Genomic DNA, 115,343 nt, shown 5'->3' on the forward strand with positions numbered 1-115,343 from the left:
CGGACGCGGAGCGTCCTGGGAGGCATTCCCACGCAGAGCGTAGGAACGATCATCAATCAGGGACGCGGAGCGTCCCATTGGGTCTGATCACCTGGACGTTTCGGTTGATACCTTGGTCGTCCTCACTCAGCGCAACTGATCCCGGTAGGGCAGGTCCGGCCCGACCCGTGTGCAGGTCAGCGCCGCTGCACTCGCTGCAAAATCCAGCATCTGGTCCAGCGTGTCCTTCGTAAGCTCAGACAGCGCCTTTGGCGTATCCAGCTGGCGTTCAGTCAGAAAGGTCAGGAGTGCTGCCTGGAATGTATCGCCTGCGCCCACCGTGTCCACCGTCACGACGTTCTTTGCCGGGATCGACCAGGTGCCGTGCTCGCGGGTGAAGATGCTTGCGCCCTGCGTGCCACGGGTCACGATCACCAGGTGCGTGTGCCGGTTCAGCCAGCCTTTTGCAATGGTTTCGGGGTCGCGGTCGGGATACAACAGGTGCAGGTCTTCATCGCTGACCTTGATCATGTGCGCATGCTCGGCGAATGCCGCGATCTGGGAGCGCCAGCGTTCAATGTCCGGTGCCGGATTGAGGCGTACGTTCGGGTCCAGCGAAATCAGGCGTTTGCCGCTTTCCCTGGCGACGAGGGCCAGCAGCGTATCGGCAATCGGCTGCACCACCAGCGAGAACGAGCCGACATGAATACCCCGTACCTTATCGTCGAGTCTGGGCAAATGTTCCAGGCGTAACTGGCGATCGGCGCACCCGTCGCCTCTGAAACTGTAGGTGGGCGAACCGTCGGCGCCGACCGCTACCATGGCCAGCGTGGTGGGCGCATCGAATTCAATCAGATGCTCGGCACCGACCTGTTCGTCATCGAGCACAGCGCGCAGGCGGCGACCCAGGTAATCCGTCGACAGGCCGGCAAACAGGGCAGATTCCACACCCAGTCTGCGCAGGCCTATGGCAACGTTGAAGGGCGAGCCGCCGGCGATGGCGTCAAACCCCAGCTTATTGAGCGCGCTGCCAGTGTCGGCGCGGGTGAAAATATCGAACAGGGCTTCGCCGCAAACCAGAAACATAGGTGCTCCATGAAAAAGGCAGGTTCAAACTGCTCGTAATTGATCTTGGTAGTGCTGGTAGACCTGTTGATAGGCGACGACGTTCTGCGCAATCGGTCGTGTCTCGCTGGCAGCGTCCAGGCTCACGCAACGCTCGCACAGGTCCTGCAGGCTGTCGGGTTGACCTTTGGCCGTCGACCAGCACCACGCCGCCTGAATCGCCGCGCCCAGCGCAGCGGCCTCTGCCAAGCGTGTGCAGACCACTGGCGTATCCATGATGTCGGCCACGATCTGCCGCCATACCGGACTTTTCGAGCCACCGCCGATCAGGCGGATGCTCTCGCTTTTGATGCCGCTGGCGCGCAGCAGATCAAGCCCGTAGCGCAGACCGAACGTCGTGCCTTCCACCACCGCCCGACACAGGTTGGCCTGGCTCAGATTGGTGCTGTCCAGACCGCGAATGCTGCCGGTGGCATCGGGCAGGGCGGGGACGCGTTCGCCGTTCAGGAACGGCAGCATCAGCACGCCTTCAGCGCCGATCGGCGCGCTGGCAACGGCGGTATTGAACGCCGCGATGTCCAGCGCAAACAGCTCGCGGATGGCCGTCGTGGCGTTGGTCAGGTTCATGGTGCAGATCAGCGGCAGCCAGCCGCCGGACGACGAGCAGAAGGTCGCAACCGAGCCGTGCTCGCTGACCGCAGGCTGATCGGCGAACGCGTACACCGTGCCGGAAGAACCCAGGCTCATGGTGATCAACCCCGGCTGGATATTGCCGGTGCCAATCGCCCCCATCATGTTGTCACCGCCGCCGCTAGACACCAGGGCCTGCGGGTTCAGATCCAGCAGTTGGGCAATCTCGGGCCGCAATGTGCCAACCGCCTGTTCAGCGTCCAGCAACTGCGGCAGTGCCTTTTCAAGGCGTCCGCTCGGGTCGATATGGGCCAGCAACGGCAAATCCCATTCGCGCGTGCGCACATTGAAATAACCGGTGCCCGAGGCATCGCCGTAGTCGGTGCAGCAGCGGCCGGTCAGCCAGTAGTTCAGGTAGTCGTGGGGCAGCAGGATCCTGTCGATCTGCTCGAACAGTTCCGGGTGTTGCTCCTTGGTCCACAACAGCTTTGACACCGTGTAGCCCGGCGCGATGACCAGTCCCAAGCGCTCCAGTGAGCCTTTTTCGCCGCCCAGATGGTCCAGCAGACGTTGATTTTCCGGAGCGCTTTCGGTGTCACACCAAAGCTTGGCCGGACGCAGCACCTGGCCCTGCGCGTCGAGCAGGACCAAGCCGTGCTGCTGTCCGGAGATGCCGATGCCGTTCACATCCTGTCCTGAAACACCGGACTGAGCGAGCGCTTCGCCGACCGCGTGCTGCAGGGCTGTGAGCCATTGCTGGACGTCCTGCTCGCGCCGTCCGTGATGATCACTGATCAGGCTGTGGGGGGCCGAGCCTTCGCCCAGCACGCGACCTGTCTGTGTATCGAGCAGCAAAGCTTTGGTGCCTTGGGTGCCGCAATCGATTCCAAGAAACATGGGTGTCCCTCAGAGGCTCTTGGCCAGTAGTTTTTCCAGGGTACCGCTGACGCCCAGCGTGCGCAGATCGGCCAGGTTCTGCTCGAACGCCGCCACGAAGGGTGCAGACTGCGCAATGGCCAGGCCGAAGATTTCCTCGACCTGCAGCAGGCGTTCGGTGATCAATGCATCGTCGGCAACCAGACCTTTGCAGAAATCGGCGCGTGGGTCAGGAATGCTGTAAACCGCGCCGTTTTCATCCTTGCCCTTGAGGTACAGGGCCCAGGCGGCGACCACGAGCGAAGCCCGTTCCAGATTGCCCTGATCGACGATCAGCCGGTTGATGGTCGGAATCGTGAATTTAGGGAATTTCGACGAGCCATCCGAGCAGACCCGCTCCAACTGGTCGGCAATCGCCTGATTGGAGAAACGCTCGATCAGCGTGTCCTTGTAGCCTTCCAGATCGATGCCGGGCACCGATGCCAGTTGCGGCGTGACGTCGAGGTCCATGTAGGCGCGGATGTAACGCACGAACAGCGGATCGTTCATGGTCTCGTGTACAAACCGATAGCCCTTGAGAAAGCCCAGATAGGTCAGGGCCAGATGGCTGCCGTTGAGCAGCTTGATCTTCATTTCCTCGTAAGGCGTCACGTCATCGGTGAACTGCACGCCGACCTTTTCCCAGGCTGGCCTGCCGTTGACGAACTTGTCTTCCAGCACCCATTGCACGAACGGTTCGCAGACCACTGGCCAGGCGTCGTCGATGTGCTTCTCGTCGGCCAGCTTCAATCGGTGAGCGGCGCTGGTCATCGGCGTGATGCGGTCAACCATCGCGTTGGGAAAACTGACGTTGTCAGCAATCCAGTCGTGCAGATCGGCGTCGCGCTGGGCGGCGAAGGCCAGCAGCGCCTTGCGTGTGACCGCGCCGTTGTGCGGCAGGTTATCGCAGGACATCAGCGTGAACGCGGGCGTGCCTTCGGCGCGGCGGCGGGCGAGTGCGGCGCACAGGAAGCCGAACACGGTTTTCGGTGTGGCGGGATTGGCAAGGTCATGCTGAATCTGCGGCAGGTGGGTCATGAACTGACCGTTGCTGTCGTCGATGCAGTAGCCGCCTTCGGTGATGGTCAGCGACACGATACGGATGTCCGGGCTGGCCAGTTTGTCGATCAGCGCCTGCGGACTGTCCTCTGCCAGCAGCATGCCGCTGATCGAGGCGATGACGCGTGTCTTGGTGTCCGGCGTGTCGCCCAGTTCATAGAGCGTGTACAGGTAATCCTGCTGCGCGAGGGCGTCGCGCACCGCGCGGTCATCGGGACGCAGCCCGACACCGCAGATGCTCCAGTTCAGACCTTCGCCGGTGTTCATCAGCGCATCGGTGTAAAACGCCTGATGGGCGCGGTGGAAACCGCCGACCCCGATGTGCGCGATGCCCTGACGGGTGTCGGTCGCGGAATAGGCCGGTACGTCGATGTCGGCACCCAGGCGCGACAGGTTCTGTTTGTTCAATTTCATGACAGGACTCTCCAGGACTCAGGCGGCAGCGGTCTGCAGGGCTTTGGGGATCACCAGACCATCAGCGTCAAACAGGTGGCAGTGGGCACTGTCCAGGTGCAGGTGCAGCGTCTCGCCATACTGGCTGGCCAGATCACCGCGAATACGCATGGTCAGCGCCTCTCCCGAGCGGGTGCGCACGTGGCAGAACGTGTCGCTGCCCAGGCGTTCGCTGACATCGGCAATTACCTGCAACTGGCAATCGCCGCTCTGGGCGATGTCCAGGTGTTCGGGGCGGATGCCCAGCGTCACCGGAGCGCCGACCGCCAGCCCCGCGCGGCTGACCGGCATGCTGACCGTGGTGCCCGCGTCCAGCTCGACCTGGTAACTGCCGCTGTCGATCCGGCTGATCTTGCCCTTGAGGAAGCCCATTTTGGGCGTGCCGAGAAAGCCTGCCACGAACAGGTTGGCCGGGTGGTGGTACAGGTCCAGCGGAGAGCCGACCTGTTCGACCTTGCCGCCGTTGAGCACCACCACCTTGTCGGCCAGAGTCATCGCCTCAACCTGATCGTGGGTCACGTAAATCATGGTTGCCTGCAGCTCCTTGTGCAGGCGCGACAGCTCCAGACGGGTCTGCACGCGAAGCGCGGCGTCGAGGTTGGAGAGCGGTTCGTCGAACAGGAATATCTTGGGGTTACGCACGATGGCGCGGCCAATCGCGACCCGCTGACGCTGACCGCCGGACAGTTGCTTGGGTTTGCGCTCAAGCAGCGGTCCCAGCTCCAGGATCCGGGCGGCCTCATCGACTTTCTTTTTGATCTCGTCCTTGTTGCCGCCAGCCAGATCCAGCGCGAACGACAGGTTCTTGCCGACGGTCATGTGCGGGTACAGCGCGTAGGTCTGGAACACCATCGCCAGGTCGCGCTTGGCCGGGGTCACCTGGGTGATGTCGCGGCCATCGAGCTCGATGGTGCCGGAGGTCACTTCTTCCAGGCCTGCGATCAGGCGCAGCAGGGTGGATTTGCCGCAGCCCGACGGACCGACGAAAACTACGAATTCACGGTCTTTCACATCCAGGTCGATGCCCTTGATGATCTGGTGACCGTCGAAGCCTTTTTGCAGATTTCTGATGCTGAGGTTAGCCATGATGGACTCCTTTTATTCTGTAGGCCGGGGCTATTTGACGGCGCCGAACGAAAGACCGCGAACCAGTTGTTTCTGGCTGATCCAGCCGAAGATCAGGATCGGCGCGCATGCCAGCGTCGAGACAGCCGACAGCTTGGCCCAGAACAGCCCTTCGGGACTTGAGTAGGATGCGATCAGCGCAGTGAGTGGCGCAGCGGCAGACGAGGTGAGGTTCAGGGACCAGAACGCTTCGTTCCAGCACAGGATCAGCGAAAGCAGTGCAGTGGAGGCCAGGCCGCCCTTGCAGATCGGCATCAGCACGCGAAAGATTTCCTGACGGGTACTGGCACCGTCCAGGCGCGAAGCTTCGAGAATTTCGCCCGGAATGTCCTTGAAGTAGGTGTAGATCATCCAGACCACGATCGGCAGGTTGATCAGCGTATAGATGATGATTAGCGCCAGCCGCGAGTCCAGCAGGCCGAAGGTCTTGGCCAGCAGGTAGATCGGCATCAGCACGCCCACGGGCGGCAGCATTTTGGTGGAGAGCATCCACAGCAGCGTGCTGCGGGTACGCTTGGTTTCGAAGAACGCCATCGAGTAGGCCGCCGGAATGGCCACCAACATGCTCAGGATCGTCGCGCTGAACGAGATCAGCACCGAGTTCCAGGCGAAGTGGAAGTAGTCACTGCGCTCCTGAATGTGCAGGTAGTTTTCCAGCGTCGGCGTGAAAAACAACTGCGGCGGCGTGGCGAAGGCGTCGATCTCGGTCTTGAAGCTGGTCAGGACCATCCAGAAGATCGGGAAGAAGATCAGCGCGGCGATGAGCCAGGACAACGTCCCGAGCAACAGGCTTTGCAGGCGGCGTGATTGTTTGAGCGTCATCATGGCAAGGCCCTCATGACTTGTCGGTGAGGTTTTTGCCGATCATCCGGATCAGGATGATCGCTGCGATGTTGGCGATGACCACGGCGATCAGTCCGCCCGCTGACGCCATGCCGACGTCGAACTGCAGCAGCGCCTGGATGTAGATCAGGTAGGCCAGGTTGGTCGAGGCGAAACCCGGACCGCCGTTGGTGGTGGTGAAGATTTCAGCGAACACCGACAGCAGGAAGATGGTTTCGATCATCACCACGACCGCAATCGGGCGCGCCAGGTGCGGCAGGGTCAGGTGCCAGAAGATCGCAATCGGGCCTGCGCCGTCGAGACGTGCCGCTTCCTTCTGTTCCTGATCCAGCGACTGCATGGCGGTCATCAGAATCAGGATGGCGAACGGCAGCCACTGCCAGGACACAATGATAATGATCGACAGCATCGGGTAATGGGCGAACCAGTCGATGGGCTCGGCCCCGAAGAACTTCCACACCGCCGCCAGCACGCCGGAAACCGGGTGGAAAATCAGGTTTTTCCAGATCAGCGCGCTGACCGTCGGCATGATGAAGAAGGGTGAGATCAACAGCACCCGCACGATTCCGCGACCGAAGAACTCACTGGCTTCCAGCAGCGCCGAGATGAGCACGCCGAGGATCACACTGATCGCCAGCACGCTGCCTACCAGCAGCAGGGTGTTGCCTGCGCCGGGCAGAAAGCCGCTGTCGGTGACGAAGTATTCGAAGTTTTCCAGACCGACGAATTCGTTGTCGCCGGGGGACAGCAGGTTGTAGCGAATCAGCGAGAAATAGATGGTCATGCCCAACGGCACGATCATCCACACCAGCAGCAGCGCGACGGAAGGGCTGACCAGAAACCAGCCCGGTTTGAAACGACGGCTTTTGATCGGGGGCAGTTCGCCGGACGCGTCCGTACGATCAGAAATGGCTGAGGTTTTCATGGGGGCTCCCATCGGATGTCACAGAATCTTGATGCAAGGGCGGGAGAAATGGATCTCCCGTCCTGCAGCGTGCGGTTACTTCTTCGGGTAGCCCGCGCGCTTCATATCGCGCTCTGTGGAGGTTTGCGCGTTTTTCAAGGCGGCGTCGACCGAGGTCTGGCCAATGAGTGCGGCCGAGAACTGCTGGCCGACACTGGTGCCGATGGCCTGGAACTCGGGGATCGTGACCAGCTGGATGCCGACATAAGGCACTGGCTTGAGGGTCGGTGTCTTGGGCGTCACGGCCTTGAGCGATTCCAGCGTGATGTTGGCGAACGGCGCCGCTTTCTTGTACTCATCGCTGTAGGTCGAAGCGCGGGTGCCTGGCGGCACGTTGGAGACGCCATCTTTCTCGGCCACGAGCGCGGCGTATTCTTTAGAGGTCGCCCACTGGGTGAACTCGGCGGCGTCCTTGGCATTCTTGGCGCTGGCTGGAATGGCCAGAGACCACGAATAGATCCAGGATGAACCCTTGTCGGTCACTTCATGCGGCGCGTAGGTGAAGCCGACGGTATCGGCAACCTTGCTTTGAGTCTTGTCGGTCACGAAGGAACCGGCCACGCTGGCGTCCACCCAGATGGCGCACTTGCCGCTGTTGAACAGCGCGAGGTTTTCGTTGAAGCCGTTGCTCGACGCGCCCGGCGGGCCGGATTGCTTCATGGTGTTGACGTAGAAATTCAGCGCGTTCTTCCATTCGGGCTGATCGAACTGCGGTTTCCACTGCTCATCGAACCAGCGCGCACCAAACGAGTTGGCCACGGTGGTGATCAGCGCCATGTTCTCGCCCCAGCCGGCCTTGCCGCGCAGGCAGATACCGTACTGTTCCTTGGATTTGTCAGTCAGCTTGCCGGCGAACTCGGCGATCTGGGTCCAGGTCGGACGCTCGGGCATGGTCAGGCCTGCCTTTTCGAACAGGTCCTTGCGGTAGTAGGTGATCGAGCTTTCTGCATAGAACGGCAGGGCGAACAGCTTACCGTCGACCGACAGACCGTCACGCACCGAAGGGAACACGTCATCGAGTTCGTAGCTGGCGGGCAGGTCTTTCATTTCCTGCAGCCAACCCTTGGCACCCCACAGTGAGGCTTCGTACATGCCGATGGTCAGTACGTCGAACTGACCGCCCTTGGTGGCGATGTCAGTGGTCAGGCGCTGACGCAGGACGTTTTCTTCAAGCACCACCCAGTTGAGTTTGATGTCCGGGTGCTTTTCTTCGAAGGTCTTGGAGAGGCGCTGCATGCGGATCATGTCGCTGTTGTTGACCGTGGCGATGGTCACGGTTCCGGCAGTGGCGGTGCCACTGACCATGAAACAGGTGCTGAGGACGGTACTGGCAAGCAGAACTTTTGCTGAGGTCTTCATTGATCACTCCTCTTCCACGCCCAGAGAGCTGCAGAAGGCAGGTTATTGTTTTTGTCTCTTCCGGAGGAAGGAAGATGTGCACTGATTACAACGGCGTTCGCGATGAAAGACAAATCCTGCACCGCACTGCCACTGATACTTTTTTGCAGTGAGTCTGCAAGCGTGCCTGCGCCGCGAACGCCCAGTCACAGGCGTTGGCGATGTTTGAGCGTAGACGATGGGCGAGGAGGCGGGGCGAATCAGTACAGGTTTTGTTCGGTCAGACGCTGGACGGCCAGGCGCCGGTAATGTGACGGCGTCATGCCCTTGAGTTGCTGGAAACGCCGGTTGAAGTTGGAAATGTTGTTGAAGCCGGACTCGAAGCACACGTCGGTCACAGGCTTGTCGCCATCGGCCAGCAGCTCGCAGGATTTGCTGATACGCAGGCGATTGACGAACTCCACGAAGCAACGGCCAGTGGCCTGCTTGAAGACTCTGGAGAAATACGTAGGCTTCATGCCCAGGTACTCGGCGACTTCTTCCAGCGGCAATTCCCGGCTGTAGTTGGCGAAGATGTAATCCACCGCCCGGTTGGTGCGGTCGACGCTGTGCTCGTCCGCCGAATGAGTGACCGCCGTACCGGAGAGCAACTGATAATCATCGCTGGCCGCCAGCAGTTCCAGCAGGATGAAGAAATGACCCAGACGGGTGATGCCATTGGAGTCGGCGATTCGCTGCATCAGTCTCATGGCCTGGCGAATCGTGCGCTTGCAGCGAAACTCGATACCGTAACGGGCACGCTCCAGCAGCGGCGCCAGGGTTCTGAGTTCGGCGAAGACCTGATTGCCGCTTTCCAGCAGCTCGTCGGTGAAGTTGACCAGCATGTCGCGCTTGGGCACGACCTCGTCTTCATCGATCTGGCTGATCCAGTTGTGCGGCAGGTTGGGGCCGGTCAGGAACAGGCTGGCCGGGTTGAAGTTGCCGATGTAATCACCCACGAAGACCTTGCCGGAACTGGCGACGATCAGGTGCAACTCGTATTCCTTGTGAAAGTGCCAGCGCACCAGCGGGCAGGGAAAACCGTGCTCGCGATAAATGATCGACAGGCCGTTATGGTCGTCCATCAATTCATAGGAAGGATCCGCAATTCTTGTTGTTTTACTCATGGCGTGGCCGTTTGCAGTGGTTGCCAGGGCGTTAATGTGCCTCATTTTTCAGATCATTGCCCGACCGACGCCGAAAAAACGCTTAGGATCAGTCACTCTTCACAGCAGTCATTGCAGGAGCGGGACGCGATGAAACAGATTCTTCTGATCGGCATGGGGGCCGGCGATCCCGAGCAGATCACGGTTCAGGCTATCAATGCCCTGAACCGGACGAACGCAGTGTTCCTGCTCGACAAGGGCTACGCCGACGACGATCTGCTGCAGTCGCGCAAGGCGATGTGTGAGCGCTACATCACTCACACCGACTATCGGCTGGTGCAGGTCCAGGACCCGCGCCGCGAAGACGATCCCAGCGGCTATGAACGCGGCGTCGAGCATTGGCACGAGCAGCGCGCCATCCTGTTCGAGCGCCTGATCGCCGATGAGCTTGGCAAGGACGAGACAGGCGCGTTTCTGGTCTGGGGTGATCCTGCGCTGTACGACAGCACCCTGCGTATTCTCGACCGGGTGCTGGCGCGGGGCAGGGAAGTCTTTGAGTATCAGGTCATTCCCGGCATCACCAGCGTGCAGGCGCTGGTCGCCAGTCATCGCATACCGCTGAACCGCATAGGCGAACCGGTGCTGATCACCACAGGCCGTCGCCTCGCAGCGAGTCTGGATGATGCACCGGACAACGCGGTGGTGATGCTCGACGCCCATTGCACGTTTGATCGTTTCATCGGCAAAGGGCTGGATATCTACTGGGGCGCCTACCTGGGCACCCCGGACGAGATACGGGTGTCAGGCAGGCTCGATGATGTGTGCGAGCAAATCAAACAACTGCGCGCCGAGGCGCGGCAGCGCAAGGGTTGGGTGATGGATACGTATCTGTTGCGCAGACCGTGTTCCTCGACGGAGACCACAGACTGACCGTTCAAGGAACAACAGCCTTCAGGCCCTGAATCGCGCGGATTGCGTCATCAACCGTTTCCACCAGGGACCTTTCTCGGGCGCTGAGTGTGAAGCTGTCTGCACCTGAACCAGTTCAGGCACGTCGCGCAGTCTGATCCACAGATCGTCGTGCCACTGCAGTGTGCTCAGCGGGCGCCCTTGCCAGCGCATCTGGCAGGATTCCGGATGGTCAAAATCTTCGCGATGCCGGGCGTGCAAGGCAGGCAGCACGTCCTGAACCAGCCACTGACGCAGGGCACGGTTCTCGGGGACGTAATGGTGGACGAGCATGGCGAACACAGCTGATTCGCTGAGCAACAGGCAGCGTTCCCACTGCTGGTGGGTCTGCAGCCACGCCGTGCGGGACTGATCGGCATCGAGCTTCAGCGTAGAGCGCTCGTCCAGGCGCTTGCCCATGAGGCGGGCAAGGTCTGACAGCGGAAACCAGGCCTGAGCACCGATCATGACGGCGCGCAGCATGCGGTGATGGCGGATGAAGACCGTGGGTTCGAGATAGTCGGTGCAAGGGGAGGCGGGGTGTGGCAGGTCCATGAGTGAAAGCTCCTTTGAGTAAAAGAGCTGCCCGGCGTCGTCAAACGCGGTGGGTGGCAGCTGTGCGAAGGTTGACGAACCGGCCTTCACTCAAGCACACCGGCAGACCCGAAGGTCTCCGACGCACAGCCGCCATGAAGTCACCTTGAACACAGGAAGTGCAAAGGCAACATGCAGCGCGATTGCGAATGAAGGTTCGGATCGTCAAATCCGGTCACTGTTCTGCAGCGACGGCGCACCTTAAAGCCGCAAATCGACACGCGCAAGCGGTCAGGATTTTCTCGGAAACTTCATACGAGGGAAAGGGAATTGTCGCTATTACCAGATCGCATTCGGGCCGCTATACAGGCCTGAAGCACTGAAGGGATGAGCGCCGATATCAAGCGCATTGGCATTGGCATTGGCAGGCACCCGGCCTCTCTGGACGAAATGTGCAGACCGTGGGGAAAAATACATGGATTCTATAACTGAACAAGATATTGCGAAGGCTGAAGGGCGTATGAACGAGCGCCTGAAAACAGGCCCGTACGCTGTAGAGGCACATTACGACCGCAGAGTTTCCCGAATCATCATCGTGTTGAATTCAGGCGTGGAATTGGCTATCCCCCCAGGATCGGTCGAAGGGCTCAGTGATGTGCGTCCAGATCAACTGGACAACATTGAAGTCAGCCCGAGCGGGCTTGGGTTACATTTTCCTGAACTGGACGCTGATCTGTATGTGCCAGCGCTGCTGGAAGGTGTCTTGGGCAGTCACTCGTGGATGGCGCGCCAATTGGGTACGAAAGGCGGGGCATGAACTAGGGCACCAAGACTGCAGCGTTCTGGCGCCCTAAGCTCGGGCATAAGCAATGAGGTCCATGTCGTCAGACGTGGCAGTAGCACTCAAACCTTACGATTCTTCGCCTCGATCCACTGCGCCATGTACTTGGTGCTCTTGTGGTGATGATGCCGCAACATCGAACCGGTGAAGTTGGCCAGCCGATGGCCTGGCAGATCTCGGCGCAGGGTGTCGATGCGTTCCATCAGGCTGGCGCAGTGCTGTTCGTGGCGGTAACGCGCTTTCAAGAGTGCCCAGCCAGCGGTCTGTGCTTCTGACCACAGCGCTCGACTCTGATACAGGCGGACCGCAGCATCAGCGATCTGCACCGGGTCGGTCTCGATCATTCCGGGCCATGGCAGTCCGCCGCTCATGGCCTCGGCACCGATCGGTGTCGTGACCGATGGTGTCCCGCACAGCATGGCGTCGATGAGCTTGCCTTTGATACCCGCACCGAAGCGCAAGGGTGCCAGGCATACACGTGCGCTGGACATGACCTGAAGCGCATCCTCGGCCCAGTTCATGATGTGGAAACCTTGCGCCCCGTTGTGCAACGCCGTCGCCTTGGGCGGTGTGTAGGCACCGTAGATATGCAGTTGCGCCTGAGGAAGCTGCTGGCGAATCAGCGGCCAGATGGCGTTTTTCATCCAGAGCACCGCATCCCAGTTCGGGGCGTGGCGAAAGTTGCCGATACTCAGAAAGTGCGCACGCTGGTCGAACGGCCGGGCGGTCTGTGACGGCTCATCGAGCATCAGCGGGCACCAGTGCAGCAACGATGCAGGCATGCCGAATGATCTGGTCAGCAGATCGATTTCCACGTCCGAGGTCATCAGGTTCAGGTCGCATCGGTACAGCGACGCGATTTCACGCTGGGCCAGATCACCGCCAGCCATCAGGCTGAACAGCTCGGCATCGCACGGCTCGAATAAATCTGAAGGGGCGGTGCCGGACTCGTCGTTCAGCAGGTCTTTCAGCCGTAGATGGCGCGCGTGGCGCAGGCTCTGCAGGTCAGAGGTCTCCAGCACCCGCAATGCGTCGGGGCACTGCTGCTCGACACGCCAGCCGAACTGTTCCTCGATCATGAACTGATCGAACAGCACGACGTCGGGCTGAAGTTCGCCGACGAACGTATCGAAGCTACTGTTGTTGAGTTCGATGCGCACTTCGGCGATGCCCAGGCTGACCAGGTCGGCGCGGTGTTCGCCTTCTGTGGCAGGGCTGGCAAACGTGATCTGCCAGCCATGCTCAAGGAAACAGCGAATCAATTGCATCACATGGCCGCTGGCCGCAGAGGAGCGCGGCTCTGGCCAGACGTAACCGATAATCAGCAGGCGCTGGCTGGTGTTCTCGGCAGAAGGGGAAGGGCTGTCGGGTGCGTCGATATCAATGCTGGTCAAGAACGCTTTTTACCTTGTCGCGCAAATCATCGATGGAGAACGGCTTGCCGATCGAATGCATGCCCGCAGGCACTTCGATGTTTTCCGAGTAACCGCTGGCGAACAGCACCGGCAGTTCCGGGCGCAATGCTCTGGCTTTTTTGGCCAGCTCCGTGCCTTTCAGATCGGGCAGGCCCTGATCGGTCATCATCAGGTCGATGGTTCTTGTTTCATCCTTGATGATTTCAAGCGCCGTCATTGCATCTTCGGCTTCGAGCACGGTGTATTCCAGCTCTTCGAGAACGTCGACGATCAGCATGCGCACGATAGTGTCATCCTCGACCACAAGAATGGTGCTGGTTGCGTCCGGCATGATTGACTCCTTAAAGCCTGAAGATAAAGGTGGTGCAAAGAGCGCAGAACGTTATGCGCCTTGCCGGACATTTCAAGGTCGGTGACCCTGACGTGCCCGCTATTAATACAGTCCCTGTATCAGTAAATAAAATGCATGCAGAAGTTCAATCTGTCGCGGTTCCACGCACACCAGCATAGCAATCTATGGCGTAAGAGCCATGCTTGCTGATGCGCAGGAGCTTATCGCCGATTTATGTGTGAAATTTCAATCCTCTATGTGAGAAATGAGAGTCTTTTTCACGGGTTTACGGCAAACTCTACGGTTTTGATCCAACCGTCAGGGATTTTTCATGAATCGGACGTCTGTTATCGATGAACAACGGTTCCGCAAACTGCTGGGACGTAACGTCGGCCTGCCTTTAGGCGTCGGCGTTTTAAGCGCAGTTTTCTTTATTCTGTTGATCAGCTATCTGTTGTCGGCCATTCAATGGGTCGAGCATACGGATCGGGTCATCAACAACACCAATCGCTCGATGAAGCTGTCCATCGACATGGAAACCGGCATGCGCGGTTTTCTGTTGACCGGCGATCAGCATTTTCTCGACCCTTATGAAGTGGCCAAGCCTTTGCTGACGGCGGAACTGCAAGGGCTTCAGGCATTGGTGGAAGACAATCCGACTCAGCTGGATCGTTTTCGCCGCCTGCTCACCCTGCAGGAAGAGTGGAATGTCTTTGCTCTTGAAATGATCAAGCTGCGCCGCGAAAACGGCGATTATCAGACGCCAGTCCTGGCCGGACGGGGCAAGCGCATCACCGACCAGATCCGTACCGAATACGATCAGGCCGTGGAGATGGAGCAGCAACTGCGCCTGAACCGCAATGCCGAGGTTACCCGCAGTACAGTCATGTCTGTCGCGCTGTACCTGGTCTTCGTCGTTATCGTCAGTGGCATCCTGGCGTGGGTCGGCCGTCGTGACCTGATGACGCTGTCCGACACTTACAGCGAGAACCTCAGGCAGCAGGAAATCAATGCTGAACGCTTGCAGAAGGTGGCGTGGCTGCGCAACGGGCAAAGCGAGCTGGCAGAGCATGTGTTGGGGCAACTGACCTTGGGCATGCTGGGCCGCAATATCCTGCAGTTTCTGGCCCGCTATCTGGGGGCTTCGGTGGCGGCGGTCTATGTGCGTCAGGAACACGGCGGCCTGGTCCGCGTGGCTTCTTATGGTTTTTCCCGCGAACAGGAAGAGCGTGACCAGACCATTCACAGTGACGAAGGTATCGTCGGCCAGGCGGCGCGACAGGATCGTGTCATCACTCTGAAAGACGTGCCCGTCGATTACTTCAAGGTCAGCTCCGGTCTGGGTGACGGCTCGCCACGCAGCGTGATCGTGGTGCCGACCAGCAACGACGATCAGGTCAACGGCGTGATCGAGCTGGGTTTTCTGCACGCGCTGACCGAACAGGATGTCGAATTCCTCGAACTGATCTCCGACAATATCGGCACCTCCATCGAGGCGGCGCGTTATCGCCAGCGTCTGCAGGAAGTGCTGGCCGAGACGCAACAGCTCAACGAAGAGCTGCAGGTGCAGCAGGAAGAGCTGCGTACGGCCAACGAAGAGCTCGAGGAGCAGTCGCGGATTCTCAAGGAGTCCCAGGCGCACCTGGAAACCCAGCAGGCCGAGCTTGAACAGACCAACGAACAGCTGGCCGAGCAGGGCCAGGCGCTGGCCGATCAGCGCGACGCGCTGGATCGCAATAATGAAGAGCTGAATCAGGCACAGGTGGAATTGCAGGCCCGCGCCGATGAGTTGCAGCGCTCCAGCAAATACAAGTCCGAGTTCCTGGCCAACATGTCCCACGAGCTGCGCACGCCGCTCAACAGTTCGCTGATTCTGGCCAAGCTGCTGGCCGAGAACCCGACCGAGAATCTGACTGCCGAGCAGGTCAAATTCGCCGAGTCGATCTATTCGGCGGGCAATGACCTGTTGAACCTGATCAACGACATTCTGGACATTTCCAAGGTCGAGGCCGGCAAGCTGGAGGTGCGGCCGGAAAACAGCAGCGTGTCGCGTCTGGTGGAGGGTTTGCGTGGCCTGTTCCAGCCATTGGCGACCGAGAAGCGTCTGCAGTTCACGGTCGAAATGCAGGCCGGTGCCCCGACCATGCTGTACACCGACCGGCAGCGACTGGAGCAGATTCTCAAGAACCTGCTGTCCAACGCCATCAAGTTCACCGAAACCGGCACCGTGAGCATGATCGTGTCGCGTCAGCCGGGTTCAGGCATCGCGTTCACGGTTCGTGACTCTGGCATCGGCATCGCTGAGGAACATCAGCAGAGCATCTTCGAAGCGTTCCGTCAGGCGGACGGCACGACGAACCGTCGCTACGGCGGCACCGGGCTGGGCCTGTCGATCTCCCGTGACCTGGCCGCGCTGCTGGGCGGTTCGATCAGCGTGACCAGTGCGCCGGGGCAGGGCAGCATCTTCACGCTGGTGTTGCCAGAGCAGTACGTCGAGCAATCCACCGAGGCGCAAGGCGCGAACATCGCTGCCGTGGTGTCGACGCCGGTCATGCCGGCGCTGACCGTTGCCAGACCTGTTGTCGAGCCGGTTGTCGTGCGGGACGAGGCAATTCCGGTCTTCGACGATGACCGTGACAAGGCGCCGTTCGACAAACGCTGCATTCTGGTCATCGAAGATGAAGTGCGGTTCGCGCAGATCCTTTTCGATCTCGCTCACGAGCTGGGCTACTACTGCCTGGTCGCCCACGCGGCCGATGACGGTTTCAATCTGGCCGCGCGCTTCACGCCGGACGCGATCCTGCTGGACATGCGCCTGCCGGACCACTCGGGCCTGACGGTTCTGCAGCGCCTCAAGGAACTGGCACCTACCCGGCACATTCCGGTGCACGTGATCTCGGTCGAAGACCGGCAGGAAGCGGCCTTGCACATGGGCGCCATCGGTTATGCGGTCAAGCCCACGACCCGCGAAGAACTCAAGGATGTGTTTGCCAAGCTGGAAGCCAAACTGACCCAGAAGGTCAAGCGCATCCTGTTGGTCGAAGACGATGCTTTGCAGCGTGACAGCATTGCGCGTCTGATCGGCGATGACGACATCGAGATCACGGCGGTAGGTTTCGCTCAGGAAGCGCTGGATCTGCTGCGCGACAATATCTACGACTGCATGATCATCGACCTCAAACTGCCTGACATGCTCGGTGACGAGTTGCTGAAGCGCATGTCTACCGAAGAAATTTGCTCATTCCCGCCGGTGATCGTCTACACAGGGCGCAACATGACCCGTGATGAAGAAGCCGAGCTGATGAAGTATTCGCGCTCGATCATCATCAAGGGCGCGCGCTCGCCGGAACGTCTGCTCGATGAAGTGACGCTGTTCCTGCACAAGGTCGAGTCCCAGCTTTCCAATGAGCGTCAGAAGATGCTCAAGACCGCCCGCAGCCGCGACAAGGTGTTCGAGGCGCGCAAGATTCTGGTGGTGGATGACGATGTGCGTAACATCTTCGCGCTGACCAGTGCGCTGGAGCACAAGGGCGCGGTGGTCGAGATCGCGCGTAACGGGCTTGAGGCGATTGCAAAACTCAATGAAGTCGAAGACATCGATCTGGTGCTGATGGACGTGATGATGCCGGAGATGGATGGCTATGAGGCGACCATCGAGATCCGCAAGGATCCGCGCTGGCGCAAGCTGCCGATCATTGCGGTGACGGCCAAGGCGATGAAGGATGATCAGGAACGGTGCCTGCAAGCAGGTTCCAACGATTACCTGGCCAAGCCTATCGATCTGGATCGATTGTTCTCGTTGATTCGCGTGTGGCTGCCAAAAATGGAACGTATTTGAATGCGCACGGCCAAACCGGTCTTCGTTCACACTTTCGGGTTCGTCCATGCACCTTGATCGCAATGCCGAGATCGAGTTGAGGCTGCTCATCGAGGCGATCTACCTCAAGTACAGCTACGACTTTCGGGATTATTCCGGCGCTTCGGTCAAGCGTCGTGTGGCGCATGCGTTGCGCCAGTTCGATTGCAGCACGATCTCCGCATTGCAGGAGCGGGTGCTGCATGACCCGGCTGCGTTCATGCAGTTGCTGCAGATCCTCACCATTCCCGTGAGCGAGATGTTTCGTGATCCGTCGCACTTCCTGGCGATTCGTCAGGAAGTCGTGCCGCTTCTGCGCACCTATCCTTCCATCAAGGTATGGATCGCCGGCTGCAGCACAGGCGAAGAGGTGTACTCGATGGCCATCCTGCTGCGCGAGGAAGGGCTGCTGGAGCGCACAATCATCTACGCTACGGACATCAACCCCAGCTCGCTGGAGAAAGCCAAGCAGGGGATCTTCTCCATGGAAAACCTGCGCGCCTACACCGAGAACTATCGCAAGTCCGGTGGGCTGCGGGATTTCACCGAGTACTACACATCGGCCTACGATTACGCGATCTTCGACAAGACGTTGCGTGAAAACGTGACCTTCGCCGATCACAGTCTGGCGACAGATAGTGTATTCTCCGAGACCCAGTTTATTTCCTGTCGTAACGTGTTGATTTACTTCAATAAAAAACTGCAGGACAGGGCCTTCGGGCTGTTTCATGACTCGCTCTGCCATCGGGGGTTCCTGGCGTTGGGCAGCAAGGAAACGCTCGAGTTTTCAGCCTATGGCACTGCGTTCGAGACGCTGGTCAAGCCTGAGCGGATCTACCGTAAATCATGAAGACGACTTTTGCCGGGGCTTCAGCCGACGACGTTCTGCCGGTGGTGGATGCGATTGTGGTCGGTGCTTCGGCAGGCGGCGTCGAGGCGCTGCTGAGAATTTTCACTTGTCTGCGGCCGGGGTTCGGCTTGCCGATCCTGGTGGTGCTGCATTTGCCGGATGATCGTCGCAGTCAGTTGGCGCATGTGTTCCAGAGTCGCTTGCCGTTTCCCGTAAAGGAAGCCGACGACAAGGAAAGCATCAGGCCCGGCACGTTGTACTTTGCGCCGTCGGGTTATCACCTCTCTGTCGAGACTGACCGTACGTTGTCATTGAGTCAGGAAGACCGGGTTTTCTATTCAAGACCGAGCATCGACATTCTGTTCGACTCGGCCTCTGACGCCTACGGTGAGCGCCTGGCGGGCGTGCTACTGACCGGTGCCAACAACGACGGAGCGCAGGGATTGCTGCAGATCAAGCATTATAAAGGTTTCACGGTTATTCAGGACCCGCAGCAGGCCCAGGCGAGTACCATGCCCGAGGCCGCCCTGGCGCTGCATTCGCCGGATTACCTTCTGTCTTTGAACGAAATCGGCCCGTTGCTGGCCGAGCTGGAACGAATCGCATGCTAAATGAAGTCCAGGCAAAACTGCTGATCGTTGACGATCTGCCGGAGAACCTGCTGGCCCTCGAAGCGCTGATCAAGCGTGAGGACCGACTGGTGTTCAAGGCGCTGTCGGCCGACGAGGCGTTGTCGCTCCTGCTGCAGCATGAATTCGCGCTGGCCATCCTTGATGTGCAGATGCCGGGCATGAATGGCTTCGAGCTGGCCGAGCTGATGCGCAGCACTGAAAAGACCAAGAGCATTCCCATCGTGTTTGTCAGCGCTGCGGGTCGTGAGCTCAATTACGCGTTCAAGGGCTATGAGAGCGGCGCGGTGGACTTCCTGCACAAGCCGCTGGACATTCATGCGGTGAAGAGCAAGGTCAACGTGTTCGTCGACCTGTTCCGGCAGCGCAAGGCCATGAAGATGCAGGTCGAGGAGCTCGAACGCAGCCGCCAGGAGCAGGAAGCCCTGCTCAAGCGCCTGCAATCTACTCAGGGTGAGCTTGAGCACGCGATACGCATGCGCGATGACTTCATGTCGATCGTCTCCCACGAGGTGCGCACGCCGCTCAACGGCCTCATTCTGGAAACCCAGCTGCGCCAGCTGCACCTGGCCAAGGGCAACATGTCGGCGTTTACCCTGGACAAGCTGCGCGCCATGGTCGACCGAGACGAGCGTCAGATTCAGAGCCTGATACGACTGATCGAGGACATGCTGGACGTGTCGCGTATCCGTACGGGCAAGCTGTCGATCAGGCCAAGCCCGTTTGACTTGTGTGAACTGGTGACTCAACTGCTGGAAAGTTTCTCGGCCCAGATTGCGGCGGCGAACTCGAGTGTCACGCTGGCTGCCGAGGAGCCGGTCATCGGCGTGTGGGATGAGTTCAGGATCGAGCAGGTCATTGCCAACCTGCTGACCAATGCGCTGCGCTATGGCGCTCGCAAACCCATCGAAGTTCGCGTGTATTGCGAAGGCGGTCAGGCGAGCGTCGAGGTGCGCGATCAGGGCATCGGCATCACTCCTGAGAACCAGAAGCGTATTTTCCAGCAGTTCGAGCGCGTGTCGGCCAACCATGCCGTTGCAGGACTCGGACTGGGGCTGTTCATCTCCGAACAGATCGTCATGGCCCATGGCGGCCGGATCGAAGTGGAAAGCGAAGAGGGTAAGGGTTCGGTTTTTCGCGTCTGTCTGCCTCAGTAAAGCGGGCGGACCTTCAAAAACAGATGGCACTACGGAATTATCGTACTTCCGTCGCAACCTCCTCAGCGCGCCGTGGTCGTATTGGCAGCTATCTATAAGATCAAAGGCAGTTCAATGAGCGCTGATGCAGAAAACGTCGTACTTATCGTCGAAGATGAACCCCTGATCCTGATGCTGCTGGCTGATTACCTGTCGGGCGTGGGCTATCGCGTCCTGCAGGCCGAGAACGGTGAGCAGGCATTCGAGATTCTCGCCACCAAACCGCACCTGGACCTGATGATCACCGACTATCGCCTGCCTGGCGGTATTTCGGGCGTGCAGATTGCGGAGCCAGCGGTCAAGTTACGACCGGAACTGAAGGTCATCTTCATCAGCGGCTATCCCGCAGAGATCATTGATTCGGGCAGTCCGATTGCCGCCAAGGCCCCCATTCTGGCCAAGCCGTTCACCATGGAAACGCTGCAGTCGCAGATTCAGGATTTGCTGGCCTGATTGTTTGCTGAAATTCGTTTCTGCCTGGAGGGCTTAGGCCTTCTCGGAGGTACGACGGCAACGATGGGCTGCGCAGCGGCCCCAAGTCGCATCTGACACATCGCTTGCGTCGGTTTTGCTGCCGGTTCCCGGCAGATCGCGGGCAAGCGCGCTCCTACAGCTCGGTGTTTGCTGCGCTACAGCGCTCCGTCAAAGATGCGGTGAGCATTCCCACAGTCTGGTTTCTGCTGCGCGATGGCGAGAGAGGTCCGGGAGTCTGGATGGTGCGCAACAGACGGCTATCGGGCTTGAGCTTTATCAAGCCTCGATCATTTCCCGAACTTTGGACGTCAGGTGATCAAACGCGAAGGGTTTGGTGATCAGTTGCATGCCGGTGTCCAGGAATCCTGAGCGTGCAGCGGCATGCTCGGCGTAACCGGTGATGAACAACACCTTAAGCTCCGGCCGCAGTTGCCTTGCGATTTCCGCGAGCTGACGACCGTTCATGCCGGGAAGCCCGACATCGCTGATCAATAGGTCGATCCGCTGCCCTGACTCCAGTATCGGCACTGCGGACAGAGAGTCACCGGCCTCGATGAAGGCGTACCCCAGTTCACTGAGCACCTCGCTGACCAGCGCCCTGACGGCCGGGTCGTCTTCGACGATCAGCACGGTTTCGCCTTCTTTGGCATACACCGCATTGCTCTGGAAGCTTTGTTCGTCCTCGTCCTGATTGCCTTTGAAGCGCGGCAGGAACAGTTCCACGGTTGTGCCGCGACCGACTTCGCTCTTGATCGCCACATGGCCGTGAGACTGCTTGCTGAAGCCGTAGATCATGGACAGCCCGAGGCCTGTGCCCTGACCGATGGGTTTGGTCGTGAAAAACGGGTCAAATGCGCGGCTGATGACCGCTTCCGGCATGCCGCAGCCGTTGTCGGTGATGCTCAGGACGACGTAGTCGCCCGGCAGCAGGTTCTCATGAGCGTTGGTAAAGGACTTGTCCAGTTGACGGTTGTAAGTCTCTACCGTCAGCAGTCCGCCATCCGGCATCGCGTCGCGGGCGTTGAGTACCAGATTGAGGAGGGCGTTTTCCAACTGGTTGGGGTCTGCCTCGGCGGTCCACAGATCGCCGGCCAGCTGCATTTCCAGCTTGATGCTCTCGTTGACGCTGCGCTGAATCAGTTCGCCCATGGCGTTGATCAGATGGTTCATCTCTACCGGCTTGGAGTCCAGCGACTGACGGCGGGAGAACGCCAGCAGGCGATGGGTGAGGGCGGCTGCACGATTGGCTGAAGTGACGCCCAGGTCGATCAGGTTATCCAGGCCCTCGGTACGCCCGCGTGCCAGACGTCGCCTGATTAGCTCCAGGCTGCCAATGATGCCGGTCAGCATGTTGTTGAAGTCGTGGGCGATACCGCCGGTCAACTGTCCGACGGCTTCCATCTTCTGCGACTGGCGAAGCACTTCTTCCTTGTGGCGTAACTGCGAGGTGCGCTCTTCGACTTGCTGTTCCAGCGTTTCATTGAGGCGACGCAGTTGGGATTCGGCCTGTTTGCGCTCGGTGATGTCGGAGGTCACGCCGACCAGCGAGCTGACGCGGTCATTTTTGTCGCGGATGGCGCGGGCCCGCACGTCAACCCAGTTGAGCGACCCATCCGGCCAGACATTTCGGTATTCAATGATGAAATCAACGCCGGTATCCAGGCTGCGCTGAAGTGCGGACTGCATGCGCGGCTGGTCTTCAGGATAAACAACGCCCAGCCAGTCTTCGTAGGTGAAAGCCTGATGCTCTTCACGGCCGTAATGGCCTCGGGTGATCGCAGAGCAGGTGAGTTGCAGACGCTCGGACTCCAGCTCCCATGAGCCGAGGCGTCCGGCCTTGAGCGCATTTTGCAGACGTTTTTCGCTTTCCAGCAGGTCTTCCAGGCGTGCACGCGCTTCGTACTGACGTCGTCGCCCGCGTACCGCAGTTGCCACCAGGCTGACCAGCGTGACGGGATGGAAGGGGCGTTCCAGGAATGTGACATTGCCCAGCAGGCTGCCCATGCGCGCCGACGGATTCTGCTCAGGGCCGCCATGGTGGGTCAGCAGCACAATGGGCAGGTCCGACCAGGCAGGCTGCTGGCCCAGCAGGTCGAGCAGCGGCGTGATGTCAGCGGTACGGAGCGCCTCGTCGGCAACAATTGCAAGGCCGGCACCGGTTTCCAATTCCGCGACCAGCTCATTGAGGTCGCGTGCCACGATAGCCGGATAGCCGGCTTCCTTGAGAATCATCAGGGCAATCTGGCTGTCCCGTCCACGGGGCGCCAGTATGATCGCCCGTTCTGAAAGTTGCCCCGGAATACTCACAAGTCTTCGTCCGTCAACAGCGGTTTGCTCTCGCCCAGATAGGTAGGAACGCCGCGCAGTACACCCTGGAAGGCTTCCAGTGGCGCACCAATCTTCAAGCCTTTGCTACTGATCCGGTATTCGCGAATGGTTGATTCGTGCGTGCCGGTACGTTTCTTGATAATCGAAATGGCCCGGCGTACCTGGCCCAGCGCTTCGAAATAACGCAGCAGAATGACGCTGTCGGCCAGATAGGTGATGTCGACCGGCGAACGCATGTCGCCGACCAGTCCGTGCTGTGCGACGGTCATGAACGTCGAGGCGCCGCGGCGGTTCAGATACAGCAGCAGTTCATGCATGTGCAGAACCAGTGCGTTTTCTTCAGGCATGGACGCCTGATAGCCGTTGATACTGTCGATGACGACGGTCTTGATCTGCTTTTGATCGACTGCGCGCCTGACGCGATGGGAGAACTCGCCGGGCGACAGTTCGGCGGCGTCGATCTGCTCGATCAGCATGTTGCCGGTTTCCTGCAGTGCACGCAGATCGATGCCGATCTTCAGCATGCGCTCGAACAGCAGGCCCATCTCCTCGTCAAAGATGAACAGCCCGACTCGCTCACCCCGCGCAACTGCCTGTGCAGCAAAAACCATCGAGATAAGTGACTTGCCGGTGCCCGCAGGACCAAGAATCAATGTGCTGGAGCCGCCTTCGATGCCGCCGCCCAGCAAATCGTCCAGCTCCTGAATGCCGCTGCTGAATTGAGCGCGCGAATAGTCGGATCGATGTTCGGCAGCCACCAGCCTTGGAAAGACGTGGATACCATCTTCAGCAATAGTGAAGTCATGAAAGCCGCCACGGTACTTCTGGCCACGGTACTTGACGATCTTCAGGCGCCTGCGTTCTGCGCCGTAGGCAGGTGTCAATGATTCGAGCCGAATGACGCCGTGGGCCACGCTGTGCACGGTCTTGTCCAGCGCTTCGGTGGTCAGGTCGTCCAACAGCACGACAGTGGCGTCATAGCGAGCAAAGTAGTGCTTGATCGCCAGGATCTGACGGCGATAGCGCAACGAGCTTTGCGCCAGCAGGCGAATTTCCGAAAGGCTGTCGATGACCACGCGGGTCGGCTTTACGCGTTCGACCACTTCGAAAATCTGCCGTGTCGCTTCGCCCAGCTCCAGGTCGGAGGAGTACAGCAGGCTCTGATGGTGGTCAGCGTCCAGCAGGCTTTCTGGCGGCGTCAGCTCAAAAATCTTGATGTGCTCATCCAGCTCCCAGCCGTGGGAACGCGCGCCGTCGCGCAGCTCCCGTTCGGTCTCGGAAAGCGTGATATACAGCGAAGTTTCGCCCGCTTGGGCGCCTGCCAGCAGGAACTGCAGCGCTACGGTTGTCTTGCCGGTTCCGGGTTCTCCTTCGAGAAGGAAAACGTGACAGCGTGAAAGACCTCCCGAAAGGATGTCGTCCAGACCTTCAATGCCGGTTGCCGCTTTTGACGTATTCAAGTATCGCCCTCTGATGACTGACGGAGCAGTAGTAGTGTCACCCATTACTGGACATCATGGCACTACGACGGTTCAGACTATTTGGCGGCCAGCCTGGCCTGCACCCTTGCCACAAGGGCATATGGGTCCGGCAAATGTCACAACAGTCGCCTGACAGCAGTCGTGACTGGATTGTTATAGTCCAACGATGGAAATTCACCTGCCTGAGGATCAAGCCGTGCGCGACTACCAAACCTTTCTCGTTGAACTGAACGACAACATTGCCCATGTGCAGATCAATCGTGCTGACAAGATCAATGCCATGAGCGAGGCGTTCTGGACCGAGATCATCGAGATCTTCCAGTGGATCGAGCGTGAGGATGAGGTGCGGGTGGTGGTGCTCAGCGGCGCGGGCAAACATTTCTCGTCCGGTATCGACCTGAATATGCTCGCCTCGGTCGCCGGACAGCTTGGCAAGGATGCCGGGCGTAATGCGCGGGTACTCAGGCGCACCATCCTCGACATGCAGGCCTCGTTCACTGCCGTGGACACGTGTCGCAAGCCAGTTCTTGCGGCGATTCAGGGCTACTGTCTGGGCGGCGCAATCGATCTGGTGTCGGCGTGCGACATGCGCTACGCCGCCGCCGATGTGCAATTTGCGATCCGCGAAATCGACATGGGCATGGCGGCCGATGTCGGCACCCTGCAACGCCTGCCGCGAATCATCCCGGACGGCATCATGCGCGAGCTGGCCTACACGGGCCGTACGGTAGAAGCCGATGAGGCGCTGCGTATCGGCCTCATCAACCAGTGCTTTACCGATAAAGCTGCGTTGCTTGACGGCGTGATGGCCATCGCCCGACAGATTGCCGAGAAATCGCCGATTGCCATTGAAGGCACCAAACAGATGATCGGCTACATGCGTGACCACAGCGTGGACGATGGGCTTGAGCACGTTGCTATCTGGAACGCTGCCATGTTGCAATCAGCGGACCTGAAGCTGGCAATGGTTGCCCAGATGAGCAAGCAGAAGCCAGTTTTCGACAATTGAAGCGGTAGCACGCTTGCGTTCGAACAGAGGAGTTTTTCCATGACGCGCCCGGAGCGTTGGACGACCGCGGTACTGGATATCGAGGCCAGTGGCGGTTGGGCCGTGGTCCATGGTGACCAGGGATTTCTGCTGGACAGCAACGGGGTGATGTTCCCCAGAGCCTGGCTCAAGGGGCTGGATTTGCCGGTACAGAGCGAACACGGCATCGGTCATTTCGACGGCGAGGCTGTCTATCTGCTGGTGCTTGAACGGTCGGTAGCGGTCGAGGGCTGTTCGTGGCAGGGCCTGCGGCAGTTCATGCTGGAGGGTGACTTTGCCATCTTCGAAATGCTGGGTTACGCGGCGCAGATCAGCACCTGGGCCCGGGAACACCGTTTCTGCGGAGCCTGCGGCCGTCCGACGGTGCAGGTGCATGGCGAGCGTGCCATGTACTGCGAACATGACAACCTGCGGCTCTATCCGCGCATTTCACCTTCCATGATCGTGCTGATCACTCGCGGCGACGAGATCCTGCTGGCGCGGTCCCCACGCTTTGTGACGGGCGTTTACAGTACGCTGGCGGGGTTCGTCGAGCCCGGTGAGTCAGCCGAGGATTGTGTGCGTCGTGAGGTGATGGAAGAGGTGCAGGTGCGCATCAAAAACCTCAAATACATGGGCAGCCAGTGCTGGCCGTTTCCACATTCGATGATGCTGGGCTTTCATGCTGAATACGACAGCGGAGAGATTGTGCCTCAGGCCGATGAAATCGAAGACGCACGCTGGTTCCGGATCGATGACCTGCCACCCCTGCCTGCCAATCGTTCCATTGCGCGTTATCTGATCGAGGCCTATCTGGCCGAGCGATCAGGCGCCCCCGAACCAGTGTTGCCAGGCTAGGCGCACGGTCAGACCCAGTACCACAGTGATGAACACAGGGCGGATGAATTTCGCGCCGCCCTTGATCGCCGTTCCTGCACCGAAGTAGGCACCTAGCATCACCGCCAGGCCCATGCACAGGCCGATCACGTAATCCACCTGACCCGAGAGCATGAACACCGACAGCGCCACCGCATTGCTGACGAAGTTCATGCTGCGCGCCACGCCGCTGGCCTTGACCAGATCGACCGGATAGATCAGCAGTGTGCTGACCGTCCAGAAAGCGCCGGTTCCAGGGCCTGCGACGCCGTCGTAGAAGCCCAGACCCAGCCCCTGAGGCAGTTGCCATTTCTTCTTGATCGGGGCATCGCTGTCCAATGGCGCCTTGGGTGTGCCACCAAACAGCAGGTACAGGCCGCAGCCGAACACAATCACCGGCAGCATCTGGTTCAGCCATTCGGCGGGCAGGTAATGGGCAATCACTGCACCGATTGCAGCACCGACAGCCGTGCCGACAATGGCGTGAACCCACTGCTTGGGATCGAACAGCTTGCGCCGGTAGAACGTGAAGCTGGCAGTCGCCGAGCCGAAGGTCGAACTGAGCTTGTTGGTGCCCAGCACCAGATGAGGCGGCAGGCCCGCTGTCATCAGGGCTGGGGTGGTCAGCAGTCCGCCGCCGCCTGCGATGGCGTCGATGAATCCGGCAATGAAGGCAACGACCGCCAGAATGGCGAGGGTGGTCAGGTCGACGCTGAGTTCGAAAGGCATGGAGGGCGGCTTATTGGCAGAAGGGCAGAATGGCGGCGCATTCTAACCCTTTGCCGAATGTTGCAGGAAGCCTGTCAGATATCCGCGAGCGCGATCCAGCGTTGCTGCTCGGCGGCCAGGCGAATGGCCGCCGCCAGGCGTTCGATTTGCCAGGCTTCCTCGAAGTCCGGGCCACGGTTGCCTTGGCCGCACATCGACAGGATCAGCGCCTGAACCTCCAGCGCCTTGAGTTCGTTGTACCCCAGCTGGTGACCCGGCGCAGGGCAGAACGCGGCGTAACCGGGCAGTGAAGGGCCAGCCAGCAGTCGCTGGAAGCCGTCCCGGCCGGGCGCTCCGGCGCGGTACAGACGCAGCTCGTTGAGACGCTCCTGATCGAAGGCCAGTGTGCCTTTGGTGCCGCTGATCTCGAAGCTGAGATAATTCTTGTAGCCGTGCTTGAGCCAGCTGCTGCTGAAGGTCCCGCGTGCGCCATTGGCGAAGCGCAGCAGGGCATGGGTCTGGTCGTCGACGGCAATGTCGCGCAGTTCGTTGCTGCCCGCGCTGGCAGGACGTTGACGGTGAACGGTGCTGACATCGGCACATACCGCTTCGACATCGCCCAGCAGGTAGCGCGCCATGGCCAGCAGGTGGCTGCCCAGATCGGCCAGGGCTCCGCCTGCGTGCGCGGCTTCGCAGCGCCACGACCAGGGTGATTGCGCGTTGCCCATAAAGTCTTCACTGAATTCGCCCTGGAAGCTGACAATCTCGCCCAGTTCGCCAGCCTCGATCATTTCCCGGGCCAGGCCAATCATGGGGTTGTGCTGGTAGTTGTAACCCACCTGGGTCACGACGCCTGCGGCTCTGGCGCTGCGCCGCATCTGATCGGCCTGCGCGAGGCTCACTGCCAATGGTTTTTCGCAGTACACCGCCTTGCCTGCGGCAATGGCGGCCATGGCCATCGGGAAATGCAGATGGTTGGGCGTGGTGATCGCCACGATTTGTACGCTCGGATCATCGATCAATTGCTGCCAGTCGGCATGGCTGCGATCAAAACCCCAGGCCTGCGCACACTGCTCGGCGCGTACGCTGTCGGCATCGGCCAGCGCGGCGAGTCGAATGCGTGCGGGAAGATCAAGGGCCGCGTTGGCGTTGCCGAATGCCAGCGCGTGAGCACGGCCCATGAAACCGGTACCAATAAGACCGATACCGTATTCCGGAAGGGTGGAAGAAGTGGTTTCCCGCATGACATTCTCCAGAAAGGATTGTTGTTATGCGGAAAATATATTCCAAATAATTAATTAATGGAAAATATAATTCATATCGCAGCTTTGAGGTGGCCTCAGCGCTGGCTGATCAGGACAGGAAACCGCCATCCACGTTCAGCGCGACGCCAGTGGTGTAGCTGGAAGCCTCGCTGGCAAGGTACAAGACGGCTCCGGCCATTTCGCTGGGCGCTGCCACGCGCTTGAGCGGTATCTGCGCCAGCGCCATGTTCAGGATTGCATCGTTCTTGACCAGCGCCGAAGCGAATTTGGTGTCGGTCAGGCCGGGCAGCAGGGCATTGCAGCGGATGCCGAAGCCCGCGCATTCCTTGGCGAATACTTTGGTCATGTTGATCACTGCAGCCTTGGTCATCGAATAGACGCCCTGGAACGCGCCAGGTGATACCGCGTTGATCGACGCCACGTTGATGATGCTGCCGCCGCCGGTCTCGCGCATCAGCTTGCCGGCTTCCACCGACATGAAGAAATAGCCGCGAATGTTCACGTCCACGGTTTTCTGGAACGCGCTGAGGTCGGTGTCCAGCACGTTGCAGAACTGCGGGTTGGTGGCGGCATTGTTGACCAGAATGTCCAGGCGCCCGAACTGTTCCCGAATCTGCGCGAAGACGCTGCCGATCTGTTCCATTTCGCCGATATGACACGCGATTGCAGTGGCCTTGCCGCCATCTGCGATGATTGCGTCGGCGATGGCCTGACACCCCTCGATTTTGCGACTGGACACAATGACATGGGCGCCTTGCTGGGCCAGCAGGCGGGCAATGGCCTCGCCGATCCCGCGACTGGCGCCGGAAACGAAAGCGATTTTGCCGTCGAGGTCGAAGAGTTGGGTTCTGGACATGTCTTTTCCTTGTTCTGATGTCATCAAAGGCTGGATTTGGCAATTACATTAAGGCTCATCTGCTCCAGCAGCCTGTTCATGTGAATGAACTGTGCGAAGCGTTTGTCCTGCGTCTGGCCGTGATAGAACCGGTAATAGATCTGCTGCACGATACCGGCCAGACGAAACAGACCGTAGGTGTAATAGAAATCGAAGTTGTCGATCTGCATGCCGGCGCGTTCCGCGTAGTAATCCACGAATTGCTGGCGGGTCAACATGCCGGGCGCATGACTGGGCTGACGACGCATCAGTTGCACGGGCGCCGGGTCATCGGCCTGAATCCAGTAGGCGAGGGTGTTGCCTAGGTCCATCAGCGGATCGCCCAGGGTGGTCAGCTCCCAGTCCAGCACGCCGATGATGTGCATCGGGTTCTCCGGGTCGAGGATCACGTTATCGAAGCGGTAGTCGTTGTGCACGATGCTGGCAACCGGTGAGTCGGCTGGCATCTTCGCAGCCAGCCAGGCCTTGACCTGATCCCAGGCGGGCGCGTCGGGGGTCATGGCTTTCTCGTAGCGTTCGGTCCAGCCCAGAATCTGCCGCTGTACGTAGCCGTGGGGTTTGCCCAGATCGCCCAGGCCACAGGCCTGATAATCGACCCGGTGCAGGTCCACCAGCTTGTCGATGAAGCTCTTGCACAGGTCCTCGGTCTGCCTTGCGCCCAGACCCAGTGCGGGTGGCAGGTCCGAACGCAGGATGATGCCCTGGACGCGTTCCATCACATAGAACTCGGACCCGATGACCGATTCGTCGGTGCAGTGCAGGTAAGCCTGGGGGCAGTAGGGAAACGCATCCTTGAGTTGATTGAGGATGCGGTACTCGCGACCCATGTCGTGGGCCGAGCGCGCCTTGTGCCCGAAGGGCGGCCGACGCAGCACCAGTTCCCGTTCGGGGTACTGGATCAGGTAGGTGAGATTCGAGGCGCCGCCCGGAAACTGACTGATCAGCGGCGTGCCATGCAGCTCCGGCATGTGGTTTTTGAGATACGGATCGATGAGGGCGACGTCAAGTTCTTCGCCGCTACGGATGTCCGTGGACTGGTCGGTCAGCGCCATGCTTATCCCTTCTGCTTATTATGGTCAGCCAGAAACATTGACTAATCTAATGATAGGCGAGCCCGCAAACAACTGCCGGACCGCTTTATAGGCTAGCGTGTTGCCGGTCAATCAGCGGCCTTGATCACTGGACATGAACGGTCAGGCGAAAAAAAACCGAAGCCTGTCGGCTTCGGTTTCTTCGGATGCATCAAGCGTTGTCCTGGATTTATACCGGAAACAGCTCGCTCAGCTTCATCGCCAGCATCATGTCGCCTTCAGCGCGCAGCTTGCCGCCCATGAAAGCCTGCATGCCGTCGGTTTCGCCGCTGACAATGCCTTTGAGCGTTTGGCTGTCCATCACCAGCGTGACGTTGGCATCAGGGTTCTCGCCTTCCTGCAGGTCGCAGGTGCTGTCCTTGACGATCAGTGCGTAGTACTTGTCTTCGTCGGTGATATGGAAACCGAAGACCAGGTCCAGGCCGGCAGCGGCGCTTGGGTTGAACTTGGCTTGCATGGTTTTCACGGCGTCAGCTGTTGAGGTCATGTCTTGATCCTTTTATGGGGTCTGATGTTGGTGATTTCTGGCGCCCGACGAGCGCGCTTTTGGCCAGCTCAGCGATAGGTGATGAGCTCCGGCGCCTTCAGCAGTTGCAGGTGCGTATAACCGTTGAAGGAAGCCAGGGTCACTTCACTGCCTCTGAATCCGAGTTTGTGCAATGAAGTGTTGACGATGTGCCAGTTGAGTTCGAATGCCTGCTGCGCAGGCATGCCTGTAATCAGATGCAGCAGCGCGGTAATGGTGCCGCCGGAGGTGAACACGGCGATGCGCTCATTGGGCGCTGCGTTCTGGACGATCCGGTCCAGCCCGGCCTTTACCCTTGCGACGAAACCCAGCCAGCTCTGCAGGCCGAGGGTGTCGTGCTGACCACCGATCCAGCGACCGATAATCAGTGAAAACAGGCGCTGAAATTCGGCGCGATTGTTGGCGGCATCCCGCAGGATATCCAGCGCCTTCGGTTCTTGCGACAGCATGGCGGGGATCAGGGCACGCATGACGCCTTCGGCATCGAACTCGTCGAACGCGCTGTCGATTTCAAGCTCCGGCACATTCAGACCGGCTTCGCCGAACTGGGCCAGTGCATTGAGCGCGGTGTCTTTCTGACGACGCAGGTCGCCGGAGATGCAGCGATCGAAGCCAATACCGAGATCTGCGAGGTGTGCGCCGACAATCTGTGCCTGACGAATGCCCAGAGGCGACAGGACGTCGTAATCGTCTGCACCAAATGAGGCCTGGCCATGTCGTATCAGGTAGATGCTGCCCACGTCCGGTTCGTCTCGGTACGTTGAAGGTCTGGCGAGGTTATGAGGGATGCCGGGGAGCTGTCAATCAAAAAACATACGCTCGTTTGAAATCACTGTTTTAATGGCTTGTAACCCTTGCCGCTGGTGATCGTGAGGGGGCGTCGGTATGCTGGCGACATCGCGGCCCTTGATTGGTAAGGGCGCAATGCAAGTGAGGATTATCCGTGGAGTTCGTTGTCGATTACGCCAGTTTTCTGGCCAAGACAGTCACGCTGGTGGTTGCCATCATCGTGGTGCTGGTCGCCATTGCGTCCATGCGTGGCAAGGGACGTCGCAAAACCGCCGGACAATTGCAGGTCACACGCCTCAATGACTTCTACAAAGGTCTGCGCGAGCGTCTGGAGCAGTCGCTGCTGGGCAAGGATCGCCTCAAGGCGCTTCGCAAGGAGCAGGCCAGGGCGCTGAAGAAAGAGAAGAAGGACAAGGTCGAAGAGAAGGCCCGCGTCTACGTGCTGGACTTCGATGGGGATATCAAGGCCTCTGCCACCGAAAGCATGCGCCACGAGATCACGGCACTGCTGACCCTGGCCACCGACAAGGACGAAGTGGTGCTGCGTCTGGAAAGCGGCGGCGGTATGGTTCACAGCTATGGGCTGGCGTCTTCGCAGCTGGCCCGTATCCGTCAGGCAGGCATTCCGCTGACCATCTGCATCGACAAGGTCGCGGCAAGCGGCGGCTACATGATGGCCTGCATCGGCAACAAAATTATCAGCGCACCGTTTGCGATTCTCGGGTCGATTGGCGTTGTCGCTCAATTGCCCAACGTCAACCGTCTGCTGAAGAAACACGACATCGACTTTGAAGTGCTGACCGCGGGTGAATACAAACGCACGCTGACGGTGTTCGGCGAAAACACCGAGAAGGGCCGCGAGAAGTTTCAGCAGGACCTGGACATCACCCACGACCTGTTCAAGAACTTCGTCGCCAGCTACCGTCCTCAGCTGTCGATCGATGAAGTCGCTACCGGCGAAGTCTGGCTGGGCATGGCTGCGCTGGACAAGCAACTGGTGGATGAGCTCAAGACCAGTGACGAGTACCTGGCCGAGCGTGCCAAGGATGCCGACGTGTTCCATCTGCACTACGTACAGCGCAAGAGCCTGCAGGAGCGCATGGGCATGGCAGCGGCTGCATCGGCAGATGGTTTGGTTGCCAAGTGGTGGGGGCGGCTGACGCAGCAGCGGTTCTGGTGATCGTTGCTTCTCCGGTCAGAGCGATGGGCACGATCAGTAGAGGTCCTCACATGGATCGTTCCTCCGCTCCGTGCTCATCGTTATACACAAATCATCTGGCTATCCGGAGAGGCAGCCCCACTGATGTGCTTTTGTAGCGCGATGGTGAGAACACTGCAGAACGCGACGTGGGTGAAGGCTGAGTCCTGGCGCTGATTCGGGGGGCAATCGGCATGGATGCCGATTGAGCTGCACTGGGCCATGGATGGCCCATTTGCAGCGACCCCCGAATCAGTGTCAGGACGAAGGAACCCCGGCGAAGCCGGGGCCGGAACCGGAGCAGCGGGCTTTGCCTACTTTGGCCCCTCAAAGTAGGTCGCCGAGGGGCGAAAAGGTGACTTGAGCCATGCGCTCGGCTCACTGAATCCGCAGTCTGTGACATGTGTGACGCGGAGCGTCACGGGCGGCATACCCACGCAGAGCGTGGGCACGATCAGGGTTGAGGCAGACTTTTGTGTATAACGACGAGCGCTCCGCTTGGGAATGCCGCCCAAGACGCTCCGCGTCCGCTTCAGGATGCAGTGCAGAGCCGAGGCACGAACCCTTTGCAAGCCACAACTAAAAAGCCCGGACCTTCAATGAAGGCCCGGGCTTTTTTGTTTCAGCGGGTCAGCGCAATCAGCGGCGACGGAACAGAGGCAGTGGCTCGTCGGTCGCGGCCTGGTAGGTCACCGAGAAGTCCTTGAGGCCTTCCAGCGCTTCGTACGGGTCCTTGTCGGGACGTATGGCAAAGGCGTCGAAGCCGCAGCGGCGCATGTAGAACAACTGGTCGCGCAGCACGTCGCCGATGGCACGCAGCTCACCCTTGTAACCGTAACGGTCACGCAGCAGACGCGCGTTGGAGAAGTTGCGCCCGTCGGTGAACGCGGGGAAGTTCAGGGCGATGACCTGAAACTGATCGACGTCAGCGCCAATTTCCTCGGCTTCTTCGTCACTGTCCAGCCACACACCCAGACCGCCATCACGCGCCTTGAGCGCATGACCATGTTCGCGCCACAGCGACAACGGCACGATCAGGTCGTCACAGTTGGACAGGCTGTCGAAGGTCGTGTCCTTGGGCAACAGGTGCCAGGTCTCGTCGATGACTTCGTTGTTCTTAATGATTCGCTGCATAGACGCGCTCCTTGAAAGGGTCAATGCCGATACGCTGATAGGTGTCGATGAAACGCTCGTCTTCGTTGCGTTTCTCGACATACACGTCGATCAGCTTCTCGATGACATCCGGCATGGCGTCCTGAGCGAAGGACGGGCCGAGGATCTTGCCCAGGCTGGCATCGCGGCTGGCGCTGCCACCCAGCGAAACCTGATAGAACTCTTCACCTTTCTTGTCCACGCCCAGGATGCCGATATGGCCGACGTGGTGGTGACCGCAGGCGTTCATGCAGCCGGAAATGTTCAGGTCCAGTTCGCCGATGTCGAACAGGTAATCCAGATCATCGAAGCGGCGCTGGATCGATTCCGCAATCGGGATCGACTTGGCGTTGGCCAGCGAGCAGAAATCGCCGCCAGGGCAGCAGATGATGTCGGTCAGCAGGCCGATGTTCGGCGTGGCAAAGCCGTTTTCGCGCAGTTCGTTCCACAGCGTGAACAGTTCGGTCTGCTCGACGTCCGCCAGAATGATGTTCTGCTCGTGGGACGTACGCAGCTCGCCGAAGCTGTAGCGATCGGCCAGATCTGCAATAGCGTCCAGCTGCTTGTCGGTCACGTCACCCGGTGCAACACCGGTCGGCTTGAGCGACAGGGTCACGGCAACATAGCCAGGCTTCTTGTGTGCAAACACGTTGCGCTGGCGCCAGCGAGCGAAGCCAGGGTGCTGGGCATCCAGCGCGGCCAGTTCGGCGTGCTGATCGGCCAGAGCCTTGTATTGCGGGTCGACGAAGTGCTTCGAAACGCGCTCTACCTCGGCTTCGGTCAGTGTGGTCTGGCCGCCGCGCAGGTGAGTCATTTCCGCTTCGACTTTCTCGGCGAACACCTCAGGGGTCAGCGCCTTGACCAGAATCTTGATCCGCGCCTTGTACTTGTTGTCACGACGGCCATAGCGGTTGTACACACGCAGGATGGCGTCGAGGTAGCTCAACAGGTCCTGCCACGGCAGGAATTCATTGATAAAGGCACCGACCACGGGCGTACGGCCCAGACCGCCGCCGACCAGCACGCGGAAACCCAGCTCGCCGGCTTCGTTGCGCAGCGGCTCAAGGCCGATGTCATGCACTTCGATGGCCGCGCGGTCACCGCTCGAACCGTTGATCGCGATCTTGAACTTGCGCGGCAGGTAAGCGAATTCCGGGTGGAAAGTGGTCCACTGGCGAACGATTTCGCACCATGGACGCGGATCGACCAGTTCGTCTGCTGCGACACCGGCAAACTGATCGGTGGTCACGTTGCGCAGGCAGTTGCCGCTGGTCTGAATGGCGTGCATCTGCACGGTGGCCAGTTCGGCCAGAATGTCCGGCACATCTTCCAGCGCCGGCCAGTTGAACTGCACGTTCTGGCGGGTACTGATGTGGGCATAACCCTTGTCGAAATCGCGGGCGATCTTCGCCATCATGCGCGCTTGGCGCGAGGTCAGCTGGCCGTAAGGAACGGCCACGCGCAGCATCGGGGCGAAACGCTGGACATAGAGACCGTTTTGCAGGCGCAACGGTCGAAACTCTTCCTCGCTCAGTTCCCCGGCCAGGTAGCGTCGGGTCTGATCCCGGAACTGCTTGACGCGGTCCTCGATGATCCTCTGATCGTAATCGTCGTATACGTACATATAGGTCCTGTTCTCAGGCTTCGTAATGAAGCAGGGCCGCTGCGGTCGATTGCAAGCAGCCACTGCGTCATCTGATCAATTCTGCGCGCACGGTCGCGCACTCCCTACGGAGCGGAGGCGACGATAGCAGTTTGCAGATATCGATAAAAGTGATGTTTATATATATGCAAATCACTAAAAGCGATAAGCGTTGAAGGGGTTGAACATACCCTTGCTTGCCGTGTGGGCAACTGTCGACTTAACTGACGGTTATCACTGTCTGAACAGCCTGCTTCAGTCCTTTCATATGCAATCACCCATAAGACCGACAAGAGGCGATGCGATGAGCAAGCACCCCAAAACGACCAAGCCCGACAGCTCTGTGGATGCCTGGGCCATTCTCTTTATTATCCTGCTGGCCGTAGGTGCCGCCGTGTTCTGGGTCAGCGGGCGATAGCAGCGCCCGGAGAATTTGCTGCACACGCTCCAGAATCCGACCGTTGCCGCCGATAGATCTGCCATAGCGCGATCAATTCTGCGGTTCAGGGTCTGGGTATATGAAGGTGTTCGTGGTTCGTCTGGCGGTCCTGATGGGCTGGCTGTGGGCGGGTTCGGCGTGGGCAGCGACAGTGGTGTTTATCAGTCCCGGCACGGAGAGCGACGGGTATTGGCGCAGCTATGTCCGGGTCATGCAATCGGCAGCCCGCACCACCGACATGACGCTGACGGTGCTGTATTCCGACCGCGACACCCGCAAGTTGCTCGCCATGGCGCGCGAAACGCTGCAGGGCAAGGCACGTCCCGATTATCTGCTGTTCTCCAACGAGCTCAACGTCGCCCCGGAGATTCTGCGTTTGTCGCTGGGCAGTGGGGTCAAACTGTTTGCTGTGAATAACACCCTCACGGCGGATCAGATTCGTATCATCGGTGACCTTCCCAGGCGTTATCCCGACTTTATTGGCAGTCTGGTCGGCAATGACGAAGAGGGCGGTTACCTGACTGCCAAACGCCTTATCAGTCTTTATCCGCGTCAGCCGGGAGGCGGGACGGTGGAGATGCTGGCGTTTTCCGGCACCAACACCACGCCCGTCTCGTTGTATCGCGAACAGGGTCTGCGTCGTGCGCTTGCCGAGCACCCTGAAGTCCATCTGCGTCAGATCGTGCTCAGTGGCTGGTTGCGATATCGGGCGCTCGAGCAGGCGCGGGTTTTGTTCAACCGCTATCCGGACATTCGTCTGGTCTGGTCCGCCAATGAACAAATGGCCTTCGGCGCCATGGACGCGTTGCGCGAGCGGGGCGGCCAGCCAGGCAGGGACGTTCTGTTCAGTGCGATCAATGGCACCTCCATGTCACTGCAGGCGCAGTTGGATGGGCGTCTCAGTGTCGTCGCAACCGGGCACTTTACCCTTGGCGGCTGGGCGATCATCCTGTTGCACCGCTATGACACGGCTCATCGACAGACTCACCTGCAGGCCGGGGCGAGGACCGTCGAGGTGCTGCATCTGGTTGAACGGCAGGATGCCCAGCGTTTTCTGGAGGCCACCCGGAACGAAGGCTACCGGCTCGATCTACAGGCGTTCAACGTGAGCGCAACAGGTGAAGACTCGCCGTTTTCACTGAAAAACATGTTGCCGGACGCTCATTCCAGCGCCAGGTAAAGCACCAGTTGCACGATGCCAAACAGGATCGCAACGAAAATCACGGTGAACAACAACCCCAGCAGCAAAAAGTGCGCAGGCTTGCCATAGGTGAAATCACGCTCGCGATTCTTGCCGCTCTGCACGCCAAACGCGGCTGCCAGAACGCTGTGCAGCATCTGCCTGAACGTGGGTGCCTTGTTTTTGGAAGCGTCGTCGGATGGTTCGTCCATAACACTCACCTGCCAATGCCTGTTCAGCTTAGCCAAGGCAGCATTGCGGTGGTGAGCAGCTCGTCGCCGGATTGCCCGGCGCTCATCGTTATACACAAGTCGCAACGCGCATCTGGAGCGGGCACTATTTCGGCCGTGGGAGCGGACCGGGCGGCGTTCCGTTTGTCCGCGAAAGCTGGTACATCCGACGAAGATCCAGCGTCTGAAACGCAGTATTCGCGGACAAGTCCGCTCCCACTTTCGGTACCGCGTTCCTTCAGATCGATTTGTGTATAACGATGAGCGGGGAGCGATGGGCACGATCAGTGTCGAGGCGGACTTGTGTATAACGACTCGTGCCCGGCGACGGTCTCACATTGCTGCGGCTTACTCGTCGTAACCCAGGTTTGGTGCCAGCCAGCGCTCGGTCACGCTGAGGTCCTGACCTTTACGGGCGGTGTAGCTCTCGATCTGATCCTTGTCGATCTTGCCGACTGCGAAGTACTGCGCTTGAGGATGGGCAAAGTACCAGCCGCTGACCGCCGCCGCCGGGAACATGGCGTAGTGTTCGGTCAGGAACACGCCGCTGCGGCCAGGGGTGTGCTCGGGCGTGCCTTCCGGCAGCGGGTCCAGCAAGGCGAACAGGGTGCCTTTTTCGGTGTGATCCGGGCACGCCGGATAGCCTGGCGCCGGGCGAATGCCCATGTACTGCTCTTTGATAAGGGCTTCGTTGTCCAGCGCCTCGTCCTTTGCGTAACCCCAGTAATCCTTGCGCACCTGCTGGTGCAGCCACTCGGCACACGCTTCGGCCAGACGGTCGGCCAGGGCCTTGACCATGATCGAGTTGTAGTCGTCGCCGTTGTCCTGATAAGCCTTGGCCACTTCCTCGGCACCGATGCCTGCGGTGGTGATGAAGCCACCGATGTAGTCGGTCAGGCCGCTGCTCTTCGGCGCCACGAAGTCGGCGAGCGAGTAGTTGGGCTTGCCGTCTGGCTTGATGGTCTGCTGGCGCAGGTGATGCAGTTTTGCCAGCGGCTTGCCGTCTTCGCCATAGACTTCCAGATCATCGTGATCAACCTGATTGGCCGGCCAGAAGCCGAACACGGCGCGGGCGCTGATCAGTTTTTCGTCGATCAGCTTGCGCAGCATCTGCTGAGCGTCGGCGAACAGCGCGGTGGCAGCCTCGCCAACCACTTCGTCGGTCAGGATGCGCGGGTATTTGCCGGCCAGATCCCAGGAGATGAAGAACGGCGTCCAGTCGATGTAGTCGGCCAGGACGTTCAGGTCGATGTCGTTCAGTACCCGGGTGCCGGTGAAGGTCGGCCGGGCAGGGGTGTAGTGTTCCCAGTCGAACTGCGGCTTTTTCGCAACGGCAGCGCCGTAGCTCAGGCGTTCGGTGCGCGAACTGCGTGCCGAGGTGCGCTCGCGCACTTCGATGTAGTCCAGGCGCGTCTTCTCGATGAAGGCGGGCTTCAACTCTTTGGACAACAGTTGAGTGGCAACGCCCACGGCACGCGATGCGTCGGTCACGTAGATGACTGCGTCATTGCTGTACTTGGGTTCGATCTTGACCGCAGTGTGGGCCTTGGACGTGGTTGCGCCACCGATCATCAGTGGCAGGTGGAAGTCCTGACGCTGCATTTCCCGGGCGACATGCACCATTTCGTCCAGCGAAGGCGTGATCAGGCCGGACAGGCCGATGATGTCGCATTTCTCTTCGCGGGCCACCTGGAGGATTTTCTCCGCAGGCACCATCACGCCCAGGTCGACGATGTCATAGCCGTTACAGCCCAGCACCACGCCGACGATGTTCTTGCCGATGTCATGCACGTCGCCTTTGACCGTGGCCATCAGAATCTTGCCCTTGGCCTCCGGCTTGTCGCCTTTTTCCAATTCGATGAAGGGAATCAGGTGCGCCACGGCCTGTTTCATCACGCGGGCGGATTTGACCACTTGGGGCAGGAACATCTTGCCGGAACCGAACAGGTCGCCGACCACGTTCATGCCAGACATCAGCGGGCCTTCGATCACTTCGATAGGGCGGTTGAACGACTGGCGCGACTCTTCGGTGTCTTCGACGATGTGGGTGGTGATGCCCTTGACCAGCGCGTGTTCCAGGCGCTGATTCACGGGCCAGCTGCGCCATTCCTCGGTTTCGGCTTCCTTGACGCTGCCATCGCCCTTGAACTTGTCGGCAATCGCCAGCAACGCATCGGTGCCTTCGGGGTTGCGGTTTAGCACCACATCCTCCACGCAGTCGCGCAGTTCCGCCGGGATCTGGTCGTAGATTTCCAGCTGGCCGGCGTTGACGATACCCATGCTCAGGCCGTTGCGGATGGCGTGCAGCAGGAAAACCGAGTGAATGGCCTCGCGCACCGGGTTGTTGCCCCGGAACGAGAACGATACGTTGGACACACCGCCGGAGGTCAGCGCATACGGCAGCTCGTCGCGGATGTAGGCGCAGGCGTTGATGAAGTCTACGGCGTAGTTGTTGTGCTCTTCGATGCCGGTGGCAATGGCGAAGATGTTCGGGTCGAAGATGATGTCTTCCGGCGGGAAGCCGACTTCATTGACCAGAATGTCGTAAGAGCGTTTGCAGATTTCCTTCTTGCGCGCCTCGGTGTCGGCCTGGCCCTGTTCGTCGAAGGCCATGACCACTACCGCCGCGCCGTAACGCTTGCAGAGTCTGGCGTGGTGAATGAACTGCTCGACGCCTTCCTTCATGCTGATGGAGTTGACGATGCCCTTGCCCTGGATGCATTTCAGGCCCGCTTCGATCACTTCCCATTTCGAGGAATCGATCATGATCGGCACACGGGAAATGTCCGGTTCGCCTGCGATCAGGTTGAGGAAGGTCACCATCGCCTTCTTCGAGTCCAGCATCCCTTCGTCCATGTTGATGTCGATCACCTGCGCACCGGCCTCGACCTGCTGCAGGGCGACTTCCAGTGCTTCGGTGTAGTTGTCTTCACGGATCAGGCGGGCGAAGCGGGCGGAACCGGTGATGTTGGTGCGCTCGCCGACGTTGACGAACAGCGACTGGCGATCGATGGTGAACGGCTCGAGCCCCGACAGGCGACAGGCCTTGGGGATGTCCGGGATCTGACGCGGCGCATAGCCGGAAACGGCCTGGGCGATGGCCTTGATGTGTGCGGGCGTGGTGCCGCAGCAGCCGCCGACGATGTTCAGGAACCCGCTTTCGGCGAATTCCTCGATGATTTTTGCAGTCTGGCTCGGCAGCTCGTCGTATTCACCGAAGGCATTGGGAAGACCGGCGTTCGGGTGCGCGGACACATGGGTGTTGGCCTTGTTGGCCAGTTCCTGCAGATAAGGACGCAGTTCGCTGGCGCCCAGTGCGCAGTTCAGACCGACCGAGATCGGCTTGGCGTGACTGATGGAGTTCCAGAACGCTTCGGTGGTCTGGCCGGACAAGGTGCGGCCGGACGCGTCGGTGATGGTCCCGGAAATCATGATCGGCAGCTCGAAGCCCAGTTCTTCGAACACGCCTTGCACGGCGAAAATCGCGGCCTTGGCGTTGAGGGTGTCGAAAATGGTTTCGATCAGGATCAGGTCCGCGCCGCCCTCGATCAGGCCGCGCGTGGCTTCGGTATAGTTTTCCACCAGCTCATCGAAGGTGACGTTGCGGTAGCCGGGATTGTTGACGTCAGGCGACAGCGAGCAGGTCCGGCTGGTCGGGCCGAGCACGCCTGCGACAAAGCGCGGTTTGTCCGGGGTTTCAAGGGTCTTGGCATCCGCGACCTTGCGCGCCAGGCGAGCGCCTTCGACGTTCAGCTCATAAACGATGGATTCCATGCCGTAATCGGCCTGGGACACCTGAGTGGCGTTGAAGGTGTTGGTCTCGAGAATGTCGGCCCCGGCGTCCAGGTATTCCTTCTCGATGGCGCCGATCACGTCCGGGCGCGTCAGGATCAACAGGTCGTTGTTACCCTTGACGTCGCTCGGCCAGTCGGCGAAACGCTTGCCACGGTAGTCCTGCTCCTCAAGCCTGTAGCTCTGGATCATCGTGCCCATGCCGCCATCGAGGATCAGGATCCTTTGTTTCAGAGCATTGATGAAGGCTTGATGGCGGGCGCTACGGTCGGACATGAGGGCTACCTTGAGAAGGTCGATACTTAAAGAAGGCGATAATAGCAAACCGGAACGGATTTGGTGTTGTCAGGGCTTTTGCATGAAAATCGTTCATGTTGAGGCGGTGTGCAGCCTTGTAGAATCATCGGCTTTTACGCTCAGAGCCCGGTTTCCATGCCGCATCGCTTGCTGGCAGGCATTGTCCTGCTCTTTTCCTGCTGCGTGCTTCAGGCCCAGACGCCGCCTCCGGTCTCGTCGCCTGCCATTTCCTACGTGCGGGATATTCAACCGATCCTCACCGAAAAGTGCGTGGCCTGTCATGCGTGCAACGACGCGCCTTGTCAGCTGAATCTGGGCAGTGGCGAGGGCGTCAGTCGCGGCGCCAGCAAGATACCGGTCTATCAGGGGGAGCGCACCGAGGCCGCCGCGCCTACCCGTCTGTTCTATGACGCTCGCGACACCGACGCGTGGCGCGGCAAGGGCTTCTACTCGGTGCTGGATGCACAGGGCAGTCAGGCGGCGCTGATGGCGCGCATGCTGGAATTGGGGCGCAGTGCGCCATTACCTGCCAACAGCAAGATTCCGGACACCATTGCACTGGGCATTAATCGTGAAAACGTCTGCCCGCTGCCCGGCGAGTTCAATGCCTATGCGGCCGCGCACGCCCAGCAGGGCATGCCGCTGGCGGTTGCAGGGCTGACCGACGCCGAATACCAGACGCTGCAGCGCTGGTTGGCTGCAGGCGCCCCGGTTGAGTCGCAGACGATCACGCCGACGGTCGCCGAGGCAAGTCAGATCCTCGCCTGGGAAAACCTGCTCAATCAGCCCGGTGCCAATCAGGCGCTGGTCGGTCGCTGGCTGTTCGAGCATCTGTTTCTGGCCCACATCTATTTCGAAGACGGCGCGGCGGGGCATTTCTACCAGTGGGTGCGCTCACGAACGCCGACCGGCAAGCCGGTTGACCTGATTGCCACACGGCGCCCCAACGATGATCCGGGCAGTAACTTCTACTACCGTCTGGTCCCGGTGCAGGGCGTGATCGTCCGCAAGACCCATATCACTTACGTGTTGAGCCCGCAGAAAATGGCTCGGGTCAAGCAACTGTTCTACGCCAACGACTGGAAGGTCAACGCCTTGCCCGGCTACGGACCGGGACATCGGGCCAATCCGTTTCAGACCTTCGAGGCCATTCCGGCCGAGGCGCGTTATGAGTTCATGCTCGATAACGCCGAGTACTTCGTGCGCACCTTCATCCGTGGCCCAGTCTGTCGTGGGCAGATCGCTACCGACGTGATCCGCGATCAGTTCTGGGTGATGTTTCAGGAGCCCGGGCACGACCGGTACTTGACCGATGCGGTTTACCGGGGCGAGGCGACGCCGTTACTGGCCATGCCAGGGCAGAACGATAACGTCGGCAGTGTGCTGGGCCTCTGGCTGTCTTATCGTGACCGTCGCAATGCCTACGAGAACCTGCGGCGCGACACCTACGCGAAGAAACCGCCACCGGGCTGGAGCGATCTGTGGACCGGCAATGACAACGCACTGTTGACTGTTTTCCGCCATTTCGACAGTGCTTCGGTGACCAAGGGGCTGATCGGCGATGTGCCACATTCGATGTGGCTGTTCGATTACCCGTTGCTGGAGCGCACCTATTATCAGTTGGCGGTCAATTTCGATGTCTATGGCAATGTCTCCCATCAGGCCCAGACGCGGCTGTATTTCGATCTGATACGCAACGGTGCTGAGATCAATTTCCTGCGTCTGATGCCTGCCGACCTGCGCGAAGGTCTGCTCGGCGATCTGTATCAGGACAGCGGCAAGGTCAAGATGTGGCTGGATTATCAGGACATTGATGACGACACGCCCACAGGCATCGGCCTGGACAAGAAAAGCCCGGTACGTGACTTCGCCAACAAGCTGATTCAGCGGGTCGGCCCGCTCAATGCGTCGCCCGATCCGATCAATCGCTGTGAGGGTGCGTTTTGTTCGCGTCCGGGCCTGAGCAGCAGCTTTGCCCAGGCGGAGCAGGCACTCAGCCGGTTGACGTCGCGTCCCGCTGCGGGGCTCAAGGTCATCGACCAGTTGCCCGAAGCGACGATGCTGCGTATCGAGGACGGCACCGGCAAGCGGGAGATGTACAGCATGTTGCGCAACCGTGCGCACACCAACGTAGCGTTTTTACTGGGTGAGTCCTACCGCTATATTCCGGGGCTGGACACGCTGAGCATTTATCCCGGTGTGCTCAGCAGTTACCCGAACTTCATGTTCAACGTGCCGGCTGCCCAGGTGCCCGCGTTCGTCGATGCGATGCAGCAGAGCAAGGATCAGGCGAGCTTTGAACAGATCGTCCAGCGCTGGGGCATCCGGCGCACGCATCCGCTGTTCTGGACGTACTTTCACGACCTGAATCGTTATCTTCAGGAAACCGCTCCGCGTGAAGCTGCGGTGCTCGACATGAACCGTTACGAGAACCTCTGAATCCGTACGTTTCCGCCTGCAGGCCATGAGATATATGGCCTGCGGCCATCTCTGCAAACCTGAACGAATCCCGTTTTCTACGATCTTTTTTTCAAAAATGCGGTCCGAGGGGGGCGCGCCATGGAACCTGTCGCTGACGCGAGCCCGGGTTGCTGGTTGAGTTGAAAGTCAGGCAGTAGAGGTTTTCCAATGTTGATTTCGGTACAGGCCCTGCGGGCGTTCGCAGCATGGGTGGTGGTATGTCATCACTTCATGCAGATTTTTTACGACTTCAAGGCCAGTGGTCCCATTGGCGAATTCTTTGTCTCCAAAGGCGCCGTCGGCGTCGATATCTTTTTCGTGATCAGCGGACTGGTGATCTTCCTTTCTACCCAGAAAAGCGACATGCCCGCTGGTCGTTTCATCCTGCATCGTCTGATTCGTATCGTCCCTGCGTACTGGCTTTATACCGCCGCCATGGCGCTGTTGCTGCTGGCTGCGGCGCCCATGTTGCCGCATCAGGTTATCGGCTGGCAGAACTTCATGCTGTCGCTGATCTTCATTCCCTCCGAAAATCCCGGCGGTTACGGCTTGTACCCCACGCTGAACGTTGGCTGGACGCTCAACTACGAAATGTTCTTCTACCTGCTGTTCAGCATGGTGTTCCTGTTCAAGCAGCGGCACCGGCCACTGATCATCGCAGCGGCGCTGTTCGGTGTCAGTGAGGTGCTGGCGCGTGCGGGGGTGATCAGCCGCTTCTACGGCAACGACATCATTTACGAGTTTCTGCTGGGTATCGGCATCGGCATTCTGTATCGCCGTGGCTGGATCAGGGAGGCGCTCTGGCTGCCGTTGGCGGGCATCGCGGTCGGTCTGTACGCCATCAATCACCTGACCAATGACCAGCGCCTGCTGAACTGGGGACTGCCCAGCGCACTGATTGTATTGTCCTGTATTTCGCTGGAACCTTACTTCCGGGGCAGCCGACTGCTCAAGGTGCTCGGCGATTGCTCGTATTCGGTGTACCTGCTGCATGTGCTGGTGCTGTACGGCGGCCTGCTGATGGCGCAGCGCTATGGACTGAGTCCCTATCTGGTGTTCGCGTTCTGTGTGCCGGTCATCGCCATTGGCGCATGGCTGAGTTATGAGTGGATCGAGAAGGGGATGTATCGTCGTCTCAAGGACTGGCTGGACGCGCGCCGCGCCGTGCAGCCCGCCAGGGCGCTTTCCTGATGGGGCCATTTCCGACCAGCTCTTTTCCGACAAGAATACTAGGACTTTGTGCGGCGCACTCGATTGGCGTAAACTGCTGGCACGTCTGCGAGGAATTTTCATGACCGCTATCACTATTACCGATGCCGCCCACGATTATCTGGCCGATCTGCTGGAAAAGCAGAACACCCCGGGCATCGGCATCCGCGTGTTTATTACCCAACCTGGCACTCAGTACGCCGAAACCTGCATCGCCTATTGCAAGCCGGGCGAAGAAAAGCCGGAAGACAAGGCGATTGGCCTGAAGAGCTTCACGGCCTGGATCGACGGTTTCAGCGAAGCCTTTCTGGACGACGCTGTCGTCGATTACGCCACCGACCGTATGGGCGGCCAACTGACCATCAAGGCACCTAACGCCAAGGTGCCGATGGTCAACGCCGACAGTCCGATCAACGAGCGGATCAACTACTACCTGCAAACCGAAATCAATCCGGGGCTCGCCAGCCACGGCGGTCAGGTTACGTTGATCGACGTGGTCGAGGAAGACACCCAGAACATCGCTGTTCTGCAGTTCGGCGGCGGTTGCCAGGGCTGCGGTCAGGCCGATGTCACCCTGAAGGAAGGCATCGAACGTACCCTGCTGGAGCGTATTCCAGAGCTGTCGGGTGTGCGCGATGTGACCGACCATACCCAGAAAGAAAACGCTTACTACTAAGCCGTTCCTTTCCCGGAAAACGCCCTGACTTGTTCAGGGCGTTTTTGTTTCTGGCTTCAATCGGCCTCTATCGCGACCAGCACAGCCCCTTCATTGACCATGTCACCCTCGCGGCAGTGCAGCGCCGTGACCACGCCCGCTGTAGCTGCGCGGATGCTGTGTTCCATCTTCATGGCTTCCAGCACCACCAGCAGCGTTCCGGCTTCGACAGACTGCCCGGGCTCCACAAGCACTCGAACAATGCTGCCGTTCATGGGAGCTGTCAGGCCGCCGTGCAGGTTACCGATCAGTCCGGCCTGGGCGATCGGGTCTGGCTGGGTGACCGTGAAGGGCTCGCCGTGCCATTTCAGGTACAGGCTGGCACCTCGACGAATCGCCAGATGCTGAAGCCTGACACCGTCCGTTTCGACACTCAGCGTCTCTGAACCCAACCGATACCGTGATTCGCTGTCATTGCGCAGGCGAACCCTTTTGCGGTCGCCATTGCACTCCAGATGCAGGTCGATTTCAGCCGGCATACCTGCACGAAAGCCGGAGTGAGTGCTCCACGGTGACGTGGGGTCCTCTTCGCGAAGGCGCCCGGGTTCGCTCTGCCTGAAAGCTTCAGCAGCGGCCTGCCAGAACTCCTCGGACAGCGGGCATTGTTCGGGCAGCAACTGAGCCTGATAGCGGGGGATGAACCCGGTATCCAGCTCGGCAGCGGCGAAGGCCGGGTGCGCGATGATCCGGCGCAGGAACGTCAGGTTGGTCCGCACGCCATCGACTGCAAACTCATCGAGCATGCCGAGCAGGCGCAGGCGCGCTTCCTCACGGTTTTCACCCCAGGCGATCAGCTTGCCGAGCATTGGGTCGTAGAACGGCGAGATGCTGTCGCCTTCGCAGACACCGCTGTCTACGCGGCGTCCGAAGCCGGGTGTCGATTCTCGATACAGCTCGAGCTTTCCGGTCGCGGGCAGAAAATCATTGGCCGGGTCTTCGGCGTACAGCCGTACCTCGATGGCGTGGCCGATCAGCGGAACCTGCGCCTGGCTGATGGGCAGCGGTTCACCGCGTGCCACGCGGATCTGCCATTCCACCAGATCGAGGCCGGTGATGTATTCGGTGACCGGGTGTTCGACCTGCAGGCGGGTGTTCATCTCCATGAAGAAGAACTCGCCGCGTGCATCCAGCAGAAACTCCACGGTGCCCGCGCCCACATAACCGATGGCTTGCGCCGCCTTGACCGCTGCCTCGCCCATGGCACGCCGCAACTCGGGCGAAAGGCCGGGGGCGGGCGCTTCCTCGACGACTTTCTGGTGACGACGCTGAATCGAACAGTCGCGCTCGTTCAGGTACAGGCAATGGCCGTGTTGATCGGCAAATACCTGAATCTCCACATGCCGTGGCTGAAGCACATATTTTTCGACCAGCATGCGCGAGTCGCCAAAAGAGGACAAAGCCTCACGCTGGGCAGAGGCCAGGGCTTCGGCCAGTTCGCTATCCTGCTCGACCACCTTCATGCCCTTGCCGCCGCCCCCGGCTGTGGCTTTGAGCAGGACCGGGTAACCGATACGCTCTGCCGCGGCGCGAAAGGTCTCGATGTCCTGTGCAGCACCGTGATAGCCCGGCACCAGTGGCACGCCTGCGTCTTCCATCAGGGACTTGGCCGCCGACTTGCTGCCCATGGCGTTGATGGCCGAGGCGGGCGGGCCGAGAAAGATCAGCCCGGCGTTTTCGATGGAACGGGCAAAGTCGGCGTTCTCCGAGAGGAAACCGTAGCCGGGGTGAATGGCCTGGGCTCCGCTGGCCTTGGCGGCGGCGATGAGCTTGTCGATCATCAGGTAGCTTTCCGAGGCCTTGCTGCCGCCCAGATCGACGCAGATGTCGGCTTCGCGACTGTGACGTGCGTCCCGATCAGTTGCGCTGTGTACGGCAACGGTGGTCAGGCCCATTTTCTTTGCCGTGCGCATGATGCGGCAGGCAATTTCGCCTCTGTTGGCAACCAGCAGCGTGTTCAGTTCAAGATGGCTCATGACTGCGAGTCCTTTTCATACGAGGCGCTGTCATCGGCTTGCGCCTGCCAGCCGGGCGAGCGCTTGTTCAGGAAGGCGCGCAGACCTTCCTGTCCTTCGGCACTGGTGCGGATGCGCGCGATGGCGCTTTCGCAGTAACGACGCAGGGCTGGGGTCAACTCGCCGCTGCCGACCTCGCGAAGCAGGTCCTTGCTGGCGCGCATGGCTTGCGGGCTGTTCAGCAGCAGGTTATCGACCCAAAGGGCGGTCTGCTCGTCCAGCGCCGCCAGCGGGTAGTGTTCGGCGATCAAGCCGATCTGTTGCGCGCGCTCGGCACTGAAGCGCTCCGCTGTCAGCGCATAACGCCGTGCGGCGCGTTCACCGATGGCTTGAACCACGAACGGGCTGATGACCGCAGGCGCCAGGCCGATGCGCACTTCGGACAGGCAGAACTGCGCATCGTCAGCGGCGATTGCCATGTCGCAGCAACTGATCAGGCCCAGTGCGCCGCCGAAGGCTGCACCTTGCACCACGGCCAGCGTAGGAATCTTCAGCTTGGCGAGGTTGTACATCAGTTCGGCCAGTTCCCGAGCGTCGTCAAGGTTGGTGTTGTAGTCCAGTTCTGCAGCCTGTTGCATCCAGGCCAGATCGGCACCAGCGCTGAAATGCTTGCCGCGACCGCGCACCAGCAGAAAACGCAAGGCCGGTTGGCTCTGGACCTCGTCCAGCGCCAGGATCAGTTCGCGGATCATCTGCGCGTTGAAGGCGTTGTTCTTGTCCGGCCGGTTCAGCCATAGCGTGGCGAAGCCGCGTGGGTCGTCAATCAGTTCTATTGTCGCGAAGGCAGTCATGGTCATTTCCCGGCTTACATTCGGAACAGGCCGAACGTGGTGGGTTCGATAGGGGCGTTGAGCGAAGCGGAGAGGGCGAGCGCAAGGATGTCCCGGGTCTGCGCCGGGTCAATCACGCCGTCGTCCCACAGGCGGGCGCTGGAGTAGTACGGGTGGCCCTGGTGCTCGTATTGATCGAGGATTGGCTGTTTCAGCTCGGCCTGCTGCTGTGCACTGAACGCCTGGCCGCTGCGTTCGGCCTGTTCGCACTTGACCTGCACCAGCACGCCAGCGGCCTGCTCGCCGCCCATCACGCCGATTCTGGCGTTGGGCCACATCCACAGAAAACGCGGATCGTAAGCGCGGCCACACATGCCGTAATTGCCCGCGCCGAAACTGCCGCCGATGATCACGGTGAATTTCGGCACCCGCGCACAAGCAACAGCCGTTACCAGCTTGGCGCCATGCTTGGCGATGCCGCCTGCTTCGTATTTCTGACCGACCATGAAGCCGGTAATGTTCTGCAGGAAGAGCAGGGGAATGCCGCGCTGGCAGGCCAGTTCGATGAAATGCGCGCCTTTCTGCGCGGCCTCGGCGAACAAAATGCCGTTGTTGGCCAGGATCGCGACCGGATAGCCTTTCAAATGGGCGAAGCCGCACACCAGTGTGGTGCCGAACAGCGCCTTGAACTCATCGAACACCGACCCATCCACCAGCCGGGCGATGACTTCACGCACATCGAACGGTTGCTTGGTATCGGTCGGGATGATGCCGTACAGCTCGTCGCTGGCGTACAGCGGGTCAATGGGCGCCTGCACGTTCAGCTGACCCTGCTTGCGCCAGTTCAGGTTGGCGATGCAGCGCCGCGCCAGTGCCAATGCGTGTTCATCGCTGTCAGCGTAATGGTCTGCGACGCCCGAGGTCCGGCAATGCACGTCGGCACCGCCCAGGTCTTCGGCGCTGACCACTTCGCCAGTGGCGGCCTTCACCAGCGGCGGACCGGCGAGAAAGATCGTTGCCTGCTCACGGACCATGATTGCCTCGTCCGCCATCGCAGGCACGTAAGCGCCGCCAGCGGTGCAGGAACCCATGACCACGGCGATCTGGGCAATGCCCTGAGCGCTCATGTTGGCCTGATTGAAGAAGATGCGGCCAAAGTGTTCACGGTCCGGAAACACTTCGTCCTGACGCGGCAGATTGGCCCCGCCGGAGTCCACCAGATAGATGCAGGGCAGACGGTTCTGCTGGGCGATGGCCTGGGCGCGCAGGTGCTTTTTGACCGTCAGCGGATAGTACGAGCCGCCTTTGACGGTGGCGTCGTTGGCGACAATCATGCACTCCACACCTTCGACCCTGCCGATTCCTGCGATCACGCCCGCTGCCGGGACGTCTTCGCCGTAAACCTCGTAGGCGGCCAACTGGCCGATTTCCAGAAACGGCGAGCCAAGGTCCAGCAACTGATTGATGCGGTCACGGGGCAATAGCTTGCCGCGCGACGTGTGGCGCTCCTGCGCCTTGGGACCGCCGCCTTGCTGAACCTTGCTCAGCAATGCACGCAATTCATGAACCTGTTCCAGCAGCGCTGCGCGATTGAGCGCGAATTGCGGGTCCCGGAGATTGATGCGGGTATGCAGAATGGCCATAAGGACTCCGGAATCAACGGGTTTCGTTGAACAGTTCGCGGCCGATCAGCATGCGGCGAATTTCGCTGGTGCCCGCGCCGATTTCATAGAGTTTGGCGTCGCGCAGCAGACGGCCTGCTGGAAACTCGTTGATATAGCCGTTTCCGCCGAGGATCTGGATGGTGTCGAGTGCCATCTGGGTGGCGCGTTCGGCGCTGTAGAGGATCACGCCTGCAGCATCCTTGCGGGTGGTTTCACCGCGATCACAGGCCTGCGCCACGGCATACAGGTAGGCGCGGCTGGCGTTGAGCTGGGTGTACATATCGGCGACCTTGCCCTGAATCAGCTGGAACTCGCCGATACTCTGGCCAAACTGCTTACGGTCGTGGATGTAAGGCACCACCACGTCCATGCAGGCCTGCATGATCCCGGTGGGTCCGCCAGACAGCACGACGCGCTCGTAATCCAGGCCGCTCATCAGCACCCGGACACCGCCGTCGAGCGTGCCGAGCAGGTTTTCTTCGGGCACCTCGACGTCATCGAAGAACAGCTCACAGGTGTTGGAGCCACGCATGCCGAGCTTGTCGAACTTGTTGCTGCGGGAGAAACCTTTCCAGTCGCGCTCGACGATGAACGCGCTGATACCGTGGGCCGCCTTTTCCAGGTCGGTCTTGGCGTAGATCACGTAAGTGTTGGCATCCGGGCCGTTGGTGATCCAGGTCTTGCTGCCATTGAGCACATAGCGATCGCCGCGTTTGTCGGCGCGCAGCTTCATCGACACCACGTCCGAACCGGCATTGGGCTCGCTCATGGCCAGTGCACCGATGTGCTCGCCGCTGATCAGCTTCGGCAGATAACGAGCTTTCTGCTCTGGGTTGCCGTTGCGATTGATCTGGTTCACACACAGGTTCGAGTGCGCACCATAGGAAAGCGCTACCGAGGCCGAGCCGCGACTGATTTCTTCCATCGCCACGACATGAGCCAGATAGCCGAGACCGGCGCCGCCGTATTCTTCACTGACCGTGATACCCAGCAGACCCATGTCGCCGAATTTGCGCCACATATCAGCCGGGAACAGGTTGTCTTTGTCGATCTGCGCTGCGCGTGGAGAAAGTTCTGCGCTGACGAAGGACCGCAACTGGTCGCGCAGCATGTCGATGGTTTCGCCCAGGGCGAAGTTCAGGCTGGGGTAACTCATGGGTAGCGTTCCTGTTTTATTCTTGGCGGATAGGCTATGACCTTTACGTTAACGTAAACCTGCGTCGTGGCACTGTCAATGTCGGCATTGATCGCAACAGGTAGCCAGTGGGGGTGAGGGGAATGTCGAATGCCGGAAAGCACGAAGGAGAGCCTGGGCTCCCCTTCAAGGTTTCTTCTTTATGCTCTTTTTTTGTTTTCGGGAGGCCTATTGTTGTTTTTGGCAGCCTTGCCCTTCACATCTTTTTTGAGCGATCCCTAAGCAGGACCAAAAGCAAACGTATTTTTTTGAGCGCTGATGACACTTTCATCGTATTGATCCAACCAGTCTGGTAGCCGCCTTGAGGCAGTTTTATTGTTCTCTGTCTGGTTGCGAACGGCTTGCAGGCAAGCAGTTCTGAAAAGCTATCCACTCCAAAAAAATCTGTTAGCTACGCCTCTGTCCGTGTTGTTCTTGTTGTGTCAGAGCCGGTACGTATTGTTTTTATTGGGTTGCTGCGTGTTTTTTTATTTTTGTTGTACCAGAGATATAGCAGGACCCGTGCCAGTTTTACAAAGCCCTTTAAATACGGGGCTTTGGGTGTCTCGCTGCATCACGTGACCTTTAAATGGGTTGTCGATTGTTTCCGTGTTACCCGTTTGCCCCGACAGGACGCGACGGAGGGTAACAATCTGTGACAAGTTGTCGCACTTGGTTACCGACCGGTGACACGCTCATGCAGACAGGCGCGCCCTGGCTACGCGCGAACCGTTGCTGCGCTCAAGCACGTCGCAGATCCGCTGGCCCGCCTGAATCACCTGATCCAGGTCGACTCCGGTTTCGATGCCCATGCCTTCGAGCATGTACAGCACGTCTTCGGTCGCAACGTTACCGCTGGCGCCCTTGGCATAAGGGCAGCCACCGAGGCCTGCCACAGAGCTGTCGAACACGTGAATCCCTTCCTCAAGGCTGGCGTAGATATTCACCAGCGCCTGACCGTAGGTGTCATGAAAGTGTCCCGCCAGCTTGCCGCGTGGAATCTGGCCGGCCACGGTGTTGAACAGGGCGTGGGTCGCGCCGGGCGTGCCGGTGCCGATGGTGTCGCCCAGCGAGATCTCGTAGCAGCCCATGGCGTGCAGTTCGTTGGCGACGGCAGCCACTTGCTCGGGGGCGATACGACCTTCATAAGGGCAGCCCAGCACGCAGGATACGTAACCCCGGACGCGCAGCCCGTGCAGACGCGCCGCCTCCATGATGGGCGCGAAACGCTCCAGGCTCTCGCTGATCGAGCAGTTGAGGTTGCGCTGCGAGAACGCTTCGGATGCAGCGGCGAACACCGCCACTTCCCGCACGCCAGCCGCCAGGGCGTCTTCGAAACCTCTGAAGTTAGGCGCCAGCGCCGAATAGATAACGCCCTCGCGGCGCTGAATTTGTTCAAAGACCTGCGCGGACCCGGCCATTTGCGGCACCCACTTGGGTGAGACAAAGCTGCCGACCTCGATGTGGCCCAGCCCTGCGGCGGTCAGGTCGTCCACCAGGCGGACCTTGTCTGCGATGCTGATGGGGCGTGATTCGTTCTGCAGGCCATCGCGCGGACCCACTTCTACAAGGCTTACGTGCTGGGGCAGGGACGTGGGCAAAGGCATGGCGAGGCTACCTGAAGTCATAAGGTTGGAGTGGCGGTTCGATCCAGTGCCGCACGGCAGCGTTCTTCCGCCGTATCGAGCTCAAGCTGCATCTGCTGGATGTCCAGTAACTGCTGTTCGAGCTGATCACGACGTTCGGCGATCTTGCCGAGCATGGTGTGCAGTTGCTTCTGGTTATCGCCGCTGGGGTCGTAGAGCGAGATCAGTTCCTTGCACTCGGCCAGCGAAAAGCCGATGCGCTTGCCGCGCAGAATCAGTTTCAGGGTGACCTTGTCGCGCGCCGAATAGATGCGTTCCATGCCGCGTCGCTCGGGGCAGAGCATGCCTTGTTCTTCATAGAAACGAATGGCGCGGGTGGTGATGTCCAGCTCGCGAGCGAGTTCTGAAATGCTGTAGGTCTGGCTGCTCATGGTGGGCTCAACGATAGACGTAGGGCTTAACCTACGGCCTGCTTGACGTTTACGTCAAGCAGGCGCGTTGATGAGTCGCCACCACAAAACAGTCTGTTTCAAGCTCGAATCAACTTTAACGTTAAGGATTTTATTTAAATTAATCAGATATTTGAGCGTTTAAGCTGAAGCTTTATCGAGGTTCTGTTCTTGCGCGGTAACCCGCTGACACAGCTCGATGATCTGCTCGCGCATCCAGCGATTGGCCGGGTCCTGATCCGTGCTTTCGTGCCAATAGAGGTGCGTTTCGACCGAGGGCACGTCATTCACCGGCAGGTACACGAAGTGCAGGTCATTGCGCCGGGCGAAGCGTTCCGGCACGGTCATGACCATGTCCGTCTGCTGCAAGACCTGTGTCGCCATCAGGTAGTGCTGGGAGCGCAGGGCGATCTTGCGCTGGATGCCCATCTTGCCCAGCGCCAGATCCACATGCCCCAATCCACTGCGCCGACTCGAAATATGAATGTGTGCCTGGGCCAGGTAGTCATCCAGTCCGAACGCCGGCTTGCCGGCCAGAGGGTGGCCTTTTCGCATGGCGCAGACATATCGGTCTTCCATCAGCTTGACGTGACGTACCTGCGGATCGGTGTTGAGCGGCGCATCGACTGCGAAATCCAGGCGCCCGGCCGCCAGTTCCTTGGTCGTCTCGCGGCGCTTGGACAGAAAGCTCTCGATGGTCACTGCTGGCGCCAGACGCCGCAGACGTTGAAACAGCAGCGGCAGAATCACCGCTTCGGTAAGGTCGGTCATGCTGATGCGATAGTTCTTGCTGGCCTGCTGCGGATTGAATATCCGGCTTTCCTGCACGGACACTCTCAGCAGAGACAGGGCATTGCGCACCGGACCGATGATGTTCTGCGCCATGGGGGTTGGGACCATGCCCTGGGCGGTGCGCACGAACAGCGCATCGTTGAAGGTTTCGCGCAAGCGTGCCAGCGCGTTTGACACGGCGGGCTGGGTAATCCCGACGATCTGTCCGGCCCGGGTCAGATTGGCTTCGGTGTAAATGGCGTCGAAGACAATGAATAGATTGAGATCAACCTTGCTCAGGTTCATTGGTGGAGCGCCTCGTCCTGTTTTTGTGGATCGTCGCTTGTGCCGCAACGTGGCTCGATCATATATCGGTTATGAATGTTTATACACGCTGAGAATAGATTAGATAAATGTCTGGGCGTTCTCTAGGATCATTCTCATCACAAAGACGCCCTGAAAAAAGGTAGCTGCTCATGGATTTTGCGTATTCCCCCAAGGTGCAGGCCCTGCGTGAGCGTGTGACCGCGTTCATGGATGCCTATGTGTATCCGGCCGAGCCGGTATTCGAGCGGCAGGTTGCAGAGGGTGACCGCTGGCAGCCGACGGCGATCATGGAGCAGCTCAAGGCGCAGGCGAGGGCGCAAGGGTTGTGGAACCTGTTCCTGCCCGAATCCGAACTGGGTGCCGGGCTGACCAATCTGGAATACGCGCCGCTTGCGGAAATCATGGGCCGTTCGCTGCTGGGGCCGGAACCCTTCAACTGCTCGGCACCGGACACCGGCAATATGGAAGTGCTGGTCCGCTATGCCAGCGAAGAGCAGAAAACCCGCTGGCTCGAGCCTCTGTTGCGTGGCGAGATTCGTTCGGCCTTTGCCATGACCGAGCCGGACGTTGCCTCATCCGATGCCACCAACATGGCTGCGCGGGCCGAACGTCAGGGCGATGAATGGGTGATCAACGGCCGTAAATGGTGGACATCCGGTGCCTGTGATCCACGCTGCAAAATCCTGATTTTCATGGGCCTGAGCAACCCGGATGGTCCGCGTCATCAGCAGCACTCCATGATTCTGGTGCCGGTCGACACGCCCGGCGTGAAAATAGTGCGGCCGCTGCCGGTATTCGGTTACGACGATGCGCCTCATGGTCACGCAGAGGTGCTGTTCGAAAACGTTCGCGTACCTTATGAAAACGTTCTGCTGGGAGAAGGACGCGGCTTCGAAATCGCTCAGGGGCGTCTCGGGCCGGGCCGTATCCACCACTGCATGCGCTCGATCGGCATGGCCGAACGGGCACTTGAATTGATGTGCAAGCGCTCCATCGATCGCGTCGCATTCGGCAAGCCTTTGGCGAGGCTCGGCGGCAATATCGACAAGATCGCCGATTCACGCATGGAAATCGACATGGCTCGCCTGCTGACACTCAAGGCGGCGTACATGATGGATACCGTGGGCAACAAGGTGGCGAAGAGCGAGATCGCGCAGATCAAGGTCGTGGCGCCCAACGTTGCGTTGAAGGTGATCGACCGGGCCATCCAGATGCATGGCGGCGCGGGCGTTTCCAATGATTTCCCGCTGGCCTACATGTATGCCATGCAACGTACCCTGCGCCTGGCCGATGGCCCTGACGAGGTCCACCGGGCGGCAATCGGCAAGTTTGAGCTGGGCAAGTACGTGCCTGCGGATGTGTTGCGCGGTCGTTCCTGAACCCTCTGACAGGCCGCTGCCCGCGGCAGATAAGCTTCGTTGGAGGCGCCACCAAGCCTTCGACCTGGCGCTGTCGCGCAGCAGATACGGGGCTGTGGGAGGTGGCTTGCCGGCGATGCAGTCGACGCGGTATGTCAGGAAAATCGCGCCATCGTTCATCGCCGGCAAGCCGCCTCCCTCGGTCCGTTGAAATGCCGCGAACCTCAGCTACTCCACCCACACCTCAACCCGCCGGTTCTTGATCCTTCCATCGTCCAGATCATTGGCCGCTACGGGCATCTCATCGCCAAGCCCCAGAATTTCACGAAAGGTCACACCGCTTTTCTGCAGTTCACGGCGCACGGCCATGGCTCTGAGCCTTGAGAGCAGCACCGCGCGCTCCGGGTCGCTCTTGGCGTCGCCGAAGCCGACCAGCGTGACATGCTGGTCAAGCTTCCCGTTGGCCTTCAGGTATTCCACCACGCGCTTCAGGTCCAGTTGGGCCTTGTTGTCCAGCCGCGCGCTGCCCTGAGCGAAGCGGAAGTTGACTGAAAGGCGCTCGGCCTTGCGGGTGAGGGATTGGTAATCGACCGGCATCTGGCTGGTTGTCGCGACCTTGACCGCCTGCACGGTCTGCGCGACGAACCCGTTCTGCGCCACGATGGCCTGACCCTCTGCGCTTTGGGCGAACTGCACCAGCGCTTCAGCCCAAGGCTGTTGTTTCAGTGGCGGTACATAGAAGAACAGGCGCCTCGACAGCGGATAATCCTCGGTGGCGATCAGGTTGACCGTCGGCAGCATGGGCTTTGAATCACCATCGGCAATTGCGATGGCACGGGCGCGACGAACGTAGGGCAGGCCAATGAAACCGATACCGTTACGGTCCTTGCTGACCTCATCGGACAGCTGCTCGCTGGACTCGAATCGTAGCGCGGCTTTGGACAGGCTCTTGCCCTGCTTGGCCAGCACCAGTTCCTTGAAGGTTTCCCAAGTCCCGGATTTCTCGTCGCGGGCGTAAAGCCGGATCGGGCCGGTTGTGCCGCCGACCTCGCTCCAGTCCCGGACCTCGCCTGAAAAGATCCGCGCCAGTTGCCGGGTATCCAGCACGCGCAATGGATTGGCCGGATGCAGAATCACGGCCACACCATCGATGGCAATGACTTGTTCTCCGGCAGTGCTTTGAAGGTCGCCCAGTCTTGCGAGGTCCGCAGCCTCCTGGGGCTTGATCGGGCGTGAGGAAGAGGCCATGTCGGCCGTCCCTGCATTCAGCGCCTCGAATCCGGTGCCTGAACCGTGGGCGGCGACTTCTACCCGAACGGGCTTATCCCTGCCGGGTACCGTGCCTACAACACGCTGTTCATTGGCGGCGTCGCCCGGCAAGGTCTGTACGGCTTGCAGGCCCTGTTGCCGCATCAGACCTTCGACCAGCGCTGGCCCGAGCTGGGCGTTGATGGTATTGGAACCTTGAATGCGCAGCGCGGGCGAATCGTCAGTCGGCATCGGCAGCAGGGGAGCCGCGACGCAGGGAAGGGTGGCGCTTGCAAGGAGCAGCGCCGCAAGCAGAGCGCGCAACATCGGCGGCACCTTGAATGAACGGAAGTGCCGAGAGAATAAGACAGGGACGTTACTGCAAAATGACAGTTTTCATGTCGGATGAGGCGCTACCTGCCCGGAATGTCGGGCAGGAGCTTGTGCTCGAGTGTCAGTTGAGTTCGAGCCAGATCGGCGCGTGGTCCGATGGCTTTTCCATGCCGCGCAGATCGTAATCCACCCCGGCAGCCTTGATGCGAGGCTGCAGGCCGCTGGAGGTCATGATCAGGTCGATCCTGAGGCCGCGCTTGGGTTCGTCTTCAAAACCTCGGCTGCGGTAGTCGAACCAGCTGAACCGATCGACGACTTCCGGGTGCAGGTGCCGGAAACTGTCCACCAGACCCCAGTTTTTCAAGCGTTCCATCCACTCGCGCTCTTCGGGCAGGAAACTGCATTTACCGGTTTTCAACCAACGCTTGGCGTTGTCCGGACCGATGCCGATGTCGCAGTCCTGTGGCGAAATGTTCACGTCGCCCATCACGATCAGCGGCTGCTCTTTGCTGAAACGGGTTTCCAGCAGCGTTTGCAGGTCGTTGTAAAAGCGCTGTTTGGCGGGGAACTTGGTCGGATGGTCGCGGCTTTCGCCCTGTGGGAAATAGCCGTTCATGATGGTAACGGACTGGCCGTCGGCATCGGCATAAGTACCCCAGATGAAGCGCTTCTGTGATTCTTCGTCGTCGCTGTCAAAGCCCTTGTGCAGTGCCAGCGGTGCCTGGCGCGACAATAGAGCGACGCCGTAATGACCTTTCTGTCCGTGAAAATGGACGTGGTAACCCAGGGCTTCTATCTCCGCCTGCGGAAACTGCTCATCTGAGACTTTGGTTTCCTGAAGACCGATCACGTCAGGCTGGTGTTTCTCGATCAGCGCTGCCAGCTGATGCGGTCGAGCGCGAAGCCCATTGATGTTGAACGAGACGATTTTCATAAAACGGCAGTCCTGAAGAAAAACAAACCGCGATGCTAGCTGACCTGTCGGCTGAGGGCCAGCAGAGCGGGCTGCCGAGCTATATCGAGCCTGTCGGACAATTTGTTTGAACTGTCGCAAGGTGCCATCACTCGAAACGATGCTTGCCCAAGTGCTGCGCAATAGCAGTCCCGTCATTATGAGGTCCGTCCATGTCCCAACCTGCTGCCATCCGGGGCGAAATTCGCCAGCTCGACAGTGGTTATGCCCGTGAAACCCGTGCCTTGCTGTTCCGTGCGTACCGTAACGATCCGACCTTCGCCTATGTCTTCAACTCGCAGCGCTCGGGCTTCGAGAACCGTATTCGCGAAACCATCCGCCAACTGGTCAAGCAGCACTTTCTGCAGAACCAGCCCGGGATGGGTCTGTTCATTGACGATCGTCTGGTGGGCGTGGCGCTCATTGCGCCGCCGCAGCGTCGTTTGGGCATCACTGAAAGCTGGGCATGGCGATTGCGCATGGTGGTAGGGACTGGCCTGAGCTGCACACAACGCTATCTGGCTTATTACAATGCAGTGCTCGCCTGTGTCCCATCGGAGACCGTACATGTGCTGCCGTTGATCGGGCTGGAGCCTGAGTTTCAGGGGCAAAAAACCGGTCAGGAGCTGAGCGAGCAACTGCTGCAGGCACTCCACGACTGGTGCTCGGAAGATGAAAATTCCGAAGGCATCGTGCTGGATACTGGAAACCCGCGCTATCTTGAGTTCTATAAGCGGCAGGGCTATCAGGAAATCGGCGAAATCGTGGTAGGACCTGTCCGCGAGCACGTCTTCTTTCACCCCAATCCTAAGGTCCCACTGGCGGTCCATGACGTAACGGTTTGAAACACCGTTGTTTTGGGGTTTTCAGCGTAGCCCTCAGGTCGTGCTAGCATCCATGCCCATGAAGCTTTTCAGAATATGCAGTGGCGGTGTGCTTGTGATGTCTTTGAGTGCTGCGGCCCTGGCCGATGCACGCCTTGATGTGCAGATCACGCCTGCCAACCCCGACCTCAAGGCCAACATCGAAGGTTATGTCGGTGAGCTTGGCGAGCGTAATGCCCAGGCGCTGCGCAACTTCAGTCTGGGTGCGGAACAGCAGGCAGAAAAGGCGGCTCAGGCGCTTGGTTACTACCAGGCGCAGATCGACAGTGAAATTCAGGACGGTGAAAACCCTCGCCTGGTCATCAAGGTCTTGCCGGGTGAGCCTATCCGCTTGCGCAACGTGGTCGTCCGGGTCGAGGGTCCGGCCGCGTCCCTGAAAGCGTTCAAGGTGCCGCGGAGCGATGCGCTCAAGGCCGGTGCCGTTCTGAACCATGGTCATTATGAAGACGCCAAACGGCTGATACAGAATCAGGCGTCGCGCTACGGCTTCTTCAGCGGTCGTTTCACGAGTCAGCGTCTTGCCATTGATCCGCGTGCTGGAGTAGCGGACATCGAACTGGTGTATGACAGCGGACCCCGCTATTCGCTGGGTAAGGTGATGTTCAGTGGTGATTCGCCCTTCGACGAAGATCTGCTCAAGCGAATGGTGCCGTTCAAGGAAAACACGCCTTACGATTCGCAGTTGATTGCGGAGCTGAATCAGGCGATGCAGGCAAGCGGCTATTTCGAGGGCGTGCGCGTGGACGCAGCACCGACCGCAGCGGTCGGTCAGGTTATCCCGGTCACGGTTCAGCTTGAAACCCGCAAGCCACGCACCATGGGGCTGGGTCTGGGTTTCTCCACCGACGTCGGGGTCAGAGGCAAGGCCAACTGGACCCGGCACTGGGCCAACGCCCAGGGTCACAGCTACGGGTTCGAGTCGGAACTCTCGGCCCCTCGGCAGAACGTGGGTCTTTGGTACGACGTGCCGCTCGATCCGCCGTTGACCGACAAGCTGCGTTTCGCGGGCGGCTATCAATACGAAGAGATCGCAGGTACCGACAGCCTCAGCAAGCTGCTGACCGTCGGCCCCGAATGGCATAGCAAATTGCCCAGTGGCTGGGAACGGGTGATTTCGCTTAAATGGCAACGCGAGGAATACCGGCTCGGCGATGATTCCGGTCTAAGCACCTTGCTGATGCCGGGCATCAGCTATTCCTATCTGCGCAGCGACGACCGCATCGACCCGCACAAAGGCTACCGGCTGCAATTCGATGCGCAAGTGGCCAAGGAGGGGTTGGGGTCTGACGCCAACCTGGTTCGCGGCAACGTGCTGCTCAAAGGCCTGACCACCGTTGCGCAAAATCACCGTTTCCTCGGGCGCGTGCAGTTCGGCGGCAACTTCACCGATGGCTACACCTCGATACCCCCATCACTGCGCTTCTTCGCGGGTGGCGATCAGAGCGTGCGCGGTTATGACTACCAGACCCTGTCACCGACCAATTCCGATGGCGACCGGATCGGTGGGCGCTACATGGTGGCCGGCAGCGTCGAGTATCAGTATTCCATTGCCGAAAAATGGCGACTCGCGACGTTCGTCGATCAGGGCAATTCATTCAACAACCTTGATCTGCCGAGTCTGAAAACCGGCGTGGGCTTTGGTGTGCGCTGGGTTTCTCCGGTCGGACCGCTGCGTCTCGATCTGGCGCATCCACTGGACGATGACGGCGGCGTTCGTCTGCACTTTTCCATGGGGCCGGAGCTTTGACGAGGATGAACATCAAGCGCGGCCTGAAAATCGCCGGCCTGAGCCTGCTGGCGGTTTTGCTGATTCTGGTGGCAAGCATCTGGATGGTAGTCGGCACCCAAAGTGGCAGCCAGTGGGCACTGGCGCGAGTGCCAGGCCTGCAACTGGAGAACTTTCAAGGCCGGCTGGGCGGGCAGTGGAGCGCCGACCGGTTGCTCTGGCTGCAAGGCGAGGACCGCGTCGAGGTCCAGGCGCTGGCATTCGACTGGACGCCGGGTTGCCTGCTCAAAATGACGCTCTGCATCGATCGACTGAACGCCGAAAAGGTCATGCTGCACTTTGCGCCCGGCACCGAGCCAGCCAAAGAAGGCCCCATCACGTTACCCAATCTCACGTTACCGCTGGCTATTCAGCTCAAGGATGTCCAGCTTGGCAGTCTGCAACTCGACGGCATCGAGCAATTGCGCGACCTCAGGCTTGCCGCGCACTGGACGGCTCAGGGGTTGCAGATCGACAGTGCGCATCTGCAACGTGACGAACTGGTGCTGGACCTCAACGGCCTGCTCGATCCTGCTGGCGACTGGCCGCTGACCCTTGACGGGCAATTGCAATTGCCGCCGCAGGACGGCAAACCCTGGACGCTGGCCCTGGATATTCAGGGCGATCTGCTCAATACCCTGCACCTTAAAGCCGACAGCAGCGGGTACCTGACAGGTGTTCTGAGTGGAGAGTTGCAACCGCTCGCCGAGCATTTGCCTGCTCGCCTGAAACTGACCTCGGATCGTTTCAGGCCCAGCGCCGGATTGCCGGAAACGATACAGCTCGATCAATTGCTACTGACCGCTGAAGGTAATCTGGACAGTGGCTATCAGATCAACGGAACGGCCAGCCTGCCTGCTGATAAAAGCCCCATGACTCTTGTGCTGCAAGGGCTGGCGGATGCCAAGGGCGCCACCATTGACGCGCTGAACCTCGCTGCCAGCGAGCAACAGCGCCTGTTGGTCAATGGCAAGCTGAACTGGGAAACCGGTTTCAGCGCAGACGCTTCCGTCGACTGGCTCGATTTCCCGTGGCAGCGGCTTTACCCGCTTGAAGCGGAGCCTCAAGTGGCGCTGCATGCATTCAAGGGTGATGTGTCCTACACCGACGGCAAGTACCTGGGGAATTTCAATGCCGGTCTCAAGGGGCCGGCCGGCGCGTTTACCGTCGTCAGCCCGTTCAGTGGCGACCTGCAGCGGATCTATCTGCCGCAACTGGAAATGGTAGCCGGGCAGGGCAAAGCCAGCGGTCATCTGAACCTGCAATTCGCCGACGGCATCGGCTGGGACACGGCACTGGACCTGAGCGCGCTGGATCCCTCGTTCTGGGTGGCTGAACTGCCCGGCACGCTGGCCGGTCCTTTGCGCAGCAAAGGGCAATTCAAAAACGAGCAACTGGAGCTGACCGCCGACCTGGATCTGAAAGGTCGCCTGCGCGGGCAACCCGCGGTGTTGCAGGTCAAGGCCGACGGCCGGGGTCAGCAATGGAATTTGGCCGGCCTGAGCATGCGCCTCGGTGACAACCGGATCGAGGGGCGCGGCAGTCTCGATCAGCGCCTGCAGGGTCAACTGGATCTGAATCTGCCGCGACTGGGCCAATTGTGGCCACGCCTGCAGGGTCAGGCTAAAGGACGTGTGGATCTGGCGGGCACCTTGAAGGCGCCGCAGGGCCAGCTCAATCTGCAAGGCAGCCAGCTCGCGTTTCAGGACAACCGTCTGCAAAGTCTGGTTGCCAGCGCGAAACTCGACCCGGCGCAACGCGCGACGATCAACGTCAAGGGCTCGGGTATTCAGGCGGGCGATACGGCGCTGGGGACGTTGACGCTGGACGGCCAGGGCACCCTCAAGGCGCAGCAGCTGAAGCTTGATTTGCAAGGACCGTTGCTCAAGCTGGCGCTCGCGCTGGACGGCACGCTGGATAACGGCAACTGGCGTGGCCGTCTGGCCAGTGGCAACGTCCAGAGCGGCGGGCAGGCCTGGCGTCTGCAACAGCCTGCAAAGATCGAACGACTGGCTGATGGCAAACTCAATTTTGGTGCGCATTGCTGGTTGTCCGGTAACGCCAGCCTCTGTGGTGAGGATCAGCGGCTGATGCCCGAGCCTCGCTTGCGCTATCACCTCAAGAACTTCCCGCTCGACAGCTTGGCCCAGTGGATGCCGAAGGATTTTGCCTGGAAAGGATCGCTCAACGCCGACGTTCAACTGGATGTGCCAGCAGCAGGCCCCAATGGCCAGATCACGGTCGATGCCGGTGGCGGCACCTTGCGGGTGCGTGATAAGGACCAATGGCTTGACTTCCCCTATCAGACGCTCAAGCTGACCAGCTCGTTGACCCCCAAGCGCATTGACTCGCGCCTCGATTTCGACGGTGCGAAGCTGGGGCGTCTGCTGCTGAGTGCGCAGATCGATCCGCTGTCCAGCAACAAGGCCCTGTCTGGTGAATTCAGCTTGTCGGGTCTGGACCTGTCGGTGGCGCGTCCGTTTGCACCCATGGTCGAGAAACTCAACGGTCGTCTGAACGGCAGTGGTCGTCTGTCGGGTGGATTGCTGGCACCGCTGGTCAATGGCAGCGTGACGCTGCAGGGCGGCGAAGTGTCGGGTCCAGAACTGCCGATGGAATTGCGTGATCTGAATGTCCAGGCGCTGATTGCCGGGGAGAGTGTTCAGGTGAACGGCGGCTGGAAAAGTGGCGCCACGGGGCAGGGTTCTTTGACCGGACAAGTTGCCTGGGCACAGGCCTTGGTGGTTGATCTGAGCCTGAAGGGTTCACGGCTGCCAATTCATGTGGAGCCTTACGCCGAAGTCGAAGCGGCACCTGATCTGAAAGTTTCGATGCAGGGCGAGCGGCTGGCGGTTTCAGGAAAAGTACTGATCCCCAAGGGCACTATCACCGTTCGTGAGTTGCCACCTTCAACCGTCAAGCTGTCGGGCGACACCGTGATTGTCGGCCAGCAGACCGAAGAGGGCGCACCGCCGCTTGCCGTTGCCATGGACATCGACGTGGAAGTCGGCCAGGACAAGCTCAGTTTCAGCGGTTTCGGCCTCACTGCCGATCTGGTCGGGCGTGTCCACATAGGTGACAACCTCGATACCCGAGGCGAGCTGAATCTCAATAACGGGCGTTATCGGGCCTACGGGCAACGCCTGACCATTCGCAAGGCGCGGCTGCTGTTTGCAGGGCCTGTGGATCAGCCTTATCTGGATATCGAAGCGATTCGTCAGACAGACGATGTGATCGCCGGTATTCGCCTGACCGGCAGCGCCGAACAGCCAACCACCGAAGTGTTCTCGGAGCCAGCGATGAGTCAGGAGCAGGCGCTGTCCTATCTGGTGATGGGCCGTCCGCTGGGCAATTCCGGTGAGGACAACAACATGGTGGCGCAAGCCGCGCTGGCACTGGGCGTTGCAGGCAGCGCTTCGACAACTGGCAAGTTGGCCGATAATCTGGGCATCAAGGACTTCGAACTGGATACCACCGGCACCGGCGACAAGACCAACGTGGTGGCCAGCGGCAAGATCACCGACAAGCTGAGTCTGCGCTACGGGGTTGGCGTGTTCGAGCCTGCCAATACCATCGCGTTGCGCTACCTGCTCAGCAAGCGGGTCTATCTGGAAGCGGCCAGTGGAATCGCCAGCTCGCTGGACATATTCTACAAGCGCGACTTTTGATAGCGGGGCTGTCACAGAAGGCTGAAAAGATGTTGCGCTCGACAGAACAGGCAAGAACCCGCTAAAACGTTTCTTCTTATTGGCTCACCCAGCAAAGCGGAATACCGGTAATCATGGATCGATTCAACGCCATGCGCGTTTTCACCCGCATCGTCGAGCTTGGCGGTTTTGCCAGAGCCGCCGAGAGCCTGCAGATGCCTCGTGCGTCGGTGACGATCCTGATCAAGCAGCTGGAAGCGCATCTGGGTGTCCAGCTTCTGCAGCGCACCACGCGCCAGGTCAGTGCCACGCCTGATGGCAACGCATACTACCAACGCTGCCTGAGTCTGCTCGCTGATCTGGAAGATGCCGAGTCAGCGTTCTCATCCCTTAATACCGGGCCCAAGGGCCTGCTGCGGGTTGATCTGCCCATGAGTCTGGGATGCATGATCGTGATGCCCTCGCTGCCCGAGTTCACTCGGCGTTATCCGCAGATCGAACTGGAGATCGGCATGAGTGACCGGCAGGTTGATCTGATACGCGAAGGCGTCGATTGCGTGCTGCGCGCCGGAAGCTCCCATGACGAGGCGCTGGTCGCCAGGCCACTGGAAAACCTGACGCAGATGACCTGTGCCAGCCGGGCCTATCTGGATCGGCACGGCTCGCCGCTGGACCTTGATGAGTTGGCGCAGCATCAGGTGATCGAATATTTCTCGACCGGGACCAATAAGCGTTACGGGTTACAGTTCATGGTACGCGGACAATTGCACGAGCCGCGGCTGCCGCGATCAATTGCCGTCAACAGTGCTGAAGGCTATGTCGCCGCGTGCGAGGCTGGATTCGGACTTATTCAGGCACCGCGCTACCATATTGCCGACAAGTTGCGCAGCGGTACGCTGGTCGAGGTGCTGCGTGAATATCGACCGCCTGCATTACCGTTGATGGCGTTGTATCCGCCCCATCGACAGCTGTCGCGGCGGGTGAGGGTGTTTGTCGACTGGCTGGCTGAATTGTGTGCCCGACCCGAGATCAGGGACAGGCTCAATTCCTGAGCGAATTCGGAATTATCCGATATAGGCCATGCTGCACTTTCGTGTTTAACTTCTGGTTCTTATGTAAACCCACTGAAAAAGGACATCGTTTCATGGCTCAAGTGACTCTCAAAGGCGGCCCTGTTCAAGTCAAAGGCGAATTGCCAAAGAACGGCAGCGCTGCACCTGCTTTCACACTGGTGGGTGCCGGTCTGGCTGAGGTGACTCTGCAGGAGTTCGCCGGCAAGCGCAAAGTGCTGAACATCTTCCCAAGCGTCGACACCCCGACCTGCGCGACGTCGGTACGCAAGTTCAATGCTCAGGCGAACGATGTGGCCAACGCAGTCGTACTGTGCATTTCCGCTGACCTGCCTTTTGCCCAGGCTCGCTTCTGCGGCTCCGAAGGTCTGGAAAACGTCAAGAACCTGTCCACCTTCCGCAGCGCCGATTTCAGCGAAAACTACGGCGTCGCCATTGCCGACGGTCCTCTGAAAGGCCTGACTGCACGTGCTGTCGTGGTTCTGGATGAAAACAACAATGTGCTGCACAGCGAACTGATTTCCGAAATCGCTGAAGAACCGAACTACGAGGCTGCACTGGCAGTATTGAAGTAACGTTCGGCAACACATCGACGGCCTGAATCCGTTCAGGCCGTTTTTATTTGTGCTTCAACCGTTTAACGAAAGTAAGCGCTTGGTAAAGGCGCTTTGCTTGCAGCTCATCTGTGCTTATTGTTCAGCCTCCAAAGTAGCCCTCACCTGTAATGGTTGATTTATTCATGCAATCGTCTGGCCCCCGTAAATCCCGTCGCTGGTTGATCAGTTTGTTGGTTCTGTTGCTCATTGTCGGCCTGTGCTGGTGGTTCTGGCCCGGCTCTGCGTCGACGACCGGCACAGACACGGCTGGCAAAGCCACGCACACCAGCAAATCGAGTGGCATGGTCAGGCCAGGTTTTGGCGGCTCGGCTGCGGCTGTTCCAGTGCGCGTCGCGCCGGTGACGCAGGGCGATTTCCCGATTTATTACAAGGCGCTGGGCACTGTTACTGCAACCAACACCATCAATGTGCGCAGCCGGGTTGCGGGCGAACTGGTCAAGCTCAACTTTCAGGAAGGCCAGATGGTGAAGGCGGGCGATCTGCTGGCGGAAATCGATCCGCGCAGTTATCAGGTCGCACTGCAGCAGGCCGAAGGCACGCTGGCAACCAATCAGGCACTGCTCAAAAATGCTCAGCTTGACGTTCAGCGCTATCGCGGCCTTTACGCCGAGGACAGCATCGCCAAGCAGACGCTGGACACCGCCGAGTCGCTGGTCAATCAGTACCAAGGCACCATCAAGACCAATCAGGCAGCGGTGGCCGAAGCGAAGCTCAATCTCGACTTCACCCGTATCCGTGCGCCGATTGCCGGCCGGGTAGGGCTCAAGCAACTGGACGTCGGCAATCTGGTGGCTGCCAACGACACTACTGCGCTGGTCGTGATTACCCAGACCCAACCGATTTCAGTCAATTTCACGTTGCCCGAGAAAGACCTGTCCAGCGTCATTGCCCGCTATCGCACCGGCGACAAGCTGCCTGTCGAAGCCTGGGACCGCGGCGACGTCAAGATGCAGGCCACCGGTGTACTCGCCAGCCTGGACAACCAGATTGACGTGGCAACAGGCACCCTGAAGTTCAAGGCGCGTTTTGAGAATCGTGACGAAGCCCTGTTCCCCAATCAGTTCGTCAACGTCCGGCTGCGGGCCGATACGCTGACCCAGGCCATTCTGGTGCCCACCGCTGCGGTCCAGTTCGGCACCAACGGAACGTTCGTGTACGTCATGGACGGTGACAAGAAGGTCAAGATCAACCTGCTCAAGACCGGCCCGAGCAACGAGACGTCCACGGTTATCACCGAAGGTCTGGCTGCCGGAGACCGTGTAGTGCTGGAAGGTACCGACCGTCTGCGTGACGGCGCCGAGGTCGAAGTGGTCAGCGACAGCAAGGACGTGCCCGCAGGGCCGGGCCAGAAACTGCAGGGCAAGCCTGACAGCGGTACCGATAAATCGGCGTCGGTTCTGAAGGCGGATAAACCAAGCGTATGAACATGTCCCGCCTGTTCATCCTGCGCCCGGTCGCCACCACGCTCAGCATGCTGGCGATTGTGCTTGCCGGTTTGATTGCCTATGGCCTGCTGCCCGTTTCGGCGCTGCCTCAGGTGGATTACCCGACCATTCGTGTGATGACGCTGTATCCGGGCGCGAGCCCGCAGGTGATGACCAGCGCCGTGACGGCGCCGCTGGAACGTCAGTTCGGGCAGATGCCGGGGCTGACCCAGATGGCCTCGACCAGCTCGGGCGGCGCTTCGGTCATCACGCTGCGCTTCAGTCTGGAAATCAACATGGACGTGGCCGAGCAGGAAGTGCAGGCCGCCATCAATGGCGCCACCAACCTGTTGCCCACTGACCTGCCTGCGCCACCGGTCTACAACAAGGTCAACCCGGCAGATACGCCTGTACTGACTCTGGCGATCACCTCCAAAACCATGCTGCTGCCCAAGCTCAACGATCTGGTCGACACACGCATGGCGCAGAAGATCTCGCAGATCAGCGGCGTCGGCATGGTCAGCATTGCCGGTGGACAGCGGCAGGCCGTACGAATCAAGGTCAACCCCGAGGCACTGGCTGCCAACAGCCTGAACCTCGCGGATGTGCGCACACTGATCAGCGCCTCCAACGTCAATCAGCCCAAGGGCAACTTCGACGGTCCGACCCGGGTTTCGATGCTGGATGCCAACGACCAGCTCAAGTCGCCCGAGGAATACGCCAACCTGATTCTGGCCTACAAGGATGGCGCGCCACTGCGCCTGAAGGACGTGGCGCAGATCGTCGACGGTGCCGAGAACGAAAGGCTGGCGGCCTGGGCCAATCGCAATCAGGCCGTTCTGCTGAACATCCAGCGTCAGCCGGGCGCCAACGTCATCGACGTGGTGGACCGGATCAAGACCCTGCTGCCCGGCATCACCGATAATCTGCCGGCCGGACTCGACGTGACGGTGCTGACCGATCGCACCCAGACCATCCGCGCCTCGGTCACCGACGTCCAGCACGAATTGCTGATCGCCATCGTGCTGGTGGTGCTGGTCACGTTCCTGTTCCTGCGTCGCCTGAGCGCGACGATCATTCCGTCGATTGCCGTGCCGCTGTCCCTCGTCGGTACGTTCGGGGTCATGTATCTGGCCGGTTTTTCCATCAATAACCTGACCCTGATGGCGCTGACCATTGCCACCGGTTTTGTGGTGGACGATGCCATCGTCATGCTGGAAAACATTTCGCGCCACATCGAAGAAGGCGAAACGCCTCTGCAGGCCGCGCTGAAAGGGGCAAAACAGATCGGCTTCACCCTGATCTCCCTGACACTTTCACTTATCGCGGTACTGATTCCGCTGCTGTTCATGGCCGATGTAGTGGGGCGGCTGTTCCGCGAGTTCGCCATCACGCTGGCGGTCGCGATCCTGATTTCCCTCGTGGTCTCGCTGACCCTGACGCCGATGATGTGCGCGCGTCTGCTCAAGCGCGAACCCAGGGAAGAGGAGCAAAGCCGTTTCTATCGTGCCAGCGGTGCGTGGATCGACTGGCTTGTCCATGTCTACGGTGGCGGTTTGCGCTGGGTGCTAAAGCACCAACCGCTGACACTGCTGGTGGCCATCGGCACGCTGGGTCTTACGGTGCTGCTCTACATCATCGTGCCCAAGGGCTTTTTCCCGGTGCAGGACACCGGCGTCATCCAGGGCATTTCCGAAGCCCCTCAGTCCGTGTCCTTCAAGGCGATGAGCGAGCGCCAACAGGCACTGGCCGATATCATCCTGAAAGATCCATCGGTGGTCAGTCTGTCCTCTTACATTGGTGTGGATGGCGACAACGCCACGCTCAACAGCGGCCGGCTCCTGATCAACCTCAAGCCCCACGGCGAACGCGACCTGACCGCTGCCGAAATCATTCAGCGCATACAGCCGGAAGTCGACAAACTGTCGGACATTCGCCTGTTCATGCAGCCGGTGCAGGACCTGACCATCGAAGACCGCGTCAGCCGGACCCAGTATCAGTTCAGCATGTCATCCCCTGACGCAGAGCTGCTCAGCGAATGGAGTGTCAGGCTGGCAGATGCACTGGCTCAGCGCCCCGAGCTGACGGATGTCGCCAGCGATCTGCAGGACAAGGGTCTTCAGGTGTATCTGGTGATTGACCGGGATGCGGCCAGTCGGGTCGGCGTCAGCGTCGCCAACATCACCGACGCGCTGTATGACGCGTTCGGTCAGCGCCAGATTTCAACCATCTATACCCAGGCCAGTCAGTACCGGGTCGTGCTGCAGTCGGCGTCCGCCAGCGAGCTGGGGCCGGAAGCACTGGAACAGATTCATGTGAAAACCACTGACGGTGCGCAGGTCAAACTGTCGAGCCTGGCGCGGGTCGAGCAGCGTCAGGCGCAGTTGGCCATTGCCCACATCGGCCAGTTCCCGGCAGTAATGATGTCGTTCAATCTGGCGCCGAACATCGCGCTGGGCGAGGCGGTCGAGGTCATCGAGCAAGTGCAGAAGGACATCGGCATGCCGATTGGCGTGCAGACCCAGTTCCAGGGCGCGGCGCAGGCGTTCCAGGCATCCTTGTCCAGCACGCTGCTGTTGATTCTCGCAGCCGTGGTGACGATGTACATCGTATTGGGCGTGCTGTACGAGAGCTATATTCATCCGATCACCATTCTCTCGACCCTGCCTTCCGCTGCGGTCGGCGCGTTGCTGGCGCTGCTCATCAGCGGTAACGACCTGGGCATGATTGCCATCATCGGCATCATTCTGCTGATCGGTATCGTCAAAAAGAACGCCATCATGATGATCGACTTCGCGCTCGACGCAGAACGCAATCGTGGTGTCGATCCCGAGACGGCGATCTACGAAGCGGCCCTGCTGCGTTTCCGGCCGATCCTGATGACGACTCTGGCAGCGCTGTTCGGCGCCATTCCGTTGATGCTGGCCACCGGTTCCGGCGCAGAGCTGCGTCAACCGCTGGGTCTGGTGATGGTGGGCGGTCTGCTGCTGAGCCAGATTCTGACCCTGTTCACCACACCGGTGATCTACCTGTATTTCGACCGGCTGGGTCGCCGATGGAGCCGCAAACCTGACGCCCCGGTTCGACTGGAGAAGGCTGACGCATGAACCTGTCAGCACCCTTCATCCGCCGACCGGTCGCCACCGTTCTGCTGAGCCTGGCAATCATGCTGCTGGGCGCCGTCAGTTTCCGGCTGTTGCCGGTGGCGCCATTGCCGAACATGGATTTCCCGGTCATTGTCGTTTCGGCCAGCCTGCCGGGCGCCAGTCCGGAAATCATGGCGTCGAGCGTTGCCACGCCGCTCGAGCGGTCGCTGGGCACCATCGCCGGGGTCAACACCATGACCAGCAACTCGAGTCAGGGCACGACGCGGGTGATTCTGCAGTTCGATCTGGATCGGGACATCAACGGTGCCGCCCGTGAAGTCCAGGCCGCCATCAACGCATCTCGCAATCTGCTGCCCAGCGGCATGCGCAGCATGCCGACCTACAAGAAGGTCAACCCGTCCCAGGCACCGATCATGGTGCTGTCGCTGACGTCGACCGTGCTGGAAAAAGGCCAACTGTACGATCTGGCGTCCACCATCCTGTCGCAGAGCCTGTCCCAGGTCACGGGCGTGGGTGAAGTGCAGATCGGCGGCAGTTCGCTGCCTGCGGTGCGTATCGAACTGGAGCCGCAGTTGCTTTCCCAGTACGGCATCTCGCTGGACGAGGTGCGCACAGCGATTACTGGCAGCAACGTCAGGCGACCCAAAGGCTCGGTGGAAAACGATCAACACAACTGGCAGGTCCAGGCCAACGACCAGTTGGAAACGGCCAAGGATTACGCGCCGCTGATCATTCGCTATCAGGATGGCGCAACGCTGCGACTCAAGGATGTTGCCAAGGTCAGCGATGCGGTCGAGAACCGCTACAACAGCGGTTTCTTCAATGACGACAGGGCCGTGTTGCTGGTCATCAACCGGCAGGCCGGTGCCAACATCATCGAGACGGTGGCGCAGATCAAGGCCCAGTTGCCTGCATTGCAGGCCGTATTGCCTGCCAGCGTGAAGCTCGACATCGCCATGGATCGTTCCCCGGTCATCACTGCAACCCTGCATGAAGCCGAAATGACCCTGCTGATCGCCGTGGTGCTGGTGGTGCTGGTGGTGTTCCTGTTTCTGGGCAGCTTCCGCGCTTCGCTGATTCCAACCCTGGCGGTACCGGTCTCGCTGGTGGGCACCTTCGCCATCATGTACCTGTGCGGATTTTCCCTGAACAACCTGTCTCTGATGGCGCTGATTCTAGCCACGGGGCTGGTGGTGGACGATGCCATCGTGGTGCTGGAAAACATCTCAAGGCACATCCATAACGGTCTTGACCCCATGAAAGCGGCTTTTCTGGGGGCCAGGGAGGTCGGCTTCACGCTGTTGTCGATGAACGTCTCGCTGGTGGCCGTGTTCGTTTCGATTCTGTTCATGGGCGGTCTGGTCGAAAGCCTGTTCCGCGAGTTTTCCATCACGCTGTCGGTGTCGATCGTCGTCTCGCTGGTCGTTTCCCTGACGCTGACGCCCATGCTCTGCGCCCGTTGGCTGAAGCCGCGTGAGGCGGAGCAGGAGAATGCGTTTCAGCGCTGGAGCGAGCGGGTCAATGACCGGATGGTGGCCGGCTACGATCGTTCGCTTGGCTGGGTGCTGCGTCACCCGCGCCTCACGCTGGTGAGCCTGCTGATCACCATCGTGGTCAATATCGCGCTCTACGTCGTAGTGCCCAAGACCTTCCTGCCGCAACAGGACACCGGGCAACTGATGGGCTTCGTTCGCGGAGACGACGGCCTGTCGTTCAAGGTGATGCAGCCAAAGATGGAAATCTTCAGGCGCGCCGTGCTGGCGGACCCGGCAGTACAGAGCGTCGCAGGCTTCATCGGCGGCAGCGGCGGGACCAATAACGCTTTCATGATCGTGCGCCTCAAGCCCATCGGCGAGCGCAAGCTGTCGGCCGAGAAGGTGGTCGAGCGGCTGCGCAAGAACCTGCCGCATGTGCCGGGCGGCCGTCTGTTTCTGGCCCCGGATCAGGACCTGCAGTTGGGCGGCGGGCGCGAACAGACCAGCTCGCAGTATCAGTACATCGTGCAGAGCGGCGATCTGGAAGTCCTGCGCGAGTGGTACCCAAAAATCGTCGCCGCGCTCAAATCGCTGCCGCAACTCACGGCCATCGATGCGCGGGAAGGGCGAGGGGCGCAGCAGGTCACGCTGATCGTCAATCGCGATACCGCCAAACGGCTGGGCATCGACATGAACATGGTCACCGCGGTGCTGAACAATGCCTACAGCCAGCGTCAGGTTTCCACGATCTATGACAGCCTGAACCAGTATCAGGTCGTGATGGAGGTCAACCCCAAATATGCGCAGGACCCCGTCACCCTTGAGCAGGTACAGGTCATCACGGCCGACGGGCAGCGAGTGCCGTTGTCGAGCATCGCGCACTATGAACGCAGCCTGGAGAACGACCGCGTCTCTCATGACGGTCAGTTTGCTTCAGAGAACATCTCGTTCGATCTGGCCGAAGGGGTCAGCCTCGATCAGGCCACCGTCGCCATCGAGCGTTCCGTCGCAGCCATCGGCTTGCCTTCGGAGATCATTTCGAAGATGGCCGGGACTGCGAACGCGTTTGCCGCGACGCAGAAAAGCCAGCCCTGGATGATTCTCGGTGCCTTGCTGGCGGTGTACCTGGTGCTGGGGATTCTGTATGAAAGCTACATTCACCCACTGACGATCCTTTCGACCTTGCCGTCGGCGGGCGTGGGCGCCTTGTTGACCATCTATGTGCTGCGCAGCGAATTCAGCCTGATCTCGCTGCTGGGTCTGTTCCTGTTGATCGGCGTGGTGAAGAAGAACGCAATCATGATGATCGATCTGGCGTTGCACCTGGAGCGGGATCAGGGCATGACGCCTCAGGAATCCATCCGCAGCGCCTGTCTGCAGCGTTTGCGGCCCATCCTGATGACCACCATGGCCGCCATTCTGGGCGCGCTGCCGCTGTTGCTGAGCACCGCCGAGGGCGCCGAAATGCGCCGACCGCTGGGCCTTACCATCATTGGCGGTCTGGTGTTCAGTCAGGTGCTGACGCTCTACACCACCCCTGTGGTTTACCTTTATCTCGACCGCCTGCGTCACCGTTTCAGCCGGTGGCGGGGCCGTCGTACCGATGCCGCTCTGGAAACTCCGTTATGACTGATCGCCTCGCCTTCACAACCCATCACCGATGGCTGGTCAGGCCGCTTGCCATGGGACTCTGCGTCTTGTTGCTGAGTGCCTGTGCGGTCGGCCCGGATTATCACAAGCCGGACATGGCCACGCCTGCCAGCTTCAAGGCGGCAGCAGGCTGGAAGCAGGCGACGCCACGCGATGACGCAATGGCCAGAGGCGCATGGTGGGAGGTCTACGACGACAAGGCGCTCAACGCACTGGTCGAACGCTTGAACGCCTCCAACCAGACCGTGGCACAGTACGAAGCTCAGTACCGTCAGGCCCAGGCGTTGATTCGCAGCTCGCGAGCAGCGTTCTTCCCGACCCTTGATCTCTCCGTCGGCAAGACCCGCTCCAGTCAGGGAACCGGCAGCAGTACGTCGGGGAGCAGTAACCTCAACTCCGGCATCCGCGAGACCCACAGTGCCCAGTTGGGTGTCAGTTGGGAGGCCGATGTCTGGGGCAAGCTGCGTCGCGGCCTTGAGGCCGACACGGCCAACGCACAGGCAAGCCTTGCGGATCTGGCGGCCATGCGTCTGAGTCTGCAGTCGGAACTGGTGCAGAACTACCTGCAACTGCGCGTCATCGACGAGCAGAAGCGCTTGCTGGAAGCCACGGTCGATGCCTATCAGCGCTCGTTGACGCTGACCCAGAATCAGTACCGTGCCGGTATCTCGGGGCGTGATGCCGTGGCTCAGGCGCAGACCCAGTTGAAAAGTACCCAGGCCGATCTGATCGATCTGGCGTGGCAGCGGGCGCAATTTGAAAACGCCATTGCCGTGCTGATGGGCATGGCGCCAGCGGACTTCAATCTGCAGGCGACCACCTCCATCCCCAGGCTGCCGCAGATTCCTGTCGGTTTGCCTTCCGAGTTGCTCGAGCGCAGACCCGACATCGCCGCCGCCGAGCGTTCGGTTATGGGCGCCAACGCCAATATCGGTGTGGCGAAGGCGGCTTATTACCCGGACTTCACCCTGAGCATGAGCGGCGGCTATAACAGCAGTACGTTTGCCAACTGGATCAGTTTGCCGAATCGCTTCTGGTCGGTCGGTCCGCAACTGGCCATGACCCTGTTCGACGGGGGGCGACGTTCTGCTGAAGTTGAACGTACCGAAGCCGTCTACGACCAGACCGTTGCCCAGTACCGACAGACCGTGCTCAACGGTTTCCAGGAGGTAGAGAATTACCTCGTTCAGCTCAAGGTCTACGAAGAGGAAGCCGATGTTCGTCAGGAAGCCCTGGTGGCTGCCCGCGACTCCCTGCGCCTGACCAGCAATCAGTACAAGGCCGGTCTTATCGGCTATCTGGATGTGGTCAACGTACAGGCCACGGCACTGAGCAACGAACGTACGGTGCTGAACGTGCTGCAAAGTCGCCTGATCGCCAGTGTGCAGTTGATCGCTGCACTGGGCGGCGGCTGGGATGCTCAAGAGGCGCAAGCGTCGCCGGTGGCCGAGCGCTGAGGTCATGGAGGTCTCTGTATGGCAGCGCTTGCTGACCGGTAAGGCCGGCTGAAACTGAAACACGGCGATGGCGTCTGATTCCAAACACTGGCAGGATCAGTGCTCACCGCAGGCACGTGCCCGGTGCCCACGGTCAGTTTGAGAAACACAAGAGACCCATCCATGGAAAAAGTTCTCATCATCACGGGAGGCTCCAGGGGGATTGGCGCAGCCACGGCCATTCTTGCTGCGTCTCAGGGCTACCGCATCTGCATCAACTACCTGTCTGATCATGCCGCTGCCGAGAGAACCTGCGCGCAGGTCAGGGCTCAGGGCGCCCAGGCCATCACCGTACAGGCGGACGTCAGCAACGAAGACGAGATCATCCGACTGTTCGCCCGTGTCGATGCCGAGCTGGGGCGCGTGACGCATCTGGTCAACAACGCCGGTACACTGGCCCAGGCCTGCCGGGTCGAAGAAATGTCGGAATTCCGCATGCTCAAGATGATGATGAGCAACGTCGTCGGCCCCATGCTTTGCAGCAAGCATGCGTTGCTGCGCATGTCGCCGCACCATGGCGGGCAGGGCGGCAGCATCGTCAATGTGTCTTCGGCAGCGGCCAGACTGGGATCGGCCGGGGAATATGTCGATTACGCCGCATCCAAAGGAGCGCTGGACACCTTCACCCTCGGCCTTTCCAAGGAAGTGGCGCCGGAGGGTATACGGGTCAATGCGGTCAGACCGGGTTTCATTTTCACAGACTTCCACGCCCTCAGTGGCGATCCGTTCCGCGTGAGTAAGCTTGAAGGCGCGCTGCCAATGGGGCGTGGTGGTACCGCCGAGGAAGTTGCAGAGGCGATTCTGTGGCTGCTGTCGGACAAGGCTTCCTACGCCACGGGTACGTTCATTGATCTGGCGGGCGGTCGCTGACCGGCACTCTGTCACATCGTCGAGGTCAATAATGTCGGTCCTTTTTTCAAGGAGCGACGATGAACGAATGGTGGCAGGAAGTCGTGACAACGCTGCAGTCGGAATTTTCGGACGTTACCGACGCATCACAAATGACGCGGGTGGCGGTCCGTCTGACGGTGGCCGCGCTGTTGGGCGGTATTCTCGGTTTCGAGCGCGAGAACCGCGGCAAGGCCGCTGGCGTGCGCACCCACATGCTGGTGTCGATGGGTGCAGCGCTGTTCGTTCTGGTGCCACGCCTGGGCGGCGCCGATGACGACGCGTTGAGTCGGGTGATTCAAGGGCTGGTCGCCGGGATCGGCTTTCTGGGCGCGGGAACCATCCTCAAGGAAAACGCGAGAAACGTGGCGCAGGTCAAAGGCCTGACCACGGCGGCCGGGCTGTGGATGACTGCCGCAATCGGCGTGTCGGCGGGAATGGGCCGTGAGATGACCGCTATCCTCAGTACCTTTCTGGCACTCGGTATTCTTCGCTTTGTGCCGTACATCGTCGAGCGGGCTGACCCGTCCAAAGGCACTACGGCCAAAAGGAACGGGTCAGAGGATCCCTAGTTGTCCCTCAATAAGTAGTTGCACTCCAGAATCGATCAGATAATGACTGGCGGCTCCTGAACAGGCGGATCACCGGCAGGCGGGTCGATGACCGGAGGCACTGTCGTCGGAGGCTCCTGTTCAGGAGGCGGTACTTCCGAGGGGGGGACTGGAACGGGAGGTTCATCGATGTTCGGGTCGATGGGTTCCGGCGGGGTTGGAATATTCATGGCTTCAGCCTCCTTGTTGGCCTGTTGGCTTTCTTTCGACTTGCGCCCGTCACCGATGATTCAATCCAATCGCAACGCTGCCGTGGGCTGTGGGCATATCGCCTGACGAGGTTGACTTGTCCATTGCTGCGCTATGCTCTGAAACGTCGTCATCCTCTGCTCAAAACCTTTGAACTTTAGTCACGCAGACCGCTCGGAACCTAAGCAGCCGAATCAGGCGAGTTGTCAGCGCAGGGGGGATTTGTGCTGCCGTATCGTCAATTTTTCAATTGCATGGAATGCACAGGAGCGTCCCTGGGGCGTGAAGGAGTGATGCTCGATGAATGAACAGCCATACGGCCCGGATTCCCTGGCCTCAGAAGTGCCGCACCCAAGTCGTCCCTTGTCATTGACCCAAGCCCTGCAGTTGCCCCGCATCGTGATCGAAGACACGCTGCCGGTGATCGATGGTGGGTTGTTTGCGGCGAAAGGTATCGTCGGCCAACCGGTGACCGTCACCAGCAAGGTCTACGCAGACGGTCACGACAAGATGGCCGTCAACATTGTCTGGCGCGCTGCGGATGAAGAACACTGGCACAGTGCGCCAATGCGCGAACTGGGCAACGACAGCTGGGTCGGTGAGTTCACGCCGACCTCCGTGGCCCGCTATGTCTTTCGCCTGGAAGCCTGGATTGATCAGTTCGGCAGCTACCGCTACGAGCTGGAAAAGAAATTCGGCGCGGGCGTGGCCATCGAGCTGGAGCTGGAGGAAGGTCGCATCCACCTCGTTCATGCAGCGGAACGTAGCCAGGATGAGCAACGTCATGCCATCGAGCGTGTGTTGCAGCGTCTGGGCGAGTCGGACAACGACGAGAAGGTTGCCCTGTTGCTGCACAGCGAAACTGCAGGCCTGATGAAACAGGCTGACAATCATGCGTTCCTCAGTCGCAGTGCAGAGTTCCCGCTCGACATTGAGCGTGAGCTTGCCCAGTTCGCCAGTTGGTACGAGCTGTTCCCGCGCTCCATCACCGATGACAAGGCCCGCCATGGCACGTTCAACGACGTGCATTCGCGCCTGCCGATGATTCGTGACATGGGCTTTGATGTCCTTTATTTCCCGCCGATCCATCCGATCGGTCGCGCACACCGCAAAGGCCCCAACAATTCCCTGACCGCAGGCCCCGATGATCCGGGCAGCCCTTACGCCATCGGCAGCGAGGACGGCGGTCACGAGGCGATTCATCCGCAACTGGGCAGCCGTGAAGACTTTCGTCGCCTGGTTGCCGCTGCAGCGGATCACGGGCTGGAAATCGCGCTGGATTTCGCCATTCAGTGTTCTCAGGATCACCCGTGGCTCAAGCAGCATCCGGGCTGGTTCTCGTGGCGTCCAGACGGCACCATTCGTTACGCGGAAAACCCGCCGAAGAAATACCAGGACATCGTCAACGTCGACTTCTACGCACCGGATGCGATTCCCGGCCTGTGGCTGGAACTTCGTGACATCGTGCTGGGTTGGGTCGAGGAGGGCGTGAAGATCTTCCGCGTCGACAATCCGCACACCAAGCCGCTGCCGTTCTGGCAATGGATGATCGGTGAAGTGCGCAGTCAGCATCCTGACGTGATGTTCCTGGCTGAAGCCTTTACCAAGCCCGCGATGATGGCCCGCCTGGGCAAGGTGGGTTACTCGCAGAGCTATACCTACTTCACATGGCGCAACACCAAGGCCGAGCTGTCCGAGTACTTCACCCAGTTGAACGAGGTGCCATGGCGCGATTGCTACCGGCCGAACTTCTTCGTCAACACGCCGGACATCAACCCGCGATTCCTGCACGAGTCAGGGCGGCCCGGATTTCTGATCCGTGCGGCACTGGCAACCATGGGATCGGGGCTGTGGGGCATGTATTCGGGCTTCGAACTGTGCGAAGCGGCGCCTATTCCCGGCAAGGAAGAATACCTGGACTCCGAGAAATACGAGATCAGGGTCCGCGACTTCACCGCGCCGGGCAACATCATTGCCGAGATTGCCCAGCTCAACCGTATTCGCCGCCAGAACCCGGCGTTGCAGACCCATCTGGGCCTGAAGCTGTTGAATGCCTGGAACGACAACATCCTGTATTTCGGCAAGCGTTCGGCTGATGGCAGCAACTTTGTGCTGGTCGCGGTCAACCTCGACCCGCACAACGTTCAGGAAGCGAACTTCGAGTTGCCGCTTTGGGAAATGGGCTTGCCAGACGATGCAGTGACGTCCGGTGAGGATTTGATGACCGGTCACCGCTGGAACTGGTACGGCAAGGTGCAGTGGATGCGCATTGACCCGTCGTATCAACCTTTCGGTATCTGGCGTATCCAGGTCGCACAGTAAAACTGCAAGGAGTCAGCCATGGCAAAAAAGCCCGATGACGCGGCATTCATCAAAGATCCGCTCTGGTACAAGGACGCGGTGATTTACCAGGTGCATGTGAAATCGTTCTACGACTCCAATAACGATGGGATCGGCGATTTCGCGGGCCTGATCGACAAGCTCGACTACATTGCCGCGCTTGGGGTCAACACGATCTGGCTGCTGCCGTTCTACCCATCGCCGCGTCGGGACGATGGCTACGACATTTCCGAATACCGCGACGTGCACAGCGACTACGGCACGATGGCGGACGCCAAGCGTTTCATCGCTCAGGCCCACAAGCGCGGCTTGCGGGTCATCACCGAGCTGGTCATCAACCACACCTCGGATCAGCATCCGTGGTTCCACAAGGCCCGACATGCCAAGCGCGGCTCCAAGGCACGTGATTTCTATGTGTGGTCGGATACCGATCAGAAATACGAAGGCACGCGCATTATCTTTCTCGACACCGAGAAGTCCAACTGGACGTGGGATCCGGTGGCAGAGCAGTATTTCTGGCACCGCTTCTATTCGCATCAGCCGGACCTGAATTTCGACAATCCGGCGGTCATGACAGCGGTGCTGGAAGTCATGCGTTTCTGGCTGGACATGGGCATCGACGGTCTGCGTCTGGATGCGATCCCTTATCTGATCGAGCGCGATGGCACCAACAACGAGAACCTGCCGGAGACCCATCAGGTTCTCAAGCGGATTCGGGCCGAGATCGACGCCAATTACCCGGACCGCATGTTGCTGGCGGAAGCCAATCAGTGGCCGGAAGACACCCAGTTGTACTTCGGTGACAGCAAGGGGCCTGACGGCGATGAGTGCCACATGGCATTTCACTTCCCGTTGATGCCGCGCATGTACATGGCGCTGGCGCAGGAAGACCGCTTCCCGATTACCGACATTCTGCGTCAGACCCCGGAAATTCCGGAAAACTGCCAGTGGGCGATTTTCCTGCGCAACCACGATGAACTGACCCTGGAAATGGTCACGGATCGTGAGCGTGACTACCTGTGGAATTACTACGCCGCGGATCGTCGTGCGCGGATTAACCTCGGCATCCGCCGTCGTCTCGCCCCTCTGGTGGAGCGTGATCGTCGTCGGGTCGAGTTGCTGAACAGCATGCTGTTGTCCATGCCGGGCACACCGACCCTCTATTACGGCGACGAGATCGGGATGGGTGACAACATCTATCTTGGCGACCGGGATGGCGTGCGTACGCCGATGCAGTGGTCCATCGACCGCAATGGCGGTTTCTCCCGCGCCGATCCGGCCAGCCTTGTGTTGCCGCCGATCATGGACCCGATGTACGGCTTCCAGTCGGTCAACGTCGAAAGTCAGGAGCGCGATCCACATTCGCTGCTTAACTGGAACCGCCGCATGCTGGCTGTGCGCAAACAGCAGAAAGCATTCGGACGCGGCACGCTCAAGATGCTGTCGCCTTCCAATCGCAGGATTCTGGCGTACCTGCGCGAATACACCGGACCCGATGGCCACAGCGAAATTGTGCTGTGCGTGGCCAACGTCTCCAGCGCAGCCCAGGCCGCAGAACTCGAATTGTCGGCCTATGCCGGCACCGTTCCCGTCGAGATGCTGGGTGGCAGCGCATTCCCGCCGATTGGCCAGCTGAGTTATCTGCTCACGCTGCCGCCTTACGGTTTTTACTGGTTTCTATTGGCTTCGGAGAATCAAATGCCCAGTTGGCACGTCGAACCGGCACAAAGCATGCCGGACTTCCCGACCCTGGTGCTCAAGAAGCGTCTGGAGGAGCTGCTCGACGAGCCGCTCCGCAGCACCATGGAAAACACCTCACTGGCGGTCTACATGCCCAAGCGCCGGTGGTTCGCAGGCAAGGACAAGCCCATCGAGCGGGTCAATATTGCCTACGCGGTTCGTTTCGGCGATCCGGCACATCCGGTCCTGCTCAACGAGATCGAAGTCACCGCAGGCGAACAGACCGAACGCTATCAACTGCCGTTCGGCCTGCTGGCGGAAGAGGAAATCAACAGCGCATTGCCCCAGCAACTGGCGCTGGCCAGGGTCCGCCGTGGCCGTCAGGTGGGATTGATCACCGATGCCTTCACGCTTGAAACTTTCATTCGCGCCGTGATTCAAGGCATGCAGGCCGACACCGTGATCCCTTGCAATGACGGCGAACTGCGCTTTGAACAGACTGCGCAACTCGCGCCGCTGGGGCTGAACAACGAATCTGAAGTGCGTTATCTGTCGGCCGAGCAGTCCAACAGCTCGGTGGTAGTGGGCAGCGGTCTGGTTCTCAAGATGATCCGTAAAGTCAGCGCCGGTACCCACCCGGAACTGGAAATGGGCGCGTTCCTGACCAATGCAGGCTATCGCAACATCTCGCCGCTGCTGGGCTCTGTGGTCCGCGTGGGGCATGACGGTGAGCCGCATCTGCTGATGATCGCCCAAGGCTATCTGAGCAATCAGGGTGATGCATGGGAGTGGACGCAGAACAATCTGGAGCGCGCCGTTCGTGATGAGCTCGCGCATGGTGTTTCCGAGCAGGAGCAGCACTACAACGCGCTGCTTGAATTGGCCGATTTCTCCCGCAGCCTGGGGCAGCGTCTGGGTGAGATGCATCAGATTCTGGCCACGGCGACCGACAATCCGGACTTCGCCGTGGAAGTGACCCGCCAGGAAGATGGCGACGCCTCGGCAAAAAGCGTGGTGGCCCAGCTGGATCGAGCCTTGCAACTGCTTGAGCAGCGCAAAGGCGACCTCGGTGCCGATGATCAGCAACTGGTGGACGACCTTGTCGCCCAGCGTCAGGCCATCGCGCAGCATGTTGCGCGTCTCGCCAAGCGCTCGGTGGGCGGTCTGCGCATCCGCGTACACGGAGACCTGCACCTGGGTCAGGTGCTGGTGGTCAAGGGTGACGCGTACCTGATCGACTTCGAGGGCGAGCCTGCGCGTGCATTGAGCGAGCGTCGGGCCAAACACAGCCCGTTCAAGGATGTCAGTGGTGTGCTGCGCTCGTTCGACTACGCTGCCGCCATGGCCGTGCGCAGCGCGCAAAGCGTGGACACTTCCGAAGAGGCTGCTGCCGCCCGCAAACGCGTTGCCAGTACGTATTTGTCCCAGGCCCGTGAAGCGTTCATCGAAGGTTATCGCGCAGCGACCACCGAGATGGCCCACACCTGGAAAGATTCAAACGGGGAGGATGCCGCGCTGGAACTGTTCACCCTGGAAAAAACCGCTTATGAAGTAATCTACGAAGCCGAGAATCGCCCGACCTGGCTGGCTGTGCCGCTGCAAGGCTTGCGTGGATTGCTGCACCTGTCTGATGGAGAGCCAACATGAATGCACCTGACAAAACCGGTATGCGTCGCCAGGCGATGCCCGCCGCAGTGGACATGGATGCGTTGATCCGTGCTGAACATCGTGACCCTTTTTCGATTCTCGGCCCGCATGGCGATGGTGGCAGCGGGCAGTTCGTCCGCGCCTACCTGCCGGGCGCCCTGAGTGTGCGTCTGCTCGCGCCGGATGACGGGCGCGAACTAGGCGAGCTTGAGATGAGCGAAGTCCCGGGTTTCTTCATCGGTCATCTTGAACACCCTCAGCCCTACCAGTTGAAGATCAACTGGGCAGGCGGCGAACAGATCACCGAAGACCCTTACAGCTATGGCCCGTTGCTCGGCGAAATGGACCTGTATCTGTTTGCCGAAGGCAATCATCGCGACCTGAGCAGTTGCCTGGGTGCGCAGGTGACCAACGTCGGTGGCGTGGACGGTGTACGTTTTGCCGTCTGGGCACCGAACGCCCGGCGCGTCTCGGTGGTCGGCAGTTTCAACAATTGGGACGGCCGTCGTCACCCGATGCGTCTGCGTCACCCGACCGGTGTCTGGGAAATCTTCGTCCCGCGCCTGCAACCGGGCGAAGTCTACAAGTACGAGATTCTCGGCCCTCACGGTATTCTGCCGCTCAAGTGCGACCCGATGGCGCTGTCCACGACGCTGCCACCGGATACGGCCTCCAAGGTGTCCGCACCGCTGCATTTCAACTGGAACGACAACCACTGGATGGACACGCGGGCCAGCCTTCATGACGTGAGCGCGCCATTATCGATCTATGAACTGCACGCCGGTTCGTGGCAGATGGAGCAGAACGAGGAAGGCGAGTGGCGTCAATACAACTGGCGTGAGCTGGCAGACCGTCTGATCCCGTACATCAAGGAACTGGGGTTTACCCACATCGAGCTGATGCCAATCATGGAGCACCCGTTTGGTGGTTCGTGGGGCTATCAACTGCTTGCCCAGTTCGCACCGACTGCACGCTACGGCTCGCCTGAAGATTTCGCGGCGTTTGTCGACGCCTGTCACCAGGCGGGCATTGGCGTGATCCTTGACTGGGTGCCTGCGCATTTCCCGACCGATACTCACGGTCTGGCTCAGTTCGATGGCACTGCCTTGTATGAATACGCCGACCCCAAGGAAGGCTTCCATCAGGACTGGGACACGCTGATCTACAACCTGGGCCGCACCGAGGTCCATGGCTTCATGCTGGCGTCGGCGCTGCACTGGCTCAAGCATTACCACATCGACGGCCTGCGGGTGGATGCGGTGGCCTCTATGCTGTACCGCGACTATTCCCGCAAGGCGGGCGAATGGGTGCCGAACCGTTTTGGCGGCCGCGAGAACCTCGAAGCGATCGACTTCCTGCGCCACCTCAATGACGTCGTCGCGCTGGAAGCGCCGGGCACCATGGTCATCGCCGAAGAATCCACGGCGTGGCCGGGTGTCAGCCAACCGACCCAACAGGGCGGTTTGGGTTTCAACTACAAGTGGAACATGGGTTGGATGCATGATTCGCTGCACTACATGGAACAGGACCCGATCCATCGTGAGCACCATCATGGCGAATTAAGCTTTGGTCTGATGTACGCATGGTCCGAACGCTTCATCCTGCCGATTTCCCACGATGAGGTGGTACACGGCAAGCACTCGCTGATCGACAAGATGCCCGGTGATCGCTGGCAGAAGTTCGCCAACCTGCGCGCCTACCTGACATTCATGTGGACCCATCCCGGCAAGAAGCTGCTGTTCATGGGCTGCGAGTTCGGCCAATGGCGCGAGTGGAACCACGACGAGCAACTGGACTGGTACCTGCTGCAGTACGCGGATCATATCGGCGTGAAGAAGCTGGTCAGCGACCTGAACCGTATCTACCGCGAAGAAAAGGCCCTGCACGAACGTGATGCAGAGCCGATGGGATTCCAGTGGCTGATCGGTGACGACAAGACCAACAGCGTGTATGCCTACTTGCGCTGGAGCAAGGAAGGCGAGCCGTTGCTGGTGGTCGCCAACATGACGCCGGTTCCGCGCATGGACTACCGCATCGGTGTGCCGTTCGATGGCAAATGGGTCGAATTGCTCAACAGCGATGCCGAAATGTATGCAGGTTCCAACATGGGCAATGGCGGAGGGGTAGTGGCCGATGATCAGCAGGCACACGGACAGCCCGTGTCGCTGAGTCTGAACCTGCCACCGTTGGCGGTGCTGATTCTCAAGCCGGTGGGGCGTCAGGACTGAAAGTAATGACCTGTTATAGGTCATAGGGCACGGTGGGAGGCGTCACCACGTCTCCGACGTTGCGCTGTCGCGCAGCAGGCACGAACCGTGGGAGGAGGCTTGCCGGCGATGCGTTCTGTCAGTCGACTTTTTTGACTGGCTTTACGCAATCGCCGACAAGCCGCCTTCGTCGTTCAAAGGTTTTGTGCGGTAGAGCGCTGGCTGCAAGTCGATTACCAACTCAGCCTGATCCCGACGCTGAAGCCCGTTTGTTGCGTGTCCCTTCCGCTCAGCTCCCGCCTGTGATCCGCGCTCAGGTAAACACCCAGGTGTTCAGATGGCTGTGCCACCAATCCGGCACCCAGACTCGCGGTTTTCGAATCATGTTCTGTTCTGATCCTGTCGACACTTTGATAAATAACGATGTCGTGGCCGTTAGCGTCGCGCCAGAGATCGGTCCTCATATAGGGCTCTACGGGCACTCCCCAGGGTCTGTAACGACCCTTTAACCGTATGCCCAAACGCCCCGTGTTCCGGGACGGGCTATCAAATTCGAGAGAGGATATCCCGTCGTGCCGATCGTCCAGATCGACACGCTGGTGAATGACCTGTACCTGCGGTTCTGCCACCCAGTTGGCGCCAACAGGCAAGGGATAACCGGCCTCAATCGACAGACTTACTACGTGACCGTCGATATCAACGCGCACGCCACGCTCGGAGCGGCTTGAGCCGTCGAGGCGTGTGCCCATCGCCACAGCGTCCACATAGCCTTGACGGGGACCGATCAGCGTCCAGTACGCGCCGATGCTATCGCCGCGAAGGCTCAATCGGCCGGTACGAGTGTCCTCGAATCCGCCCGCGAAGCCCTTGATGCGTCCTTTCAGGCGATTGTTCGCCACGAAGATGCCGACCCGCTGGATCGCGCCATCGCCAGGCTGCCAGGCAAACAGGTCGTGGCCGATCTGGTAGCCCTCAAGCGACGCGTCGAGGCTCGGGCTGACCGTACCGGACCAGTGCTGTTTGAGATCACTGCCAAATACGCGCGCCCAGCCTGCCGGGCTCGCACCCTGTTGATTCAGCAAATACTGATCGCCCTGTCGTTCGTGGAAAGTGCCTAACGAGGACGTCGCCAAAAGGGCAGCGGCAGGCGCTATGACGGAATAGTCCGGCACCTCCTGCCGGTAAATCGGGACCGGTGCCGCACCGCGCAGGGGCTCGGGCAGTGGCGGTGTGCCGACGGCCGGAACGGGCAGGGTGGCTGCAGGTTGTGGGATAGTTGGGGCGGTTGGTTCGGGTGTTGGTGGAACAGGTTCGGCAGGAGATTCAGGCTCAGGTGGTGGCGTTGGCGTTGGCGTTGGCGATGGAGGTGTAGGTGCTGGCTCCGGCGCTGGATCAGGCTCGGCAGGCAGACTCGCAATCGTCAGTGGTGGTGAAAGCACGGAGGAACGCAGGAACCAGCTGTTCTCGCTGCCCGCCGTGGCACCGCCCTTGAACAGGTAATACTGGTACGCCCCGACCGACAGCGAGTTCTCCAACGAGAATGCGCCGTTGTCACTGGTTGCCCCTTGAATGGCCTGGACCACTTCGATGCCGTTGCTCTGGGTCAGCGCGCCCGGACCGCCTTCGTTGATGACGGTCATGCGCGTGGTTCCGCCGATTCGACCCTGGGCGATCACCAGCCTGTCACTGTCGGAGCTGTCGTCGCCCAGCACCGACTGCACTAACAACTGCCCGTTGAGACCGGTGTAATTGCCTTGCACCGTCAGGGTGTCCCGAGCGAATCCGCCGCTCAGGTCCAGGGCGCCTGCATTGTTCAGCGTGGCGGGCGTGGTGCCGTTGAATGACCTGATCGCGCCTGACGCGGATGACAGGCGACTGCTGGCATCCATGTTCAAAACCCCGGTTCCGCTGGCGCTGTCTCCCAACGTCAGGTCGCCCGCCAGGTCCATCCGTGAACCATTGCTCAGATTGACCGTTTCCCACTGGCGATAGCGGGCGGGCACTGCCGAGGTCGTGTTGTCCAGCGTCAGCGTATCGTTGCCCGTTCCGCCATCGAGCACGCTGCTGGTGCTGAGGTAATACTCGCTCAGGTTGTACAGACGGGCGATGTCGTCGCCTTCGGCCATCAGTACGCTGCCCGTCACGTTGCCGCCATCACGCCAGGTGAACTGGTCGTTGCCGAAGCTGGCCCTGATGCCGCCGATGATTTCGCCGCCACTGAGGGTCAGTCGGTCATCACCGCCACTGACGCTGACTGCGCCACCGATTCTGCCGCCGGACACGTTGATGGTGTCGCGCCCGAAGCCGGTGACCAGATTGCCAATGATCGTGCCGCCGGAGAGATCGAACAGGTTGTCGTCCAGCTTCATGTCCACCCGCCCGATACTGCCGCCACTCATGGTCGCCCGGTCGCCATCCTCGAACGCTCTGGTGATGATGCCGCCCGTCATCTGGAAGGTGTCGAGTCCGTCGCCCTGAGCCAGTGAGCCGATGCTGCCCCCGCTCATGATAAAGGTGTCCGGTTCCGCTCCCTGGCTGATATCGCCGGTGACGATGCCCGCGGACAGTGAGAACCGGTCTCTGCCAGCGCCTTGCGTGACATTACCGGTAATACGGCCCGAGTTCATGTCCACGCTGTCCAGACCCGGGCCGAATGTGACATTGCCATTGATCGAGCCGCTGCCACCGGCAGGGAAAATCAGCGTGTCGTTGGCCCCCGACCAGGTCACTGCGCCGCTGCTGCCGCTGTCACAGGTTTGCGTGTCACTGCCGGGCGTCGACACCAGAGCGCACGCGCCTTCGGCGTAGGGCGAAACGATCACCAATAGCGCGACGGTCAGAAGTTTGCCTTTGCCACACTGCGGGAACTGCTTGAGGGTCATGACTGCTCTCCCTGTGAAGTGGTCAGGGAGGCATGAAAAGGTTGCGTCGGGTGCCCGGCTGCCACGTCAGTGACGTCGCGCTGGAGGCTGGCGACGACTGCTCTGCCAGCCCACAGAAAGGGCCGCACGTTCAAGTCAAGGATGGATCCCGTTCAGCGTCAAGAAGTTGACCGACCGACGGCAAAGGGATTGGCTGAATACGCAACCTATGGAACAAGCAGAGAAAAGCTTATAGCGTAATGAGCGTTTTCAGGCGGTTTGGCGAGCTCGGCGAGACAGCCAGAGGGTCAGCAGCAAAGCGCTGATCGAGAGCAGGGAGGCGTAGAAAAATATCCAGTCATAACCCTGACCCAGCGCGATGGCCCCCATCACCGGGCCGGCAATCGCCAGCGCCAGATCAAAGAACACCGCATAGGCACTCAAACCTGCGCCTCGACTGGGCGTCGGCACGCTCTTGATCGCTTCGACGCCCAGCGCCGGGTAGACCAGAGACAGACCGATACCGGTCAATCCCGCGCCAGCCAACGCGAAGCCGCTGCTCGGTGCAAGCCACAGTAATACCAGTCCACAGGTTTCCACCGCCATGCAGAGAATGGCCGCGTTGAACCCGCCGAGTCGATTGATGGCCCCGATGAATAGCAGCCGGGCAAGGATGAAGCACACCCCAAACATGCTCAGGCAATAGGCTGCGCCTTCCCAGCCACGGCTCAGGTAGAAGAGGGTGATGAAGGTGGTCAAGGTGCCGTAGCCGATGGAGGACAATGTCAGCCCCAAACCATAGGGCGCAATGCGGCCGAACACCGACCAGTAGGGCAGGCGTTCGCCGGTAATGATGGGCACTGAAGGCTTGTTGCGTATCAGCCACAACGCCAGGCCTGCCATGACGATCAGCGCAATACCCAGGCTGTTGAAGCCCACAGCGTCGATCACCACCACGCCCAGTGGTGCACCGATGGCGATGGCGCCGTAGGAGGCAATGCCGTTCCACGAAATCGACTTGGCAGTGTGTTCCGAACCCACCTTGCCGATGCACCAGCTGATGGTCCCGACGCCGATCAGTCCTTGGGAAACGCCCAGAAACAGGCGGGCCAGAATCAGAATCGACAGGCTCGCAGTGGGAAAAGGCTCAAGCAGGGTGGCCAGCAAGGTCATCGCGCCACTGATACCAATGCCCCACAAGCCGAAGACAATCGCGCGTTTACTGCCCAGTGTATCCGTGGCCCGACCGGCATAGGGTCGGCTGAGCAGGGTGGCGAGGTATTGCGACGCGATTGCCAGACCTGCGATCAGCGGACTGAAACCCAACTGGTCATGAACATAGCCCGGCAGCACCGCGATCGGCAGGCCGATGCACAGGAAGGCGATGAAGGTGTAGAGAACGATGGAAACGATTTGCAGCGTGATCGTGATCGAACTGGGCTGCACGGCAGATTGTTCAGGTGAGGCAGGCATCGGGCTCGTTCGCTGGCAGGCGGTGGGCGTGAATCATCATGGCCCGCGTTGCCCATAAATGAAAGCACGCTAACGGTTTATCTGTCGCTGCACGGCGCTGTTGCCGTTGCGTTTGGATAGTCATAGGATGACTGATCACAAACAATAACAAAAAGGTCTTCCATGAAAAAAATCCTCCTGCTGGCCGCTGCGGTTGGCTGCTCGTTCGGTCTGCCGGTCCAGGCATCGACCTTCGCTTATATCTCAAGCCCCGCCGACGGGCTCATCTCGCAGTACCAGCTGGACGACGCCAGTGGCGCGCTCAGCCTGGTCGAGCAGACCAAGGCAGGCGATCAGGTCAACCCGATGGCGCTATCGCCCGACGGCAAGGCGCTGTTTGCAGCGTTGCGCGCCAAACCGTATCAGGTGGTCAGCTTCAGCATCGAGCCTGTGACCGGGCATTTGAAGCCCTTGGCTCAGGCGCCATTGGCAGAGAGCCTGGCGTACCTGTCCACCGACCGCAGCGGCCGCTTTCTGATGGGCGCGTCCTATGGCGCCGATTTGTTGAGCGTGCAGCCCATCGACGCCCAGCATCGCCCCAGCGACAGCATTCAGACTTACAAGACCGGTATGCACGCGCATTCGGTGCGCACCGACCCAAGCAACCGATTCGCCTATGCAGGCAACCTCGGCGTTGATCGCGTTCTGCAATACCGCCTCGAACCCAAGGACGGCAAGCTGGTGCCGATCGGTGAGGGCTATGTGACGGTTCCTGAAAACACCGGACCGCGCCACCTGGCGTTCGCACCGAATGGCAAATTCCTCTATGTCGTCGGCGAAATGAGCGGCACCGTCACGGCCTTTTCGATCAATGACAAGACCGGAGGCTTGAAGCAGGTCAACCAGGCCAACGGCATTCCCGAGCGTCTGAAGCTGGCTCCGGGGCAGGCGCGGGATGCGCGTAACAACGACTTGAAGGACGATCCGACCCCGCGCATCTGGGCCGCTGACGTGCGTATTTCGCCCGACGGCAAATGGTTGTTCACGAGCGAGCGCACCAGCAGCAGTGTGTCGGTGCTCAAGGTTGACCCAGCCACTGGCAAGGTCACGTTCGTGGAAAACTATCCGGTTGAGGAAAAGCAGCCGCGTAACATCGCAGTGGCGCCGAACGGACGCTGGTTGCTGGTGACCGGGGAGAAAGCCGAGAAGGTCGGCAGCTACAGCATCGCAGCGGACGGCGCGTTGAAGCGCGTCGGTGAGGCACCGTCAGGCAAAGGCGCGTTGTGGATCGAAATGCTCAGCCAGCCTTCGCAGTAATACCACCCGTTTTGTTTTGGTGGTTCTGAAACGCAAAACCCCTGCCGCAAGGGCAGGGGTTTCAGGTACAGCAAGTGCGATTCGAGGCGTCTGGCTTAGAACGCCACGCCCTGGCTGCGCAGGTAGTCGTCGTACGTACCGCTGAAGTCGATTACGCCGCTCGGGCTCAGCTCGATGATGCGCGTGGCCAGCGAGGACACGAACTCACGGTCATGGCTGACGAACACGAGAGTGCCCGGATAGTTTTCCAGCGCGAGGTTGAGGGCCTCGATGGATTCCATGTCCAGGTGGTTGGTCGGTTCGTCCATCACCAGCACGTTCGGCTTTTGCAGGATCAGCTTGCCGAACAGCATACGACCCTGTTCGCCACCGGAAATCACTTTGACCGACTTGAGGATCTCGTCGTTGGAGAACAGCATGCGGCCCAGAGTACCGCGAACCAGCTGCTCGCCACCCTGGGTCCATTGACCCATCCAGTCGAAGAGGGTGCTGTCGTCTTCGAAATCGTGAGCGTGGTCTTGCGCGTAGTAACCGATCTCTGCCGACTCGGTCCACTTGACCGAACCTGCATCCGGTTGCAGCTCGTTGACCAACGTGCGCAGCAGGGTGGTCTTGCCGATACCGTTCGGGCCGATGATCGCCACGCGCTCGCCGGCTTCAACGGTGAAGCTGAAGTCCTTGAACAGCGGCACACCATCAAAACCCTTGGCCATGCGCTCGACCACAACCGCTTGACGGTGCAGCTTCTTGGTCTGCTCGAAACGAATGAACGGGCTGACGCGACTGGACGGCTTGACCTCGGCCAGCTGGATCTTGTCGATCTGCTTGGCGCGGGAGGTGGCCTGCTTGGCTTTCGAAGCGTTGGCCGAGAAGCGGCTGACGAACGACTGCAGCTCGGAAATCTGCGCTTTCTTCTTGGCGTTGTCGGACAGCAACTGCTCGCGGGACTGGGTCGCCACGGTCATGTATTCGTCGTAGTTGCCCGGGAACAGACGCAGTTCGCCGTAATCCAGGTCAGCCATGTGCGTGCACACGCTGTTCAGGAAGTGACGGTCGTGGGAGATGATGATCATCAGGCTGTTACGCTGGGTCAGGATGTTTTCCAGCCAGCGAATGGTATTGATGTCCAGGTGGTTGGTCGGTTCGTCGAGCAACAGCACTTCAGGATCGGAGAACAGCGCCTGCGCCAGCAGCACGCGCAGTTTCCAGCCGGGCGAGACTTCGCTCATCGGGCCGTTGTGCTGTTCGATGCCGATACCCAGACCCAGCAGCAGTTCACCGGCGCGGGACTCGGCGGTGTAGCCGTCCATTTCCGCAAACTCGGTTTCCAGCTCGGCCACGGCCATGCCGTCGTCTTCGCTCATTTCCGGCAGCGAGTAGATGCGATCGCGCTCGGCCTTGACCTTCCATAGCTCTTCGTGACCCATGATCACCGTGTCGAGCACAGTGAATTCTTCGTAGGCGAACTGATCCTGGCGCAGCTTACCCAGACGCACGTTCGGCTCCAGCATCACCTGACCACCCGAAGGCTCGAGATCGCCGCCCAGGATTTTCATGAACGTGGACTTACCGCAGCCGTTCGCGCCGATCAGGCCGTAACGGTTACCGGCACCAAACTTGACCGAGACGTTCTCGAACAGGGGTTTGGGGCCGAACTGCATCGTGATGTTAGCTGTGGAGATCAATTACTTTACCTATCAATAGCTTATGGTGCGCTTATTTGGGCCGGGACCCATTCAGGGCCAATCAGGAGCCTTTCCGGTTCGCTCCAGTCCGGGCTCGAGTTGATCCATCGCGCATGCGTCGACAGCAGCATCAGCGCGTTATGGCCGAGCTGCCGGGAGATAAATGCGGGGGTTCATGCCAGACATGGCGCGCATTGTCGCATAGGTATGGCGACAGTTGTATGGCGGGCTGAAGTGGATGTCCAGATTCTCCACAAGACCGTGCCATTGAGGGGCCTTTCATTCTACTGACGCACCATGACGAAAGCGATCAGGGTTTTACCTTGCGCCCAGCCATATGCTGTAAATACGCGATCAACTTCTCCAGATCCGCATCCGGCAATACCGCTTCCGAAAACCCCGGCATCTTTGCCTGCGGCCACTGCCGCAGATCCTGTGGATTGCGAATGTAGCGTTTGAGGAAGTCCGCTCCCTGGTACTCGGTCGGGTTGTAGGGGATATTCAAATCCGGTCCGAACTGCGCATCACCAGCACCGTTCAAGCGATGGCAGGCCAGACAGTTTCGCTGAAACAGGGCAAAACCCTGATTGATCGGATCGTCAACCTTCAGAGCAGGGGCCGGCAACAGCGCGGGGAAGCGTTCTGCAACCGAGGCCATGCGCTTGATGCTGGCCACCTCGAATGGCCATTGTTCCGGGCTGATGTTTCCAGCCTGCGGATCCGTCCATACCAGATAGAAAGGCCCCGCGCCGGGCTTGCCTTCAGCCAGTGGCGGCCACGGATGGGCGGGGTCTTCGATCGCCAGCCAGGCCCGTGCGCCTTGGTCATTGAGTAGCGGGGCGGCCGCCAGTTCGGCGGCAAACCCGTCCAGGGCCACGGCCTGCAGGTGATCGTCAGGCTTGATTCCGGTCAGCAATGCAGCCAAGGGCACTGCGCTATAGGTCATGTCCCGGTGGTAGGAGACATCGTCTTTTACAGTAATGGCCTGCAACTGGGGATGGGTAAGCAATTCTTCGGTTTGCCAGGTGCGGCTGCTCTCGCCGAGTTGCATTTCCAGTTGAGCTGCATACAAAGGCATGCTCAACATCAGAGCGCCGAACACAATAAGTGTTTTCAAAGTTCCGCCCTCGCTTTTGTGTTATCGAGCGTAGGCCGGTTATACAAAGGCATGGTTTCGCGGTCCAGTGAAGAAATCGACAGGTGCCCATGCTGTGCTGTTTCGAACAGAGGTAGAGGGCTCTCGACGCTGTGGGGCGGGACGGGCATACCACATCGCGCCTGACAAAGGCTGCCGCCATGGCCGCTAAATGCACTCACACAGATCAAGCTTGGCACTTTGCAGCCGAAACAGTCGAACGGAGGAAAAAACAGGCTACGGCAGGCTGCTACTGAATCATCTTCGGCTATTAGAAAACGTCACCTTCATAGAACGTTCGCCCGAGGTCGTTTTAACCACAAGTGTGCAAGTCATGAGGTCTGCAATGCTTAGAAACGCCCCTTTGAGTACCAAACTGCTACTTATTCTGATGTTCCCTCTGCTTGGCTTTCTGGCCTTTGCGGGGATTTTCGTGGCTGACAAAAGCGATACGCTCGGTTCCATGAACCGGGCTGTTACCGCTACCAATGCTGCACAGAAACTGAGCGATGTCGTTACTACCATCCAGCGTGAACGCGGCGCCAGCGGCGTGTTTCTGGGCAGTGGTGGCAAGTCCATGCAGAACGAGCTGAAGACCTTTCGCCAGGAAACCGACAAGGCGGTTGGCGTGATGCGAGCGCAAACGACCGAGGGTATTCCTGCGCCGGACAAGGTGCTTCGTGCGCTGGATGATCTGATCGCGCTGCGCCTCAAGGTCGATTCGCAGGCAATCAACAATACCGAATCCGGTGCCCGCTTTACCGACCTGATCAAAGTCCTGATCGGCTTCAATTATTCTCTGGAAGCGAGTATCGACGATCCACAGATCCTGCGCGGGTTGAGCTCGCTCAACCAGTTCGTGGATATGAAGGAACGCGCTGGCCGAGAGCGTGTATTGCTCGGTCTGGCGTTCAACCAGAACCGCTTTGACGCAGCACTGTTGTCACGCTTCAGCCGCAACCTCGGTGAGTTCTCCGGCTATTTCGAAGCTTACCAGCGCTGGTCGCCTGTCGAATTCAAGAACAAGCTGGATGCCGTTCTGCAACAGCCCGGCTCACTGGAAGTGGCGCGTCTGCAGCGTCTGGGTTTCGATACGCCGCTGGGTGATCCACTCAATATCAAGCCGGAAGACTGGTTCAACCTGGCCACCGTTCGCATCGACTTGATGGCCAAGGTGGAGGCGGAGCTGGGGCAGATGGTGGTGGGTCTTGCCAGTGATGAGCGTACCGACGCCGAACGCAGTCTGTACGTGGCAATCGCGATCGTGGTCCTGATGTTGATTGCCGTGCTGTGGCTGGCATCGGTCATCATTCGCAATATCAAGATCGCCGTTGTTGATGTGAATCGCACCCTGATCTCGCTTTCGACCCGTGACCTGACAGCCAGGACTCTTTATACGGGCAAGGATGAGTTTGGAGAGATCGCTCGCAATCTTGACAACATGGCCCTGCAGATCAGCGAAGTCATCCGCGAGATTGGCAGCGCCACCGCACAGGTCGCCACCGCGGCCGAGCAATCATCTGCCGTAGCCCTGCAGACCAGCAACAACGTGGCACAGCAACGTCAGGGCACTGACCAGGTCGCCACTGCCATCAGCGAGATGAGCGCCACGGTCAAGGACGTCGCACGCAGCACCACCGATGCCGCCGAGATGTCACAGCGCGTCAATGCCAGCACTCTGCAGGGCAAGACTGAAATCGAAAACACCATCAGCCTGATTCAGGGACTGGAGGTTCAGGCTGAACAGACCTCGCGGATCATTGGGGAGCTCAAGGGTGAAAGCGATTCGATCTCTTCGGTTCTGGATGTGATTCGTGGCGTTGCCGAGCAGACCAACCTGCTGGCCCTTAACGCTGCCATCGAGGCTGCCCGCGCAGGCGAGCAAGGCCGTGGTTTCGCCGTGGTCGCCGACGAAGTGAGGAACCTGGCCAAGAAAACCCAGGATTCCACCGTCAGCATCCAGAACATGATTGCCAACCTGCAGTCCGGCTCTGATCGGGCCGCCAGTTCCATGCAGGAAACACTGGGCAAAGCGAAGGAGGGCGCGAGCAACGTGGTGCGTGCCGGTGAGTTGCTGGAAGAAATCGCCGAAGGCATTGCGTCGATCAGTGATCGCAATATTCAGGTGGCTTCGGCCGCCGAAGAACAAAGCCTGGTCGCCGAGGAGATCCACCGCAACGTCAACGACATCAACACGCTGGTGGTTCAGGTCAGCGCAGGTGCCGAGCAGACAGCCGTCACCAGCCGCGAGCTGGCACGACTGGCCGAACAGCAGCAGGGGCTGGTCGGTCGTTTCAAGGTGAGCTGATCCAAAGGATCTGTTCTGATATCAAAGGCCTGTGAGCGTCAGCTTGCAGGCCTTTTTTGTTGGTCGTTGGCGCAGGTCATTCCGATGCCGCAACATCATCCGTTATAGCCCGAAAGCCCCAGCATGTGTCGAACACCTTCCAGGCTCAGCCTGGGGATGACGTCGTCCGGTACTCTGGATGTCGCCGACAGGTTGTAGACCTGGAAGTCGTCACCCATCACCGAGTTGGCCATCAGTTTCAGGGACGGCAGGATCCGCGACTCATAGTGTTGGTCAAGCCCGCACGGGGACAGTCTGGCCCCAGGTGTTTCGTAGTAGCGTCCTGCAGATTGATTCATGTCGAAACCCACCAGAAACACCTTGCTGAAGCCAAGGTGATGGGCAAGTTGCAGGGCCAGATACATGACGGTGCGGGCGTCGAAAAAGCCCAGGCTCATGTCCTTGCTGAAACCGATGTCCCTGCTGCGTCGGCTGAACAGTGAAAGCTTTCTGACCAGATCGGATCGCTGTTCGAAAAGGCTCGCGGCACCCAGCCGGTCGGCCTTCTTCAGCGCATAGACATTGCCCCTGGGCGAAGTTCGGAGCTTCCCGATCTGGCTGTCCCATAGGGCGATGTTGTCGCTGCTGCGCATGGCCTGGGCAAACAGTTCCGGCTGTTGCCTGGAAAAGTCCCGGTCCGAGCAGACGTAGAAGTGGGGGTTGATTCCAGCCCTGGTAAACATGGAAATCGCCCCATTCATCGTAATCATGGGGATGCAGGAAAACTCCCTTATCGGGAAGTCTGCTGCCGAGGCGCCCGAACCCACCAGAAAGACCGGCCCTGCCGAGTTGCCCTTGCAGTTGCCGAAATCTTGCTGATCACAGATATCATCGGAAACCTCGATGGCAACAGGCATAGGATAATCCGTTACTTTCGAAAAGTGTCTAATCATCGTGATGGCTTATTGATGTTATATGGTGCGGGTTAGTTACATACGCTGGTATTGGATGATATCACCCTGCATCTAAAAATAGTTCGCCAAGTTAAATCGCTGTTTTAGTCATGTATCCGGATTGTATCTGTTAGTTGTCCGAAGTTGCAGATGAATATCGAATATGAGTACGGTTGATTGGCTCGCCATCGTGATGAGGTGTCCAGGCGTAATGCGATGAAATACATGGATTTAAGTCAGTATGATGTCGTTATGATATTGCTTTGTGATATCATTTTAACTTGATGATTGTCCAGCAACGGAGTTGCAAAAATGCGCCCAGCGTCACCCCTCAAAATCTCCCTCTTTGCCATCGCGGCCTTTGCCGTTACCGGTTGTGCGAGCATCGTCAGCGATTCGAAATACCCGGTAGCGGTGACATCCAGTCCCTCCGGCGCTGCTTACGAGATCTTCAGGGTGGCGTTTCCGTTCGCTCGGGTGTCACGCCTGACGAGGTGACGCTGAGGGCTGGAGCGGGTTATTTCGACGGCGAGAAATACACGGTCACCTATCGCAAGGACGGCTATACCAGCAGCACTCAAACACTCGAGTCAGGCATTGACGGTTGGTACTGGGGCAACATTGTTATTGGTGGGCTGATCGGCATGCTGATCGTCGATCCCGCAACCGGCGCCATGTACACGCTACCGGAGAAGATCAATTCGACACTGACGGTAGCGCCGGTTTCGGCAATCTCTGCTGTTGGGCAGTCTTCGGTGCAGGTTCAATAGCTGCGGGCCGATACGCTCTTGTATCGGGCTTCAGGAATTCAAACGCCGCGCCTTCCCAGGAAGAGCGCGGCGTTTTTACGCGTGTCAGGGGAACTAGATGATGGCATTGCGAGACTATAGGTTCGCTTATGTTCGACAGGCTGTCTGATCGAGCGCGCATTCTTATGATCTCGGAGATCCATGACATGAAGTCCTTTTTTCGTCCCGCTCTGCTGCTGGCTGTTGCGCTGCCCCTGGTACTGGCTGGCTGTGGTGACAAGGAGCCGGAGCAGCGCGCCGCGTTCACGCAGTTCCTGCAGACCCGCATTGTCGACAAGCCTGGCGTTCGGGTTCCCACGCTGACCGAGGATGAAAAGAAATCCTTCGGCGATTACAGCTCCCACTATGCCGTCATCTCGGATTTCAACGCAGGGATGGATGCTTCGGTCAAGCCATTGAACGAGCTTGTGCAAAAGGGCGCTATTCGTTCGTTGAATGACGTGATGGAGCGCCGCGCCGACCTGAAGGCTGTGCAGACAGGCCTCAACGAGATGGGCGAGCAACTGACCAAAGAGCAGGCCAAGGCTGATGCCGCTCATGAGAAGCTGAAGCAGCCGGACGATCTGAAAGTGGTCTACAACAAGGCCTATGACAAGACTGTCAGCGTGCCGGCCAATACCTTTCGCGAAATCCTGCCGCAGATCAACGGCACATTCGAAAGCACGCTGAAGATTGCCGACTATGTCGATGCGCACAAATCGCAGATCGATCTGTCCGGTTCGGTTGCGAAAGTGAATGACCCAGTCGTGCAGACCGAGCTCAACAAGTTGCTGCAGGACCTCAACGCACAGGCGAAAAACGTCCAACAGGCGCAAGCCCGCTTGCAGGCTGTCATGCTGGGTCGCTGATCCGGACCCTTGCCTGAAGGCTGATAGCCTTCAGGCCCATGATGAAACCGGTCGATCGCACAATCGACCGGTTGCGATTTGCCCGTCACCGCCTAGTCTGTCTGGCAGACAGTCTGACGCCCTGTCAGACCTTGCAGTGAGGAGGTATCCCATGTCGACAATACCACCACTTTTCAACGACGAAGTTCCTGCCTGGGATCGTTATGCGGCGGCTGCGCTCAGTACGACGATCACGTGCACCGAGACGGCGGAGGAGGCGGTAGTGGCTGCTGCCGACCTTGCAGACAAGCTCGTCAAGGAACGCGAGAAACGGATCAAGGCTGCCAAAGAACAGCTTTTCCAGCATTGAGCTTCGCTTCGAGCCTGGTCCTGGACCGGGCTCGCTGGCCGATAAAGTGGCCTTCCTGATGTATGATCCGAAGTTCGTCGTTCACCTTTTCCGGCCAGTCGCTCAATGATTAATACCACCCCATTTGATTTGGTCCTTCGCGAAGCCGTGGTCGAGGATTCGTTGTGTGTAGCGGTATTAGGGCTGCAGGTATTTCTGGATACCTATGCCACCGAGGGCATTCGTGATTCGATTGCTCGTGAGGCCCTAGCGGCCTTTTCCTTGGAGTCCATTGCCGGGATTATTGCCCAGCCCGGTACATTTATTATCGTTGCCGAATCTCATGGGCATCTGGTGGGATTTGCCCAGGTGGCGCTGCTTACTGCGCACGAGATGATCGACACTGCGCAGGCGGCCGAACTGCAGCGTCTGTATGTACAGGAACGGTTTACCGGGCTGGGAGTAGGGAAGCGCCTGCTCAGGGCTGCCGAACAGCACGCCGCACTCGGCGGCGCGCTTCTGCTTTGGGCGACGGTCTGGGTGGGCAACGATCGCGCGCTGGGTTTCTATCCGCAAATGGGCTACAGGCTCGAGGGCGCGCCGATGTATGTGTTACAAGGCGAAGAACACGAGAATCGGCTATACGCCAAACGGCTGAATGGTTTTGAACCGAAGGACATGGATCCGCAATAAGGACATTGAATGTTACGCATATTGGGCAAGGCGTCTTCCATCAACGTGCGGAAGGTATTGTGGGCATGCGAGGAACTGGCAATACCGTTCACCCAGGAAGACTGGGGCAGCGATTTCAGATCGACCAACAGTGCAGCGTTTTTGAAGCTTAATCCCAATGCCATGGTGCCGGTCATCATTGACGGTGATTTCGTGCTGTGGGAATCCAACACCATCATCCGTTATCTGGCCGGTCAGTATGGCGGCGAGCACCTCTATCCCAGGGCGCCGAAGGCACGGGCGCGGGTTGATCAGTGGATGGACTGGCAGAGCTCTGACCTCAACAAGTCGTGGACTTATGCCTTTATGTCACTGGCACGTCGCTCGGCCAATTTTCAGGATGCAGACGCAGTTGCTACGTCGCTTTCCATATGGTCCAGGCGCATGCAGGTGCTGAACAGCCAACTGGAAAAGACCGGTGCTTATGTGGCTGGCGAGCAGTTTTCGCTGGCTGACATTGCTGTCGGGCTTTCAGTCAATCGCTGGTTCGAAACGCCTTTCGAGCATCCCGACCTGCCGGCAGTCAATGGGTATTACGAACGGCTCAGTCATCGGCCGGGCTATCTGTTGTACGGACGAAACGGTATCTCGTGACGTCTGATGGCGTCAGTGTTTATCCTTCACGCCCACCTGATAATCATCAAAGGAAACGCGGCAGTGACCCTCATTAAAATAACCGCTGGCGGCTATTCGTTTCTGGCCGAAACCAATCCGGACGCGCCGAAGACTGTCGCTGCGTTCTTGAAGCTGCTGCCTTATAAGCAGAAGTTTATTCATGTGCGCTGGAGCGGCGAAGGTTGCTGGGTGCCGCTGGACGATTACGAATTGAAGCTCGATGACACGTTGGTCGGCTTTGAAAACGCCACCAGTCATCCTTCGGTGGGCGATATCCTGTTTTATCCCGGCGGCTACAGTGAGACGGAGATCATCCTGGCGTATGGGTCGTGCTGCTTTGCCAGCAAGATGGGGCAGTTGGCGGGTAATCATTTCCTGACGATCACCGAGGGCAAGGAAAACCTGCGCAAGCTGGGTGTGAAAACACTCTGGGAAGGGGCGCAGGACGTGGTGTTCGAGCTGGCTTGAGCGTTGCGTTCGACAAAATGCTGGCGAGATGCCGATTCGCCAGTATTTTTTGGAACCGCTGATCTTCGCGAAGGGTCTAGTCAACAATGCTTCCACAACCCGGAAGTCGAACTGGAGATCAGTCCTTGAATATTTTCGAAGCACTACGCGAAAGCCATGATCGTCAACGCGGCTATGCCGATGCACTGATCCAGACCAGCGGCGATTCAGAAGCAAGGGCTCAGGCCTACAAGCAACTCAAGGAAGAACTTCAGGCGCATGAAACCGCTGAAGAACGTTTCTTCTATATTCCGTTGATGGAACACGACAACGGCATTGATCTGAGCCGTCACGCCATTTCCGAGCACCACGAAATGGACGAGATGATGGAAGAGCTGGACGAGACCGAAATGTCGAGCCCGGCCTGGCTGGCGACTGCAAAAAAGCTCTCCGAGAAAGTGCATCACCATTTGAAGGAAGAAGAGCAGAAGTTCTTCCAGATGGCTGGCAAGCTGCTCGACGAGAAGCAGAAGCAGTCCCTGGCGGGCAAGTACGTGAAAGAGTACGAAGAGCAAATCGCCGAAGGATGACGGGTGACCGCGATGCTAGAATCGGTTTTTTATCAGCGAAGGCATGACATGAAGTTAGCGATTCTGGTGATTGCGGCAGCGGTGTTGGTCGGATGCGCGGCGCCGTCGAATTCGGCACGTTCAGGCGGACCGTTCAAGATTCTCTCCAGCACCAAACCGGCGGCTGCCGTCGCCCAGTGCATTCAGGTGACCTGGCAGAACGAAGCCATGTTCGGCAGCTCTGCTGACGTGTTCATGGATAAGCTGTCTGGAGGGGGCTTCACTGTGTTCACCACAGAGACCCGTTACTTTGCGGATGTGCGTCCCCAGGGCGCAGCGTCTTCTGTCGATTTCTATGCCGCCCCGAGCGACACCCAGACAGGCCTGCGCTCCGCCGCCATCGCCACCTGCCTTTAGCATCGCCCTTCAGGCCCGCCACTCTGGTGGGCCTTTGCTTGCAAAAAGCAACGCCAGTCCCGTCTTTTCAACCTTCGACCTCTGTGCACTCACTTGCGGCGCGCACGCCCAGGTATGGGGCTTTGTTACCGAAATGTTTCTCTCAGTAGCGCCATCGTGTCCAAAGCGTTGAATGGCCCCATCGCAAAGCGTTTCCCAGTCCTTTGATTCGCCTCATTTTTTTAGCGATCTGCTTTTGCCGGGCATTCTATGGCACACTTTCTGCTCTCTATTCCGTTGTTACATACCTATATCCGCTATAGCGGAATAAAGACAAATCTGGTGGAGTTCATGTGATGCGCTACGGACCTTCTTTTCTGAAAACCTGTGTATTTGCTTTTGCAGCGGCCGTCACCCTGGTCAATCCGGCAATAGCAGCAGAGGGCAGCAAACTGGACGCGGTATTGAAACGCGGCAATCTGGTGGTCGGCACGGGCAGCACCAATGCGCCGTGGCACTTTCAGGGGGCGGACGGCAAGTTGCAGGGGTTCGATATCGACATCGGCAGGATCATCGCCAAAGGCCTGTTCAACGATCCGAGCAAGGTCGAGTTCGTGGTTCAGTCGTCGGACGCGCGCATTCCCAATCTGCTGACGGACAAGGTGGACATCAGCTGCCAGTTCATCACCGTCACCGCCAGCCGTGCCCAACAGGTTGCGTTCACCTTGCCGTACTACCGGGAAGGCGTCGCGCTGCTGTTGCCTGCCAATAGCAAATACAAGGAAATCGATGACCTGAAAGCCGCAGGCGACGGCGTAACGGTTGCCGTACTGCAGAACGTCTACGCCGAAGAACTGGTCCATCAGGCGCTGCCCAAGGCCAAGGTCGATCAGTACGACAGCGTTGACCTGATGTACCAGGCCATCAACTCCGGCCGTGCCGACACCGCAGCGACCGACCAGTCCTCGGTCAAGTACCTGATGGTGCAGAATCCTGGCCGCTATCGTTCGCCAGCCTTCGCCTGGAGCCCGCAAACCTATGCCTGCGCGGTCAAGCGTGGCGATCAGGATTGGTTGAACTTCGTCAACACCGCGCTGCATGAAGCCATGACCGGTGTCGAATTCCCGGCCTATGCCGCCTCGTTCAAGCAATGGTTCGGCGTGGACCTGCCAGTGCCTGCGATTGGCTTCCCGATGGAATACAAGTAAGTCGGATCGAACCTCTTGAAGGGCAGGGTGAGCTGAAATGCCAACCCTGCCGGGTACAGGCAACCATGAACTATCAGTTGAATTTTGATGCCGTCTGGCGCGATTTTCCGAGTCTGCTGGCGGGGCTGGGCCTCGGGCTGGAACTGGCCCTGATCTCGATTGCCATCGGCTGTGTGATCGGTCTGATGAACGCGTTCGCGCTGCTGTCACGTTATCGCGCGCTGCGTATCGTGGCGTCGATCTACGTGACAGTGGTGCGCAACACACCCATTCTGGTGCTCATTCTGTTGATCTACTTCGCGCTGCCGGGCCTGGGCATTCGTCTGGACAAGCTGCCGTCGTTCGTCATCACCCTGTCGTTGTACGCAGGCGCTTATCTGACCGAAGTGTTTCGCGCCGGTCTGCTGAGCATTCACAAGGGGCAGCGTGAAGCGGGGCTGGCTATCGGTCTTGGCGAGTGGCAGGTGAGGGCGTACATCGTTGTACCGGTGATGCTGCGTAACGTGCTGCCGGCGCTGTCCAATAATTTCATTTCGCTGTTCAAGGACACCTCGCTGGCCGCTGCCATCGCAGTGCCGGAACTGACCTACTACGCACGCAAGATCAATGTCGAAAGCTACCGGGTGATTGAAACCTGGCTGGTGACCACTGCGCTCTATGTGGTGGCCTGCTATGCGATCGCCATGCTGCTGCGCGCCCTCGAACAACGTTTGGCGATTCGCCGTTAGGAGGCCGTCATGTATCAACCCCCTGGCTGGCTGCAGGAAGTGTGGAATGCCCGTGAAGTGCTGTGGTCGGGTTTTCTGACCAGTATTCAGTGTTCGGCGCTGGCCATTCTGTTCGGCACCCTCATCGGCATGTTTGCCGGTCTGGTGCTGACCTACGGCGGATTTTTTGCGCGTCTGCCGATTCGGCTGTACGTCGATCTCATTCGCGGCACGCCGGTGTTCGTGCTGGTGCTCGCGGTGTTCTACATGGTGCCCGCGCTGGGCTGGCAGATCAGTGCCTTTCAGGCCGGTGCGCTGGGACTGACACTGTTCTGCGGCTCACACGTGTCGGAAATCGTACGCGGTGCCCTGCAGGCGATTCCGCGCGGACAACTGGAGGCAGGCAAGGCAATCGGGCTGCGGTTCGGCCAGTCGCTGCGCTACGTGCTGTTGCCGCAGGCCATGCGCCAGATCCTGCCGACCTGGGTCAACTCCTCGACCGAGATCGTCAAGGCTTCGACCCTGCTGTCGGTGATCGGCGTGGCCGAACTGCTGCTCAGCACCCAACAGGTGATCGCCCGGACCTTCATGACGCTGGAATTCTACCTGTTCGCCGGTTTTCTGTTCTTCCTCATCAACTACGCCATTGAGCTGCTTGGGCGACACATCGAAAAACGGGTGGCCTTGCCATGACACAAACCCAGACCAAAACGCTTTCACCCGCGTTGCTCAGCATCGAGGGGCTGCATAAATCCTACGGCACTGTCGAAGTGCTCAAGGGCGTCGATCTGCGCATGCAGAAAGGCAACGTCGTGACCCTGATCGGCTCCAGTGGCTCGGGCAAGACCACGCTGCTGCGCTGCGTCAATCTGCTGGAAGAGTTCCAGGGCGGACACATCCGGCTGGAAGGCCAGGACATCGGTTACAGCGAAATCAATGGCAAGCGCACCCGTCATCCCGAGCGCCTTATTGCTCAACACAGAGCCATGACGGGTATGGCGTTCCAGCAGTTCAACCTGTTTCCGCATTTGAGTGCGCTGCAAAACGTGACGCTCGGGCTGCTCAAGGTCAAAAAGATGCCCAGGGACCAGGCCGTGGCGCTGGCCGAGAAATGGCTGGATCGGGTTGGCCTGTTGTCCAGGCGCGATCACTTCCCCGGCCAGTTGTCTGGCGGTCAGCAGCAGCGCGTGGCGATTGCCCGAGCCATCGCCATGAATCCCAGTCTGATGCTGTTCGATGAAGTGACTTCGGCGCTGGACCCGGAACTGGTCGGCGAAGTGCTGAATGTCATCAAGGACCTGGCGGAAGAGGGCATGACCATGTTGCTGGTCACCCATGAGATGCGATTCGCTTACGAAGTGTCCGATCAGATTGTGTTCATGAATCAGGGCCGTATCGAGGAGCAGGGCCCGCCCAAGGCGCTGTTCGAGCAACCCAAGTCAGCGCGCCTGAGCGAATTTCTCAAAAACATCCGGTTTTAATTTTTTCAAGAAGGAGAACCCCATGAGCATTACCCGTTATGGTGCTGGCAGCACTGCCGGGGGCGGCCAGCCCCGTCCATTCGCACGCGCCGTCGAAGCCGATGGCTGGCTGCACGTCTCCGGGCAGGTCCCGGCGGTGGACGGCGAGATCATCGTCGGCGGTATCGTCGAGCAGACTCATCAGACCATGCGCAACCTGATCGCCATCCTTGAAGAGGCCGGTTACGAGCTCAAGGATGTGATCCGCGTCGGCGTCTGGCTGGAAGATCCACGCGATTTCTGGAGCTTCAACAAGGTCTTCGGTGAGTACTTCACGCCGGAGCACGCACCCGCACGCGCTTGTGTACAGGCCAACATGATGGTGGACTGCAAAGTCGAGATCGATTGCATCGCCTATCGGCAGAAGTAGCGGCTCAGATTTGCCGCCAGCCCGCGCTGGCGGCTCAACACTATGGATAGCAGCAGATGACCGACGTGACTCAAGCGAGCGAAGACACCATCAAGCGCCGTGCCCGCGGGCTGGACCGGGCGTTCGACATCCTAGACTTCCTCAAGGAAAAAGCCACGCCCATGCGGCCCAATGAGATTGCCAGCGGCATCGGCAGCCCCAAGTCCACGATCTACGAGCTGGTGGCTTCACTGCTGGAGCGACGGATTCTGGAGCCGGTCGGCAAGGACGGACACGTGTACCTTGGTCGCCAGCTGTATTTTCTGGGCCAGGCGCACCTGCGGCATTTTGATTTCACTCGCGAAGCAGAGGTGTGCCTGGGTGAGATTGTCAGCCAGACCCGGGAAACTGCGCAGATGTGCCTGCTCAATGGCCGTAAGTACACCGTGGCGCTGATGAAAGAAGGCGAGCGGCATTTCCGGATATCTTCGGACATTGGTGAGAATGCGCCGATTCCCTGGACGGCGTCCGGGCGCCTGCTGCTCAGCCACCTCAGTGACCAGGAGATCATCGACCTGATCGACCCTGAGGACTTCATCCTGCCGGGCGGCGAACGGCTGCCGCTGGACACCTTTCTGAGCGAGATCCGCAAGGCGGGTGAGGAAGGTTTCTTTTCCTTCGACAGCGTGGCCGACACCTTCACGCATTGCTTCGCCGCGCCGGTCAGGAACGAGCAGGGCCAATGCATCGCCACCCTGTGCATCGTTGCGCCGCGTGCCGATGCCAAGACTCATTACAGCGACTATCGCCGGGTGCTGATCGACAGCGCCAACGGCCTGGCTCGCCGAATCAACGAATAACGTGTTTTCAGCAGGAGATTACTGATGAGCATTGCCGTCATCGATAAGGGTTTCGCCCGGCCGGGAGACAGTCTGGTCAGCGACGTCAGCCTGCCTGCGCTGGTCGTTCACCAGCAGGCGCTTGATCACAACATTCGCTGGATGCAGACCTTCGCGACCAACAGCGGCGCCGAACTGGCACCGCATGGCAAGACCAGCATGGTGCCCGCGCTGTTCCGGCGGCAGATCGAGGAGGGCGCCTGGGGCATGACACTGGCGACGGCCGTGCAGACCCAGGCCGCCTATGCCCATGGCGTGCGCCGTATCCTGATGGCCAACCAGTTGGTCGGCCAGCCCAATATGGCGCTGATTGCCGAACTGCTGGCGGATTCGACCTTCGAATTTCACTGCATGGTCGACCATCCGGACAATGTCGCTGCACTGGGCGCATTCTTCGCCGAGCGTGGTCTGCGCTTGAACGTGATGATCGAATACGGTGTGCCGGGCGGACGTTGCGGTTGTCGCACCGAAGCCCAGGTGCTCGAGTTGGCAGACGCCGTCCTGGCACAGCCTTCGCTAGCGTTGACCGGTATCGAGGGTTACGAAGGCGTGATTCATGGTGATCACGCCATCAGTGGCATCAAGGCATTTGCCGCTTCGCTGGTGCGCCTGGCGGTCGAGTTGCAGGACAAGGGCGCGTTCGCGCTGGATCGGCCGATCGTCACCGCGTCAGGTTCGGCCTGGTATGACCTGATCGCCGAGGCGTTCGATGAGCAGGCGGTGCGCGAGCGGTTTCTCAGCGTGTTGCGCCCCGGCAGTTATGTGGTGCACGACCATGGCATCTACAAGGATGCGCAATGCTGCGTGCTGGACCGACGTGCCGAGCTGAGCGAAGCGCTACGACCGGCGCTGGAAGTCTGGGCCCACGTGCAGTCCATGCCGGAGCCAGGCTTTGCCGTCATCGCCATGGGCAAGCGTGATGTGGCCTATGACGCAGGCTTGCCGAACCCGTTGCGCCGTTACAAGGCGGGTGTACTGCCTGCCAGCGGCGATGACGTCAGCGGCTGCAAGGTCACGGCTGTGATGGATCAGCACGCCTTCATGACTGTGGCGCCCGATTGTGAGCTGAAGGTGGGCGACATCATCGCTTTCGGCACATCGCATCCATGTCTCACCTTCGACAAGTGGCGTTCAGGTTGCCTGGTGGATGATGACCTGCGGGTGATAGAACCCTTCAGCACGTACTTCTGATTCCACACGTACAGAGGAGTGACCGCCACATGAGCCTTCCACGTGTCGCCTTGATCGGCGAATGCATGATCGAGTTGCAGCAGCATGCTGACGGCAGTCTGCGCCAGAGCTTTGGTGGGGACACCTTGAACACGGCGGTCTATCTGGCCCGCTTGCTGGGCAGCGGGCAGGTGGACTACGTCACCGCGCTCGGCGACGACAGCTTCAGCGATGCCATGTGCAAGGTCTGGTCGGAAGAGGGGATCGGTCTGGGCAAGGTGCAGCGCCTGCCAGGCCGCTTGCCGGGCTTGTACTGCATCCAGACCGATGCCAATGGCGAGCGACGGTTTCTGTACTGGCGCAACGAGGCTGCAGTGCGCGATTGCTTCATGACACCGGCAGCCGAGCCGATTCTCGCCGCATTGACCAGTTACGATGTGCTGTATTTCAGCGGCATCACCCTGGCGGTGCTGGGTGCCGAAGGCCGGTCGCGTTTGCTCATGATGCTCGCCAAGGCCCGCTCACGCGGTGCCAAGGTTGCCTTTGACAACAACTACCGGCCCCGGTTGTGGGCCAGTGTCGAGCAGGCACGTGAGGCTTATCTTGCCTGCCTGCCGTATGTGGACCTGGCATTGCTGACCGAAGACGACGAGCAGGCGCTGTACGGGTATACCGACACCGATCAGTTGCTGACGGCCTATCGGCAGCGCGGGATTGACGAAGTCGTCATCAAACGGGGCGCACAGAGCTGCATCGTGGAAACCGACGGCAAGCGTTTCGAGATTCCCACGCAAAAGGTCGAGCGGGTAGTCGACACCACGGCCGCCGGGGATTCGTTCAGCGCTGCGTATCTGGCGGCCCGACTCAAGGGTGAACACCCACAGCAGGCGGCTGAAGCCGGGCATCGGCTGGCGGGTATCGTCATTCAGCATCCGGGCGCACTGGTGCCGAAATCTGTCATGCCGCAGTAATGGCATTTACCGCATTACATGCAGTTGATCGGCTAACGCACTGAGTGCAAAGCATTTCGCTGGAACCTGAGCGCGAATCCAGCCACCATAGGCGTCCTTTTTTGCCCACGAGCCCATGACCGGAGTCTGCGTGCCCGACGACCTGCCTTCTGCGCTTCCCCATGACCTGGATGTCGATCTCAACCCTCCCGAGCAGTTGCCGTTCCTCAAGCGGCTGTTGGCACGGCTGCTCGGCCGCAGCCTGACCGGGCTGGGGTCGCAGCACATGCCGTCGTGGTTTCATGGGCATGCCGATGGTTACCTGAACGGGCACATCGAAGGCGTCAGGGAAGGTTACGCCGACGGTTACATGGACGGTCAGCAGGAAGGCCGTCAGGTGCTGGTGATCAGCGACACACGTCCGGCAAAGCACCGCGGCCCCAAGGTGGACGATCACCTGTTCGACGACTGGCGGCTGGCGCTCACGCCTGAACTGAAAAAACGCATCAAGAGTGATGTCGCCGAAAAACTCCCCGCGCATGCCCAGCCGAGTGCGGCACAGTGGAAAATGATCTTCAGCGACACGCCGTCAACCTATGTGATTGCCGGTGCAGGCGCAGGTAAATCCACGTCGCTGGTGCTGCGCATCCTGTTGCTTCATCACTACCTGGGCTACGAGCTGGATGCGATGACCGTGGTGACCTTCACCCGTGAGTCACGCAAGGATTTCATCAACAAGCTGATCGACGTCATGGCCCTGTGGGGACATGCCTTGAGCCAGAAACAGGCGCGCGATGTGGTGCGTACCTTCCACTCACGCATTCTGCCGCTGGTACGCAGCCTGCCTGGCTTCGAACAGTTGCGAGCCTTCGAGACGCTCGACAGCCAGACGTCCACTCAGGAAGACGCCGACAGCAATCCGTTCGATCTGCGCATCAACGATGCCCAGCGCCATCAGATGAACCTCTGTTATCGCGACCTCTATGCCAGCAATGAGCGTTTCCGGGAGGTGATGGCGCCGTTGTATCGCCACGCCCTGCAGCTCAAGGAGCTGGACCGCGACCATCCCGATGTGCAGAAACGGGTGGCGGTGACTGAGCTGTCTTCGAAACGGGACGAGGAGTGGTGCGATACCGTCGAGGACCTGTGGATACGCGCCAAGGCCTGGCCTATAAAAGGCATTGAGCCCATGCGGCAAACCGTTGAAATAAATGGTTTTTCGTTCCATTTCCACGGCTACATTGCCGAGCTGGATGCATGGGTCGTTCTGGGGCTGGATTCGAGTGAGGACCAGCAGCTCAAGCGACCCGGGGCGAAATTGCCGGTCTGGGCGGAAGGCGTCATCAAGCGCACCCTGTTTCAAGCTTTCTGCAATAAGCCATTGATATGGATGGATAATTACGATTCGGCGACCAAGGTCATGCAATCGCTTGCCGGGTCCGCCGTTGCCGGTCCCGGTTTTGACTATCGGGTCAAGGGCGAACTCAGTGCCGGGCCTTTGCTGGACTGTTTTGTGACGGCTGCAAGCTTCATCGAGAACCTGGGCCTGGACGTGCCGAGTGCCGTTGCCGAGATGAGCTTTGCCAGCGATGATCCGGACCGGTTTTTCTTCGAAGCCCTCAGCCTGTTCTGGAAAGCCTTCGAGCAGCACCTGCTGGCCCAGTCTCCCCCGGTCATGACGTACAACCGGATGTTCGCGCTGTTCGGGGAGACCTCGCCGGAGAACCTCAGGCACGTCAGTGACCCTGTACTGCGTCCTCTGTCGCACCTGATGATCGATGAGTTTCAGGACGTCTCGCCGCAGATCGTTTCGTGGATTCGCACCTGTCTGCGCGAAATCCGCCGACGTGGACCGGCGATGCACGTCGGACGTATTGCCCAGCATTCGTCACTGCTCTGCGTGGGCGATGACTGGCAGTCGATCTACGGCTGGCGCGGGAGTTCGCCAAAGTACTTCATGGAGTTCGCCAAGGAGTTCCCGTCGCCGGCGACCACTAAAGTCATGCTCAGCGAAAACTACCGCAGCCATCAGCACATCATCGATGCGGCCGAGCATATCGTTCGGGCGGCCCCGGCGATTCCCGGCAAGAAAGCCCGGGCCAGCGGTGCGCCTCAGGAGTTGCTGCCGGTCAGCGTGCGTGATCGGGATGAGGACGAGCTTGCCGAGCGGGTCGCCGAGCATTACAACGACGGCGACTCGATCCTGCTGCTGTACCGCAAGGGCAGCGAAAAGGCCCGTTTCTCACAGCGGCTTCAAGCGCTGATCGACACTGACACCCTGCTCGGCGCGCACAACCGGCGCATCAGGACGCTGACGTACCACAGCTCCAAAGGGTTGCAGGCCGATGCCGTGTTTCTGCTGGGCGATTGCCAGCACCTGACCGTTTCGCCCTACAAGAATCAGGTTTATCGCCTGGCGGGTCTTGGCGATGCCAATGACTTGCAACCGTTCGATTCGGCACAGAAGGATGAAGTGTTGCGCCTGGCCTATGTCGCTATTACGCGTGCAGCCCGGCATTGCTACTGGTATGTCGAAGAAAGTACCGGCGGCACTGACAGCGTTCAGATGCCCAAGGCATCGGACAGGGTCGCAGGTGACAAGCCCTTCTTCGAAGACGTGCGCCAGAAGTCACTGACAGGCAGTCAGTGACGCGCTGTTTGCATCGGGATTGATATCAGGAAAAGCCGACCAGTTGAGTGTGGGCTCCGAACAGTTCAAGTTCGGTCTCGATGGCCTCGATGATTCGTTCCACATCCGCAGCGTTCATGACCGTGGCGCAGGGCAGTCCGGCGATGGCCAGTACCGTCTCGCCACTGGCTCGGTCGAACAGTCGGGCGATCATGCTGCTGGGCGCATCCATGCTGGCTTCAAAGCCTACCGGATGAAAATGCCAGCGCATGAGTTGGCATGCATTGGGGAACGTTACCTTGTTCATGGCTATATTCATGACGATGGCCCACCTGATTCAATCGAGCACTTCCGGGCTCCATAGGGTAGGGAGACCCACCGAGACTCAACCTGCAAAAGCCCGAGAGAGCGGGTAAGAATTACCGAGGTAATTCCTGGCCGCATCATGCTGCTTTCCTACGGTGTTATCAGAGCGGTCTGACCAGCACTAAAAATAGCACCCGACAACGGGCTGATGGAAAAATTTTTTATGACGCAGCAAGATTTTTTCAATTATTTGATGTGGGTCAGTATCGAGTATTCGTAAGGGGCGTTCTGTGCAGGTCTTGTGGCCTTGTCATGCACTAGGGCAAGCTGTCGCCATTGACCTGAGGAAAAACAATAATGTTTAAAAAAGCCCTTGCTGCGCTGATGTTGCTGGCCTCCACCAGCCATGCAGCGGAGACGGTCAATATCTACAACTGGACCGACTACATCGCTCCGGACACGTTGAAGAATTTCGAGTCCGCCACGGGTTTCAAGGCCGTTTACGAGACCTATGAAACCAACGAAGAGCTGAATGCGAAGCTGACTGCCGGGCACTCCGGTTATGACGTGGTTTTTCCGTCCGTTCACTTCATGGGCAGGCAGATAGAAAAGGGCCTGCTCACCACGCTCGACAAGCGTCAGCTACCGAACTGGAAAAACCTCAACCCGGTATTGCTCAAGGCGCTGGAAAGCAGTGATCCAGGCAACCAGCACGGTTTTCCGTATCTATGGGGCAGTACCGGTATCGGTTACAACGTGGCTCAGGTGAAAGCGGTACTTGGAAAAGACATGCCGCTGGATTCGTGGGACCTGATTCTGAAACCCGAAAACATGAAGAAACTTGCCCAGTGTGGCGTCGCCATCCTGGACAGCGCGCCCGCCATGTTGCCCATTACCCTGAATTATCTGGGGCTTGAACCGCACAGTGAGAACCCTGCCGATTACAGCAAGGCGCAGACTGTGTTAAACAGCGTACGCCCGTACATTCGTGATTTCAGTTCGTCGCAGTACATCGTGGATCTGGCAGAAGGCAAAATCTGTGTCGCTGTTGGCTATTCTGGGGACATTTCCCAGGCTCAGGAGAAGGCAGAGAAGGCGGGCAACAAGGTCACCATCAACTACGTGGTTCCCAAAGAGGGAGCGCCAATGTGGTTCGACATGGTCGCCATACCGGCCGATGCTCCCGATCCGAAAGCCGCCTACGCGTTTCTCAACTACCTGCTGCGTCCGGAAGTCATCGCCAGGATTACCAATGTCGTGCACTACGCCAATGGCAACGAAAAAGCCGACGCCTTGATCAGCCCTGCTTTGTGGACGGATACCGATATCTATCCTGACGCGGAAACACTCGGGCGCATGTTTGCCATGAGCCCGCTGCCGACCAAAATCGATGCGTTGCGGGCCGGTATCTGGAATGACATCAAGGCTGGCAAGTAGTACCTCGCGACCGCGCTCAGATCAGATGGGCCTGCTGCAATTCGGTCAGGGCCTGGGCCTTGAGGCTGGCCAGCCGCGGGTCACGTCGATCCCGTGGCGTGTTCAGGCCCACCGTCAGTTCGTGCACTATTCTGCCGGGGCGGCTGCCCATGACCAGCACCCGGTCACTCAGGTACAGCGCTTCATCCACGTCGTGGGTCACCAGCAGCAGGGTGATGGCGTGGCGGCTGGCCAGTTGCAGCAACAGGTCCTGAAGCTTCATACGGGTGAACGCATCCACGGCACTGAACGGTTCGTCCAGCAACAGAACGGCCGGGTGAGAGTACAGGCCGCGGGCGATGGCCACGCGTTGCGCCATGCCACCGGACAGCGCCTTGGGCAGGGCCTCGGCAAAGCCGGTCAGGCCCACTTCATCGATCAGCTGCCGGACCCAGACACGGTCGTAATGCCCGTCATCACTGAAGCCTATGTTCTGCTCGACGCTCAGCCATGGCATCAGCCGCGGCTCCTGAAAAACGAATGCCACTTCGCCCTGTAGCCTGTTCACCTTGCCCTGAAAGTCTCGCTCAAGGCCGGCAGCGATTCTCAGCAGGGTGCTTTTGCCACAACCGCTCGGGCCAAGCAGACTGACGATTTCACCCACCTGCAACGACAGGTCGATGTCCCGCAGTACGGTGCTCTCGGCAAAGGCCTTGTGTGTAACGCGAATTTCCATCAATGCAGCAGCCATTGATCAACCCTCCTGGCTCTGGCCATTGAATGCGTCGCGCCAGCTCAGAAAACGCCTTTCCAGCCTTGCCAGCAGGCCGTCACTCAACTTGCCCAGGCCCGCCAGCACGACAATGGCGGCCAGAACGATGTCCGGGCGCGAGGTTTCGCGGCCGTCGCTGAGCAGGTATCCCAGGCCCTTTGTGGCGGCGATCAGTTCGGCGGCGACCAGAAACATCCAGGCCAGACTCATGCCGCTGCGCAGTCCGGTGAACAGGCCGGGCAGGGCGGCAGGCAGAAGAATCCGACGTGTCAGGCGATAGCGGCTGAAGCCGTACATCTGCCCGACCTCCACCAGTTTGCGGTCAATGCCACGTATCGCCGCCACGCCATTGAGGTAGACCGGGAAAAACGCGCCGATGGCAATCAGCACGATCTTCGAGGTTTCTCCAATACCCAGCCACAACAGCAGCAGCGGCACCCACGCCAGGCTCGGGATTGAGCGCAGTCCGGCAAAAGTCGGTTCCAGATAGGCCTCGGCTTCACGGCTCAGGCCCACCCAGGCAGCGAACAGCAGCGCCAGGCTCGCGCCGATGGCAAAACCGCTGAGTACACGCAGCAGGCTGGCACCGATGTGTTTCCACAACGAACCCTCGGCCAGATCACCCAAAGTCATCAGGATCTCGCTGGGCGCAGGCATCTGGTAGGAAGGCAGCCAGCCGATCCTCACGACCAGCTCGAGAAACACGATAATCAGGACAGGTAATACCAACCCTTTACCTAATGTTTTATGTCTTCCCCACACTCCGCGTTTTGGCTCGGTGAACAGGGCAGACTGCGCACCCGTCAGCGTTTTTTCTGCACGATTCATTGGTGAGCGATCACGGAAGCCGAAAAGTCAGGCGTGATCAACTGCTCGACGACCTGCTCGACGTTCACGCCTTTGCGCACCAGTTCTTCGGAGACCAGAATCGGCGCCGCTGCCTTGGAGGATTCAACATCCCTGGCGCTCAGTTGCGGTGCGCTCAGGTCAGTACGTGACAATTGCAGGCGGGCCACTTCCAGTGGCAGGCCAGACTCCTGGGCCAGCAATCTGGCCAGTTCATCCGGATTCCTGACGGCCCATTCCCGTGCTTTCTCATAAGCCGTCAAGACAGTTTTTATCGCCTCCGGGTGCTTCTTGGCGTAGGTCTCGGTGACGCTCAGCACGCCATAGCTGTTGAAGTCCTTGTTGCGATACAGCAGGCGCGATCCTGCCTGAATCTGGCTGGCGGCCATGTGCGGGTCAAGACCTGCCCAGGCGTCCACGTCGCCTTTTTCCAGCGCGATACGGCCATCCGGGTGTTGCAGGTGCAGCAGTTCCACGTCGTCTTTCTTCAGATCGGCCTGTTGCAACGCGCGCAGGGTGAACAGGTACGGGTCGGTGCCTTTGGTGGCAGCGATCTTCTTGCCTTTGAGGTCTGCCACTGTTTGCAGAGGCGAATCCTTGCGCACCACGAACGCAGTCCATTCCGCCCGGCTGTAGACATACACCGACTTGATCGGGCTGCCATTGGCGCGAGCCAGCACTGCCGACAGACTGGCCGAAGAGGCGAAATCGACACTGCCGCTGTTGAGGTATTCCAGTGCACGGTTGCTGCCCTGGCTCAGGACCCAGGTCACCTTCGATTGCGGCAGTGCCTGCTCTAGCCAGCCGAAATGTTTGAGCGCAAGGCTTACGGGTGAGTAGTAGGCGTAATCCAGATGGATTTCTGCCGGTACTGTTTCAACTGCTTGGGCGGCCGGCTGAAGCGCA

General features: G+C 59.6%; 91 protein-coding genes and 2 pseudogenes (1 of these 93 running past the window's edge). 50 read left to right on the forward strand and 43 right to left on the reverse strand.

What is annotated here, in order from left to right; genetic code table 11:
- Window positions 1-126: 126 nt before the first annotated feature.
- The 8 genes from QRN20_RS09915 to QRN20_RS09950 all read right to left on the reverse strand — a co-directional run bounded on the left by QRN20_RS09915 (window position 127) and on the right by QRN20_RS09950 (window position 9,537).
- Complete coding sequence (locus tag QRN20_RS09915) at window positions 127-1,065, reverse strand: carbohydrate kinase family protein (RefSeq protein ID WP_029242361.1); 939 nt, start codon at window positions 1,063-1,065, stop codon at window positions 127-129.
- Between the two features lie 24 nt (window positions 1,066-1,089).
- Entirely contained in the window at window positions 1,090-2,571 is a 1,482-nt protein-coding gene (gene xylB, locus QRN20_RS09920; protein WP_122745176.1) for a xylulokinase, read from the reverse strand.
- 9 nt (window positions 2,572-2,580) lie between these two features.
- Window positions 2,581-4,062 (reverse strand): mannitol dehydrogenase family protein, encoded by a 1,482-nt coding sequence (locus QRN20_RS09925; protein WP_285360274.1) that lies wholly within the window; start codon window positions 4,060-4,062, stop codon window positions 2,581-2,583.
- Window positions 4,063-4,080: 18 nt separating this feature from the next.
- Window positions 4,081-5,187, reverse strand: coding sequence for an ABC transporter ATP-binding protein (locus QRN20_RS09930; RefSeq protein ID WP_096768174.1), 1,107 nt, complete (start codon window positions 5,185-5,187; stop codon window positions 4,081-4,083).
- A gap of 30 nt (window positions 5,188-5,217) precedes the next feature.
- The gene (locus tag QRN20_RS09935; protein WP_285360275.1) at window positions 5,218-6,051 is read right to left on the reverse strand and encodes a carbohydrate ABC transporter permease; all 834 of its coding nucleotides are present in this window, start codon (window positions 6,049-6,051) and stop codon (window positions 5,218-5,220) included.
- A 10-nt stretch (window positions 6,052-6,061) separates the two neighbouring features.
- Complete coding sequence (locus tag QRN20_RS09940; protein ID WP_004884899.1) at window positions 6,062-6,994, reverse strand: carbohydrate ABC transporter permease; 933 nt, start codon at window positions 6,992-6,994, stop codon at window positions 6,062-6,064.
- A 75-nt stretch (window positions 6,995-7,069) separates the two neighbouring features.
- The gene (locus tag QRN20_RS09945) at window positions 7,070-8,392 is read right to left on the reverse strand and encodes an ABC transporter substrate-binding protein (RefSeq protein WP_029242357.1); all 1,323 of its coding nucleotides are present in this window, start codon (window positions 8,390-8,392) and stop codon (window positions 7,070-7,072) included.
- A 239-nt stretch (window positions 8,393-8,631) separates the two neighbouring features.
- Window positions 8,632-9,537, reverse strand: coding sequence for an AraC family transcriptional regulator (locus tag QRN20_RS09950; RefSeq protein ID WP_004884903.1), 906 nt, complete (start codon window positions 9,535-9,537; stop codon window positions 8,632-8,634).
- Window positions 9,538-9,666: 129 nt separating this feature from the next.
- Between QRN20_RS09950 and cobF the strand changes: the two genes are divergently transcribed.
- On the forward strand, window positions 9,667-10,446 hold the full coding sequence (gene cobF, locus QRN20_RS09955) for a precorrin-6A synthase (deacetylating) (RefSeq protein WP_285360278.1): 780 nt from the start codon (window positions 9,667-9,669) through the stop codon (window positions 10,444-10,446).
- 21 nt (window positions 10,447-10,467) lie between these two features.
- Here the strand turns inward: cobF and QRN20_RS09960 are convergent, their stop codons facing one another.
- Entirely contained in the window at window positions 10,468-11,019 is a 552-nt protein-coding gene (locus QRN20_RS09960) for a BRO-N domain-containing protein (RefSeq protein WP_004884906.1), read from the reverse strand.
- A 454-nt stretch (window positions 11,020-11,473) separates the two neighbouring features.
- On the opposite strand from QRN20_RS09960, the gene QRN20_RS09965 reads away from it, so the two are divergent.
- Window positions 11,474-11,815, forward strand: coding sequence for a DUF2442 domain-containing protein (locus QRN20_RS09965; protein ID WP_080665206.1), 342 nt, complete (start codon window positions 11,474-11,476; stop codon window positions 11,813-11,815).
- Window positions 11,816-11,901: 86 nt separating this feature from the next.
- Here the strand turns inward: QRN20_RS09965 and QRN20_RS09970 are convergent, their stop codons facing one another.
- Window positions 11,902-13,233, reverse strand: coding sequence for a glycosyltransferase (locus QRN20_RS09970; RefSeq protein WP_029242354.1), 1,332 nt, complete (start codon window positions 13,231-13,233; stop codon window positions 11,902-11,904).
- Entirely contained in the window at window positions 13,220-13,585 is a 366-nt protein-coding gene (locus QRN20_RS09975) for a response regulator (RefSeq protein WP_025995690.1), read from the reverse strand. Before QRN20_RS09975 ends, QRN20_RS09970 begins: the two co-directional genes overlap by 14 nt.
- A gap of 331 nt (window positions 13,586-13,916) precedes the next feature.
- Here QRN20_RS09975 and QRN20_RS09980 point away from each other — a divergent pair, with 331 nt between their 5' ends.
- The 5 genes from QRN20_RS09980 to QRN20_RS10000 all read left to right on the forward strand — a co-directional run bounded on the left by QRN20_RS09980 (window position 13,917) and on the right by QRN20_RS10000 (window position 20,569).
- On the forward strand, window positions 13,917-17,423 hold the full coding sequence (locus QRN20_RS09980) for a response regulator (protein ID WP_122428481.1): 3,507 nt from the start codon (window positions 13,917-13,919) through the stop codon (window positions 17,421-17,423).
- Window positions 17,424-17,469: 46 nt separating this feature from the next.
- A complete protein-coding gene (locus QRN20_RS09985) occupies window positions 17,470-18,291 on the forward strand; it encodes a CheR family methyltransferase (RefSeq protein ID WP_029242352.1) in 822 nt (273 codons plus the stop codon).
- Entirely contained in the window at window positions 18,288-18,902 is a 615-nt protein-coding gene (locus tag QRN20_RS09990) for a chemotaxis protein CheB (protein WP_004884915.1), read from the forward strand. Before QRN20_RS09985 ends, QRN20_RS09990 begins: the two co-directional genes overlap by 4 nt.
- Window positions 18,896-20,077 carry a hybrid sensor histidine kinase/response regulator gene (locus QRN20_RS09995; protein WP_029242351.1) on the forward strand — a complete coding sequence of 394 codons (1,182 nt, stop codon included), beginning with the start codon at window positions 18,896-18,898 and terminating at the stop codon, window positions 20,075-20,077. Before QRN20_RS09990 ends, QRN20_RS09995 begins: the two co-directional genes overlap by 7 nt.
- 114 nt (window positions 20,078-20,191) lie before the next feature.
- Window positions 20,192-20,569 (forward strand): response regulator, encoded by a 378-nt coding sequence (locus QRN20_RS10000; protein WP_004884919.1) that lies wholly within the window; start codon window positions 20,192-20,194, stop codon window positions 20,567-20,569.
- 297 nt (window positions 20,570-20,866) lie between these two features.
- Here the strand turns inward: QRN20_RS10000 and QRN20_RS10005 are convergent, their stop codons facing one another.
- Together QRN20_RS10005 and QRN20_RS10010 are read right to left on the reverse strand one after the other, a co-directional pair.
- Window positions 20,867-22,897, reverse strand: coding sequence for a response regulator (locus QRN20_RS10005; protein ID WP_029242350.1), 2,031 nt, complete (start codon window positions 22,895-22,897; stop codon window positions 20,867-20,869).
- Entirely contained in the window at window positions 22,894-24,378 is a 1,485-nt protein-coding gene (locus QRN20_RS10010) for an ATPase domain-containing protein (protein ID WP_025995696.1), read from the reverse strand. The genes QRN20_RS10005 and QRN20_RS10010 overlap by 4 nt, the downstream gene beginning before the upstream one ends.
- 187 nt (window positions 24,379-24,565) lie before the next feature.
- Here QRN20_RS10010 and QRN20_RS10015 point away from each other — a divergent pair, with 187 nt between their 5' ends.
- The gene (locus tag QRN20_RS10015; protein WP_502942117.1) at window positions 24,566-25,408 is read left to right on the forward strand and encodes a crotonase/enoyl-CoA hydratase family protein; all 843 of its coding nucleotides are present in this window, start codon (window positions 24,566-24,568) and stop codon (window positions 25,406-25,408) included.
- 39 nt (window positions 25,409-25,447) lie between these two features.
- Window positions 25,448-26,284 carry an NAD(+) diphosphatase gene (gene nudC / locus QRN20_RS10020; protein ID WP_004884927.1) on the forward strand — a complete coding sequence of 279 codons (837 nt, stop codon included), beginning with the start codon at window positions 25,448-25,450 and terminating at the stop codon, window positions 26,282-26,284.
- On the opposite strand, the gene QRN20_RS10025 is transcribed toward nudC, so the two are convergent.
- The 6 genes from QRN20_RS10025 to QRN20_RS10050 all read right to left on the reverse strand — a co-directional run bounded on the left by QRN20_RS10025 (window position 26,252) and on the right by QRN20_RS10050 (window position 31,527).
- Window positions 26,252-27,031 (reverse strand): TSUP family transporter, encoded by a 780-nt coding sequence (locus QRN20_RS10025; protein WP_029242347.1) that lies wholly within the window; start codon window positions 27,029-27,031, stop codon window positions 26,252-26,254. The two genes, nudC and QRN20_RS10025, sit on opposite strands and share 33 nt — an antisense overlap.
- Before the next feature lie 74 nt (window positions 27,032-27,105).
- The gene (locus QRN20_RS10030) at window positions 27,106-28,254 is read right to left on the reverse strand and encodes a Gfo/Idh/MocA family protein (RefSeq protein ID WP_122501328.1); all 1,149 of its coding nucleotides are present in this window, start codon (window positions 28,252-28,254) and stop codon (window positions 27,106-27,108) included.
- 109 nt (window positions 28,255-28,363) lie between these two features.
- Entirely contained in the window at window positions 28,364-29,131 is a 768-nt protein-coding gene (locus QRN20_RS10035; protein WP_029242345.1) for an SDR family oxidoreductase, read from the reverse strand.
- 23 nt (window positions 29,132-29,154) lie between these two features.
- Window positions 29,155-30,222 carry a phosphotransferase family protein gene (locus QRN20_RS10040; RefSeq protein ID WP_122501329.1) on the reverse strand — a complete coding sequence of 356 codons (1,068 nt, stop codon included), beginning with the start codon at window positions 30,220-30,222 and terminating at the stop codon, window positions 29,155-29,157.
- Between the two features lie 208 nt (window positions 30,223-30,430).
- A complete protein-coding gene (locus tag QRN20_RS10045; protein ID WP_004884937.1) occupies window positions 30,431-30,748 on the reverse strand; it encodes an SCP2 sterol-binding domain-containing protein in 318 nt (105 codons plus the stop codon).
- 68 nt (window positions 30,749-30,816) lie between these two features.
- Window positions 30,817-31,527, reverse strand: a complete 711-nt coding sequence (locus tag QRN20_RS10050) for a histidine phosphatase family protein (protein WP_122501330.1) — start codon at window positions 31,525-31,527, stop codon at window positions 30,817-30,819.
- 203 nt (window positions 31,528-31,730) lie between these two features.
- Here QRN20_RS10050 and sohB point away from each other — a divergent pair, with 203 nt between their 5' ends.
- Complete coding sequence (sohB, locus tag QRN20_RS10055) at window positions 31,731-32,756, forward strand: protease SohB (RefSeq protein ID WP_029242341.1); 1,026 nt, start codon at window positions 31,731-31,733, stop codon at window positions 32,754-32,756.
- Window positions 32,757-33,413: 657 nt separating this feature from the next.
- On the opposite strand, the gene QRN20_RS10060 is transcribed toward sohB, so the two are convergent.
- Window positions 33,414-33,908, reverse strand: coding sequence for a DUF934 domain-containing protein (locus QRN20_RS10060; protein WP_004884959.1), 495 nt, complete (start codon window positions 33,906-33,908; stop codon window positions 33,414-33,416).
- Window positions 33,892-35,550 (reverse strand): nitrite/sulfite reductase, encoded by a 1,659-nt coding sequence (locus QRN20_RS10065; RefSeq protein ID WP_096767935.1) that lies wholly within the window; start codon window positions 35,548-35,550, stop codon window positions 33,892-33,894. The genes QRN20_RS10060 and QRN20_RS10065 overlap by 17 nt, the downstream gene beginning before the upstream one ends.
- 536 nt (window positions 35,551-36,086) lie before the next feature.
- Between QRN20_RS10065 and QRN20_RS10070 the strand changes: the two genes are divergently transcribed.
- Window positions 36,087-37,187, forward strand: a complete 1,101-nt coding sequence (locus QRN20_RS10070) for an ABC transporter substrate-binding protein (protein WP_285360285.1) — start codon at window positions 36,087-36,089, stop codon at window positions 37,185-37,187.
- On the opposite strand, the gene QRN20_RS10075 is transcribed toward QRN20_RS10070, so the two are convergent.
- On the reverse strand, window positions 37,169-37,399 hold the full coding sequence (locus QRN20_RS10075; RefSeq protein ID WP_004884972.1) for a DUF2970 domain-containing protein: 231 nt from the start codon (window positions 37,397-37,399) through the stop codon (window positions 37,169-37,171). The genes QRN20_RS10070 and QRN20_RS10075 overlap by 19 nt on opposite strands.
- 366 nt (window positions 37,400-37,765) lie before the next feature.
- On the reverse strand, window positions 37,766-41,485 hold the full coding sequence (metH, locus tag QRN20_RS10080; protein WP_088235167.1) for a methionine synthase: 3,720 nt from the start codon (window positions 41,483-41,485) through the stop codon (window positions 37,766-37,768).
- Between the two features lie 156 nt (window positions 41,486-41,641).
- Between metH and QRN20_RS10085 the strand changes: the two genes are divergently transcribed.
- From QRN20_RS10085 to nfuA, 3 genes are all read left to right on the forward strand, one after another.
- Window positions 41,642-43,945: a fatty acid cis/trans isomerase gene (locus QRN20_RS10085; RefSeq protein WP_502942118.1), complete on the forward strand. Its 2,304-nt coding sequence runs from the start codon at window positions 41,642-41,644 to the stop codon at window positions 43,943-43,945.
- Between the two features lie 189 nt (window positions 43,946-44,134).
- Complete coding sequence (locus tag QRN20_RS10090) at window positions 44,135-45,157, forward strand: acyltransferase family protein (RefSeq protein WP_058431444.1); 1,023 nt, start codon at window positions 44,135-44,137, stop codon at window positions 45,155-45,157.
- A 100-nt stretch (window positions 45,158-45,257) separates the two neighbouring features.
- On the forward strand, window positions 45,258-45,851 hold the full coding sequence (gene nfuA, locus QRN20_RS10095; protein WP_004884435.1) for a Fe-S biogenesis protein NfuA: 594 nt from the start codon (window positions 45,258-45,260) through the stop codon (window positions 45,849-45,851).
- A gap of 56 nt (window positions 45,852-45,907) precedes the next feature.
- Here nfuA and QRN20_RS10100 read toward each other — a convergent pair whose 3' ends face one another.
- From QRN20_RS10100 to QRN20_RS10115, 4 genes are read right to left on the reverse strand one after another with little or no spacing between them, the layout of a single operon-like run.
- Window positions 45,908-47,863, reverse strand: coding sequence for an acetyl-CoA carboxylase biotin carboxylase subunit (locus QRN20_RS10100; RefSeq protein WP_285360288.1), 1,956 nt, complete (start codon window positions 47,861-47,863; stop codon window positions 45,908-45,910).
- A complete protein-coding gene (locus tag QRN20_RS10105; protein WP_032651706.1) occupies window positions 47,860-48,699 on the reverse strand; it encodes a gamma-carboxygeranoyl-CoA hydratase in 840 nt (279 codons plus the stop codon). Before QRN20_RS10105 ends, QRN20_RS10100 begins: the two co-directional genes overlap by 4 nt.
- A gap of 8 nt (window positions 48,700-48,707) precedes the next feature.
- The gene (locus QRN20_RS10110) at window positions 48,708-50,315 is read right to left on the reverse strand and encodes a carboxyl transferase domain-containing protein (RefSeq protein ID WP_122499975.1); all 1,608 of its coding nucleotides are present in this window, start codon (window positions 50,313-50,315) and stop codon (window positions 48,708-48,710) included.
- A gap of 13 nt (window positions 50,316-50,328) precedes the next feature.
- Window positions 50,329-51,492, reverse strand: coding sequence for an isovaleryl-CoA dehydrogenase (locus QRN20_RS10115; protein WP_025995487.1), 1,164 nt, complete (start codon window positions 51,490-51,492; stop codon window positions 50,329-50,331).
- A gap of 122 nt (window positions 51,493-51,614) precedes the next feature.
- Between QRN20_RS10115 and QRN20_RS10120 the strand changes: the two are divergent.
- A pseudogene (locus QRN20_RS10120) lies at window positions 51,615-51,922 on the forward strand (hypothetical protein).
- Between the two features lie 283 nt (window positions 51,923-52,205).
- On the opposite strand, the gene QRN20_RS10125 reads toward QRN20_RS10120, so the two are convergent.
- The 3 genes from QRN20_RS10125 to QRN20_RS10135 all read right to left on the reverse strand — a co-directional run bounded on the left by QRN20_RS10125 (window position 52,206) and on the right by QRN20_RS10135 (window position 54,622).
- On the reverse strand, window positions 52,206-53,117 hold the full coding sequence (locus tag QRN20_RS10125) for a hydroxymethylglutaryl-CoA lyase (protein ID WP_032632945.1): 912 nt from the start codon (window positions 53,115-53,117) through the stop codon (window positions 52,206-52,208).
- A 17-nt stretch (window positions 53,118-53,134) separates the two neighbouring features.
- On the reverse strand, window positions 53,135-53,527 hold the full coding sequence (locus QRN20_RS10130; RefSeq protein WP_025995485.1) for a MerR family transcriptional regulator: 393 nt from the start codon (window positions 53,525-53,527) through the stop codon (window positions 53,135-53,137).
- A 159-nt stretch (window positions 53,528-53,686) separates the two neighbouring features.
- Window positions 53,687-54,622, reverse strand: a complete 936-nt coding sequence (locus QRN20_RS10135) for a LysR family transcriptional regulator (RefSeq protein WP_043306085.1) — start codon at window positions 54,620-54,622, stop codon at window positions 53,687-53,689.
- A gap of 170 nt (window positions 54,623-54,792) precedes the next feature.
- Between QRN20_RS10135 and QRN20_RS10140 the strand changes: the two genes are divergently transcribed.
- Window positions 54,793-56,022 (forward strand): acyl-CoA dehydrogenase, encoded by a 1,230-nt coding sequence (locus QRN20_RS10140; protein ID WP_058431451.1) that lies wholly within the window; start codon window positions 54,793-54,795, stop codon window positions 56,020-56,022.
- A gap of 207 nt (window positions 56,023-56,229) precedes the next feature.
- Here the strand turns inward: QRN20_RS10140 and QRN20_RS10145 are convergent, their stop codons facing one another.
- Both QRN20_RS10145 and xthA read right to left on the reverse strand, forming a co-directional pair.
- A complete protein-coding gene (locus QRN20_RS10145; RefSeq protein ID WP_058431452.1) occupies window positions 56,230-57,576 on the reverse strand; it encodes a substrate-binding domain-containing protein in 1,347 nt (448 codons plus the stop codon).
- 127 nt (window positions 57,577-57,703) lie between these two features.
- Window positions 57,704-58,516 (reverse strand): exodeoxyribonuclease III, encoded by an 813-nt coding sequence (gene xthA / locus QRN20_RS10150; protein WP_058431453.1) that lies wholly within the window; start codon window positions 58,514-58,516, stop codon window positions 57,704-57,706.
- Between the two features lie 191 nt (window positions 58,517-58,707).
- Between xthA and QRN20_RS10155 the strand changes: the two genes are divergently transcribed.
- The 11 genes from QRN20_RS10155 to QRN20_RS10205 all read left to right on the forward strand — a co-directional run bounded on the left by QRN20_RS10155 (window position 58,708) and on the right by QRN20_RS10205 (window position 77,129).
- Window positions 58,708-59,379 carry a GNAT family N-acetyltransferase gene (locus QRN20_RS10155; protein WP_029241826.1) on the forward strand — a complete coding sequence of 224 codons (672 nt, stop codon included), beginning with the start codon at window positions 58,708-58,710 and terminating at the stop codon, window positions 59,377-59,379.
- 58 nt (window positions 59,380-59,437) lie between these two features.
- A complete protein-coding gene (locus QRN20_RS10160; RefSeq protein WP_285360293.1) occupies window positions 59,438-61,165 on the forward strand; it encodes an autotransporter assembly complex protein TamA in 1,728 nt (575 codons plus the stop codon).
- 5 nt (window positions 61,166-61,170) lie between these two features.
- The gene (locus QRN20_RS10165; RefSeq protein WP_285360294.1) at window positions 61,171-64,851 is read left to right on the forward strand and encodes a translocation/assembly module TamB domain-containing protein; all 3,681 of its coding nucleotides are present in this window, start codon (window positions 61,171-61,173) and stop codon (window positions 64,849-64,851) included.
- Between the two features lie 113 nt (window positions 64,852-64,964).
- Window positions 64,965-65,882 (forward strand): LysR family transcriptional regulator, encoded by a 918-nt coding sequence (locus QRN20_RS10170; protein WP_058431456.1) that lies wholly within the window; start codon window positions 64,965-64,967, stop codon window positions 65,880-65,882.
- Between the two features lie 92 nt (window positions 65,883-65,974).
- Window positions 65,975-66,475 (forward strand): thiol peroxidase, encoded by a 501-nt coding sequence (gene tpx / locus QRN20_RS10175; RefSeq protein ID WP_285360297.1) that lies wholly within the window; start codon window positions 65,975-65,977, stop codon window positions 66,473-66,475.
- Between the two features lie 149 nt (window positions 66,476-66,624).
- A complete protein-coding gene (locus QRN20_RS10180) occupies window positions 66,625-67,941 on the forward strand; it encodes an MdtA/MuxA family multidrug efflux RND transporter periplasmic adaptor subunit (RefSeq protein ID WP_122847294.1) in 1,317 nt (438 codons plus the stop codon).
- Window positions 67,938-71,048: an MdtB/MuxB family multidrug efflux RND transporter permease subunit gene (locus tag QRN20_RS10185; protein ID WP_285360300.1), complete on the forward strand. Its 3,111-nt coding sequence runs from the start codon at window positions 67,938-67,940 to the stop codon at window positions 71,046-71,048. The genes QRN20_RS10180 and QRN20_RS10185 overlap by 4 nt, the downstream gene beginning before the upstream one ends.
- Window positions 71,045-74,152, forward strand: a complete 3,108-nt coding sequence (locus QRN20_RS10190; protein ID WP_122414468.1) for a multidrug efflux RND transporter permease subunit — start codon at window positions 71,045-71,047, stop codon at window positions 74,150-74,152. Before QRN20_RS10185 ends, QRN20_RS10190 begins: the two co-directional genes overlap by 4 nt.
- Entirely contained in the window at window positions 74,149-75,630 is a 1,482-nt protein-coding gene (locus QRN20_RS10195; RefSeq protein ID WP_058431461.1) for an efflux transporter outer membrane subunit, read from the forward strand. Before QRN20_RS10190 ends, QRN20_RS10195 begins: the two co-directional genes overlap by 4 nt.
- Before the next feature lie 162 nt (window positions 75,631-75,792).
- Complete coding sequence (locus QRN20_RS10200) at window positions 75,793-76,539, forward strand: SDR family oxidoreductase (protein ID WP_058431462.1); 747 nt, start codon at window positions 75,793-75,795, stop codon at window positions 76,537-76,539.
- A 59-nt stretch (window positions 76,540-76,598) separates the two neighbouring features.
- A complete protein-coding gene (locus QRN20_RS10205) occupies window positions 76,599-77,129 on the forward strand; it encodes an MgtC/SapB family protein (RefSeq protein WP_088235180.1) in 531 nt (176 codons plus the stop codon).
- A gap of 35 nt (window positions 77,130-77,164) precedes the next feature.
- Here QRN20_RS10205 and QRN20_RS10210 read toward each other — a convergent pair whose 3' ends face one another.
- Window positions 77,165-77,338 carry a hypothetical protein gene (locus tag QRN20_RS10210; RefSeq protein WP_162864163.1) on the reverse strand — a complete coding sequence of 58 codons (174 nt, stop codon included), beginning with the start codon at window positions 77,336-77,338 and terminating at the stop codon, window positions 77,165-77,167.
- Window positions 77,339-77,657: 319 nt separating this feature from the next.
- On the opposite strand from QRN20_RS10210, the gene QRN20_RS10215 reads away from it, so the two are divergent.
- From QRN20_RS10215 to glgB, 3 genes are read left to right on the forward strand one after another with little or no spacing between them, the layout of a single operon-like run.
- Entirely contained in the window at window positions 77,658-79,679 is a 2,022-nt protein-coding gene (locus tag QRN20_RS10215; protein ID WP_285360305.1) for an alpha-1,4-glucan--maltose-1-phosphate maltosyltransferase, read from the forward strand.
- A gap of 18 nt (window positions 79,680-79,697) precedes the next feature.
- Complete coding sequence (treS, locus tag QRN20_RS10220; protein ID WP_285360307.1) at window positions 79,698-83,024, forward strand: maltose alpha-D-glucosyltransferase; 3,327 nt, start codon at window positions 79,698-79,700, stop codon at window positions 83,022-83,024.
- Window positions 83,021-85,252 (forward strand): 1,4-alpha-glucan branching protein GlgB, encoded by a 2,232-nt coding sequence (gene glgB / locus QRN20_RS10225; RefSeq protein ID WP_285360310.1) that lies wholly within the window; start codon window positions 83,021-83,023, stop codon window positions 85,250-85,252. Before treS ends, glgB begins: the two co-directional genes overlap by 4 nt.
- Window positions 85,253-85,464: 212 nt before the next feature.
- Here glgB and QRN20_RS10230 read toward each other — a convergent pair whose 3' ends face one another.
- Together QRN20_RS10230 and QRN20_RS10235 are read right to left on the reverse strand one after the other, a co-directional pair.
- The gene (locus tag QRN20_RS10230; RefSeq protein WP_285360312.1) at window positions 85,465-88,113 is read right to left on the reverse strand and encodes an autotransporter family protein; all 2,649 of its coding nucleotides are present in this window, start codon (window positions 88,111-88,113) and stop codon (window positions 85,465-85,467) included.
- A 249-nt stretch (window positions 88,114-88,362) separates the two neighbouring features.
- The gene (locus QRN20_RS10235; protein ID WP_122509644.1) at window positions 88,363-89,565 is read right to left on the reverse strand and encodes an MFS transporter; all 1,203 of its coding nucleotides are present in this window, start codon (window positions 89,563-89,565) and stop codon (window positions 88,363-88,365) included.
- 162 nt (window positions 89,566-89,727) lie between these two features.
- Between QRN20_RS10235 and QRN20_RS10240 the strand changes: the two genes are divergently transcribed.
- Window positions 89,728-90,861: a lactonase family protein gene (locus tag QRN20_RS10240; protein WP_122560033.1), complete on the forward strand. Its 1,134-nt coding sequence runs from the start codon at window positions 89,728-89,730 to the stop codon at window positions 90,859-90,861.
- Window positions 90,862-90,956: 95 nt separating this feature from the next.
- Here the strand turns inward: QRN20_RS10240 and QRN20_RS10245 are convergent, their stop codons facing one another.
- The 3 genes and pseudogenes from QRN20_RS10245 to QRN20_RS10250 form a co-directional block, all read right to left on the reverse strand.
- Window positions 90,957-92,546, reverse strand: coding sequence for an ABC-F family ATPase (locus QRN20_RS10245; protein ID WP_025995726.1), 1,590 nt, complete (start codon window positions 92,544-92,546; stop codon window positions 90,957-90,959).
- Between the two features lie 20 nt (window positions 92,547-92,566).
- Window positions 92,567-92,786 (reverse strand): annotated as a pseudogene (locus tag QRN20_RS26865) (hypothetical protein); the annotation flags it as partial.
- A 70-nt stretch (window positions 92,787-92,856) separates the two neighbouring features.
- Entirely contained in the window at window positions 92,857-93,633 is a 777-nt protein-coding gene (locus QRN20_RS10250; RefSeq protein WP_285360326.1) for a c-type cytochrome, read from the reverse strand.
- A gap of 439 nt (window positions 93,634-94,072) precedes the next feature.
- On the opposite strand from QRN20_RS10250, the gene QRN20_RS10255 reads away from it, so the two are divergent.
- Complete coding sequence (locus QRN20_RS10255) at window positions 94,073-95,989, forward strand: methyl-accepting chemotaxis protein (RefSeq protein WP_025995797.1); 1,917 nt, start codon at window positions 94,073-94,075, stop codon at window positions 95,987-95,989.
- A gap of 95 nt (window positions 95,990-96,084) precedes the next feature.
- Here QRN20_RS10255 and QRN20_RS10260 read toward each other — a convergent pair whose 3' ends face one another.
- The gene (locus QRN20_RS10260; RefSeq protein ID WP_122517605.1) at window positions 96,085-96,885 is read right to left on the reverse strand and encodes a WaaZ-like lipopolysaccharide core biosynthesis protein; all 801 of its coding nucleotides are present in this window, start codon (window positions 96,883-96,885) and stop codon (window positions 96,085-96,087) included.
- 320 nt (window positions 96,886-97,205) lie between these two features.
- Here QRN20_RS10260 and QRN20_RS10265 point away from each other — a divergent pair, with 320 nt between their 5' ends.
- The 17 genes from QRN20_RS10265 to QRN20_RS10345 all read left to right on the forward strand — a co-directional run bounded on the left by QRN20_RS10265 (window position 97,206) and on the right by QRN20_RS10345 (window position 111,118).
- Window positions 97,206-97,691: a hypothetical protein gene (locus QRN20_RS10265; RefSeq protein ID WP_285360318.1), complete on the forward strand. Its 486-nt coding sequence runs from the start codon at window positions 97,206-97,208 to the stop codon at window positions 97,689-97,691.
- Between the two features lie 185 nt (window positions 97,692-97,876).
- Window positions 97,877-98,578: a DUF3053 domain-containing protein gene (locus tag QRN20_RS10270; protein ID WP_088236409.1), complete on the forward strand. Its 702-nt coding sequence runs from the start codon at window positions 97,877-97,879 to the stop codon at window positions 98,576-98,578.
- Window positions 98,579-98,729: 151 nt separating this feature from the next.
- The gene (locus QRN20_RS10275) at window positions 98,730-98,927 is read left to right on the forward strand and encodes a hypothetical protein (RefSeq protein WP_004884474.1); all 198 of its coding nucleotides are present in this window, start codon (window positions 98,730-98,732) and stop codon (window positions 98,925-98,927) included.
- Window positions 98,928-99,032: 105 nt separating this feature from the next.
- Window positions 99,033-99,599 carry a GNAT family N-acetyltransferase gene (locus QRN20_RS10280; RefSeq protein WP_122418440.1) on the forward strand — a complete coding sequence of 189 codons (567 nt, stop codon included), beginning with the start codon at window positions 99,033-99,035 and terminating at the stop codon, window positions 99,597-99,599.
- Window positions 99,600-99,608: 9 nt separating this feature from the next.
- Window positions 99,609-100,232 carry a glutathione S-transferase family protein gene (locus QRN20_RS10285; RefSeq protein WP_122418441.1) on the forward strand — a complete coding sequence of 208 codons (624 nt, stop codon included), beginning with the start codon at window positions 99,609-99,611 and terminating at the stop codon, window positions 100,230-100,232.
- A gap of 63 nt (window positions 100,233-100,295) precedes the next feature.
- Window positions 100,296-100,721 (forward strand): DUF3830 family protein, encoded by a 426-nt coding sequence (locus tag QRN20_RS10290; protein WP_004884477.1) that lies wholly within the window; start codon window positions 100,296-100,298, stop codon window positions 100,719-100,721.
- A 125-nt stretch (window positions 100,722-100,846) separates the two neighbouring features.
- The gene (locus QRN20_RS10295) at window positions 100,847-101,290 is read left to right on the forward strand and encodes a hemerythrin domain-containing protein (RefSeq protein WP_004884478.1); all 444 of its coding nucleotides are present in this window, start codon (window positions 100,847-100,849) and stop codon (window positions 101,288-101,290) included.
- A gap of 48 nt (window positions 101,291-101,338) precedes the next feature.
- On the forward strand, window positions 101,339-101,686 hold the full coding sequence (locus QRN20_RS10300; RefSeq protein WP_004884479.1) for a hypothetical protein: 348 nt from the start codon (window positions 101,339-101,341) through the stop codon (window positions 101,684-101,686).
- A gap of 335 nt (window positions 101,687-102,021) precedes the next feature.
- Window positions 102,022-102,873: a transporter substrate-binding protein gene (locus QRN20_RS10305; protein WP_004884480.1), complete on the forward strand. Its 852-nt coding sequence runs from the start codon at window positions 102,022-102,024 to the stop codon at window positions 102,871-102,873.
- A gap of 65 nt (window positions 102,874-102,938) precedes the next feature.
- On the forward strand, window positions 102,939-103,601 hold the full coding sequence (locus QRN20_RS10310) for an amino acid ABC transporter permease (RefSeq protein ID WP_025995805.1): 663 nt from the start codon (window positions 102,939-102,941) through the stop codon (window positions 103,599-103,601).
- A 9-nt stretch (window positions 103,602-103,610) separates the two neighbouring features.
- Window positions 103,611-104,273: an amino acid ABC transporter permease gene (locus tag QRN20_RS10315; protein ID WP_004884483.1), complete on the forward strand. Its 663-nt coding sequence runs from the start codon at window positions 103,611-103,613 to the stop codon at window positions 104,271-104,273.
- Complete coding sequence (locus QRN20_RS10320) at window positions 104,270-105,061, forward strand: amino acid ABC transporter ATP-binding protein (RefSeq protein WP_058431474.1); 792 nt, start codon at window positions 104,270-104,272, stop codon at window positions 105,059-105,061. Before QRN20_RS10315 ends, QRN20_RS10320 begins: the two co-directional genes overlap by 4 nt.
- A gap of 22 nt (window positions 105,062-105,083) precedes the next feature.
- Window positions 105,084-105,470 carry a RidA family protein gene (locus QRN20_RS10325; protein ID WP_004884486.1) on the forward strand — a complete coding sequence of 129 codons (387 nt, stop codon included), beginning with the start codon at window positions 105,084-105,086 and terminating at the stop codon, window positions 105,468-105,470.
- A gap of 56 nt (window positions 105,471-105,526) precedes the next feature.
- Entirely contained in the window at window positions 105,527-106,309 is a 783-nt protein-coding gene (locus QRN20_RS10330; protein WP_004884487.1) for an IclR family transcriptional regulator, read from the forward strand.
- A 24-nt stretch (window positions 106,310-106,333) separates the two neighbouring features.
- Window positions 106,334-107,539, forward strand: a complete 1,206-nt coding sequence (locus tag QRN20_RS10335) for an amino acid deaminase (protein ID WP_029241848.1) — start codon at window positions 106,334-106,336, stop codon at window positions 107,537-107,539.
- 29 nt (window positions 107,540-107,568) lie between these two features.
- A complete protein-coding gene (gene kdgK, locus QRN20_RS10340; protein ID WP_088235190.1) occupies window positions 107,569-108,489 on the forward strand; it encodes a 2-dehydro-3-deoxygluconokinase in 921 nt (306 codons plus the stop codon).
- A gap of 130 nt (window positions 108,490-108,619) precedes the next feature.
- Window positions 108,620-111,118 (forward strand): UvrD-helicase domain-containing protein, encoded by a 2,499-nt coding sequence (locus QRN20_RS10345; RefSeq protein ID WP_162999676.1) that lies wholly within the window; start codon window positions 108,620-108,622, stop codon window positions 111,116-111,118.
- A gap of 25 nt (window positions 111,119-111,143) precedes the next feature.
- Here the strand turns inward: QRN20_RS10345 and QRN20_RS10350 are convergent, their stop codons facing one another.
- Window positions 111,144-111,404 (reverse strand): DUF1652 domain-containing protein, encoded by a 261-nt coding sequence (locus tag QRN20_RS10350; RefSeq protein ID WP_004884495.1) that lies wholly within the window; start codon window positions 111,402-111,404, stop codon window positions 111,144-111,146.
- A 356-nt stretch (window positions 111,405-111,760) separates the two neighbouring features.
- Between QRN20_RS10350 and QRN20_RS10355 the strand changes: the two genes are divergently transcribed.
- Complete coding sequence (locus tag QRN20_RS10355; RefSeq protein WP_122413210.1) at window positions 111,761-112,840, forward strand: polyamine ABC transporter substrate-binding protein; 1,080 nt, start codon at window positions 111,761-111,763, stop codon at window positions 112,838-112,840.
- 16 nt (window positions 112,841-112,856) lie between these two features.
- Here the strand turns inward: QRN20_RS10355 and QRN20_RS10360 are convergent, their stop codons facing one another.
- The 3 genes in view from QRN20_RS10360 to QRN20_RS10370 are tightly spaced (at most 3 nt apart) and all read right to left on the reverse strand, a layout consistent with a single transcriptional unit that may run on beyond the window.
- Window positions 112,857-113,570, reverse strand: coding sequence for an ABC transporter ATP-binding protein (locus QRN20_RS10360; RefSeq protein ID WP_122605347.1), 714 nt, complete (start codon window positions 113,568-113,570; stop codon window positions 112,857-112,859).
- A gap of 3 nt (window positions 113,571-113,573) precedes the next feature.
- On the reverse strand, window positions 113,574-114,419 hold the full coding sequence (locus tag QRN20_RS10365) for an ABC transporter permease (protein ID WP_122605349.1): 846 nt from the start codon (window positions 114,417-114,419) through the stop codon (window positions 113,574-113,576).
- A protein-coding gene (locus QRN20_RS10370) for an aliphatic sulfonate ABC transporter substrate-binding protein (RefSeq protein WP_122605351.1) crosses the window boundary here: on the reverse strand, window positions 114,416-115,343 show its 3' portion. Its footprint extends 83 nt past the window's final position; only the last 928 of its 1,011 coding nucleotides appear in the window; its start codon lies beyond the right edge, outside the window; the stop codon is at window positions 114,416-114,418. The genes QRN20_RS10365 and QRN20_RS10370 overlap by 4 nt, the downstream gene beginning before the upstream one ends.

Origin of the sequence: Pseudomonas sp. fls2-241-TYG-175 (assembly GCF_030209155.1) — a bacterium.
GTDB classification, from domain to species: domain Bacteria; phylum Pseudomonadota; class Gammaproteobacteria; order Pseudomonadales; family Pseudomonadaceae; genus Aquipseudomonas; species Aquipseudomonas viridiflava.

What these genes read in the sequence shown, in the direction of transcription:
- QRN20_RS09915 (WP_029242361.1), bottom strand. Translation starts at nt 1,065, where the DNA reads ATGTTTCTGGTTTGCGGCGAAGCCCTGTTCGATATTTTCACCCGCGCC.
- xylB (WP_122745176.1), bottom strand. Translation starts at nt 2,571, where the DNA reads ATGTTTCTTGGAATCGATTGCGGCACCCAAGGCACCAAAGCTTTGCTG.
- QRN20_RS09925 (WP_285360274.1), bottom strand. Translation starts at nt 4,062, where the DNA reads ATGAAATTGAACAAACAGAACCTGTCGCGCCTGGGTGCCGACATCGAC.
- QRN20_RS09930 (WP_096768174.1), bottom strand. Translation starts at nt 5,187, where the DNA reads ATGGCTAACCTCAGCATCAGAAATCTGCAAAAAGGCTTCGACGGTCAC.
- QRN20_RS09935 (WP_285360275.1), bottom strand. Translation starts at nt 6,051, where the DNA reads ATGATGACGCTCAAACAATCACGCCGCCTGCAAAGCCTGTTGCTCGGG.
- QRN20_RS09940 (WP_004884899.1), bottom strand. Translation starts at nt 6,994, where the DNA reads ATGAAAACCTCAGCCATTTCTGATCGTACGGACGCGTCCGGCGAACTG.
- QRN20_RS09945 (WP_029242357.1), bottom strand. Translation starts at nt 8,392, where the DNA reads ATGAAGACCTCAGCAAAAGTTCTGCTTGCCAGTACCGTCCTCAGCACC.
- QRN20_RS09950 (WP_004884903.1), bottom strand. Translation starts at nt 9,537, where the DNA reads ATGAGTAAAACAACAAGAATTGCGGATCCTTCCTATGAATTGATGGAC.
- cobF (WP_285360278.1), top strand. Translation starts at nt 9,667, where the DNA reads ATGAAACAGATTCTTCTGATCGGCATGGGGGCCGGCGATCCCGAGCAG.
- QRN20_RS09960 (WP_004884906.1), bottom strand. Translation starts at nt 11,019, where the DNA reads ATGGACCTGCCACACCCCGCCTCCCCTTGCACCGACTATCTCGAACCC.
- QRN20_RS09965 (WP_080665206.1), top strand. Translation starts at nt 11,474, where the DNA reads ATGGATTCTATAACTGAACAAGATATTGCGAAGGCTGAAGGGCGTATG.
- QRN20_RS09975 (WP_025995690.1), bottom strand. Translation starts at nt 13,585, where the DNA reads ATGCCGGACGCAACCAGCACCATTCTTGTGGTCGAGGATGACACTATC.
- QRN20_RS09980 (WP_122428481.1), top strand. Translation starts at nt 13,917, where the DNA reads ATGAATCGGACGTCTGTTATCGATGAACAACGGTTCCGCAAACTGCTG.
- QRN20_RS09985 (WP_029242352.1), top strand. Translation starts at nt 17,470, where the DNA reads ATGCACCTTGATCGCAATGCCGAGATCGAGTTGAGGCTGCTCATCGAG.
- QRN20_RS09990 (WP_004884915.1), top strand. Translation starts at nt 18,288, where the DNA reads ATGAAGACGACTTTTGCCGGGGCTTCAGCCGACGACGTTCTGCCGGTG.
- QRN20_RS09995 (WP_029242351.1), top strand. Translation starts at nt 18,896, where the DNA reads ATGCTAAATGAAGTCCAGGCAAAACTGCTGATCGTTGACGATCTGCCG.
- QRN20_RS10000 (WP_004884919.1), top strand. Translation starts at nt 20,192, where the DNA reads ATGAGCGCTGATGCAGAAAACGTCGTACTTATCGTCGAAGATGAACCC.
- QRN20_RS10015 (WP_502942117.1), top strand. Translation starts at nt 24,566, where the DNA reads ATGGAAATTCACCTGCCTGAGGATCAAGCCGTGCGCGACTACCAAACC.
- nudC (WP_004884927.1), top strand. Translation starts at nt 25,448, where the DNA reads ATGACGCGCCCGGAGCGTTGGACGACCGCGGTACTGGATATCGAGGCC.
- QRN20_RS10025 (WP_029242347.1), bottom strand. Translation starts at nt 27,031, where the DNA reads ATGCCTTTCGAACTCAGCGTCGACCTGACCACCCTCGCCATTCTGGCG.
- QRN20_RS10030 (WP_122501328.1), bottom strand. Translation starts at nt 28,254, where the DNA reads ATGCGGGAAACCACTTCTTCCACCCTTCCGGAATACGGTATCGGTCTT.
- QRN20_RS10035 (WP_029242345.1), bottom strand. Translation starts at nt 29,131, where the DNA reads ATGTCCAGAACCCAACTCTTCGACCTCGACGGCAAAATCGCTTTCGTT.
- QRN20_RS10040 (WP_122501329.1), bottom strand. Translation starts at nt 30,222, where the DNA reads ATGGCGCTGACCGACCAGTCCACGGACATCCGTAGCGGCGAAGAACTT.
- QRN20_RS10045 (WP_004884937.1), bottom strand. Translation starts at nt 30,748, where the DNA reads ATGACCTCAACAGCTGACGCCGTGAAAACCATGCAAGCCAAGTTCAAC.
- QRN20_RS10060 (WP_004884959.1), bottom strand. Translation starts at nt 33,908, where the DNA reads ATGCAGCGAATCATTAAGAACAACGAAGTCATCGACGAGACCTGGCAC.
- QRN20_RS10065 (WP_096767935.1), bottom strand. Translation starts at nt 35,550, where the DNA reads ATGTACGTATACGACGATTACGATCAGAGGATCATCGAGGACCGCGTC.
- QRN20_RS10070 (WP_285360285.1), top strand. Translation starts at nt 36,087, where the DNA reads ATGAAGGTGTTCGTGGTTCGTCTGGCGGTCCTGATGGGCTGGCTGTGG.
- QRN20_RS10075 (WP_004884972.1), bottom strand. Translation starts at nt 37,399, where the DNA reads ATGGACGAACCATCCGACGACGCTTCCAAAAACAAGGCACCCACGTTC.
- metH (WP_088235167.1), bottom strand. Translation starts at nt 41,485, where the DNA reads ATGTCCGACCGTAGCGCCCGCCATCAAGCCTTCATCAATGCTCTGAAA.
- QRN20_RS10085 (WP_502942118.1), top strand. Translation starts at nt 41,642, where the DNA reads ATGCCGCATCGCTTGCTGGCAGGCATTGTCCTGCTCTTTTCCTGCTGC.
- QRN20_RS10090 (WP_058431444.1), top strand. Translation starts at nt 44,135, where the DNA reads ATGTTGATTTCGGTACAGGCCCTGCGGGCGTTCGCAGCATGGGTGGTG.
- nfuA (WP_004884435.1), top strand. Translation starts at nt 45,258, where the DNA reads ATGACCGCTATCACTATTACCGATGCCGCCCACGATTATCTGGCCGAT.
- QRN20_RS10100 (WP_285360288.1), bottom strand. Translation starts at nt 47,863, where the DNA reads ATGAGCCATCTTGAACTGAACACGCTGCTGGTTGCCAACAGAGGCGAA.
- QRN20_RS10105 (WP_032651706.1), bottom strand. Translation starts at nt 48,699, where the DNA reads ATGACCATGACTGCCTTCGCGACAATAGAACTGATTGACGACCCACGC.
- QRN20_RS10110 (WP_122499975.1), bottom strand. Translation starts at nt 50,315, where the DNA reads ATGGCCATTCTGCATACCCGCATCAATCTCCGGGACCCGCAATTCGCG.
- QRN20_RS10115 (WP_025995487.1), bottom strand. Translation starts at nt 51,492, where the DNA reads ATGAGTTACCCCAGCCTGAACTTCGCCCTGGGCGAAACCATCGACATG.
- QRN20_RS10125 (WP_032632945.1), bottom strand. Translation starts at nt 53,117, where the DNA reads ATGCCTTTGCCCACGTCCCTGCCCCAGCACGTAAGCCTTGTAGAAGTG.
- QRN20_RS10130 (WP_025995485.1), bottom strand. Translation starts at nt 53,527, where the DNA reads ATGAGCAGCCAGACCTACAGCATTTCAGAACTCGCTCGCGAGCTGGAC.
- QRN20_RS10135 (WP_043306085.1), bottom strand. Translation starts at nt 54,622, where the DNA reads ATGAACCTGAGCAAGGTTGATCTCAATCTATTCATTGTCTTCGACGCC.
- QRN20_RS10140 (WP_058431451.1), top strand. Translation starts at nt 54,793, where the DNA reads ATGGATTTTGCGTATTCCCCCAAGGTGCAGGCCCTGCGTGAGCGTGTG.
- QRN20_RS10145 (WP_058431452.1), bottom strand. Translation starts at nt 57,576, where the DNA reads ATGTTGCGCGCTCTGCTTGCGGCGCTGCTCCTTGCAAGCGCCACCCTT.
- xthA (WP_058431453.1), bottom strand. Translation starts at nt 58,516, where the DNA reads ATGAAAATCGTCTCGTTCAACATCAATGGGCTTCGCGCTCGACCGCAT.
- QRN20_RS10155 (WP_029241826.1), top strand. Translation starts at nt 58,708, where the DNA reads ATGTCCCAACCTGCTGCCATCCGGGGCGAAATTCGCCAGCTCGACAGT.
- QRN20_RS10160 (WP_285360293.1), top strand. Translation starts at nt 59,438, where the DNA reads ATGAAGCTTTTCAGAATATGCAGTGGCGGTGTGCTTGTGATGTCTTTG.
- QRN20_RS10165 (WP_285360294.1), top strand. Translation starts at nt 61,171, where the DNA reads ATGAACATCAAGCGCGGCCTGAAAATCGCCGGCCTGAGCCTGCTGGCG.
- QRN20_RS10170 (WP_058431456.1), top strand. Translation starts at nt 64,965, where the DNA reads ATGGATCGATTCAACGCCATGCGCGTTTTCACCCGCATCGTCGAGCTT.
- tpx (WP_285360297.1), top strand. Translation starts at nt 65,975, where the DNA reads ATGGCTCAAGTGACTCTCAAAGGCGGCCCTGTTCAAGTCAAAGGCGAA.
- QRN20_RS10180 (WP_122847294.1), top strand. Translation starts at nt 66,625, where the DNA reads ATGGTTGATTTATTCATGCAATCGTCTGGCCCCCGTAAATCCCGTCGC.
- QRN20_RS10185 (WP_285360300.1), top strand. Translation starts at nt 67,938, where the DNA reads ATGAACATGTCCCGCCTGTTCATCCTGCGCCCGGTCGCCACCACGCTC.
- QRN20_RS10190 (WP_122414468.1), top strand. Translation starts at nt 71,045, where the DNA reads ATGAACCTGTCAGCACCCTTCATCCGCCGACCGGTCGCCACCGTTCTG.
- QRN20_RS10195 (WP_058431461.1), top strand. Translation starts at nt 74,149, where the DNA reads ATGACTGATCGCCTCGCCTTCACAACCCATCACCGATGGCTGGTCAGG.
- QRN20_RS10200 (WP_058431462.1), top strand. Translation starts at nt 75,793, where the DNA reads ATGGAAAAAGTTCTCATCATCACGGGAGGCTCCAGGGGGATTGGCGCA.
- QRN20_RS10205 (WP_088235180.1), top strand. Translation starts at nt 76,599, where the DNA reads ATGAACGAATGGTGGCAGGAAGTCGTGACAACGCTGCAGTCGGAATTT.
- QRN20_RS10210 (WP_162864163.1), bottom strand. Translation starts at nt 77,338, where the DNA reads ATGAATATTCCAACCCCGCCGGAACCCATCGACCCGAACATCGATGAA.
- QRN20_RS10215 (WP_285360305.1), top strand. Translation starts at nt 77,658, where the DNA reads ATGAATGAACAGCCATACGGCCCGGATTCCCTGGCCTCAGAAGTGCCG.
- treS (WP_285360307.1), top strand. Translation starts at nt 79,698, where the DNA reads ATGGCAAAAAAGCCCGATGACGCGGCATTCATCAAAGATCCGCTCTGG.
- glgB (WP_285360310.1), top strand. Translation starts at nt 83,021, where the DNA reads ATGAATGCACCTGACAAAACCGGTATGCGTCGCCAGGCGATGCCCGCC.
- QRN20_RS10230 (WP_285360312.1), bottom strand. Translation starts at nt 88,113, where the DNA reads ATGACCCTCAAGCAGTTCCCGCAGTGTGGCAAAGGCAAACTTCTGACC.
- QRN20_RS10235 (WP_122509644.1), bottom strand. Translation starts at nt 89,565, where the DNA reads ATGCCTGCCTCACCTGAACAATCTGCCGTGCAGCCCAGTTCGATCACG.
- QRN20_RS10240 (WP_122560033.1), top strand. Translation starts at nt 89,728, where the DNA reads ATGAAAAAAATCCTCCTGCTGGCCGCTGCGGTTGGCTGCTCGTTCGGT.
- QRN20_RS10250 (WP_285360326.1), bottom strand. Translation starts at nt 93,633, where the DNA reads ATGTTGAGCATGCCTTTGTATGCAGCTCAACTGGAAATGCAACTCGGC.
- QRN20_RS10255 (WP_025995797.1), top strand. Translation starts at nt 94,073, where the DNA reads ATGTTCCCTCTGCTTGGCTTTCTGGCCTTTGCGGGGATTTTCGTGGCT.
- QRN20_RS10260 (WP_122517605.1), bottom strand. Translation starts at nt 96,885, where the DNA reads ATGCCTGTTGCCATCGAGGTTTCCGATGATATCTGTGATCAGCAAGAT.
- QRN20_RS10265 (WP_285360318.1), top strand. Translation starts at nt 97,206, where the DNA reads ATGATTGTCCAGCAACGGAGTTGCAAAAATGCGCCCAGCGTCACCCCT.
- QRN20_RS10270 (WP_088236409.1), top strand. Translation starts at nt 97,877, where the DNA reads ATGAAGTCCTTTTTTCGTCCCGCTCTGCTGCTGGCTGTTGCGCTGCCC.
- QRN20_RS10275 (WP_004884474.1), top strand. Translation starts at nt 98,730, where the DNA reads ATGTCGACAATACCACCACTTTTCAACGACGAAGTTCCTGCCTGGGAT.
- QRN20_RS10280 (WP_122418440.1), top strand. Translation starts at nt 99,033, where the DNA reads ATGATTAATACCACCCCATTTGATTTGGTCCTTCGCGAAGCCGTGGTC.
- QRN20_RS10285 (WP_122418441.1), top strand. Translation starts at nt 99,609, where the DNA reads ATGTTACGCATATTGGGCAAGGCGTCTTCCATCAACGTGCGGAAGGTA.
- QRN20_RS10300 (WP_004884479.1), top strand. Translation starts at nt 101,339, where the DNA reads ATGAAGTTAGCGATTCTGGTGATTGCGGCAGCGGTGTTGGTCGGATGC.
- QRN20_RS10305 (WP_004884480.1), top strand. Translation starts at nt 102,022, where the DNA reads ATGCGCTACGGACCTTCTTTTCTGAAAACCTGTGTATTTGCTTTTGCA.
- QRN20_RS10310 (WP_025995805.1), top strand. Translation starts at nt 102,939, where the DNA reads ATGAACTATCAGTTGAATTTTGATGCCGTCTGGCGCGATTTTCCGAGT.
- QRN20_RS10315 (WP_004884483.1), top strand. Translation starts at nt 103,611, where the DNA reads ATGTATCAACCCCCTGGCTGGCTGCAGGAAGTGTGGAATGCCCGTGAA.
- QRN20_RS10320 (WP_058431474.1), top strand. Translation starts at nt 104,270, where the DNA reads ATGACACAAACCCAGACCAAAACGCTTTCACCCGCGTTGCTCAGCATC.
- QRN20_RS10325 (WP_004884486.1), top strand. Translation starts at nt 105,084, where the DNA reads ATGAGCATTACCCGTTATGGTGCTGGCAGCACTGCCGGGGGCGGCCAG.
- QRN20_RS10330 (WP_004884487.1), top strand. Translation starts at nt 105,527, where the DNA reads ATGACCGACGTGACTCAAGCGAGCGAAGACACCATCAAGCGCCGTGCC.
- QRN20_RS10335 (WP_029241848.1), top strand. Translation starts at nt 106,334, where the DNA reads ATGAGCATTGCCGTCATCGATAAGGGTTTCGCCCGGCCGGGAGACAGT.
- kdgK (WP_088235190.1), top strand. Translation starts at nt 107,569, where the DNA reads ATGAGCCTTCCACGTGTCGCCTTGATCGGCGAATGCATGATCGAGTTG.
- QRN20_RS10350 (WP_004884495.1), bottom strand. Translation starts at nt 111,404, where the DNA reads ATGAACAAGGTAACGTTCCCCAATGCATGCCAACTCATGCGCTGGCAT.
- QRN20_RS10355 (WP_122413210.1), top strand. Translation starts at nt 111,761, where the DNA reads ATGTTTAAAAAAGCCCTTGCTGCGCTGATGTTGCTGGCCTCCACCAGC.
- QRN20_RS10360 (WP_122605347.1), bottom strand. Translation starts at nt 113,570, where the DNA reads ATGGCTGCTGCATTGATGGAAATTCGCGTTACACACAAGGCCTTTGCC.
- QRN20_RS10365 (WP_122605349.1), bottom strand. Translation starts at nt 114,419, where the DNA reads ATGAATCGTGCAGAAAAAACGCTGACGGGTGCGCAGTCTGCCCTGTTC.